This window comes from Stenotrophomonas sp. STEN029, from assembly GCF_056760015.1.
The window spans coordinates 1-104336 of the sequence record NZ_JBRREC010000003.1 but is presented as its reverse complement, the minus strand read 5'-3'; the positions used below and the strand labels follow the sequence as shown (position 1 = coordinate 104336).

At 57.7% G+C, this 104336-nt stretch carries 73 protein-coding genes, 9 tRNA genes and 1 pseudogene; 55 read left to right on the top strand and 28 right to left on the bottom strand.

From position 1 onward, the window contains the following. Positions 1-107: 107 nt before the first annotated feature. Positions 108-869 (bottom strand): Bax inhibitor-1/YccA family protein, encoded by a 762-nt coding sequence (locus tag ACVOLI_RS01480; RefSeq protein ID WP_481533233.1) that lies wholly within the window; start codon positions 867-869, stop codon positions 108-110. Positions 870-1009: 140 nt separating this feature from the next. Between ACVOLI_RS01480 and ACVOLI_RS01475 the strand changes: the two genes are divergently transcribed. The 14 genes from ACVOLI_RS01475 to ACVOLI_RS01410 all read left to right on the top strand — a co-directional run bounded on the left by ACVOLI_RS01475 (position 1010) and on the right by ACVOLI_RS01410 (position 10846). After that, positions 1010-1086 (top strand) — tRNA-Pro (locus ACVOLI_RS01475). 44 nt (positions 1087-1130) lie between these two features. Next, positions 1131-1207: transfer RNA gene (locus ACVOLI_RS01470), tRNA-Arg, on the top strand. A gap of 35 nt (positions 1208-1242) precedes the next feature. Next, positions 1243-1319 (top strand) — tRNA-His (locus ACVOLI_RS01465). A 77-nt stretch (positions 1320-1396) separates the two neighbouring features. Beyond that, a tRNA-Lys gene (locus tag ACVOLI_RS01460) sits at positions 1397-1472 on the top strand. Between the two features lie 112 nt (positions 1473-1584). Beyond that, positions 1585-1660: transfer RNA gene (locus ACVOLI_RS01455), tRNA-Lys, on the top strand. Between the two features lie 159 nt (positions 1661-1819). Next, positions 1820-1904: transfer RNA gene (locus ACVOLI_RS01450), tRNA-Leu, on the top strand. A gap of 176 nt (positions 1905-2080) precedes the next feature. Then, positions 2081-3376 (top strand): trigger factor, encoded by a 1296-nt coding sequence (tig, locus tag ACVOLI_RS01445; protein ID WP_282270920.1) that lies wholly within the window; start codon positions 2081-2083, stop codon positions 3374-3376. A gap of 66 nt (positions 3377-3442) precedes the next feature. Beyond that, the gene (clpP, locus tag ACVOLI_RS01440; RefSeq protein ID WP_057629317.1) at positions 3443-4069 is read left to right on the top strand and encodes an ATP-dependent Clp endopeptidase proteolytic subunit ClpP; all 627 of its coding nucleotides are present in this window, start codon (positions 3443-3445) and stop codon (positions 4067-4069) included. A 128-nt stretch (positions 4070-4197) separates the two neighbouring features. Beyond that, entirely contained in the window at positions 4198-5487 is a 1290-nt protein-coding gene (gene clpX / locus ACVOLI_RS01435; protein WP_282270923.1) for an ATP-dependent Clp protease ATP-binding subunit ClpX, read from the top strand. Between the two features lie 137 nt (positions 5488-5624). Beyond that, positions 5625-8084: an endopeptidase La gene (gene lon, locus ACVOLI_RS01430; RefSeq protein WP_481533232.1), complete on the top strand. Its 2460-nt coding sequence runs from the start codon at positions 5625-5627 to the stop codon at positions 8082-8084. A gap of 205 nt (positions 8085-8289) precedes the next feature. Continuing rightward, a complete protein-coding gene (locus tag ACVOLI_RS01425) occupies positions 8290-8562 on the top strand; it encodes an HU family DNA-binding protein (protein WP_282270927.1) in 273 nt (90 codons plus the stop codon). Positions 8563-8574: 12 nt separating this feature from the next. Then, positions 8575-8649 (top strand) — tRNA-Val (locus ACVOLI_RS01420). A 31-nt stretch (positions 8650-8680) separates the two neighbouring features. Beyond that, positions 8681-8757: transfer RNA gene (locus ACVOLI_RS01415), tRNA-Asp, on the top strand. Between the two features lie 127 nt (positions 8758-8884). Then, a complete protein-coding gene (locus tag ACVOLI_RS01410) occupies positions 8885-10846 on the top strand; it encodes a peptidyl-prolyl cis-trans isomerase (protein WP_481533231.1) in 1962 nt (653 codons plus the stop codon). A gap of 388 nt (positions 10847-11234) precedes the next feature. On the opposite strand, the gene ACVOLI_RS01405 is transcribed toward ACVOLI_RS01410, so the two are convergent. Both ACVOLI_RS01405 and gloB read right to left on the bottom strand, forming a co-directional pair. After that, a complete protein-coding gene (locus ACVOLI_RS01405; protein WP_481533230.1) occupies positions 11235-12452 on the bottom strand; it encodes a lytic transglycosylase domain-containing protein in 1218 nt (405 codons plus the stop codon). Continuing rightward, positions 12449-13213: a hydroxyacylglutathione hydrolase gene (gene gloB / locus ACVOLI_RS01400; RefSeq protein WP_481533229.1), complete on the bottom strand. Its 765-nt coding sequence runs from the start codon at positions 13211-13213 to the stop codon at positions 12449-12451. The genes ACVOLI_RS01405 and gloB overlap by 4 nt, the downstream gene beginning before the upstream one ends. Before the next feature lie 116 nt (positions 13214-13329). Between gloB and ACVOLI_RS01395 the strand changes: the two genes are divergently transcribed. The 3 genes from ACVOLI_RS01395 to dnaQ are packed head-to-tail and all read left to right on the top strand — an operon-like array spanning position 13330 to position 15083. After that, on the top strand, positions 13330-13878 hold the full coding sequence (locus ACVOLI_RS01395; RefSeq protein WP_296247857.1) for a class I SAM-dependent methyltransferase: 549 nt from the start codon (positions 13330-13332) through the stop codon (positions 13876-13878). Between the two features lie 15 nt (positions 13879-13893). Then, complete coding sequence (gene rnhA / locus ACVOLI_RS01390) at positions 13894-14346, top strand: ribonuclease HI (RefSeq protein WP_296247856.1); 453 nt, start codon at positions 13894-13896, stop codon at positions 14344-14346. An 8-nt stretch (positions 14347-14354) separates the two neighbouring features. Further along, positions 14355-15083: a DNA polymerase III subunit epsilon gene (gene dnaQ / locus ACVOLI_RS01385; protein WP_481533228.1), complete on the top strand. Its 729-nt coding sequence runs from the start codon at positions 14355-14357 to the stop codon at positions 15081-15083. 99 nt (positions 15084-15182) lie between these two features. Here the strand turns inward: dnaQ and ACVOLI_RS01380 are convergent, their stop codons facing one another. After that, the gene (locus ACVOLI_RS01380; protein ID WP_481533227.1) at positions 15183-15908 is read right to left on the bottom strand and encodes a PP2C family protein-serine/threonine phosphatase; all 726 of its coding nucleotides are present in this window, start codon (positions 15906-15908) and stop codon (positions 15183-15185) included. Between the two features lie 203 nt (positions 15909-16111). On the opposite strand from ACVOLI_RS01380, the gene ACVOLI_RS01375 reads away from it, so the two are divergent. The 18 genes and pseudogenes from ACVOLI_RS01375 to ACVOLI_RS01290 all read left to right on the top strand — a co-directional run bounded on the left by ACVOLI_RS01375 (position 16112) and on the right by ACVOLI_RS01290 (position 40367). Further along, positions 16112-16202, top strand: a tRNA-Ser gene (locus tag ACVOLI_RS01375). Positions 16203-16742: 540 nt separating this feature from the next. Further along, complete coding sequence (locus tag ACVOLI_RS01370) at positions 16743-17654, top strand: helix-turn-helix transcriptional regulator (RefSeq protein ID WP_481533226.1); 912 nt, start codon at positions 16743-16745, stop codon at positions 17652-17654. 63 nt (positions 17655-17717) lie between these two features. Beyond that, positions 17718-18218, top strand: a complete 501-nt coding sequence (locus ACVOLI_RS01365) for a BrxE family protein (RefSeq protein ID WP_481533225.1) — start codon at positions 17718-17720, stop codon at positions 18216-18218. 2 nt (positions 18219-18220) lie between these two features. Further along, on the top strand, positions 18221-19009 hold the full coding sequence (locus tag ACVOLI_RS01360) for a DUF1819 family protein (RefSeq protein ID WP_481533224.1): 789 nt from the start codon (positions 18221-18223) through the stop codon (positions 19007-19009). Further along, the gene (locus tag ACVOLI_RS01355; protein WP_481533223.1) at positions 18990-19565 is read left to right on the top strand and encodes a BREX protein BrxB domain-containing protein; all 576 of its coding nucleotides are present in this window, start codon (positions 18990-18992) and stop codon (positions 19563-19565) included. The genes ACVOLI_RS01360 and ACVOLI_RS01355 overlap by 20 nt, the downstream gene beginning before the upstream one ends. A 28-nt stretch (positions 19566-19593) precedes the next feature. Further along, complete coding sequence (gene brxC / locus ACVOLI_RS01350; protein ID WP_481533222.1) at positions 19594-23223, top strand: BREX system P-loop protein BrxC; 3630 nt, start codon at positions 19594-19596, stop codon at positions 23221-23223. Positions 23224-23228: 5 nt separating this feature from the next. Further along, positions 23229-25331, top strand: a complete 2103-nt coding sequence (locus ACVOLI_RS01345) for an ATP-dependent DNA helicase (protein ID WP_481533221.1) — start codon at positions 23229-23231, stop codon at positions 25329-25331. Next, a complete protein-coding gene (locus ACVOLI_RS01340) occupies positions 25328-26767 on the top strand; it encodes a DUF7017 domain-containing protein (RefSeq protein WP_481533220.1) in 1440 nt (479 codons plus the stop codon). The genes ACVOLI_RS01345 and ACVOLI_RS01340 overlap by 4 nt, the downstream gene beginning before the upstream one ends. A gap of 13 nt (positions 26768-26780) precedes the next feature. Further along, entirely contained in the window at positions 26781-30836 is a 4056-nt protein-coding gene (pglX, locus tag ACVOLI_RS01335) for a BREX-1 system adenine-specific DNA-methyltransferase PglX (protein WP_481533219.1), read from the top strand. Beyond that, positions 30833-33361 carry a PglZ domain-containing protein gene (locus ACVOLI_RS01330; RefSeq protein ID WP_481533218.1) on the top strand — a complete coding sequence of 843 codons (2529 nt, stop codon included), beginning with the start codon at positions 30833-30835 and terminating at the stop codon, positions 33359-33361. The genes pglX and ACVOLI_RS01330 overlap by 4 nt, the downstream gene beginning before the upstream one ends. Positions 33362-33366: 5 nt before the next feature. After that, positions 33367-35469 carry a BREX system Lon protease-like protein BrxL gene (gene brxL / locus ACVOLI_RS01325; RefSeq protein ID WP_481533217.1) on the top strand — a complete coding sequence of 701 codons (2103 nt, stop codon included), beginning with the start codon at positions 33367-33369 and terminating at the stop codon, positions 35467-35469. 372 nt (positions 35470-35841) lie between these two features. Continuing rightward, positions 35842-36111, top strand: a pseudogene (locus tag ACVOLI_RS01320) (DUF1153 domain-containing protein). Between the two features lie 477 nt (positions 36112-36588). Beyond that, entirely contained in the window at positions 36589-36927 is a 339-nt protein-coding gene (locus ACVOLI_RS01315) for a YkvA family protein (protein WP_481533216.1), read from the top strand. Positions 36928-36963: 36 nt separating this feature from the next. Continuing rightward, positions 36964-37251: a hypothetical protein gene (locus ACVOLI_RS01310; protein ID WP_481533215.1), complete on the top strand. Its 288-nt coding sequence runs from the start codon at positions 36964-36966 to the stop codon at positions 37249-37251. Positions 37252-37394: 143 nt separating this feature from the next. Next, entirely contained in the window at positions 37395-37871 is a 477-nt protein-coding gene (locus tag ACVOLI_RS01305; protein ID WP_481533214.1) for a hypothetical protein, read from the top strand. A 394-nt stretch (positions 37872-38265) separates the two neighbouring features. Next, the gene (locus tag ACVOLI_RS01300) at positions 38266-38427 is read left to right on the top strand and encodes a hypothetical protein (protein WP_481533213.1); all 162 of its coding nucleotides are present in this window, start codon (positions 38266-38268) and stop codon (positions 38425-38427) included. Between the two features lie 492 nt (positions 38428-38919). Beyond that, on the top strand, positions 38920-39876 hold the full coding sequence (locus ACVOLI_RS01295; RefSeq protein WP_481533212.1) for a DUF932 domain-containing protein: 957 nt from the start codon (positions 38920-38922) through the stop codon (positions 39874-39876). After that, complete coding sequence (locus tag ACVOLI_RS01290) at positions 39873-40367, top strand: JAB domain-containing protein (protein WP_481533211.1); 495 nt, start codon at positions 39873-39875, stop codon at positions 40365-40367. The genes ACVOLI_RS01295 and ACVOLI_RS01290 overlap by 4 nt, the downstream gene beginning before the upstream one ends. Positions 40368-40640: 273 nt before the next feature. Here ACVOLI_RS01290 and ACVOLI_RS01285 read toward each other — a convergent pair whose 3' ends face one another. After that, positions 40641-40865 (bottom strand): helix-turn-helix domain-containing protein, encoded by a 225-nt coding sequence (locus ACVOLI_RS01285; protein WP_481533210.1) that lies wholly within the window; start codon positions 40863-40865, stop codon positions 40641-40643. A gap of 176 nt (positions 40866-41041) precedes the next feature. On the opposite strand from ACVOLI_RS01285, the gene ACVOLI_RS01280 reads away from it, so the two are divergent. The 3 genes from ACVOLI_RS01280 to ACVOLI_RS01270 all read left to right on the top strand — a co-directional run bounded on the left by ACVOLI_RS01280 (position 41042) and on the right by ACVOLI_RS01270 (position 43441). Beyond that, on the top strand, positions 41042-41725 hold the full coding sequence (locus tag ACVOLI_RS01280) for a J domain-containing protein (RefSeq protein WP_481533209.1): 684 nt from the start codon (positions 41042-41044) through the stop codon (positions 41723-41725). Positions 41726-41746: 21 nt separating this feature from the next. Then, complete coding sequence (locus tag ACVOLI_RS01275) at positions 41747-42694, top strand: toxin-antitoxin system YwqK family antitoxin (protein WP_481533208.1); 948 nt, start codon at positions 41747-41749, stop codon at positions 42692-42694. A gap of 129 nt (positions 42695-42823) precedes the next feature. Next, complete coding sequence (locus ACVOLI_RS01270; protein ID WP_481533207.1) at positions 42824-43441, top strand: hypothetical protein; 618 nt, start codon at positions 42824-42826, stop codon at positions 43439-43441. Positions 43442-43751: 310 nt separating this feature from the next. Here the strand turns inward: ACVOLI_RS01270 and ACVOLI_RS01265 are convergent, their stop codons facing one another. The 6 genes from ACVOLI_RS01265 to ACVOLI_RS01240 all read right to left on the bottom strand — a co-directional run bounded on the left by ACVOLI_RS01265 (position 43752) and on the right by ACVOLI_RS01240 (position 49832). Further along, positions 43752-44654, bottom strand: coding sequence for a plasmid partitioning protein RepB C-terminal domain-containing protein (locus ACVOLI_RS01265; RefSeq protein WP_481533206.1), 903 nt, complete (start codon positions 44652-44654; stop codon positions 43752-43754). Then, the gene (locus ACVOLI_RS01260; RefSeq protein ID WP_481533205.1) at positions 44651-45547 is read right to left on the bottom strand and encodes a plasmid partitioning protein RepB C-terminal domain-containing protein; all 897 of its coding nucleotides are present in this window, start codon (positions 45545-45547) and stop codon (positions 44651-44653) included. Before ACVOLI_RS01260 ends, ACVOLI_RS01265 begins: the two co-directional genes overlap by 4 nt. Beyond that, positions 45544-47094, bottom strand: a complete 1551-nt coding sequence (locus ACVOLI_RS01255; RefSeq protein WP_481533204.1) for a recombinase family protein — start codon at positions 47092-47094, stop codon at positions 45544-45546. Before ACVOLI_RS01255 ends, ACVOLI_RS01260 begins: the two co-directional genes overlap by 4 nt. 183 nt (positions 47095-47277) lie before the next feature. After that, positions 47278-47445 (bottom strand): OST-HTH/LOTUS domain-containing protein, encoded by a 168-nt coding sequence (locus tag ACVOLI_RS01250; protein ID WP_481533235.1) that lies wholly within the window; start codon positions 47443-47445, stop codon positions 47278-47280. 512 nt (positions 47446-47957) lie between these two features. Then, entirely contained in the window at positions 47958-48848 is an 891-nt protein-coding gene (locus tag ACVOLI_RS01245) for a hypothetical protein (RefSeq protein WP_481533203.1), read from the bottom strand. Positions 48849-49547: 699 nt separating this feature from the next. Beyond that, complete coding sequence (locus tag ACVOLI_RS01240) at positions 49548-49832, bottom strand: hypothetical protein (RefSeq protein ID WP_481533202.1); 285 nt, start codon at positions 49830-49832, stop codon at positions 49548-49550. Positions 49833-50392: 560 nt separating this feature from the next. Here ACVOLI_RS01240 and ACVOLI_RS01235 point away from each other — a divergent pair. Further along, positions 50393-50887, top strand: coding sequence for a hypothetical protein (locus tag ACVOLI_RS01235; RefSeq protein ID WP_481533201.1), 495 nt, complete (start codon positions 50393-50395; stop codon positions 50885-50887). A 309-nt stretch (positions 50888-51196) separates the two neighbouring features. On the opposite strand, the gene ACVOLI_RS01230 is transcribed toward ACVOLI_RS01235, so the two are convergent. Next, positions 51197-52618 (bottom strand): DUF3987 domain-containing protein, encoded by a 1422-nt coding sequence (locus ACVOLI_RS01230; RefSeq protein WP_481533200.1) that lies wholly within the window; start codon positions 52616-52618, stop codon positions 51197-51199. A gap of 420 nt (positions 52619-53038) precedes the next feature. Between ACVOLI_RS01230 and ACVOLI_RS01225 the strand changes: the two genes are divergently transcribed. Both ACVOLI_RS01225 and ACVOLI_RS01220 read left to right on the top strand, forming a co-directional pair. Continuing rightward, complete coding sequence (locus ACVOLI_RS01225; RefSeq protein WP_481508526.1) at positions 53039-53458, top strand: helix-turn-helix transcriptional regulator; 420 nt, start codon at positions 53039-53041, stop codon at positions 53456-53458. 451 nt (positions 53459-53909) lie between these two features. Further along, on the top strand, positions 53910-55160 hold the full coding sequence (locus tag ACVOLI_RS01220) for a YagK/YfjJ domain-containing protein (RefSeq protein ID WP_481533199.1): 1251 nt from the start codon (positions 53910-53912) through the stop codon (positions 55158-55160). A gap of 233 nt (positions 55161-55393) precedes the next feature. On the opposite strand, the gene ACVOLI_RS01215 is transcribed toward ACVOLI_RS01220, so the two are convergent. Then, positions 55394-56779: a hypothetical protein gene (locus tag ACVOLI_RS01215; RefSeq protein WP_481533198.1), complete on the bottom strand. Its 1386-nt coding sequence runs from the start codon at positions 56777-56779 to the stop codon at positions 55394-55396. Between the two features lie 725 nt (positions 56780-57504). On the opposite strand from ACVOLI_RS01215, the gene ACVOLI_RS01210 reads away from it, so the two are divergent. The 4 genes from ACVOLI_RS01210 to ACVOLI_RS01195 all read left to right on the top strand — a co-directional run bounded on the left by ACVOLI_RS01210 (position 57505) and on the right by ACVOLI_RS01195 (position 71834). Next, the gene (locus tag ACVOLI_RS01210; protein ID WP_481533197.1) at positions 57505-59682 is read left to right on the top strand and encodes a type I secretion system permease/ATPase; all 2178 of its coding nucleotides are present in this window, start codon (positions 57505-57507) and stop codon (positions 59680-59682) included. Further along, positions 59679-61100: an HlyD family type I secretion periplasmic adaptor subunit gene (locus ACVOLI_RS01205; RefSeq protein ID WP_481533196.1), complete on the top strand. Its 1422-nt coding sequence runs from the start codon at positions 59679-59681 to the stop codon at positions 61098-61100. Before ACVOLI_RS01210 ends, ACVOLI_RS01205 begins: the two co-directional genes overlap by 4 nt. Before the next feature lie 187 nt (positions 61101-61287). Continuing rightward, a complete protein-coding gene (locus ACVOLI_RS01200; RefSeq protein ID WP_481533195.1) occupies positions 61288-61887 on the top strand; it encodes a hypothetical protein in 600 nt (199 codons plus the stop codon). A gap of 512 nt (positions 61888-62399) precedes the next feature. After that, a complete protein-coding gene (locus ACVOLI_RS01195) occupies positions 62400-71834 on the top strand; it encodes a calcium-binding protein (RefSeq protein ID WP_481533194.1) in 9435 nt (3144 codons plus the stop codon). Between the two features lie 356 nt (positions 71835-72190). On the opposite strand, the gene ACVOLI_RS01190 is transcribed toward ACVOLI_RS01195, so the two are convergent. From ACVOLI_RS01190 to ACVOLI_RS01170, 5 genes are all read right to left on the bottom strand, one after another. Continuing rightward, the gene (locus ACVOLI_RS01190) at positions 72191-72637 is read right to left on the bottom strand and encodes a hypothetical protein (protein WP_481533193.1); all 447 of its coding nucleotides are present in this window, start codon (positions 72635-72637) and stop codon (positions 72191-72193) included. Positions 72638-73209: 572 nt separating this feature from the next. Further along, complete coding sequence (locus tag ACVOLI_RS01185; protein WP_481533192.1) at positions 73210-74085, bottom strand: hypothetical protein; 876 nt, start codon at positions 74083-74085, stop codon at positions 73210-73212. Between the two features lie 5 nt (positions 74086-74090). After that, complete coding sequence (locus ACVOLI_RS01180) at positions 74091-74300, bottom strand: hypothetical protein (protein WP_481533191.1); 210 nt, start codon at positions 74298-74300, stop codon at positions 74091-74093. A gap of 37 nt (positions 74301-74337) precedes the next feature. After that, entirely contained in the window at positions 74338-75747 is a 1410-nt protein-coding gene (locus ACVOLI_RS01175; protein ID WP_481533190.1) for a J domain-containing protein, read from the bottom strand. Positions 75748-76166: 419 nt separating this feature from the next. Continuing rightward, positions 76167-77294 (bottom strand): hypothetical protein, encoded by a 1128-nt coding sequence (locus ACVOLI_RS01170; protein WP_481533189.1) that lies wholly within the window; start codon positions 77292-77294, stop codon positions 76167-76169. Between the two features lie 466 nt (positions 77295-77760). On the opposite strand from ACVOLI_RS01170, the gene ACVOLI_RS01165 reads away from it, so the two are divergent. Then, positions 77761-77910: a hypothetical protein gene (locus tag ACVOLI_RS01165; protein ID WP_481533188.1), complete on the top strand. Its 150-nt coding sequence runs from the start codon at positions 77761-77763 to the stop codon at positions 77908-77910. A gap of 40 nt (positions 77911-77950) precedes the next feature. Here the strand turns inward: ACVOLI_RS01165 and ACVOLI_RS01160 are convergent, their stop codons facing one another. Together ACVOLI_RS01160 and ACVOLI_RS01155 are read right to left on the bottom strand one after the other, a co-directional pair. Beyond that, positions 77951-78814: an OST-HTH/LOTUS domain-containing protein gene (locus tag ACVOLI_RS01160; protein ID WP_481533187.1), complete on the bottom strand. Its 864-nt coding sequence runs from the start codon at positions 78812-78814 to the stop codon at positions 77951-77953. 245 nt (positions 78815-79059) lie between these two features. Then, positions 79060-79794 (bottom strand): hypothetical protein, encoded by a 735-nt coding sequence (locus ACVOLI_RS01155; protein WP_481507858.1) that lies wholly within the window; start codon positions 79792-79794, stop codon positions 79060-79062. A gap of 352 nt (positions 79795-80146) precedes the next feature. On the opposite strand from ACVOLI_RS01155, the gene ACVOLI_RS01150 reads away from it, so the two are divergent. Beyond that, positions 80147-81583, top strand: coding sequence for an IS1182 family transposase (locus ACVOLI_RS01150; protein ID WP_481533186.1), 1437 nt, complete (start codon positions 80147-80149; stop codon positions 81581-81583). Between the two features lie 2204 nt (positions 81584-83787). On the opposite strand, the gene ACVOLI_RS01145 is transcribed toward ACVOLI_RS01150, so the two are convergent. The 5 genes from ACVOLI_RS01145 to ACVOLI_RS01125 all read right to left on the bottom strand — a co-directional run bounded on the left by ACVOLI_RS01145 (position 83788) and on the right by ACVOLI_RS01125 (position 91701). Then, complete coding sequence (locus ACVOLI_RS01145) at positions 83788-85305, bottom strand: ATP-binding domain-containing protein (RefSeq protein ID WP_481533185.1); 1518 nt, start codon at positions 85303-85305, stop codon at positions 83788-83790. Next, positions 85280-86692, bottom strand: coding sequence for a hypothetical protein (locus ACVOLI_RS01140; RefSeq protein ID WP_481533184.1), 1413 nt, complete (start codon positions 86690-86692; stop codon positions 85280-85282). Before ACVOLI_RS01140 ends, ACVOLI_RS01145 begins: the two co-directional genes overlap by 26 nt. Position 86693: 1 nt before the next feature. Beyond that, positions 86694-86888, bottom strand: a complete 195-nt coding sequence (locus tag ACVOLI_RS01135) for a hypothetical protein (protein ID WP_481533183.1) — start codon at positions 86886-86888, stop codon at positions 86694-86696. Between the two features lie 580 nt (positions 86889-87468). Then, positions 87469-88317 (bottom strand): HNH endonuclease, encoded by an 849-nt coding sequence (locus tag ACVOLI_RS01130; RefSeq protein ID WP_481533182.1) that lies wholly within the window; start codon positions 88315-88317, stop codon positions 87469-87471. A gap of 3 nt (positions 88318-88320) precedes the next feature. Further along, positions 88321-91701: a UvrD-helicase domain-containing protein gene (locus ACVOLI_RS01125; protein WP_481533181.1), complete on the bottom strand. Its 3381-nt coding sequence runs from the start codon at positions 91699-91701 to the stop codon at positions 88321-88323. Between the two features lie 183 nt (positions 91702-91884). Between ACVOLI_RS01125 and ACVOLI_RS01120 the strand changes: the two genes are divergently transcribed. The 7 genes from ACVOLI_RS01120 (at position 91885) to ACVOLI_RS01090 (ending at position 98076) form a co-directional block, all read left to right on the top strand. Further along, entirely contained in the window at positions 91885-92016 is a 132-nt protein-coding gene (locus tag ACVOLI_RS01120) for a hypothetical protein (RefSeq protein ID WP_481533180.1), read from the top strand. Between the two features lie 39 nt (positions 92017-92055). After that, on the top strand, positions 92056-92466 hold the full coding sequence (locus ACVOLI_RS01115; protein WP_481533179.1) for a site-specific integrase: 411 nt from the start codon (positions 92056-92058) through the stop codon (positions 92464-92466). Between the two features lie 455 nt (positions 92467-92921). Continuing rightward, positions 92922-93113, top strand: coding sequence for a type II toxin-antitoxin system RelE/ParE family toxin (locus ACVOLI_RS01110; protein ID WP_481533234.1), 192 nt, complete (start codon positions 92922-92924; stop codon positions 93111-93113). After that, the gene (locus ACVOLI_RS01105) at positions 93113-93433 is read left to right on the top strand and encodes a helix-turn-helix domain-containing protein (RefSeq protein ID WP_481533178.1); all 321 of its coding nucleotides are present in this window, start codon (positions 93113-93115) and stop codon (positions 93431-93433) included. Before ACVOLI_RS01110 ends, ACVOLI_RS01105 begins: the two co-directional genes overlap by 1 nt. 22 nt (positions 93434-93455) lie before the next feature. Further along, on the top strand, positions 93456-96323 hold the full coding sequence (locus ACVOLI_RS01100; RefSeq protein ID WP_481533177.1) for an HsdM family class I SAM-dependent methyltransferase: 2868 nt from the start codon (positions 93456-93458) through the stop codon (positions 96321-96323). 10 nt (positions 96324-96333) lie between these two features. Then, positions 96334-97053, top strand: a complete 720-nt coding sequence (locus ACVOLI_RS01095; RefSeq protein WP_481533176.1) for a hypothetical protein — start codon at positions 96334-96336, stop codon at positions 97051-97053. A gap of 432 nt (positions 97054-97485) precedes the next feature. Then, the gene (locus tag ACVOLI_RS01090) at positions 97486-98076 is read left to right on the top strand and encodes a hypothetical protein (protein ID WP_481533175.1); all 591 of its coding nucleotides are present in this window, start codon (positions 97486-97488) and stop codon (positions 98074-98076) included. Positions 98077-98664: 588 nt separating this feature from the next. Here ACVOLI_RS01090 and ACVOLI_RS01085 read toward each other — a convergent pair. The 3 genes from ACVOLI_RS01085 to ACVOLI_RS01075 form a co-directional block, all read right to left on the bottom strand. Then, on the bottom strand, positions 98665-99987 hold the full coding sequence (locus ACVOLI_RS01085) for a hypothetical protein (protein WP_481533174.1): 1323 nt from the start codon (positions 99985-99987) through the stop codon (positions 98665-98667). Positions 99988-101285: 1298 nt separating this feature from the next. Further along, positions 101286-101675, bottom strand: coding sequence for a hypothetical protein (locus ACVOLI_RS01080; protein ID WP_481533173.1), 390 nt, complete (start codon positions 101673-101675; stop codon positions 101286-101288). A 431-nt stretch (positions 101676-102106) separates the two neighbouring features. Beyond that, on the bottom strand, positions 102107-103561 hold the full coding sequence (locus ACVOLI_RS01075; protein ID WP_481533172.1) for a tyrosine-type recombinase/integrase: 1455 nt from the start codon (positions 103559-103561) through the stop codon (positions 102107-102109). A gap of 68 nt (positions 103562-103629) precedes the next feature. On the opposite strand from ACVOLI_RS01075, the gene ACVOLI_RS01070 reads away from it, so the two are divergent. Further along, positions 103630-104028, top strand: a complete 399-nt coding sequence (locus tag ACVOLI_RS01070) for a DUF6165 family protein (protein ID WP_481533171.1) — start codon at positions 103630-103632, stop codon at positions 104026-104028. The last annotated feature ends 308 nt before the right edge of the window (positions 104029-104336 follow it).

The window sequence follows — 104336 nt, the reverse complement described above, 5'->3', positions numbered from 1 at the left end:
GCGCTACATCCGGATTTGATCCTGGGAAGGCCCCTGCCGAGCATGGCTCGGCACTACAAAACAAAGGGCGCCCATTGGGCGCCCTTCGCAAACAACCTGCAGCAACCTCAGTTGCGCGACTGCAGCTTCGACAGCAGGCGCAGGAACTCGATGTACAGCCACACCAGGGTGACCATCAGCCCGAACGCACCGTACCACTCCATGTACTTCGGTGCGCCGGCTTCCACGCCGCTTTCGATGAAGTCGAAATCCAGCACCAGGTTCAGTGCGGCGATCACCACCACGAACAGGCTGAAGCCGATGCCGATCAGGCCGGACTCATGGATGAAGGGGATGTTGATGTTGAACAGGCCCAGCACGATCGTCGCCAGGTACACCAGGGCGATGCCGCCGGTAGCGGCGACCACGCCCAGCTTGAAGTTCTCGGTGGCCTTGATCAGGCCGCTGCGGTAGGCGAACAGCAGCGCGAACAAGGTGCCGAACGTGAGGATCACCGCCTGGAACACGATGCCGTTGAAGCGCGCTTCGTAGATGGCCGAGATCGAACCCAGGAACAGGCCTTCCGCCAGTGCGTACAGTGGCGCGCTGACCGGTGCCCAGGTCTTCTTGAAGATGGTCACCATCGACAGGATGAAGCCGACGATCAGGCCGCCCCACATGTAGAACTTTGCCGCCGGCAGCAGCTCGCCGCTGTCACTGAGGGTGCCGTTCCATGCGAACGCGGCAGTCAATGCGGCCAGCAGCAACAGGATGCCGGTCTTGTTGACCGTGCCGTTGATGCTCATCGCATCGGCGCCGCGCGACACCACGCTGCCGCTGCCAAGGTCGAGGAAGGTTGTATCGGAAAGGGCAGGGTTGCCGCTGCGCATGCAATGCTCCGTTGCTATGAAATGGGCGGGAATCGAACGCCAGCATACCCAATTCAAACAAAATGAAATTTACCGTTGACAGGTAGGCGCGTTTTTCCCACAATAGCCGACCTTTCCGGGGCATTGGAAGGATTCACCGCCGGGGTATAGCGCAGTCTGGTAGCGCGCCTGCTTTGGGAGCAGGATGTCGGGGGTTCGAATCCCTCTACCCCGACCATCCAACGCACCAAGCGCGCGTTGGAGTGCGACAATCCGGTCAGAGCGCCCGTAGCTCAACTGGATAGAGCACCGGCCTTCTAAGCCGGCGGTTACAGGTTCGATTCCTGTCGGGCGCGCCATCAGGTGCAAGCGGTAGGTAAGCAAGGTTTCAGTGGTGGCTGTAGCTCAGTTGGTTAGAGTACCGGATTGTGATTCCGGTGGTCGGGGGTTCGAATCCCCTCAGCCACCCCACTGTTTCAAGGCTTCGGAGTGAAATCCGGGCTTGCAATAAAAGTCGGATTGGGGCATTATTCGCCTCCTGATTTTCAGGGCTGTTAGCTCAGTTGGTAGAGCAGTTGACTCTTAATCAATAGGTCCAAGGTTCGAATCCTTGACAGCCCACCAAATCAAGAAAGCCGTTGGAGCGATCCAGCGGCTTTCTCTTTTTATGTAAGCCCGGTGTTTTGGGCGGGTGCATGAAACACGCTTGTAGTGTAGAATTCACCTCGAAGTTTCAGGGCTGTTAGCTCAGTTGGTAGAGCAGTTGACTCTTAATCAATAGGTCCAAGGTTCGAATCCTTGACAGCCCACCAAATCAAGAAGCCGCTGGAGAAATCTGGCGGCTTTTTTCTTAGCCAGGGCGGCATGCCGCCCGGTCATTGTTCAGGCGCTCATTGTTGGAGCGATGCGCAGGCGGGGCTGGCTTCCGCTTTGCGGGCGCTCCTGCAACAATGCTGCGCTGGGTCAGTATTGCGAAAGTGGCGGAATTGGTAGACGCCCTGGATTTAGGTTCCAGTGCCGCAAGGCGTGGGGGTTCGAGTCCCCCCTTTCGCACCAGTCAGTGGTGTTCTCTGCCCGCTGCGGGCCTTTTCAGACAACCTGTATGGGTCTGCCCGCTGGCGGCCACGGGCGATATCGGCCAAACTAAAGGGCTGCGGTGCATAACCGCGCCCTACAACCGTTTCATCCATCACATCGAACCGGGGCGGTTGCCGCCGGTGGCAGGAGTCAACATGCAAGCTTCGATCGAATCCACCGGCAATCTGGAACGCCGCCTGAGCTTCTCGCTGCCGGAAGAGCGTCTGCAGGGGCATATCAGCGGCCGTCTTGGCGAAATCGCGCGCACCGCGCGCATCAAGGGTTTCCGCCCGGGCAAGGTGCCGGCCAAGGTGATCGAGCAGCGTTTTGGCCCGCAGGTGCGCGCCGAGGCGCTGGATGGCCTGCTGCGCGAGACCTTTGACGCCGCCCTGCGCCAGCACGAGCTGCGCATTGCCGGCAACCCGCGCATCGACAAGGCCGGCGAAGGCGAGTTCGACTTCGTTGCCACCGTTGAGCTGATCCCGGACTTCGGCGACGTCGACGTCACCAAGCTGACCGTCGTGCGCCACACCGCCGAAATCAGCGATGCCGACATCGACCAGATGATCGAGAACCTGCGTGCCCAGCGTCGCACCTGGAAGCCGGTTGCACGCGGCGCCCAGGAAGGCGATCTGGTCGGCCTGGAAACCTGGTCGCAGGCTGGCGACGAGCGTCTGCCGGCTGAGGGTGTCGAGAAGGGCACCATCATCATCGGCCAGGGCATGATGTTCGAGCAGATCGAAAAGGGCCTGGTCGGCCTGGCCAAGGGTGAAGAAAAGACCCTGGACGTCGAGTTCCCGGCTGACTGGCGCGTGCCGGCACTGGCGGGCAAGACCGTGCAGGTCACCGTCAAGGCCGTTGAAGTCTCCGAGCAGGACATGCCGGAAGTCGACACCGCCTTCATCAAGAGCTTCGGCGTGAAGAACGGCGACGTGGAGCAGTTCCGCGCCGACATCCGTTCCAACCTGGAGCGCGAGCTCAAGGGCGCGCTGATGAACCGCCTGCGCCGCGAAGTGGGCGAGCAGCTGATTGCCGCCTATTCCTCGGTCGAGCTGCCGCCGCGCCTGGTCGAGGGTGAAGCCCGCTCGATGCTGGCCCAGCAGATCGATGCCATCCGTCGCCAGGGCGGCAACCCGGGCGAAGTGCCTGCCGATGCCCACGAAGGCTTCAAGGACGCCGCTTCCAAGCGCGTGCTGGTCGGCCTGCTGGTTGGTGAAGTGGCCCGCAAGAACGAGCTGCGCCTGGACCCGAAGCGCCTGAACGAAACCATGCGCCTGATCGCTTCGACCTACGAAGAGCCGGAGCAGGTCATTGAGATGTACCGCAATGATCCCCAGCTTATGTCGGGTCTGCAGAACCGTGTGATGGAAGAGCAGGTCATCGACTGGATCGCCGAGCGTGCCCAGCACACCGAGCAGGCCTTGACGTTCCAGGAAGCCATCCGCCAGTAAGCTGGCGGTGTTTCATCCCCGCGCCGTGGCGCGGGGAGTTCCCTCCCAAAATAGGTGCCTCACGTAATGGACAACCGAACCAAAGCTCTGAACATGGTTCCGATGGTGGTCGAACAGACCAGCCGCGGCGAGCGCGCCTACGATATCTATTCGCGCCTGCTCAAAGAGCGCCTGATTTTCCTGGTCGGTCCGATCGACGACCACATGGCGAACGTTGTGGTCGCGCAGCTGCTGTTCCTTGAGTCGGAAAACCCCGAGAAGGAAATCAGCATCTACATCAACTCGCCGGGCGGCGTGGTCACGGCTGGCATGGCGATCTACGACACCATGCAGTACATCAAGCCGGACGTCAGCACCACCTGCATCGGCCAGGCCGCCTCGATGGGCGCGCTGCTGCTGGCTGCCGGTGCGCCGGGCAAGCGCTTCGCGCTGCCGAACTCACGCGTGATGATCCACCAGCCGCTCGGCGGCTACCAGGGCCAGGCCACGGACATCGACATCCACGCCCGTGAAATCCTGACCCTGCGTTCGCGCCTGAACGAAGTGCTGGCCAAGCACACCGGCCAGGACCTGGAGACCATCGCCCGCGACACCGAGCGTGACAACTTCAAGAGCGCGGCCGAAGCTGCGGCGTACGGCCTGGTGGACCAGGTGCTGGAGCGCCGTCCGGAAGAGAGCATCCAAGCCTCCTGATGCGTTGAACGGCCAGAAAATCGGCCTGATTTTGCAGGGTCGGAACCGGACTGGTGTCCCTCCGGCCCTGTGCTATTCTCGAAATTGAACCCCCTGTTCAGAGGGGGAAGCAACTGGGTAAGCGAAGCATGAGCGAAGACCGGCAAGGTCGTACCGGGGACAGCAGCGGCAAGATTCTGTACTGCTCGTTCTGCGGCAAGAGTCAGCACGAAGTTCGTAAGCTGATCGCAGGTCCGAGCGTATTCATCTGTGATGAATGCGTGGAGCTGTGCAACGACATCATCCGTGAGGAACTTGAGGAAAAGGCGCAGTCGGCGCGCAGTTCGCTGCCCAAGCCGCGCGAGATCCTCGAGGTGCTCGACCAGTACGTGATTGGCCAGAACCGCGCCAAGCGCACGCTGGCGGTTGCGGTGTACAACCACTATAAGCGCATCGAGAGTCGTTCCAAGAGCGACGACGTCGAGCTGTCCAAGTCCAACATCCTGCTGGTCGGCCCGACCGGTTCGGGCAAGACGCTGCTGGCCGAAACGTTGGCGCGCCTGCTCAACGTGCCGTTCACCATGGCCGATGCGACCACCCTGACCGAAGCCGGTTACGTGGGCGAGGATGTGGAAAACATCATCCAGAAGCTGCTGCAGAAGTGCGACTACGACGTCGAGAAGGCACAGCAGGGCATCGTCTACATCGATGAAATCGACAAGATCTCGCGCAAGAGCGAGAACCCGTCGATCACCCGCGATGTGTCCGGCGAAGGCGTACAGCAGGCCCTGCTGAAGCTGATCGAAGGCACCGTGGCCAGCGTTCCGCCGCAGGGCGGCCGCAAGCACCCGCAGCAGGAGTTCCTGCAGGTCGACACCAAGAACATCCTGTTCATCTGCGGCGGCGCGTTCGCCGGCCTGGACAAGGTGATCCAGGCCCGTTCCACCGATACCAGCAGCATTGGTTTCGGTGCCAAGGTGAAGAGCGCCGAGCGCAAGCAGGAAGTGGGCAAGGTGCTGGCTGAAGTCGAGCCGGAAGACCTGATCAAGTTCGGCCTGATCCCGGAGTTCGTTGGTCGCCTGCCGGTGGTCGCGACCCTGGAAGAGCTGGACGAAGCGGCCCTGATCCAGATCCTGACCGAACCGAAGAACGCCATCACCAAGCAGTTCAAGAAGCTGTTCGAGATGGAGAACGTGGAGCTGGAGTTCCGCCCCGATGCGCTGTCGGCCATCGCCAAGAAGGCGCTGAAGCGCAAGACCGGCGCCCGTGGCCTGCGCACCATCGTCGAGTCGGTACTGCTGGACACCATGTACGAGCTGCCCTCGCAGGAAAACGTCAGCAAGGTGGTCGTGGACGAATCGGTCATCGAGAACAAATCCGAGCCGTACATCGTCTACCAGGCGCCGCCGGAACCGGTCAAAACCGCCTCAGGCGAGTGAACCCGGGCGAACTGAAGTGAATAGGCGGTTGCGCCGCTCACGTTCAGCTTTCGACAGCTCTTGCAACACCTCGCCGATGGCCCCATAACGGGGCCATCGGCTTTTTTATTTAGCCTCCACCGAATCTCGGAGCCCCCATGGCCCAGTCCCAACTCGAAGTCCTCGACCTGCCGGTCCTGCCGCTACGCGACGTGGTGGTGTTCCCGCACATGGTCATCCCCCTGTTCGTGGGCCGCGACAAGTCCATGCAGGCGCTGGAGCGCGCGATGGAGGCCGACAAGCGCATCCTGCTGCTTGCGCAGAAGTCTGCCGAAACCGACGACCCGGCGGCTGCCGACCTGTACACCGTCGGCACCCTGGCGCAGGTACTGCAATTGCTGAAGCTGCCCGACGGCACCATCAAGGTGCTGGTCGAAGGCCTGTCGCGCGTTGCCGTGGACAAGGTCCATGAGCAGGACGGCTCGCTGCAGGGCCATGGCGTGGAAATCGAATCGGATGAATCGCGCGAGCCGCGTGAGATCGAGGCGATTGCCCGTTCGCTGATGTCGCTGTTCGAGCAGTACGTCAAGACCAACCGCAAGCTGCCGCCGGAGCTGTTGCAGACCCTGGCCGGCATCGAAGAACCAACGCGCCTGGCCGATACCATCGCCGCGCACATCGGTGTGCGCCTGGCCGACAAGCAGAAGCTGCTGGAAACCTTGCAGGTCGGCGACCGCCTGGAAATGCTGGTCGGCCTGGTCGACGGCGAGATCGACGTGCAGCAGCTGGAGAAGCGCATCCGCGGCCGCGTCAAGTCGCAGATGGAGAAGAGCCAGCGCGAGTACTACCTCAACGAGCAGATGAAGGCCATCCAGAAAGAACTGGGTGACCTGGATGAAGCGCCGGGTGAGATGGAAGAACTGGCGCGCAAGATCGCCGAAGCCGGCATGCCCAAGCCGGTCGAGACCAAGGCCAAGAACGAGCTCAACAAGCTCAAGCAGATGTCACCGATGTCGGCCGAAGCCGCGGTGGTGCGCAACTACCTGGAATGGCTGCTGGGCGTGCCGTGGAAGAAGCGCACCAAGGTCCGCAAGGATCTGAAGGTCGCGCAGGACACGCTGGATGCCGACCATTACGGCCTGGACAAGGTCAAGGATCGCATCCTTGAATACCTTGCCGTGCAGGCGCGGGTGAAGCAGATGAAGGGCCCGATCCTGTGCCTGGTCGGTCCGCCGGGCGTGGGCAAGACCTCGCTGGGCCAGTCCATCGCCAAGGCCACCAACCGCAAGTTCGTGCGCATGAGCCTGGGTGGCGTGCGCGACGAGGCCGAGATCCGTGGCCATCGCCGTACCTATGTTGGTTCGATGCCGGGCCGCATCGTGCAGAACCTCAACAAGGTCGGCAGCAAGAACCCGCTGTTCGTGCTGGATGAGATCGACAAGATGTCGATGGATTTCCGCGGCGATCCGTCCTCGGCACTGCTTGAAGTGCTGGACCCGGAACAGAACAACGCCTTCAACGATCACTACCTCGAGGTCGACCTGGACCTGAGCGAAGTGATGTTCGTGGCTACCTCCAATTCGTTGAATATCCCGGGTCCGCTGCTGGACCGCATGGAAGTGATCCGCATCCCGGGTTACACCGAAGATGAGAAGCTCAACATCGCTACCCGCTACCTGCTCAGCAAGCAGCTCAAGGCCAATGGCCTGACGGCGGAGGAGCTGGCGATCGAAGAAGATGCCATCCGCGGCATCGTGCGCTATTACACGCGCGAATCCGGTGTGCGTAACCTCGAGCGCGAAATCGCCAAGATCTGCCGCAAGGTAGTGAAGGAAATCGCCCTCGCTGGCCCGCAGCCGGTGAAGAAGGCTGCTGCCAAGAAGTCGGCCAAGAAGCCGAAGGCGCTGGTGGTGGTCGACGCGAAGAACCTGGACAAGTACCTGGGCGTGCAGCGCTTCGACTTCGGCCGTGCCGAGGAAGAAAACGAGATCGGCCTGGTCACCGGCCTGGCCTGGACCGAAGTCGGCGGCGAGCTGCTGCAGGTCGAGTCGACGCTGATCCCGGGCAAGGGCGCGGTCACGCTCACCGGCCAGCTTGGCAACGTGATGAAGGAATCGGCCACGGCCGCCTTGTCGGTGGTGCGTGCACGTGCCGAAGCACTCGGCATCGACGTGGATTTCCTGCAGAAACACGATGTCCACCTGCACGTGCCCGATGGCGCGACGCCGAAGGATGGCCCGAGCGCCGGCATCGCGATGGTGACTTCGCTGGTGTCCACGCTGACCAAGGTGCCTGTCAAGGCCGAAGTGGCGATGACCGGTGAGATCACCCTGCGTGGTCGCGTTACCGCAATTGGTGGCCTGAAGGAGAAGCTGCTGGCCGCGCTGCGCGGCGGCATCCGCACCGTGGTGATTCCCGAAGAGAACCGCAAGGACCTGGTGGACATCCCGGCCAATGTCACCCGCGACCTGACCATCGTGCCGGTGAAGTGGATCGACGAAGTGCTGGATATCGCATTGGCAACGCCGCTGAGGCCGAAGAAAGTCGGCAAAAGTGCGCAGCGTGTCGCAGTTCGCGGCAAGGCGAAGGCAGCTCCGACGGCCCGCGTCAAGCACTGAAATGTGAACGTAAAACCCCTCAAAACCCGCGTCATTAAAGGCTTTTCAGCTTGCGCGGGTAGGGGGGCACTGGTATAAAAGTGCGACTCACGCGGCAGTGTTTTTTTGTCGGCGTGTTTGCAGGTTCTTCGGCAGTCGTGCGTCTTGGGGACGTACGGGTGCCACTCAATAATTCCGCGGATTACCGCAAAGGGAGTTTTACAGAATGAACAAGACCGAATTGATCGATGGCGTTGCCGGTGCTGCTGACCTGACCAAGGCTGAAGCTGGCCGTGCGGTTGATGCCGTCATCGCCGAGATCACCAAGGCCCTGAAGAAGGGTGATGCCGTGACTCTGGTGGGTTTCGGTACGTTCCAGGTTCGTGAGCGCGCTGCGCGCACCGGCCGTAACCCGAAGACCGGCGAAGAGATCAAAATCGCCGCTGCAAAAAATCCTGCCTTCAAGGCTGGTAAAGCTCTGAAAGACGCTGTAAACTAAGCGGCTCAGCTGGGGTGCTTAGCTCAGCGGTAGAGCGTCTCCCTTACACGGAGAGGGTCGGGGGTTCGAAACCCTCAGCACCCACCAAGTTAAGCATTGCAGTACAGTTTGAAAGTGTGGAGCGGTAGTTCAGTTGGTTAGAATGCTGGCCTGTCACGCCGGAGGTCGCGGGTTCGAGTCCCGTCCGCTCCGCCAGATGTCTCAAAGCCCTCGGCGCAAGCCGGGGGCTTTTTTTTGCCCCGCTATTGGCAGCGGCCGAGTTGGGCGCGGGGCAGGAAGCGGGTTAAACTGCCCGGCTCGCCACTCAGGCCTCGATTTGCCCATGCTGCAGAAACTTCGCGACAAGACCTCAGGCTGGATCGTTACGGTGATCATGGGCCTGTTGATGATCCCGTTCCTGTTTGTGATCGACAACAGCTACCTCGGTGGTGTCGGCGCACAGAACGTTGCCAAAGTGTCGGCGCCGCCGTCGTGGTGGACCTCGGCACCGTCATGGTGGCCGATGTCGTTCCTTTGGAACCACCACGAAGTCAGCGTCGAGGACTTCCGTACCCGTTTTGAACAGGCGCGCATGCAGGCGCGTGAGCAGCAGGGCGACAACTTCGACCCGCGCGAGTTTGAAACCGCCGAGAACAAGCGCCTCGTGCTCGACCAGCTGATCGACGAGCAGGTTGTGCGTCTGGCTGCCGAAGACGCGCATATCGTCATCGGCGACAAGGCCGTGCGCGACTACATCGCGGCGATTCCGGGCTTCCAGAAGGATGGCAAGTTCGATCCGGACCAGTACCGCCTGGCGCTTGCGCAGAGCATGCCGCCGCGTACGCCGGCGATGTTCGAACAGCTGGTGCGCTCGAGCCTGCAGCAGTCGATCATTCCTTCGGCACTGGCCCAATCGGGCTTCACCACCAAGGGCGAAAGCGAGCGTCTGCTGAAGCTGTTGGGCGAAACCCGCGACGTGGAATTCGCATTGTTGCCGGTCGTTGCGCCTAATACTGCAGCGGTCACGGACGCCGAGATCGACCAGTGGTACAAGGCGCATCCGAAGGACTTCCGTCAGCCGGAAAGCGTCACCATCGAGTACGTCGAGCTCAATGCTGCGAGCATGCCGGCCGCGACGGCGGCTGACGAAGCCACGCTGCGTCAGCGCTATGAAGACGAGAAGGCGCGTTTTGTCAGCGCCGACCAGCGTCTGGCTTCGCACATCCTGATTGCCAAGGGCAGCGATGAGAAGGCCGCCGAGGCCAAGGCGGCCAAGCTGGCCGTGGAGGCCAAGCAGCCGGGTGCCGATTTCGCCGCGCTGGCCAAGGCCAACTCGGAAGATCCGGGCTCCAAGGATTCCGGTGGCGACCTGGGCTGGGTTGAGAAGGGCGTGATGGTCAAGCCGTTCGAAGACGCGCTGTTCGCGATGAAGGCCGGGGATGTGGTCGGCCCGGTCAAGACCGAGTTTGGCTACCACGTGTTGAAGCTGCGCGAGATCAAGGGTGGCGAAGGCCGTCCGTTCGAGGAGGTGCGTGACCAGCTGGCTGCCGAGCAGCTGCAGGCCGATACCGAGAAGGCATTCAATGAGCTGAGCGGTCGCCTGGTCGATCTGGTTTACAAGAACCCGACCGAGCTGGGTGGCGCAGCCAAGGAAGTTGGCCTGCCGGTGCAGACCCTGGGTCCGTTCAACCGCGCCACCGCCAGCGGCATCGCTGCCAATCCGGCCGTGCTGAAGGCTGTGTTCTCCGATACGTTGAAGGAAGACGGTACGGTCAGCGACCCGATCGAACTGGCTCCGAACCACACGGTCATGGTCCGCGTTACCGCACACACCCCGGAGCAGGCGATTCCGCTTGCGCAGGCGCGTGAGCAGGTGATTGCCGCGGTACGTGCGCACCGTTCCGAAGAAGCCTCGAAGAAGGCGGCTGATGCCCTGCTGGCCAAGTTGAATGCTGGCCAGACCCTGCAGGCATTGGCTGGTAGCGAGCAGCTGCAGTTGCTGCCGATGCCGGGCCTGCCGCGCACCGCGCCGATGCCGACCGCTGAAGCCAACCGCGCTGCATTCACCGCCGCGGCTCCGGTCGGCGACAAGCCGAGCTATGACAAGGTCGAGATGGAGCCGGGCCGCTATGCCGTGTTCGCGGTCACCAAGGTGACCCCGGGCAACCCGGCCGAAGTGCCGGAAGCGCAGCAGGCCATGCTCAAGGACCAGCTGAGCCAGATCGACGGCGCCGCCGCAGCCAAGGCCTATGTCGACGGCATGCGCAAGCGCTACAAGGTGCAGGTGCAGGAATCCCAGCTCTGAGCACCTGAGCAGCAACAAACAAAAAGCCCGGCGAAAGCCGGGCTTTTTCTTATGTAGTGCCGAGCCATGCTCGGCAGAGGGCGTTGCCAATACAGCCAGCAGCACCCGGTAGTGCCGAGCCATGCTCGGCAGGGGCTTCACCGCTGATCTTTCCGCTTGTGGGAGCGGCGTAAGCCGCGAAGCTGGTGATCCATCCGATTGCGCGGATACCGGCGATTCCATTGCTGTCGGCTTCGCGGCTTATGCCACTCCTACAAAAGCTGGAGATTGTCGGTAATGCCCCTGCCGAGCATGGCTCGGCACTACATCAACGCAGAAGCCCGCATCAAACGCAGAAGCCCGGCTTTTGGCCGGGCTTCTGGTTCTGCTTTCACTTGAGAGCGGTGGCTCAGCGCGCCTCGTCGTAACGCAGCACCATGCCCGGCTTCAGCACCGCGCTGGCATCCAGGTTGTTGGACGAGAGCAGGGTCTTCACCGAAATGCCGTAGCGGCGGGCGATGGTCCAGGCCGATTCGCCGCTGCGTACGGTGTGGCGGCTGCCAGTGCTGGCCGAGGCAACCGCACGCGAAGGAGCAGCAGGACGGCGGCTGGTGACGGGCGTCGCTGCGGCAGGTGCCGCGTCGCGGGTGGCTACCAGCACGCTGTCGCTGTTGTCGCTCTCCACGCTGCCCATGGCCGCAGCCGGTGCCAGCACCCGGGTGCCGGAGCGCGAGCTGGTCAGGGCGGGGTTGAGGCGGGCGATGCGGGCCGGGTCCAGCGCGTTCTGCGCCGACCAGGCTGCCAGGGTGGTGTTGGCCGGCAGGGTGTGGCCCTTCAGGATCGGCACCTGGCGGTCCAGCGCCGCCATCAGGTCGGGTTCGTTCTCGGCCTGTTCCAGCACGCAGGCCAGTGCGTGCAGCTTTTCAACATAGGCGTAGGTGATCGGCGACAGGCCCGGCAGTTCGGAAGCGGTGGCGTTCTGTGCGTTCATGCCACCACGACGCAGCGACTGCAGGATGCGGTATTCACCGGCGTTGTAGGCCATCACCGCCAGCTGCCAGTCACCGGCAAACATGCCGTGCAGGGTCTTTAGGTAGCGGACTGCGGCGCGGGTGGAATCCACGGCCGACAGGCGGCCGTCGTAGCCCTTCTCCATCGGCACGCGGTGGTTGCGCGCGGTAGTGGCGATGAACTGCCACAGCCCGGCCGGGCCGCTGGCGTTGCGGGCGCCGGGGCGGTAGCCGCTTTCAACGAAGGGGATCAGCGCGAATTCGGTTGGCAGGCCGGCACTGCGCAGCTCGTCGACGACGTAGCCGAACAGCGGCAGCGCGTCGTCCTCGACATTGCCCAGTCGCGAAGGGGCGTGCGAGAACTGCTTGCGCCAGCGTGGGCTGGTGGCTTCGGCGTCGCACTGTGGTGCGGCCAGGCCCTCACGGAAGTTGGCGAAGATCTCGCGGCCGTTACGGGTGGTCGGGGCCGGCAGCGAGGCCGGGTCCAACGGTAATGCAGTGAGCGCGGCGACGTTCTGGGTCATGCCGGCACTGACCGGAAGCGTCTGCGCGGCCAGCGTGCCGCTGCCCGTGCCCAACAACATCCCCAGCGCCAACGGCAGACAAAGCCGCCTCATGCGCGAAAACCGTCTTTCCACCGCCGCAATTCGGCGAAGACTTCCACCTCGTCGGTGGGGGCGCGACCAAGTCGCGCCGCGATCGCTGCAACGATGGCGGCATCGGCGGTCCGCAGAAACGGATTGCATTCCAGTTCGCTCGCCAGGATGGCGGGAACGGTAGGACGGGAACTGCTGCGCATGTCCGAGGCTTCCTGTTGGCGGCGCTGCAATGCCGCGTTGGTGGGGTCGACATGCCGCGCAAACACGGCATTGGCCAGCGTGTATTCGTGCCCGCAGCAGACCAGTGTCTGTGGGGGCAGGGCGGCCATTCGCCGGAGCGAGGCCAACATCTGGGCCGGCGTACCTTCGAACATGCGTCCACAGCCCAAGCTGAACAACATGTCGCCACTGAACAAATGGTCGTGGCCGTAGTAGGCAATATGGCTTCGGGTGTGACCGGGAACTTCCATCACACTGAAGTCGAAGCCGGACAATTCTACCCGGTTGCCTTCGCTGACGCGTTCACATTCCAGTGCGATGCGTTCATCTACCGGCGCGATGACCCGCAAGCGCGGCCAACGCTCACGCAACTCCGCCACCCCGCCGATATGGTCGTCGTGGTGGTGGGTGAGCAGGACACCTGCAGGCTGCATGCCTTGCGCAGCGGCTTCGAAAACCGGACCGGCCTGGCCGGGGTCGACGAAAATCGTGCGGTCATCGGGCGTTTGCAGCGCCCAGATGTAGTTGTCCTGAAATGCGGGCAGGGCGATCAGTCGCATAGAATTGGAAAATGCCTGCCGCCCAGTCCCCCCGTCAAGCTGCAGTCTCGCCCTGGTTTGAGAAAGCCGGGGCGCAGGCGATGCGCGAATGGGAGCAGCGGTTGCTGTCTGAACAAATGCGCGGATTTCCCTCGCCGCCATGGCTGTGGCTGGCGCCAAACGCCTTCTGGCAGCCCGATTCCCCGCCGCAGGGCCGCGGCCTCCGCCTGCACCGCAACCCGCAAGCGCCGGGCTGGACGGGCGATCTGCGGTGCAGCCTGCCGTTGCCGCTGCCCAGCGAGTCGATCAAGGCCATCGTCATCGAGCATCCGGCGGCCGAGGAGCTGGAGCCCTTGCTGTCCGAATGCGCGCGGGTGCTGATGCCCGGCGGTCGGGTCTGGGTGACCCTGCTCAACCGCTGCAGTCCCTACCGCGCGCACTGGCAATGGCAGGGCGCGCGGCCACCTTCGGTGACACGTTGCAGGACACTATTGCAGCGGCAGGGCATACGATGTCGCTCGCTGCGGCACTATGGTCCGCTGTGGACGCAGTCGGGCAACACCCCGGGCACGGCTTTGCCGGCCCTGCGCGCCTTGTGCGTGCTGGAAGCTGAAAAACGCACCGAGGCTTACATCGGCCCGATCAAGGCCAGTCGCGTCAGTTGGCGCGACCCGGTGGCGACCTGAATTCAACGGAACACTATGAAGTCAATTGAAGTACATACCGATGGCGCCTGCCTCGGCAATCCCGGCCCCGGCGGATGGGGCGCGTTGTTGCGTTACAAGGGCCATGAGCGCGAGCTGGCCGGTGGCGAAGCCCACACCACCAACAACCGGATGGAGTTGATGGCTGCGATCATGGGCCTGGAGACGCTCAGCGAGCCCTGCAACATCACCTTGTTCACCGATTCGCAGTACGTGCGCCAGGGCATCACCGAGTGGATGTCGGGCTGGGTGCGACGCAACTGGAAGACCGCCGGCGGTGATCCGGTCAAGAACCGTGACCTGTGGGAGCGCCTGCACGAGGCCACGCAGCGTCATCAGATCGATTGGCGCTGGGTGAAGGGCCATTCCGGTGACCCGGACAACGAACGCGTGGACCAGTTGGCCCGCGATGCTGCAATCCGCGTGCGCGCTGGCGCCGCGAGCAACTGAGGTAGCTGATGCGCCAGATCGTCCTTGATACCGAAACCACCGGCCTGGAATGGAAGAAGGGCAACCGCGTGGTCGAAATCGGCTGCGTGGAGCTGCTTGAGCGGCGCCCCAGTGGCAACAACTTCCACCGCTACCTGAAGCCGGATTGCGACTTTGAATCCGGCGCCGCGGAAGTGACCGGCCTGAGCCTGGACTTCCTCGCCGACAAGCCGCGCTTCGAAGAAGTGGTGGATGAATTCCTGGCCTATGTGGACGGTGCCGAGCTGATCATCCACAACGCCTCGTTCGACATGGGCTTCCTCGAGAACGAGATGAGCCTGGCCGGCAAGGGCCGCCTGGCCAGCCGGGTGACGGTGACCGATACCCTGGCGATGGCGCGCGAGCGCTATCCCGGCCAGCGCAACTCGCTGGATGCGCTGTGCCGGCGGCTGGGTGTGGACAATGCCCACCGCACGCTGCATGGCGGCCTGCTCGATGCGCAGATCCTGGCCGACGTCTATATCGCGCTGACCTCGGGCCAGGAAGAAATTGGTTTTGGCCAGCCCGAAGCCGAATCGACCAGTGCCAGCGGTGTCGTGCAGGCATTCGATGTATCGGCGTTGTTGCCGCGCCCCCGCGTACTGGTGACCGCCTCCGAGCAGGAGGCGCACGAGGCGCGCCTGGCCAGGCTGCGCAAGAAAGCCGGACACGCATGGTGGGACGGCGAGCCGGCGCCCGCGCCGAGCGAGCCGGCCTGAGTCACGCCGGTCGTTGATTTGAACGGAATTCCCCGGCGAGTTTGGCGGCGGGCCGGCGGCGGCGGGGCCGCCCCGGGTGTCTTCCCGGCGGGGTTTTTTTTAAACCTCTCTGCCCCTGCCTCCGTTGCAGCGCACCAGGACGACGGTGACGTTGTCCGAGCCGCCGCCATCCAGTGCGGCGGCGACCAGCGCATCCACGCATTCCTGCGCGCTGCAGTCGCCGTGGGCCAGTGCCTCGGTGAGGCCGGCATCGTCGACTTCCTCGGTAAGCCCATCACTGCACAGCAGCAGCTGCATGCCAGGACGCAGTTCGCCGGTCATGGTGGCGACGTTGAGGTGGGCCGGATCGGTCACGCCCAATGCCTGCGTGACCACATTGCGGTGAGGATGCGCGCGCGCCTGCTCGGCGGTGAGCGTGCCCTGGGCGATCAGTTCCTGCACATAGCTGTGGTCCTGGCTGAGCTGGCCCAGTTTGCCGTCGCGCCACAGGTAGGCGCGGCTGTCGCCAACCCAGGCCACCTCGAAACGATTGCCCTGCACGCGTGCGGCCACCACCGTGGTACCCATCGGCAGGCTGTCGTTGCGGCGGCGCGAGGTGCGGATGATCTCCTCATCGGCGGTGCGGATGGCCTGCACCAGCGAAGCGCCGTTGCGCACCTCGCGGACGATGGTTTCGCGCGCCAGGGCGCTGGCTACCTCGCCGCAGGCATGGCCGCCCATGCCGTCTGCCACCAGCCACAGGCCCAGCTCGCCGTCACCGTAGTAGGTGTCTTCATTGAGCTGGCGACGCAGGCCGACGTGGCTGAGGTGTCCAAATTCGATCATGAGTGCCCGAGCGGGCTGTATATCAACGGTGAAGGTCTCTGCATCATCGCGTTCATGGAGGTGTACGGCAAGCGCTTGCAGACACTCGTTTGGCTGGCGGAATGCAGCGCCTGGATGGCCAATGGCGTTTTTTTGTTAAAAACCGCTTGTCCGCGCAGCCGATGCCCCTTATTATTCGCAGCCCGGTTCGCCGGGGACCATCTGGAGAGGTGGCAGAGCGGTTGAATGTACCTGACTCGAAATCAGGCAGGCGTTTATAGCGCCTCGGGGGTTCGAATCCCCCCCTCTCCGCCAGATACTTGAATTAAGCCCTTGATTTTCAAGGGCTTTTTTCATTTCTTGCTTGACTGGCATGCCATCTGGTATGCCACGGGAAGCTGGCTGCTGCTGGACCATTCTGGACATGGTGGCGCCTGTAAGCGGCGCGCATCGGCTTCACACAGGTCAGGCGTTCGCAAGTCCTGAGGGCCAGGCGGACGGGGAGCGGCCCTATCGGCGCTCATAACGACTTCACACAAGTGCGCTTGATAGTCGCCGCAAAGCGTCTTGAACGATCGCATCGACTTTCCGACAGGCTCACGACTCCCTGTTGCCATAAAGGGCCTCAGCAGCTGGCCACGATGCTATTCCTGATACCTGTAGTGGCCTGATGGCCTTTTGCCAAGCTTATGCAGGTAGTGAGGGGCTTCGAAGGAAGATGGTTATCAGAATGCAGCCCTTATGCGATCATCATGCTGCCGTCTGAGTATTCCCTGATGGGTAGCAGGCTCTACCGATGGCTACGATAAGGAATTGCTGACCCGGATGAGCGATCTTTTCGGGTGCACACGGATGATGAACGAATTTCTCGCAGATCTAACCCAGCCAAAGCGCGACCGGCTCGCGTTCGTTGAGTTGCGCGTGCGCTTCATCGGGGAGATACGTCGCCAAGACTTGGTCACGCGGTTTGGGATCCAGTCCGCCGCCGCATCCAGGGATCTGGCGCTGTACAGGGAGTTAGCCCCTAGCAACATCGACTACGACTCCAAGGGCAAGTCCTACGTCCTGGGACCAGATTTTCGGCCCCTATTCAACTTTCCGCCGGAGCGGGTGCTGTCGTGGCTGACCCAGGGCTTTGGCGATGGTGAGCCGATACGGCTCAAGGCATGGGTGGCCAGCGAGAACCCTTCGCGGCTCACGCACCCGGATCTGGACGTGTTGGCGAGCGTGACGCGGGCAATCCACCAGGAATGTCCGCTCGGCATCGAGTATCACTCCATCTCCAGTGGTCGCACCGAGCGGGAGATCGTCCCGTTCGCGTTGATCGACAACGGCTTGCGCTGGCACGTCCGTGCCTTCGACCGGATGTCGCAGGACTTCCGGGATTTCGTCATCACCCGGATCAAGCGCACCGTGGCGCTTAAGGCGCAGCTAGTGGCGCCCCACGAGATGAGTGATCAAGACATTCAGTGGACTCGGATCGTCGAGCTGGAGTTGATTCCGAACCCCGATCAACCTCGCCCCGAGATCGCGGAGATGGATTACGGCATGACCGCAGGCATGGTGAAGATCAAGCTTCGCGCAGCAACTGCCGGCTACATCCTGCGCAAGTGGAGTGTCGACTGCTCTGCTGATCACAGCCTTCGCGGGCCGGAGTACAGGCTTTGGCTCAAGGACCACTTGGCCTTGTACGGCGTCAAAAGCGCCGTGCTGGCACCAGGGTATGCGCTCACGGATGCGACCGGAGTGGGGGCGGGATGTGAATGAGCAACAGATAACGCTGCCCGCGCCGGTCGCGTCGGTAGAACATAACGAATGACGAGAATTGAGATGAAAGAATCCTACCTACCGACATTGCTGCAAATGAGGATGCTCGTCGGCTTCCTTGGCGAGCGTGCTCAGTGCGCCTGGTGGCCGACTGCGTTCTATGAGGGATCAAGCAAGCTCTTCCTGGAGCCGGTCTTCTCGAAAACGTCTCGCCTCGCTCAGTACCACGGTGTGCTGGAAGCAGCCAGGCGATTGCACGACGAGCATCTGAGTGTGGGCAGCTACCACCTGTTTCGGTTGCCCGAAGAGATCGAGCAAGACCTGCACGCGACCGTTCAAAGCGGCGTGGGAGAGGAACTTGCCAGCCAGGCGCCACAAAGCAAAGAGGCTGCGCTGGATGCGTTGAAGCGCTTGGCTGCCACAGGCAGCACGTCCAGTGTGGGGCCAACGGCGGTCGGAAGCATCAAGGATATTGATTCCACCGACACCATGAAGGCCATCGCGGCAGCCTATCTATCGGCATTCACGCAGGACGCCAAAACATATCCGTATCTGGTGGGTTGATCGTGGCCGACAACAAGCTTTACACGACACAGTTACAAGCAGGCCTTGGGCTCGTCAACGAGACCAAGACGCTGATCGAGCTGTGGTCGCCAGGCATGTCGGCGAATCAGTTGCATCAAGTCGCGCTGGAGTCTGGTCGATTCCCCACAGTTACCGCGCGCCGACTCCGCAACATTGTCGTCGAATGCTTTGCCCCGCGCTATCTGGTCAATGGCGGTACACCGGCTGCTCACCTCAAGCGCCTGTCGGCAACAATTTCCACTGTTGATCTGACGCAGCTCATGCTGGTTTTCACGAGCCGCGCCAATCCCATTCTTGGTGACTTCGTGCGCCACGTTTACTGGGCTCGATACGCTGGTGGATACACACAGATCACCAATGAAGACGCCCGTGCCTTTGTCGAACGAGGCATCGATGACGGCAAGACAGTTAAACGCTGGTCTGAGTCGACAGTGAGGCGCGTTTCCGCCTACCTGACCGGGTGCTGCGCCGACTACGGAATGCTTGAGCGCGGTTTGCGTTCGAGCCGCCGCATCCTGCCGTTCCGCATCTCGCCGTCTGCGGCTGCATATCTAGCCTATGAGCTGCACTTTTCGGGCGTGGGTGATAACGCGCTGCTGACCCACGAAGACTGGCAGCTGTTTGGCCTGGCACGGGAAGACGTGTTGGAGGAAATCAAACGACTCTCGCTGAAGGGGTTGCTCATCGTCCAGGCTGCTGGCGACGTGATCCGCATCAGCTGGAAACAACAAGACATGGAGGCGCTCTGCGATGTCCTCACTCAAAGCTGATTTCGACGAATTGCGCGAGCGCATCCGCCACGGGCGTGAGCTCGGTCATGCGAGCTTCGAGCCGATTTACTACCTCGTCTTCCCACCAGAGCAGATCCTCGAGGTGAAGCGGCAAACACCCGCTTGGATGGCCAAGCTGCATCAGGAAGGCTGGGACGTGCACACGTTCTCCATCGCTGAACAGATCTGGGCCCTGCTCAAAGACGACCCGTTTTGGTCGCTGTGCGTAATGGAGGACAAGTCCGCTCCGCTGGATTGGCCGCGTACCAACAAGGCGCTGGCGGACATTCTGACGGCGGATAACGGCCTGCTGAAGCGACTTGAGGATGCCCTGCAGCCGCTCGAAGGCCAGCAGAACGCGCTGCTCTTGGTAACGGACCTTGAGGCGCTCCATCCGTTTATGCGCATCGGCGCCATCGAGAGCCAGCTCCAGGGCAAGTTTCATGTGCCAACTATTTTTCTGTACCCCGGCGTGCGAACCGGCAAGACGCGCCTGAAGTTTCTCGGCTTCTACCCGGAAGACGGCAATTACCGCTCCGTCCACGTCGGCGGCTGAACAGACAAAAGAACCCTGGGATAAACCTATGACCATTCGCTCACTCTTCGACCCAAGCAAGGACATCTACCGGACCATTGAGAAGGTCATCACCTATGGAGCCTCGCAAGAAGGCCGCCTCAAGGCTGAGATCTCTGAGTACGTGGTCACCGAGAGCATTGAGGAGCAGTTCCGCAAGCTACTCGACCGCATGCAGCTGGCAATGGAGTCCGGTGGCGAGAATGAGGTCGGCGTCTGGGTCTCGGGCTTCTATGGGTCAGGTAAGAGCTCGTTCACCAAGTACCTCGGCCTGGCATTTGATGATCAGCGCACCATCGATGGCACACCGTTCATCAAGTACCTGCAGGACCGCCTGCACAAGCCGCAAACCAAGGCCCTGCTTAGCACCGTGGCGCAGCGGTTTCCGGCTGCCGTGGTCATGCTGGACCTCGCGAGCGAAATGCTCGCCGGCGCCACGATGGAAGACGTCTCCACCGTCCTTTACTTCAAGGTGCTCCAGTGGGCGGGCTACTCCCGCAACCTCAAGGTTGCTGCCTTCGAGCGCATGGTCGAGAAAGACGGTCGCACGCCCGAGTTGCATGAACGCATCGCGCAAGCATTGCCGGGTGCCACCTGGGCGCGTGTGCAGAACAACCCACTGGCCATCGACGGGCTGATCCCGAAGATCGCTCACGAGATGTACCCGGCGCTCTTCCCCGAGGCCAAATCCTTCTCGTCAAGCACCGAGGGCTTCTTCCAGTTCGAAGACCAGCGCGTGCAGGAGATGATCGACATCGTTCGCGAGAAAAGCGGGAAGCAGAACATCATCTTCATCGTAGACGAAGTCGGCCAGTACGTGGCCTCGCGCGACAACCTGATCCTCAATCTCGATGGCCTGGCCAAGAACCTCAAGCGCCTGGGCGACGGCAAGGCCTGGATTATCTCCACCGCGCAGCAGACGCTCACTGAAGACGATCCTCGCGCAGCGCTGAATTCGGACAAGCTCTACAAGCTCAAGGACCGCTTCCCGATCCAGATCGATCTCGAGTCGAGCGACATCAAGGAGATCTGTTACCGCCGCCTGCTCGGTAAATCACCGGCTGGCGAGACCGAGCTCGGCAAGCTGTTCGATGCCCACGGCCAGGCGCTGCGGCACAACACCAAGCTGCAGGACGCCAAGTATTACGACGCGGACTTCAGCAAAGAGAGCTTCACCAATCTCTACCCGTTCCTGCCGGCGCACTTCGATATCCTGCTGCATCTGCTGGGCGCCTTGGCCAAATCCACCGGTGGCATCGGGCTACGCTCGGCGATCAAGGTCATTCAAGACGTCTTGAAAGGCGAAGGCGGCTCCAAGGCAATGGCCGATCAGCCGGTGGGCTGGCTTGCCACCACCGTCACGCTGTACGACGAGCTGGAAAAAGACATTCGCCGTGCCTTTACCTCCGTTCACCAGGCGGTCAGCAAGGTTCAGATTCGCTTTCCGGACTCGCAACTTCATCAAGACATAGCCAAGTCCGTCGCCGTGTTGCAGATCCTCGGTAACTTGCCGGTGTCGGTACAGAACGTCGCCAGCCTGATGCACCCGTCAATCAGTGCGTCCTCGCAGCTCGATACGGTGCGCAAGGCGGTCGAGGAGATGCTGGGTGACGTGCATGTGCCGCTCGGTGAGAAAGACGGCAACCTCGTTTTCCTCAGCGAGAAGCTCCGCGACATCGAACAAGAGCGCGGTGCTATTGCGCTGCGTACCGTGGACGTAAAGCGCATCTTCAATGACGCCCTGCGCGAATCCTTCGACCCGCTGCCCCGTATCAGTCTGCACAGCACGATGGCCGTCGCAACGGGCTTGAAGGTCCAGGCCGGCAGCGCCACTACCAGCTTGGCCGGTGATCAGAGCACCATTCAAACCGTCGTCGAGCTGGTGGCTGCCAGCGACTACGACGCTGCCAAAAACCGGATACTGGATGACTCCCGCAGCCGCGCCGGTCGCAACATCATCGGGCTCTTGGCCCGCTCCAACCAAGAGCTGGACGACCTGGCCAACGAAATCTATCGTTGCCAGCGCATCGCTGAGCTGCACCGCAACGAACCCGACCAAGAGGTCAAAGACTACTGCACCGGTCAGCTTGACCGCGCCGCCAAGCTCGCGACCCAGCTGCAGAGCAAGATCAAGCAAACCTTGCAGGCAGGTTCTTTTGTTTTTCGGGGCCAGGCAACGGCGGTATCGGCGCTGGATGCCGATCTGCTGGAAGCAGCCAAGAAGCTGCTCTCCGATGTGGCTGACCAGGTGTTCGACCGCTATGTTGAAGCGCCAATACGCGCCAGCACTGACACCGCTGAGAAATTCCTGAAAGTCGCCAATCCCGCTGCCATCGGCAGCAGTCTTGATCCGCTCGGCCTAGTGCAGACCGTCGCCGGGCGTGCCTCGTTCAAGACCGATCACAAGGCGATGATCAGCATCCGCGACTACATCGACAAGCGCGGCACCGTCGATGGCAAGCGCCTGCTCGACGACTTCAGCAGCGATCCGTTCGGGTGGTCGCCAGATACCACGCGCTACATTGTTGCTGCCATGCTCATGGCCGGCGAAATCAAGCTCAAGGTGTCCGGCCGTGAAGTCACGGCCGCAGGCCAGCAGGCGATCGATGCCCTGAAGACCAACAACTCCTTCAAGCAGATCGGTGTCGCTCTGCGCGACGAGCGCCCGTCCATTGAAACCCTCGGCCGGGCGGCGGAGCGGCTCACCGAGCTGGTCGGTGACATGGCCATTCCGCTGGAGCAGGAGATCAGCAAGGCAGCCGCCAAGCACTTCCCGCGCTTCCAGCACGACTACGGCTCCTTGGCCGAGAAACTCAGCGGCCTCGGGCTCGCGGGCAGCGACCGCATCCGCACCTTGAACCAGGACATTGCCGATGTCCTGTTCACCGATGCCTCCGACGCGCCCCAGCGCCTGGGCGCCGAAGCCTCTGCCATTTACGACAACCTCAAGTGGGCGCTGGAAGTGAAGCGCGTGCTGGACAACGGGCTCGACGCTGCATTGCGCGACCTGCAGGCCCATCGCCGCGACATCGAAGCCTTGCCCGACACTGGCGTTCCGGGCGAGCTACGCCGCGAACTCGCGGATGACCTGGGAACTTTGTCAGAGCGCCTGAGCAAAGAGGACTTCTACAAACACACCACCGACTTCCACTCGCAACTCACTCACCTGAAGGGCCGGGTGCGCGATACCGTCATCACTCTGTCTGAACAGCAAAAGCTGCGCTTGAAAGATGGCGTAGAGGATTTGCAGCGCATCCCCGAGTGGGAGCAGCTCACCCAGGAAGAGCGCGGCAACGCCGTGAACCGGCTGGACGGGCTCGCCCTGGCTGCCACGCAGGATCTGGCGGGCCTCAAGAAGCTCCTGGCCCGCGACTACGACATCAACATCACCTTCGAGGACCTTAAGCGGTCCATTCAGAGCCAAGGCCAGGAGAGGCTTCGCCAGCGCATGGAGCAAGAGCGCGCCAAGAACGGAGAAAAAGGCCCAGCCAAGCTGACCAAGTCGATCGCGATTCCAGTGAAGATGACGTCGGCTGCAGACATTGAGGCGTTGATCCAACAGCTACAGGAAATCAAGGCGCAGCTTGGCCTTTATGCAGAGGCGGAAGTCAACTTTGTAATGAATGGCGGGGGCGACTGAGTAGCATGGCAGTACAACTGACCCGAGAGCAATCCGCCGCGCTTGACGCCATTAAAACTTTTCTTCTTGATGACTCCCGAGATGCATTTGTACTGCGTGGCAGTGCAGGCACTGGTAAGACCACACTTATTGGCAAACTGGTCGAAACGCTAGAGGAGATGAACCTTTCCTGCAGTCTCCTGGCGCCGACAGGTCGGGCCGCCCGCATTCTTGGCAACAAGATCAAGCAAATCACTGGAAACCATGGATACGAAGGTTCGACTATCCATCGGGCGATCTACACGCTGACCCATTTGGAGGTGAATGAAGGGGCCGAGACGGCCAACGACCCGGGAGTGCGGATGATCTTTCCATTGAAGGAGGAGGAATCGGTTGTTTCCTTGTTCGTGATCGACGAATCGTCAATGGTCGGAGATAAGGAGAATCACGGTGATTTCATGCAGTTCGGTTCCGGCCGACTACTCATGGATATCGTGACCTTTGCTCGAATGAACAGATCAGGTCGCACAAAGGATCACCTTACCAAGCTGCTTTTCATCGGCGATCCTGCGCAGCTACCTCCGGTTGGAGAAAACGCGTCACCGGCCTTGTCAGATGCGTATCTGAGTGAGCATTTCGAGTTGAAGGTGGACTCGTTCGATCTGAAAACAGTCATGCGTCAGGCGCAGGACAGTGCCATTCTCGACCGCGCCACGGAGTTGCGCGACGCCATGTTGGCCGATCGTTTCAATAAATTTTCACTGCAGCCCAATGGGCAAGATATTGAACAGGTCGATGCCCGAAGAGCCGTCGATCTGATCGTTCAAGGGTTGCAGACAAAAGCTTCCAACGTCGCCGTCGTGCACTCCAACGCCACTGCGCTGGAGTACAACCGTAACATCAGAGATCGTCGCTGGGGTGATGCCAGTCTGCCCATCCAGGCAGGCGAAACGCTGTTGATCAACAAAAACTCAACAACGCACCTACTCAGCAATGGCGATCTGGTCAAGGTCATGGAGGTGGGAGCAGACGCGCAATGCGTTCCAGTAAATCTCAAGGGAGGTCACCGTGTTGAGCTGTGGTTCCGCAATATCACAGTGGCTTTTCGTGACGCTGATGGCAGCATCATCCAGACAAACTGTCTGGTATTAGAGAACTTGCTAGATTCACCTCACCGCGAATTGACCCCATTGGAGCTGCGGGCGCTGCTGGTGGATTTTCGAAAGCGCCACCCTGACCTGCACCCAAAGTCGGATGAATTTCGCCGCACCATCCGCAACGACCCATACTTCAACGCGCTCCAGGTCAAGTACGGCTATGCCATGACCTGTCACAAGGCGCAGGGCGGGGAATGGAATACGGTCATCGTTGATTTCGAGTCCAACGCAGGCTCGCGCAATGCATCGTTCTTCCGTTGGGCTTATACGGCCATCACCCGTGCAGCAAAGAAACTGATCATCGTGAATCCGCCTGACTTCACGCCAGCCGGTGACATCGCTTGGGGTGGTTCATCAGGCGCATCTAGAAAACCTGATGAGGCAGGCCTTCAGGAACTCACTGCTGATCCAGACTGGCAGAGGCTTTCGTTCACACCCGCTATTGCCCCCTTGATGCAAACCCATCAGCAGTTACGCCTCGTGTGGGGGGCTCAAGGCATCGAAATTGAACAGCTGCAGCACTTGCAGTATTGCGAGCGCTACACCCTCTCGCGCAATGGCAAACGCGCCATAGTTCAGTATTACTATAATGGCAAATTGGAGGTCGGTCGCTCTGGATCTGTTTCTAGCGCCATATCCGATAGTCAATTGGCGGAGGACGCGCTGACATCGCTTGGTGCGCTGGCTGCCAAATCAGCCACGGAGCAGCCAAACCAGTTCATACAGGAATTTCTGGATGGTCTGGATGCAGCCATTGCCAGCTCGGGGATTCAACGTATCGGTCATAAGACTATGCCGTATCGGCTGAGAGTGAGTTTTGCAGATGCTTGCCGCAAAGGCGAGATCGATTTCACTTACGACGGCGCCTTTACTTGGACGGCTGCTCAGGAAGTCGGCGGCCCAGGCAGCAGCCACGGCCTCTATGAGGAAGTACAGAGCTTGATGACAGCGCAAAAAGAGGAAAGCCAGTGAGTTCCGGTGAAATCTTTGCACTTCGCAAGCAAAAGCGGTATGCAGAAGCCCTGGAATTGGCTAGGTCTGAGTATCCCCAAAACACGGCTGACGTATGGTTTCTTCGGGCCTACGCCTGGGCACTGTATGACCATGCAAAAGAAATCGTCGATCGTTACGAGGCAAAGCAACTGTCTCCTGCTGCGTTATCTGTCCAGTTATCACCGTACATGCGCGAGTTTTCGCAGATGGCTGACGCGCTGCGTGGCGATACTGCTTTTTCACAATTCCTTCGCCTTACTGGGAAGGCATCCAAGGATTGGTCTGAATTCCTGCGTTTTGCCCGCTGGGTGGGAAACAACAGTTTTTCAGAAGAGGACAAGAAGCCTTTCGTCAATGAGGCAGGAAAGACTGTAGATAGTTTGCATAAACGATTCATACGCGCAGTCTGCCGTGAGACAGCGGCTAAAGCCGTCGATCCACAGTCGGATCAGGCGCTAAACGAGTGGGGCCTTGGCGTTTTGGAGCAAGCGCTAAAGGATGAGCCAAACGACCAATGGCTCAACTACTACCAGAGCAAACTGCACCTGGCCAACGGCGAGCCAGCCCTTGCGATCAAGCGATTGACACCAGTGTTGCGCCGCCAGTCGCGCGCGGCTTGGCCATGGTCGCTACTAGGCGAAATCCTGGAAATTGAGCACCCACAGGATGCGTTGACCTGTTATGCCCATGCAACCCAGCTGGCTCGGGAGGAGCAGGAAGTCGCAAAGGTTCGCATCAATTTGGCACAGCGCCTCGCGCTCGTGGGCCGTTTCAATGAGGCAGCACACCAGGCGAACCTGGCACTGCAGTACAGGGAAAAGCACGCGTATAAGGTGCCGCAGGAACTGCATCAACTGCTTACCAGTGACTGGTATCAAGACGCACTCGCCAATAACTCTCTACAGCCGCTACCTAAAGCTGAGCCGAATGCACGTGCATTGCTTCAGGAATTGGATAGAAAAAATCTAACCTACACTCGCGGTGTTATTGATCACATCAATGCAGAAAAGGGGCTTAGCTATATAGCAACCGGCGCCGTTACCGGCTTTGCACTTTTTCATAAAAAATTTCCCGCGGTGGCAAGCTTGTTGCCCGGTACCGTGGTTGAGATTGGTTGCACCGAATCTGATGGCCACCCTCTGGATTGGCGAATGTCAGAGGATCAAATCATTCCTGGCCTGTTCGAAATGTTTAGTGGCACCTTGAATAGGCAGGAAGGGAAAACATTTGCATTCATCCGTGCCGGCCGAGATGACGTCTTCGTTGCACCAGAGATGGCTGAGACCTTCACTCCTGGGGTGGAGTACGACGTCACCTGCCAGGCTATCCGGCGTACCAACAAGCAAGGTAAGACCGGCTGGCGTGCTGTGAAATTCATCGAAAAAAAAGAGCAGCAGCTCTCCGCTGACTTCTAAGAGATAGGCATACATGGCTTTCGACCAAACAACCAGAAACCGTCTGCAGCGCTTCGTTAACGAGGCGCGCCGTGTGCTGGAGGAGGAGTTCACCCGCCAGCTGCAAAACGACTACGGTATTGAACCGAACTCGGGTACCGTAGCGGAGCTGGCTAGCCTGCGTCATATCAACGACGCCCAGCGCGAGACCGCCCGCATCCTGCGCGACACCTTGGCGCACTACACCGCCAGTGGCGACATGAACGCCATGCAGGGTCTGGATCGCATCGTCCGTGAGCAGGCGTTCACTGTGCTAAACCGCCTGGCGGCGCTGCGCATGGCGGAGGCGCGTGGCCTTCTGGTCGAGTCAGTGGGCAACGGCTTCCAGGCCAAGGGCTTCCAGCTCTATGCGCGGCTGGCTGGCACAGGTCTGGGCGAAACTGGTGATGCCTACCGGGTGTATTTGTTCAGCGTGTTCGATGAGCTCGCCCAAGACCTGCCGGGCCTGTTCGACCGCTACTCACCACAGGGCCGCCTGTTCCCGCGCGAAGCCGCACTGCTGCAAGTGCTGAATCTGATCAACGATGCCGACATCGCCCCGCTGTGGAGCGAGGACGAAACCATCGGCTGGATCTACCAGTACTTCAATTCCAAGGAAGAGCGCAAGGCCATGCGCGATGCCAGCCAGGCGCCGCGCAACAGCCGCGAGCTGGCGGTACGCAACCAATTCTTCACGCCGCGCTATGTAGTTGAGTTCCTGGTGGACAACACCCTGGGGCGTCTTTGGTTCAACGCCACGGGCGGGGCAACGGGCCTGCGCGAGCGCTGCCAGTACCTGCTGGTGAAACCTGATGAGACGCCCCAAGCCGCCACCAAGCTGCGTGACCCGCGTACCCTGAAGCTGCTGGACCCGGCCTGCGGCTCCATGCATTTCGGTCTGTATGCATTCGACCTGTTCGCTGAGATTTACCGCGAGGCATGGGCCTGGGAGCAACAGCACGGCCCCGGCTCACTCGATGTTTCGACCCAGCCTCAGGCTGCTATAAAACCACTGAGCCAGACCTATGAGGACGAGGCGGCATTCCTGCGGGACGTACCGCGTCTGGTCATCGAACACAACATCTATGGCGTGGACATCGACCCGCGTGCTGCCCAGATCGCCTCGCTGGCGTTGTGGCTGCGGGCGCAGCGCGCTTGGCACGATGCGGGAGTGAAGGCCAAAGACCGTCCCTTGATTGGACGAGGTCATGTGGTTGCGGCCATTGCACCACCAGCAGAACGTGAGTTGCGCCAGCAGTTCGCGGCCAACCTCGATCAGCGCGATGCAGAGCTGTTCAAGAAGACCCTGCAACTGCTCAAGGGGCTGCCGGAATTGGGTGTGCTCCTCCAGGTCGAACGGGAGCTACCGAACTTGATTCGCCAGGTCTATGTCGGGAAAGGCACCGGCCTGTTTGCTGCGCAGGAGCAGGGGAGCTGGCAGCAAGCAGAGGCAAGGCTGCGTGAGGCACTCACCGAATTTGCCCAGGCCGCCAAATCGACCTACCAAGGACGTCTCTTTGCTCAGGATGCCCTGCAAGGACTGCGGCTTATCGATCTATGCCGAGAGATGTTCGATGTGGTGGTGATGAATCCTCCATTTGGTGAGGCGGCGGAACAAGTATTTAATTACCAGAAAGCAACATATCCAAATTCCCGTCAGGACATCTTTCAGTGCTTTGTGGAGCGCGCTCTACAGCTGTGCATGCCACGAGGGATGGTCGGTGTCCTAAGTGCAAGAACTGGATTCTTCATGGGTGACAGCGAGCCGTGGAGAACCGAGGTCCTATGGAGGAATGAGTTGCGGCTTTTTGCTGATCTCGGGCTGGGCGTACTTGATGATGCGCTGGTTGAGGCTGCTGCTTATGTTGTTCAGCAGGGCCAGGGAGGCGACAAGAAGATCGTGGCAAGCAGACATCTCGCCACTCGCGAGAAGGAGGCTAGCCTTCTAGCTTCCATCGAAGAAATTCGGGGGTTAACGGATCACGGGAAAGATGTCTTCGTTATTGACCAGGACGTAATCGAGAGAATTCCTGGAGGCGTCTTTGGGTATTGGGCTCCTGTGAAGTTTCTAGAGCGGTTTTGCGAAGCGGAGTCTTTTCAAACACATATGACGGCAGTCAGGCAGGGGCTCGCAACAGCAGACGATTTCAGATTCGTGCGGCTGGCTTGGGAGGTAAGCTACGACTCTATCGGAGAAGGGTATCGCTGGCGTCGCTTCTCCAAAGGTGGGGAATATTCACCGCCATATGATGATATTCACCTTCTGGTTGATTGGGGTGTGGACGGAGAGCAACTCAAGGCGTCTGTCTGCACGAAATACCCGTACCTTAACGGCAACTGGTCATTCGTCGTTAAAAACAGTGACCTCTATTTTAAGGCTGGTGCGACATATACCGTCAGGACCGCGAGTGCTTTTGCAGCTAAGGTTCTGCCTGAAGGTTGCATATTTAGTCATAACGCACAAAGTTGGTTCTTGGAGGATAGGTCGCTTCTCTTAAAATCCATCGCATATTTTATTTGTAGAGCACCACAGGCTTACTTGGAGTTGGCCGTAGGTGGTGGCGATGTCGCTACTTCGGGAAGCGCGGCCCGTCGATACACTACGAAAGTAGTCAATTCAATTCCGGCGTCCACCATTGAGCGCATTGATTATCCAGAATTCAGAGAAGATTGCCGCTCTTTATTTCGAGTCGTTGCGCATGCGCAGTCTTTTGACGAGACAACGTGTTTCTTCTCAGGTTTTCCGCTGGGGGAGTGCCAAGGCCTTGAAGAACTATCAGTTCAGTTGAGTACCGAAAGGCAACGCAACATCACAAAGGCGCTTAGATCAAGCTATCGCATCGACACTGTAGTGACGAAAGCGATGGGGCTCACCCAGTCGGAAATCGATTACGTGAATGCTGAGATTGGTTTACACCCGTGTCAATACAATGAAGATGTTTCAACAGAAGAAATCAATGATCTTCTTTCGCTTTCAATTGATGCGCTCATTCGAAAAGGTGTGGAGCAGGATGGAGCTTCCAGGTGGATAACCAAGAAGAGCTACTTTGTAGATCGCCAAACCGAGATCATCTGCCATATTCTGCGTTGTCCGCCTGAGAACGTGCTACATGCGGTTTCGTCGCGCGAAGGAGATAAGAAAGAAGCGGCGGAGAGGCTCGTCTCCTTTGCGGTAGGCGTTGCATTTGGACGTTGGTTCACAGGTGATGTGAATAAGGCCGCAATCGATAACTTCATCGATAACCCGTTTGACGAGCTACCTAAAACGCCGCCGGTTGCTCACTTAGAACCTTCGGAAATTGGAATCCTCGTAGATGACAACGGACATGAGAGATCTATCGTAGGTGCTGTTGAGCATGCGCTTCGCGCCATCTGGCCAAATAACGCGAAAGACGTAGAGAGTCAGATTGTCTCGGCGTTGGGTAGTGATTTGGGTCGGTATTTCCAGAAGGATTTCTTTAAATATCACATCTCTCAATACGGAAAGAGTCGCCGCACCGCCCCGATCTATTGGCCACTCGGCACTCCATCGGGCAGCTATACGCTATGGATCTACTATCACAAGCTATCGAGCCAGACGATCTATACCGCTGTTAATGACTTCGTTGAGCCAAAACTAGTCCAGGTCAGCAAGGATGTGGATCTCCTCCGAAAGAAGGGGGCGGGTCGGTCACGCGACGACGAAAGAAACTATGAAAGTTTGCAATCGCTAGAGTTGGAGTTGATCGAACTTCGTAATTCTCTGCTCGAGATCGCCCCTACCTACAAGCCGAGCCATGATGACGGCGTACAAATTTCCGCCGCTCCTTTGTGGTCGCTTGTGCAACACAAACCTTGGCAAAAAGCGATCAAGGAGACATGGGCCAAACTGAAGAAGGGGGACTACGACTGGGCGCACTTGGCCATGAACTACTGGCCAGATCGCGTTCGCGAGAAGTGCAAGACCGACAAGTCTCTAGCTATCGCGCATGGGCTGAAGGATTTGTACGTCGTGCCCGAGGCCAAACCGAAGAAGGCGCGCGGCAAGAAGAAGGCCGGGGGTGATGAATGAGTATTGCTGAGTTTATCCGCGAGAGCGTTCTGCGGCCTCGCTTGAAGCAGGCTGGCGCCTTGGTGGTCTACGACGCCGACAAGCGCTACCGCGAACAGTGTTTCGACTTGGCGGCCGACAAGCTACGAGTGGTGGATGCGTCTGAAAGCAGCATTGAAAGCCGTGAGGCGGCACTGCAGGCGCTGCGCGAGGTGGGGCAGCCAAAGGCGCCACTGGAAGGTGTTTTGATCTATGTGCCTGCGAAGCGCCCTGAAACCGATGAGCAGAAGCAGGCTGACCCATTCGCCCTGTACGCAGAATGCGGCGCGGTGTTCCCGTACGATGATGGCGACGAGTACCTGAGTCTGTGCCTGCGCGCCAGGCCGGATCACGCGACCGAGATCCGGCAGGTGTTTGCCACATCTCCCTCTGGGCCGACGTTTGCAGTGATCGATGCCATCGGCGGCGGTGTGAGCTGGCCTCAGCTGAGAGCCACATTGCGGGTGGAGTCTGGCCGCGAGATTCTGGCCGCACTGCTGGCCCCGAGTACCAGCCAATCCGAAGCGCTCAAGGGGCAGGAAGGCTGGGTGCAAGAAGCGCGCGATTTTCTCCGCGCCACCTTGGGCCTGAGCGTGAAGACGCGCGGCAAGACCTGGTCTGCCCTGGCGGATGAGCTGTGGCGCTATGTGCTGTTCAGCGAGTTCGTGTTCGATTTGCCGGCGGCATTGCCGAACACCCTAAAGGGCGTGCCGCACGCACCGATGGAAGCCAGGCCCATCGTCGAGGATGTGTGCGACCGGCTGCGCAGCGACCCAAAATCACGCGCGGTGTACATCGAGCGGGCGGAAGCTATCGAGGAAGAGCTCAACCTGACCGAACTGTGCGGGGCAATTGAGGACCTGGGCGAGCGCGACACTTTCCCCTTCGAAGAGCGAACCTTCCTTCGCGCCGCGATCAAGGGCATTGTCAGTGGCGACACCGATGCCACGCGCCGTGTGCTGACTCGCCACAAAAGCTCGGTATGGCTAGGCAAAGGCGAAAGCCAGGCTCAGTGGGAGTTGGTGCGGTCTGGTTTGAGCCTGGTCGAGGCTTGCGATGATTTCGAACGCCAGTTGCCGGATCACGCCCGCTCACAAGCGGAGCTGATCGACTTCTACCTGGGCAGTCTGCGTGAAGCAGATCGCTTGCAGCGCGAGTTTGAGCAAGCGGCGGGTGACTTCCTCGACCCGCATGGCGTGATGCATGAAGTGATCAGTCAGGCCCGCGCCCGCTATAGGCGTTTGGCGGAAAAGGTTCAAGGCGTGTTTGTGAAACACGTCGAAACCGCCGGTTGGCCACCCACTGGACGCTTGGCCAATGCCGATGCTTTTGATCGTCTCGTGGCGGATCGCCTCAAGGAAAGCGGCCGCAAGGTGGCCTACCTGATGGTGGACGCCCTGCGCTATGAGTTGGGCGTGGCCCTCGAAAAGCTGCTGGCGGAAGATGGTCCCGTCGAGCTGCAAGCGGCCTATGCGCAGCTGCCGACCATCACCCTGGTGGGGATGGCGAGCTTGCTGCCGGGTGCTCGCACGGGGCTGACCCTATCGCTGGAGAACGATTCCCTGGTGCCGAAGCTGGCAGGGGCGCCGGTGAGTAATGTCCCGCAACGCATGGGTGTGCTGGCCAAGCGGTATGGCGATCGCTTCGCGGAAATGCCGCTCAACGATTTTGTTCGCGGCAAACCCAAGATCGCAGAGACAGTCGATCTGCTGGTGCTGCGCTCCACGGAGATCGACAGCCAATTGGAAAGCAACCCCGAGACGACTCTCGGGTTGATTCCGGGCACGCTCAAGCTGATCCGCGTGGCGCTACACAAGCTGCGCGGTATGGGCTTCAAGGAAGCGGTGATCGTCACTGATCATGGTTTCTTCCTGAACGCACAGGCGGAAGCTGGCGATGTGTGCGTCAAACCGCAGGGGAAGTGGCCCGTAAATGCCCATGATCGCATGATGCTGGGCGACGGCACCGCCGATGGTCACAGCCTGGTCGTCAGTGCAGAGAAGGTCGGCATTCGCGGTGATTTCACCCAAGTGGCGTTACCGCGCAGCATGGCCCCCTATCGCTCAGGGCACCTGTATTTCCACGGCGGGGCATCCCTGGCCGAGGCCGTTGTGCCGGTGCTGGTGGCACGCTTGGATACCGCCGCCCATGCGGAATTGCGCAAGGTGGTGGTGGAGCTGGGCTACAAGAACGGCGCCAAACGAATCACTACGCGATTGCCGGTCATCGAAGTGATACTGGTGGCCGACGACATGTTCTCGCAAGACATGAGCGTGGAGATATTGCTGGAAGCGCAGGACAGCAAGGGCAACGTAGTGGGAGAGCCGCGTCCAGGCGGGGATGTGAACCCTGCGACCAGAACCGTGACCCTGATGCCAGGCCAGCGCAAGCAGATTGCGCTGCGGATGGATGATGAGTTCAGAGGCAAGTTCTCGGTCAAAGCGCTTAACCCGACGACTCTAGCTGCCTACAGCAATCTGGCGCTTGAAACCGACTATACGGAATGATCCCTATGGACGAACTCGACCAAAAAATGAACGCCATATTCGACGGCAAGGTACTTCGTAAGGACCTGCTGCATCGAATCAAGAAAGGCACCAACGTCCCGACGTTCGTCCTGGAGTTCCTGCTCGCTAAGTATTGCGCCAGCAATGACCAGGCAGAAATGGATGCTGGCATGGACGCTGTGCTGTCGTCGCTGCAGGAGAACTACGTTCGGCCAGACGAGGCCAATGCCGCGCAGTCCAAGGTCGCTACCAAGGGCAAGCACCGGTTCATCGACAAGGTACACGTTCGCTATGTCGAGAAAGAGAAGCGCCACTGGGCATCGCTAGAAAACTTCAACTCGCAACGCATCGCGATTGGCGAGAAGTTCTATCGTGACAACGACAGGTTGCTGGAAGGCGGCATTTGGGCCGAAGTTACTCTGGCGCACAACGATATCGATGAGGACGACTACGCGTTCTCCATCGAGGACTTGCGTCCGATCCAACTGACCCGCTTCGACTTCGACCGCTATGCAGAAGGCCGAGCAGCTTTCACTCGCGATGAGTGGATCGCAGCGGTGCTGCGTTCCGTCGGTTTGGAACCCAGCAAGCTCTCGAAACGCGTTCAGATGCATTTCATCGCCAGGCTTGCCGCGCTGGTGGAGCCCAATTACAACTACATTGAGTTGGGTCCGCGGGGTACTGGCAAGTCCTATTTCTTCAGCGAGTTCTCGCCCTACGCCACGCTGATCTCGGGCGGCCAGGCGACCAAGGCAACGATGTTCTACAACAACGCGCGCCGCAAGGTGGGTTTGGTCGGATTTTGGGATACGGTGGCCTTTGACGAGGTCGGTGGGATCAAGGTGCGCGATCCAGACACCATCCAGATCATGAAGGACTTCATGGCCAACGGGCGCTTTTCGCGCGGGGCTGAGGTTATTGCTGACGCGAGCTTGAGCTTCGTTGGCAACATCGACGTGTCGGTGCAGCAGGTGGTGAACTCCAACGAGCACGATCTTTTCCAGCCGTTGCCGCCAGAGCTCGACCTGGCCGTGATGGACCGTTTCGCTGCCTACATCCCGGGCTGGGAAATGCCGAAGAACAGCAGCGAGTTCCTTACCAACAACTACGGGTTCATTACCGACTACCTGGCCGAGGCATTCCATTACCAGTTCAAGCATACCAATCGGTATGAAGAAGTCAGCAAGCGCATCCGGCTCGGTAAGTCGATCGAGGGGCGCGACGAGAAAGGCATCAAGAAGACCGTTTGCGCCTTCTTGAAGATCCTGCATCCGCACGGACCGCCGACAGACGACGAGTTCGAAGAGTACGTGGCCTACGCGACCGAATGCCGCCGCCGCGTCAAAGAGCAGATGAACAAGCGCAAGCCGGATGACGAGTTTGCACGTATCAATCTGTCTTACTTCAAGGCCAGCGGTGAGGAAGTGGTGGTTTTTTGTCCGGAGTCGAAGAATGCGGCGGCAACACAGCAGCCGGCTCGTCGTCGCTTGAGCCAGGTGAGTGAGCAGCCCAGTGAGGCAGTCGAAGTGCAGCCCGCCGTTCAGCCTGTGCCAGCCTCTACGGTAGAACCTTCAGTGACCTTGTCGCCGCTTGCGCCGACACCAGTGGTGGTTGAGTCACCAACAGTGGAGCTCAAGGAACAACATTTCAGCATCCTATATGGTGACACCGGTTACAGCTACGAGTCGATCCTCGGCCCCTACTTACGGGGCGCGAAGGCCGTCATCATTGAAGACCCGTATATCCGGCTGCAACATCAGATTCAGAACTTCGTGCGTTTCTGCGAGACGGTGCTGAAGGCCGGCACTGTCAAGAAGATCAGCCTGATCACCGGTTATGACGACAAGACCCAGCTGGCCGACATCGCCGAAAAGCTGGATGAGTTGAAGCAGAGCCTGCTGGAATTGGATGTCGAGCTGGAAGTGAAACTCAACCCAAACATCCATGACCGCGAGATCCGCTTGGACAACGGTTGGGTCATCAAGATTGGTCGCGGGCTGGATTTCTACCAGAAGCCTGGAGGGTGGTTCGAGGTTGGGGCAAACGATCTGAGCCTGCGCAAGTGTCTTGAAACCAAGGTTGATATATTTCGATGTGATCTGAAGTAATTTATATTTCGGTTTTAATTTGATTTATTTGGCTGTAAACCGTCTTGCAATGCTTTAGGTGTCTAGGGTGATTTGGTTGTAAGTAATTTCAGGTGCATATCACCCTTGTGAAGTCAGTGGGTTCTGACTTTGCGTGTAAATGTTCCGCCATGATGCATCTTCTTGGGATATGGTTGGATAAAAGAAAGATCCGATTGTATGTACTGTGTTTTGGTTGTCGCAGCTTCCATCATCGCTGCGGTTGCTCGGTGTGCTCTGTCTTCGGGCAGTGAAGACATCAAGCCCCATAATTGATAATGCATCGGTATACGCACAAGACCCGGCATCGTCCAGGCCTTGTGCGTTTGTGCCGTAAGAAGTGAGGAAAGTGCGATGAATTGTAATGACCAACTGATCCTTGAGATCACCCAAGGCAGGACGACGGTGGGCGTTGCCAGCCGCCAGTTCGACCTGCCCCCGGCCGAGATCGAGAGCTGGTGGAGGATGGCAAGCGCGGCATGGAGAACGCACTGCGGGCCAAACCACGTGCGCGAGCAGTACGAGCGTCAGCTCAAGGATCTGCAGGAGGCCTATGGCGAGGCGATGCTGGAGATCCGTGCCCGGAAAAAGCTGGCGTCCCTGCTGGGAAAGGACGAGAGCTGATGCGCTCGATCCAGCGGCGCTTGAAAGACGAAGGTGTTGCCGTTCCAATGACCAAGCTGTGTCGGTGGTTTGAGGTGGCCCACCGCACGACATACTATAGCCCGCCCGAGCGCCGGCGAAGGTCAACCCCGAACCGGCTGCACCGATCAAGGAAATGATCAAGGCCGAGCCGTCGTTTGGCTACCGCACCGTGGCCGCGTTGTTGGGCATGAACGAGAACACGGTACGGCCTTTCAGCGCGCGATACGCGAAATTGAGAAAGCCAACTCCCAGTCGCAGCCCGTGCGATTGACGCCTGCCAAGCTGCAGGCCATTAGCACATCGACCAAGAAACAGGCGTGGCATCCCGACAAATTCACATGGGCAAAGGGGGTGGCGGCGATAATCGCTGATCGGTTAGGATTCGTTTTGGGGCTCGACCGTTAGTTTTGACTCTCGTCGACGCTATTTATTTCTTAACAGGGGGGGGGCGTTTCAATGTCTTCAGATTCTTACGGGTCATCTTATTCTGACGCGAGTTTTTGGGATAAAGCGAAGAACCACGCGAAGAGTGCAGGGAAGTCGGCGATGACCCCTGCTTTGAAGATGTACTACGCTGCTCAAGATGCGGACACTCCCGCTTGGGCCAAGGCCGCCATCTATTCTGCGCTGGGGTATTTCATTCTTCCATTGGATGTAATACCGGATATTGCGCCAGTCGTTGGGTATAGCGACGACGTCGGTGTTCTGGCTGCCGCACTCACTGCCACTGCGGCGAATATCAAAGATGTGCATGTGACTAAGGCCAAGGAAACACTGGCTAGGTGGTTCTCATAGCTGTATCTAGGTCGCTGGGTCTCACGCAGATGGGTGGTGGCGGCGGCGATTTCTCGCTTGGTTTATTGGGAGGCTGTTTTGAGTAAGTATTGCTCTGGGCGAAAGTTTCAGGCAGGCGGCGCTCTTCTGGGTCTGCTGCTGCTCGTTGTTGGGGTTTGTGCAGGAATTCTCACGCTTAAGCTGGTCATTGAGCTATTTCCAGCAAAGTTCTTTGGCTTTAAGGCTATTGTTGGGCCAATGCTGGCATTGGTGTCGCTATTGATTGGCGGGCCAATCACGCTTGGGCTACTGTCTACTGGGATTGAGCAGTTGCGCGGCCGGTAGTTCTTGCGGAACGCGTAATTGGGAGCGGGGCGTTGGGAGGCCTCTAACTCCCCCTGCAATGTAGGAGTTTTCTTTGTGATTAAGTTGCCTAGTTGGATCATCGGATCAGGCTAGTGCTTAGTAGGTCATCTGCCGGGGGTATCGTGAACAAGTTCGTGTTTGCATTGGTTGCATCACTCTTTGCGTCGCAGGCTCATGCCTTGGATGAACGTGTTGCGACGAAGATTGTGCGCAGTTACAGCGAGGCTACCGCCTGCCAACTCGACGAGGCAAAGTACAAGGCCTTCGAGATTCAGGAAGGAGACCTTGAGTCCAATGGCTTGGGTGCTATGTACCTCGTGCATTGGCAGGGTGATGTCGGTTGTTCGGGAGGTAACGCAACAATAAGCGACAATTTTACAGTCGTTGAACATCGCGGATTCAGTTCCGCTGATCCTATCGTCGTCACTGACTACGAGTTCCCAGAGTTGCGCCTTGCCCACGTTACGGATGTTTCGGCAGAGAACGGGTTGGTTCGCATCGCGGGGCTTCAGTATGGTCCAAACGACGAGCAGCACCGCCCAAGCCAGCGGGTCGTCTACCGAATCAAGTTTGACGGGGCAGCTTTTGTGATGGATTGATCGCCGGAAATTGGCCGGCAATTCCTCCAACTGCCGGAAACCCGGCAGCTGGAACAGTCCAGTGCCGACAACTGGATGCGCCGCGTCCGGCTTCGAGCTGCCGCAAGCGGGCTTCGCCTTCTGGCTAGGGGGTGCCTGGTCAATGCCGCGCATTTCGAGGAAGAGGACGAGCAGGGGAGGGCTACGATTTCATTGGGTAACCAACCCGGAATTTTCGGGTCACTCTATTAGGGGCAATCCGCGCGATTGCAGGCCATATCACCTCCCCGCAGGTTCTCGTCCCAAAGGGAGAAAAACCATAGCTTTGCCAAATACGGGGAAATCTGCATTTCAGCACCAGCATCCGGCCTGCCCATTTGCCGGGCCTATCTTGGGCCAGTTCATAGACAACTGCATGAGCAGCGGCGCACCGAAGTTCAACTGCAAATGCGCCATCGACAAGCTGCAGGACCATTACGGGCGGCAGGGCCTGGTGGCCATCAACAGACAGGGCTGCCCACCGTCCGACTTCGCCGAGCAGTTGTTCGTTGCTGCTGGGCAATGTCGGAACCCCTGATAGCGCCCGCCCGTGGGCTCAGACCAGCACGGAACGCTGTTAGACGTAAATAGGGTCGTGTGATCTGTCGCGAATGCGTGTTTGAGACCGCGTCTCGCTCGAATAGCGCTAGTTCGACGAGGCATATCGGGCAGTGTCTGTATTGGGTCGGCATGTATCTGCCTAGATGTTGAGCTGCATCGACGTGCCGTCTTCGATTGGAAATTACTTCAGACCCTTAGTACTACGTTGAAGCGGGATCCTCCTGCTTTGCGTGTGCGCCGCGCATCGGCGTATCGCTTCGAGTACTAGGTATGAAAGATAAATCCGAGTTCCTCTACTGCGTCTTCATCGTGGCTGCGGCCATCTTGTCGGCCGTAGCCCGTTGTTCGTTCACACGCCCCGACCAGTTCGGCCGGGATTCCTACGACTAAACCAACAGCTCAGGTAGACCTACAAGGCCCGGCATTGTCCGGGCCTTGTGCGTTATGCCGTCAATGAAAGGAGATCAAGATGCATCACGTTGAAACCATGGCTTATGCCGGCCAAGTTCCATGGCATGGCATCGGAAGCCAGTTGGCCCCAAATCAGCCCATCGAAGTATGGCGCGAACGTGCCGGTATGAACTGGTCCTTGGAGGAAGCTGAGGTGCGATTCGCCGCCGATGCTGAAGATCAGTATCCGGTGCGGGCATTCCCTGGGCAGAAGGTGCTCTATCGCTCTGATACCAAACGTCCGCTAGCCGTCGTTTCCAAGCGCTATCAGGTAGTTCAGCCTCGTGAGATCCTCGAGTTCTATCGGGATCTGACACGCCATAGCGGCTTTGAGTTGGAGACTGCCGGGGTCCTTCGGGGCGGGCGGAAGTTCTGGGCGCTAGCCCGGACGGGTCAGGGCGTCGCCTTGAAGGGTCAAGACCAGGTGAATGGCTATCTTCTTCTGGCTACGGCCTGTGACGGAACGCTGGCTACCACTGCCCAGTTCACCTCAGTCCGTGTGGTTTGCAACAACACCCTGCAGGTGGCTGTTGGGGATCGAACTGGAGCCATCAAGGTCCCGCACCGCAGTGCCTTCGATGCTGACAGGGTCAAGAGCCAGTTGGGTATTGCAGTCGAGGGCTGGCATGGCTTTGTGGAGCGGATGCGGATCCTCTGCGAGACACCTGTAAACCCTGATTCGGTCGATGGGGCGCTGCGCAACTTGCTCACTTATCCGGCTGCTCAGAATGGAAAAGCGGTCGTGAACGAGCAGGCTGTAGCCAAGGTGCGGGCGCTGTACGACGGGCAGGGGAGGGGAGCGAACCTGAAGACCAGCAGGGGCACGGCCTTTGGCCTGCTTAACAGCATCACCGAGTTCGTGGACCACCATCGGCGGGCGCAGAGCACGGAGAACCGCTTGGATGCTGCCTGGTTCGGCCAGGGGGCATTGCTAAAGCAGAAGGCTTGGAAGGAACTGTTAGGGGAAGCCGCATGAACTCTTCTTCGCAGAGGCAACGCCTGGAAGAGCTGCCTGGAAGTTTGAACGAGCGTGACAGCTCTGTCCTCGCTCAGGCATTGGAAATCCTAGAGAGCAGAGCAATGGTCAGTGGCCTTCTATTGGGAGATTCCGATGTTGCCGGCAGGTTCTTCCGTCTCCGTCTCGGCAGTGAAATCCGGGAGCACTTCGAGGTGGCGTTTCTTGACAACCGAAACCGCCTAATCGCCGTGGAGCGGCTGTTTTCTGGCTCCATAGATGGTGCTGAGATCCATCCGCGGATTGTTGTCCAACGTGCCTTGGCCCTGAACGCGGCAGCGGTCCTACTGGCTCACAACCATCCCAGCGGGCACTGCGAACCGTCAGAGGCCGACAAGGCCATCACCAAGCGGTTGAAGGAAGTGTTGGCGATGGTGGACGTGAGGGTCGTCGATCACCTTGTTGTGTCGGCAAGCCAAGGTACTTCGATGGCTCAGCTCGGGCAGATCTGAAGGCCCGGATACTTAGGGGAACAGCATGAAGGAAGCGGAGACATCCTGGTCATCGACCAGGGCGGCAATAGCTCGTGCCAAAGCGGCTGACCTGGACCGGCGGGCTCGGGAGATGGAACGTACTGCTGATGGAAATTGGCGGCAGAGGGCGAGGATTAGGGAGGCTGCTAGCAGGCTTCGCATGAGAGCAGGGGTCTGCTTAGTCGAGGCGCTAAAGATTGAGGAGGCGGCCGACCTCTAGGGGGGCGTTCCGTCACCTTCAGATATCTACGCTCACTCGAGGAGAGATCCTGGAGGGACATCAAGAGCTATTGCGATCCGCTCGATGTTGTAAATCGTGACGTTCTTTTCGCCGCGTTCGATCATGCCCACGTATGTCCGATGGACGCCGGCCGCCTCGGCCAACTCTTCTTGAGAGAGTCCACGTTCTCTTCTCAATCGTCGGACATTTCCGGCGAAAACGGCGACCAATCGAGTTTCGTGGGATGCACGAGCCATCGACAGATGGTCTCGATTTGAATACCACTATTCGACATACTACGATTAGCATTATGGGTGTCTAGGTAGGGCAAAGGTCGAGCGCGGAGCTAGGTCCCTAGGGGCAGCGGAACTCACCCGCGAGCCATCGGGTTCTGGCAAGAATCGCTCGGCTACCGCTACTGCAGGGAAAAGGGATGTTCGAAGAAGACCACTACGAAGTCCTCGGGGTACGCTCCGAGGCTCCGCTCTGGGAAATAGAGCTGGCCTACAAGGGCCGACGGAGCCAATACCACCCGGACCGATACGCAGTCGGGGACAAGGCTGCCGTCTTATGGGCCACGGCGAAGATGCAGGCCATCAACAAGGCCTATGCCGTCCTCAAAGACCCGGACCAACGGGAGCGATTTGACAGCTCCCGAGCCACCGCCAGACCCAGCCCCGAGTCAGAGGCTCCACGAACCAAGGCTCCAGAGCCTCCCCCTCTCCGCTCACTGAAGCAGGTACTGGAGGGACTGGAGTTCTGCAACGAACCCTTTGAACGCGTGTTCGTGGCCCCGAACATCCCAAGGAAAAAGCTCCAGGGCGCCTTGCACAGCTACGGGGAGAGGCTGCGGCCGCAGGACGTTGTCGTGCTCATCGACGACACCAACTTCGGCGGGGCTAGGAAAGGGGTGCTGATCACCGAAACCCAGATTCGGTGCAAGGCCAAGTTCGAGCCGGCAGAGATCCGGTTACTGGGCTGCCTAACGGAGATCACCGCCCACGGTGCCCACATCCGGATCCATGGCGAGCCCTTCATCACCTTGAGTGTTCCCAACGCCGATGACCTGCGACGACTGTTCGAGATCGTCAGTGAGCATTTGAAACAAAAAACCTAACTTCAACCAACGAGGAAATACATGAAAGGAGCGAAATACGTGTCGGCGGTGGCAGTTGCCCTTCTCCTGGTCGGCTGCAGCAAGCCGGTTCTGGACTGGCGTAATGCAGAGGTCAATAACGGGTTGGTCTACGCGACCGGCGAGAACGAGCCATTCACGGGCAACGTCACGAACATCCCTCGTGAGCAATTGCGTAAGCCGATCGCTGCAATCGAGAACTTGGCGAACTCCATGCCCCATCCGACACCAACGCAGGGATACAACGCACATTGGCGACCGCTGGCTGGCTTGAAGGTCCACTGTCAGGTGGAGTTCGACAAGGGAAAACTTGTCGGTGATATGAGTTGTACTTATGACGAAAATGGGGAGCGCGCATTGGAAACTCGCGTCGTCAATGGGAGTCTCGATGGAAAGCTTGAGCTCTACAGCGTCTCAGGATATCCCTACATGGAGGTTCCGATTACGAAGGGGAAGATCGACGGCACTGCACGCGGGTGGTTCGATGGCAGCCAGCAGAAGACGATGTTTGAGATTGGCTACAAGAACGGCAAGCTGGAAGGGCCTTCAAAGGTTTTCTATGAGGATGGCAGCCCTGCGGTGGTGAGCACCTTTTCGGAAGGGCAACAAGAGGGGGAGCAGTTGGCGTATTACCCCAATGGCAAGATATCAGCGAGGGTAGTGGGCAGTGGTGGCGTGATCAGCGAAGAGAAGTACTTCACCGAGGAAGGTGAGCAGTACCTCAACTACACGCAGTTTGAGGCGATGTATGCAAAGTACGATAGGACGGATGAGCCGATTACAGCTGAAGAGGATGCGCTGTTCGCAGCAGCCTTGAAGAAGTATGGAGTGGCCCGGCCTGTGCGCCCAGCAGAAGCTGCGGCTTTCGCAGCTGCGCGTGCAGCAGCTCAGGAAGCCGAACATCGGCAATGGCTGGAGCAGCGCCAGCAACAACTGCAAGGTGTCCACTGACTGGTGAGATTCTGAGCCGATGCAGTGGATCTTGCCGATAGCGCGGAAATGAAGAAAAGAGCGGGCATGCGCAGGCATGCCCGCTCAAAGCATGCGCTTGATTTTTTTCCTATTGAGGAAGGAAACGGAATGAAACGAATGGCAATGATGTGCACGGGGATCCTATTGCTTCTTGCGATAGGAGCATGCAAGAAGGAAGCGTCACTGACCCAGGAGGGCGACATCAACTTGGCTGGATGCGAAGTTCCGGCAGGTCTGACCCCCACACAGGCAGAGGCACATGAGTGCGCCCCCGATGCAATGGAGCCCTTTTTCACAGCGGCGCCGGTAGTAGCCGTCCCGGATAGCGCTGTGATCAACGAAGCGCTTGCTGGTCAGGCGCTGTTGTTCGGTGATGCTCATGAAAACCAGGAGGCGCGACGTATTGCAGAGGGAGATTTGAACGGAGATGGTGTTAGCGAAAAGGCGGTGTTGTTCATGCTCGAGGCGAATGATGGAAGCATGGCCTACTCCACCTACCTGGCTGCCTTCGTCAGAGAGGGGGGCGGTCTCCGTCTTGTGGACTCCCGCAGAATAGCTGGCTATGGCGAAGTGGCTCAGACACTCTTAGTGCAGGATGGAATGCTCATGGTGTCAATCCTGGTGCAAGGGCCAGATGATGCTACGTGCTGTCCCTCCATGGAGAAGAAGGTCAGTTATCTGCTTCACAACGGGAAGTGGATTGAGGTAGCTGGTAAACAGGAATGAGGAAAGCACGTAAGTGATTCAGTCAGCCGGCGAAAGCTGGATTGGACTATCTCGCATTGGGCATTGGAGGCCACGTGATCAGCGTCATGAAGTAGTTCTTTCGCCAGTTCACCATCGCCTCGCTTGGGAACCTAGGATTTTGCTTCTTCTTTCAAAGAAGTCGAGGTTGGCCTTGCCGGCAAAGCATCAGCTTCGACAGCGCTGGTATCGCGCATAGGCATGCGGAACGCGCTTTGGTCAGTCTGGCCGGCGAATGGCTCGCGTCAACACTGGGCAACACTCTCGAGACTGGGTGTGGGAGCTCAGGAGATCACCCTGCTTTGAGAAGCTTGATGTCTGCAATGCGCTGGAGCTGTTGAAGATGGTCTGGCTTGTTCTTGGCCAGCCATCGCACCACTGCTGCATTTTCCAGAAGGGTCGACCCAATGTGGGTTTTGACGATTTCGAGCTGGAGACTGGCGGGGCCGTAGTTCTCCTCGAGCAGTTTTGTATCGGCTTGTAGCGCTGCAAGCTCCCGCTCCAGGCGTTGGAGAGCCTCGATGGGAGCACCATTGGCCGCCTTTGTTGCCAATGGCTCTATCAACTGTTCCATCGGCGTGTTCTGGAGAAGCGCGGTTGCAAGCTTGATTGAGTAATCCCCCAAGTTGACCATGGTCTGAGCCGCATCGATCTGTCGGAAGGGCTTCATCTTCCGCAGCAACCGAAACACGCCGGCCGCAGCCGGCTTGTCGGCCAAGATGGCGGTTGCTTCGTCGCAAACGCCATCCAGAAGCCGGAACTTGTTCCGGATGGAGCTGGCCGAGATGTTGAGCACCTCCGACAGCTGTTCCACAGAAGCACCACTTTCGGCTAGCCTGAGAATCATTCGGTGCTCTTGGATGACTGAAAGCCGGTTTACCTGCTTATTGTAGGTATAGCCTTCGTCGTCGGTTGAGATGAGGCAGGGGGCCACGGAGGCTCCCAGTTCCTTCAGGGCCTCCAGGCGCATTCTCCCGTCCAAGACTAAGAACTGTCCGGCGTTGCCCCGGTCCAAGGCGACCACGATGGGCTCAACCAATCCGACTATCCTGACCGAGCTCATGATCTGCTGATACTTGACCGATCCCTTGATCCCTGTTGGCATGGGGACGCAGTAGTTCAACAGTGCCAAAGGGATGTCTACGCAGTCCTTCTCAAAGCCCAGGCGTACGCCCGAAGGTTGCTTCTTGTTCATCGGGCCAATCCTCTGCGCGGCAGCAGGTCAGCCAGTGGTTGCGGGACGCTGGTCAGCCCCTCCGATTGGAGAAGTCCGCAGAACTCTTTGGAGGAAAACAGCTCTTTGAAGATCTGCCGGGCCAGGAGGAGCGATTGTTGCGTGAACTCGGCCTTCTTCTGGATGCGTTGATGCATCTCCACGTCGCGTTTGTAGAGCTTGGCAAGGTCCTCGGGGGTAAGCCTCTTCCGTGGCGCGCCGTGCGCGTAAGTGCTGGTTCCCTTTTTGCCGCTTCTGGCTCGATGGGCTAGGATCTGTCGGACGACGGTCACCTTCTTTCCCTTGAGTTCACCGGCCTCGTAGGCGTCCATCAGCAACTGTTGCGCATCGCGATCATTTGCTCGGGAGATGTTGACGGCAAGGGCCAAGGAAATGTGGCCGGCCTCCGCGGCAGCGAGCAGACGCCGCTCTCCGCGCTCCATAAGGTTGGCCACGCTGTTCACCCAAGACGGAGTGCAGCCAAGCTTGGTGGCTATCTCCGGGTCCGAGTAACCGCGCTCTCTAAGCACCTGAACCTGTTCCATGGTCTCGGCTGCTCTGGGCGTGCGGCGGGCGACGTTCTCCACGATGCTCATGACGTGGCCGGTGTGCTCATCCACGTCCAAAATCAGGGCGGGGATCTCGCGGTGGCCCAACAGTTTGCAGGCCTCAAGGCGGCCTTGGCCACAGATCAGTGCATATGGGAGCGACGTTTCATCAGGAGATGCCATACGAACGCTAACGGGGCGCTTGAGCCCCACCGTTTCGATGCTTCGAGTGATGCCACGGTGGATGCGTTGATTTCTGACACGCGGGTTGGCGATATGGATGTCGGCAATGGGGATCATCTGAACGCTTGAGCTTTTGTTTGTCATGCGACCTCCAGCAATGCGGCCCGACCGGCCAGGGCGAAGAACTCTTCCAGCGTGTCCATCCGGTAGGCGTCCAAGGAGAAGCCGTTGTCCTCCATGGAGGGCATGCCATCGGGGGTGAAGTCGATGGAAGGAAGCACGTAGTAATCGTGGGCATGACGGTTACCGGGATCCATCCGGATCACGACGGTCACATGCGGTGTAAGGCTTGCATCCAGTCGGATTCGCCAGCGGTTAGAGCCGGCGGGTGTGGGTTTGCACCGTGCGATGACGACGGACGTGAGGAGCTCACCGTTCACCCGCAGAAGACCGGTATCCCGGCATGGCTCAACCCACCCGCCGTGTTGGGCGATGCCATCGACCACCAGTTGGACCATCTCAGGATGCCGCCGCCGAAGGGAACGGTTGATCTCCAGGTAGGCGTAGTCACGTTTGGGGGAGTAACCAACCAAGCTGTAGGCCCGGAGCAGGCTTCCGAACCGATGGCGGAAGGCGCTGCTGGAGGGAACGCCTTCCTCTTCATCTATCAGCATTCCTGACAGCGCGCCATGCCGATCAAGCAGCGAGCGCAGGGCTTCCAGCATCTGGCGGTCGTCCAAGTGGACCGAACGTGCCGCTATGACTGCTTGAACGCGCTCGAAGAGATCAAACGGAACAATGGCTTCAAACGCATGCTCCTTTCGCACCCACGCCTCCGGCGGATTCTGAACGTGTTGCAGCTTCAGCTTGAACGAGGTCCGGTTGTAGACGTTGTGGCCGACGTATTTCTCATTCGTTAGTATTTGATGGACGGTCCCTCGGCTCCAGGAGCCACCCACCTCATTGGGGATGCCTTCTTGGTTCAGAACGGAGGCGATGACCCGCTCGGGCATGCCGTCCTGCAGAAACAGCCGATAGATGCGCAAGACGATGGCGACTTCTTGCGAAGGTCCGGGCACCAGGATCACACGATCAGTTTGGATGCTCTTTTGCTCTCCTCGAGCGAGCAATGCCTTGGGCTGGAGATGCTCGTCCACGAGTTGGCGCCGTAAGCCATATCCCGGGGGGCCTCCTTGTCGGAACCCGTGCCGCACGATGTTGCACGCCCCTTTGAACACCTTGTCAGATAGCTCGCGGCTGTATTCGGCGGCCATGCTCCGCTTGAGGCCAATCATGATCGTCGATGGCAATGAGCCGTCGTTCTTGAAAGCTTCTGCGCAATAGATGACCGGGACGCCATGGCTCTTACAGGCGTGAACGTAGGCGGCGGCCTCGTCCGGGTCAGGGAACCGTCCCCAACGGCTGACGTCGTAGACCAAAATGGCGTTGAAGCCAGGGGAGGGGAGCTTCACATCCCGGAGAAGGTCTTGAAGACCGCTTCGACCCTTGAGGTTTAACCCACTCTTGCCGGAGTCCTCGTAGGTCTGGACGATTTGCATGCCGTTTGCCTTGGCGTATTCGGCAATTTCCGCAGCCTGGTTCTCCGTGGAGTAGCGCTGATGCTCGGTCGACATGCGCACATACTGGGCAACCGGAATGAGCCGATCGGGAGACTGAACAGCATCGGTCACTGTGTGGTGCAAGGACACGGCCAGCGCTTCTCGTCTAAGACTATGTATTCAGCGACCGTAGGCGGACAGTTTGACGGTCTCGTTACTCTTCGAGTTCGTGACTGAACCAATCAAGTTCGTGACGCGCAGGTGTCGATAGCAGCTCGAGATGATCACGTCGCTCTGGGAGCGCGAGTGATAGGCCTACGCGTGCTCATTCGTTTCAGGCCGCGCCAGACTGACGGTCCACTGGCCTCCTTCCTGCTGGCGTAGGGTCAGCAGGTCATAGGTCTTCCGCATGCTGAGTAGGTCCGAATGCCCATAGGCATTGGGGGAGAAGGACGGATCTGTTCGTTTGAGATATTGGCCCAGCGGCTGATCATTTCGCGGACCGTCCGCAGGCCGTGTTTGCTCTGGTAGGTCAGCAGCCTCTTGGCCAGCGCGCGGAAACCAGCCTGCGGCGTCTTGAACACGCAGAAGCGCGGCTCACGGCGCAAAGCAGCGGCGCTGCGGTCCTCGCCCTGCCACACGGTCTTGGTGCGATCGATGTTGCCCGGGGTGTTGATCCGGACGCCGCGCGGCTCTTGCTTCGTGCTCATGGGTGAATCCCCTGTATGGCATAGGTGCCCGTCACCACAGTCCGGCTGCGGTCGATGATTGGTCCGGTGAGGATCGACGGGCGTAGAAGGGCCGATCACCACCACTGCATGGTGCGCAGGCCAGTCATGACGTCTCTGGCGCGCTTGCGCGCGGCACCGGCCCCAATCGCCTCACGGCGAGCGGAGGAGCTTACGGGGGGTGATCGGGTTGAAAAGAAAAAGCCCGGCTTGTGCCGGGCTTTCGTCGCGTGATGGTAGGACTATCGGACCTATAGTGCGCGGGCTTCACCCGCTCGAACCTCGCCTCAATCCAACGCCCCCGCGAAGCTGATATCGGTTCTTTCTGACTAGCGTCAACCGCGCATTATCCCAATCCAGAAAAATGGGCACCGAATCGACATATTCACCGCTCTCTAGAAACCGCCCTGCACGAAGGCCAAGGGTGATACGGCCTGGCACAGAGAAGTCCTCGATAGCGGCCTGAAAAGATTGCCGGGCCGCCGCTACCGCATCACCAACCACACCCCTAAGTTCGATATGAACATGGCTCAACGCAGCAACGTACTCACGGATCGCCTTTCTCAGGTCGATCTCGCATTCGCTCTCAGCAAGGGTCTTGGCTTTGAAACCCTTCTCCTCTTCAAGCGTTGCACGGAGACAGAAGAAAGAAAGCTGTTCGGACCTGAGGACCTCGTTTGCGTGACTAGCGACAGGTGAGATCTTGTGAACAGGCGGCGAGCGATGCTGCACATGGTTTCTAAGAGCTTCAAGAAACCTGTATTCCTTGCAGTGATCGTAGGCGCCATTGAACTTCGACTCGGCCTGCTCCTTGAATGGTCGGTCCAGCGGCAGCGACGAAAAATCCCTCTTCACCTGATCAATGTACGCACGACTCGACGAAAGGAGATTCATGACATGGCGATTCGCCTCACAGAATGAGCTCCGGGCAGAATCATAGGAGTGGTCGCTCGTGATATCGGCATAAATGCAGTGACTTGCTGCCCACGACTCAAAAGCCATGTAGTTCCCGAGTAGAAGTTCATACTTCTGTTCAAAGGCTGCCGCATCGGACAATGTGGACCAAGCCGAAACCAACTCTTTATAGCGGCGTTCAGATAGTTCAAGCACTGACTGCTCAGCGCTCACGTTGAGGTAAAGGCAATATCGCTCTTCCACAGCTCCGTCGCTCCCTATTGTTTGACGCAACCAAAGAGCATTGTGCAGCTCGCACGTCGCTACTGGAAGGACTCAATCCACGCGACTACCCGCTAGTTGATCGCAGCTCAGGGCAACGAACACCGGAATGCTGGCGGTGCCGTCACGAATCCTTGGGGTGGATAGCCAATGCCCTCCGGAGTTTATCCGCAGCTGTTTGTTCCATCTCTACCACTTGGGTGATCAGCCAGTCCGTTACCGCAGCCCAAGCCTCTAAGTCGAATCACTGACACCTATTGCAGCGGCGCGCTGGCGGTTGCGGTGGCTATGATCCCGTTGTGGCGCATCGGCACGCCGAAGGAAATCGCAGATGCTGTCGTCTTCCTGGCAACTGCTGGGACCTACATGATTGGTATTGACTTGGTCATCTACAGGGGCATCACCCAAGTCTGAGCTGGCCATTCCGGAAAAGGTGCCCCTCCCCCACATTCGATTCCGAGGGCCATGATCGACAGGCTCATTCGCCGCGTTGCCGGAACGACCAAAGCCCAGAGGGCGCGCGAACGAGGTGGTGTGGGATGCACATCGAGAGATGTGTCCCGATTTGTGTCCTGCATCCGGTTACCCCAGAAAAGCAAAAAACCCTGCGTTAACATGGGTTTGCGTAATCTGGCGGAGAGAGGGGGTCTTCTCTGCTCATTAGCCCCAGTTGAGCCCCTGCTATCTCAGCGCGACAGCCACGGCTTCTAACGACCCGAAACCATCGAGCCATTCCAGCGCCATCAGCTGCTCCTGGCTCTTCAGCCCGTAGGGCCCATCCACCCCAAACAGGTAGTGATCGCCTTGAAGTGCACCACATGTCTGGCAATGGTTGGCCCAGTATGCGAAACCCGCCGTGCGGCTTTTTGCCAAGCGAAGCCAAGGCGCCCGGGCTTGAATGAAGAGCTGGGCCTGTGAGTCCAAGGCTTCCACCGACTTCAGTAGTGCCGGCTCGTCAGAGGTCACTACCTCTCCATCCTGTAGGTCAATCTCCTGAAAGGATGGAACCCACAGGGCTGCCGTGGGGGTGGCACCACGGCAGTAATAGCAAGTTGTTTGGGATAGCAGGAGGGCGTAGCTGGGGGCGAGTAGGGTGGCGATCATCAAACGAGCGTCAGAAAGCGGGACATCGCAGCTAAGCATAGCTTCCCAACACATTTGAGCAGCGCAGCGATCAACTGTCGGGAGAGGATTGGTACAACAAGAGGCCACCATCCCTTCCAGGCATTGGTGATCCTTGTATGCAAGCGCTTCCATTTGGTCTTTGGCGCTGCTGGGGCAGCTGGCGCCATGCCAAACCGTCGTTCCAAGTAGCGTGCCAGTACTAGCTCTTCATTGAACGGTTCATGTGACATCGCGGGACTCCTTTAGTGGAGCCCCAATGCTGCGTCAGCGGATTAGGTGGGTCAGCCAGGACTTTCCCATTCTTGAAGGCCTGGTCCTGTTGCAAAATTTCGGTCCCATTGACGCCAAATTTGGTTGCATTCATATTGGTCTCAACAAGACCGTTTTTTTTGAGGTGCCACATGGAAGCGACCGTCACAACATCCGTTGCTGCGAAGATCGTGGGCATCGGTTACGAAGGACTTCGCAGCTACTTGAAGCGGGGGGTGCTAGGAAGAAGTGGCGTCATGATTCCGCTTGTGGGTATGAGTGCTTCTGCTCCAGAGGTCAACTCTGTGCGAGCGACGTGGAAGCGCTTTGGCTTTACTGATCTTTGCCTCATGCATCTGGCGAAGCAGCTGATCGAGATGGGTCTGACGTTCGATCAAGCCAACTCAATCGTTTCCCGGGAAGATATGCGCCCACTATTCCGCAGAGGGATTCACGATTTGGATGCTCTGGTAATGACTTGGCCGCCTTATCAGGACTACATTTTATTCAAGGGCGAAGATCGGCGTCACTTATCGGATCGGCTGGCCGAAGCAAACGGAACTGCTATTCTGATCGACCTGCGGGCCATCGCCGAGAGCGTCACGTTCAAGTTGCATGAGAACTGCCCTGATGCTGTCTTGGAATGATATGTTTAGATGCATCGCTACCCAAAGTAACTGCCTTAGACGGGAATGTGCGCGAGTGTTTCTGCAGGTGACTCTCTGTACCGGATGGAACTTCGCTCGGATGCACGCATAGTCGCGTGCGATTCTCATGGGAGGGTCGAGCGAGAAAGTCAGGACGGCTTTGCCGGAACTCCGCCGGTCGTAGCGAGCTTGCTCGATCCTCCCTCCTTTCACACCAGGCTAGGTTGAGCGGACGTCAGCCGCGGAGCATTTTGCTTCTTCATCAGCAGGGATTAGCTGGCAAAGAGGCGCTGGAGGGTTCCACTTTTGTTACCACCGGTTGGTGCGATGGAGGATGCGCCTTAATACGGTTTCGTGGCCATCCTTGAATTCTTCCACTTCATTCGTTTTTTTAAGCCATTCCAAGGCGGATTCAAACCTTTTCCTGGGCATGTCGGAGAGTTGGAAAACATCCTCCAGTGAGGCGGTGCGATGTAGTCGATCGTGGGTCGAAGCGCTATCCAGGCAGGTTAATATAAAATCAGCATTTTGCCAGGTTGTCGGTTTTTTAATGGGCTTGGATTGTCTTTTGGTCCAGTCACTGGCTTGTTGTTTGGCAGCGGCCTCTGCCTTTGCGATTGCCTTGTCAGAGTACTTCGCAGGTCCATCTACAAATACCAAACGATACTGCGAAAGTGACCATTCCATGATCGCCCAAGCGCGTTTCACCATGTCAAGCGTGACTGGCCCTGGACGATCACAAAACACCTGAAGCACCACCGCCACCCGGAGCGTGTTCTCCCATGCTCTACGGGCGGCATCATCAACATCCTCATACTCAGTTTCAGCCCACGTGATCAGTCGGCGCTCCAAGGACATCATGTACGCTGAGGCATGTATATCAAGGCTGATAGGGGCGCGGCTGAATTCCCCGCGGTCATAGTTTCCGTTTATCTGACTGATGAGGTCGGCGACTCTGGCTTGGTATGCGTCGGGTGCGTATCGCCCCGAGGGAGCTTGGTAAGATTCGTTCTCTGGAAACCTTTTGGGGTCGTGGCAGCCTACAATGGATCGCGGCCACCAGCCCACCCCCCGGTCACGACGGCCCGATCGGGCGACATAGTCGTACATCAAATCCGGTTGAATCCGAAATCCAACGCTCCCACGGGCGTCACTGGCCTCCAGCGTCGCACCACGGACCTGCCAATCCAAGGGGGGATTGCCGCTCCATAACTGCGTCAAAGCGTCGGTGTGCTTCTTGAAAAGATCGGTTTCCAGCAGGCTTGAACCATCCTCGCGCTGGAGTGTCATGTTCATGCCCATGCCATCCAGCGTTTCCATCAGCGAACGAAAGCTGATGGCCTGGGTTATCAGTGTTTCCACTCGAGGGAGTCGCCTTTGAAGAGGCGGATCTAGTGCATCGGTTCCTTGACGCGCCGCGCGAACACGCGCCTTCTTCGCCTTGATGAATTGTTCGAAGAAGACTTCGTAGGACCGCCCCTTGCCCGTGGCCGTTGGGGCCAGTGCACACGTATTGATGGTCGCTGGCAGAACTCCACCATCAGGCGCCCGACAGTCAAATCCGCAGTGAACGACAGCCCCCGCTGCTGAGAGTGCGTCTGTCAGTGCGATCGCGGCCGGCACGCGCTTGGCAGTAATGAGATGCAGGGCGACGGAGCGCAGTGGATCGGGCAGCTGATCGATCGGGCAGATCGGTCGATGGTCAGGGAAAGGATAGGGGTACTCGAACAAGAGGGAGCTCCGTTGGCGCAATGCGGCCTGTTGATTCGAGCCTAATCATTCAGTTGTAGAAGGCAATACCTGGGTACCCCTATCGAATGGGCGACAAGGCTCATTGGCTAGGATTTGGACGCTATCGGACAAGCCGAGTTAACCCCGTAGGGGAAAAGCCAAGCTTTCTTTCGCTAAGTGAGCGATAGCTCGGAGCACTCGCCTGTGGATGAGCCGGCCTGCGCAAGCTCCGTTGCTTGGTCGCTCGCCTAGCCCCGGTAGATCGGCGCATTGCCGCACCCCAAGCCGGTTGGATTTGGCAAGCTGCAAATTCCTTGATTTTTTTTCCTTATTGGCTTGGCGAGCTATGTGGTTTCCTGTGCCTCTACCCGCTCAGCATGTAGTGCGAGGCGGCCTTAATAGACGTTGTAGGAGGTGGTTGTGAACAACAGCAAGATTCCTCGCGGTCAGGTTGACCGTAGTACGGGTTCGTATGCGCCCGCCCGCTTTGGCTTCGATGGTTCTTGGAGTTCCGAGAACTTGGGCGAGCCGCGCACTCCGTCAACCGACGTGATGACTGCGAAAGTGCGCCTCTCGGGCGTTCATGGCGCGCGGATGGACCAGCCCGCGGGTGCGCCGGGGGCGGTAGTCGTCGCTGCCCCTCCCGACACCTTCTTGCGAGAGAAGCAGGTTCTGGAGGTCACCGGCTTGGGTCGTTCGTCGATCTGGTCCTATTGCAACCCGCGCTCGCGTTACTACGATCCTTCCTTCCCGAAGCCGGTGAAGATCGGCGCACGCGCGGTGGCATGGCGCGCCAGCGAAATCTTTGGCTGGGTCGCTTCGCGTCGTGCTTTCAAGTGAGCGATTCGCTAACTCGGCATTGTTGAAATAATGGCTTGAAGCAGGAATTGCTTGGGCCTGGCGGGATTTGGCAGGGGAATATCCAGTGAATTCCATCAGAGGAATTTCGGATATATAGATTATCTATCCATATATCTATCTGGGTAGTTAAGCTGTCCTTTGAGGTAATCACGCTGATCTATCTGCTTGTGTACTCCATCTGTGCAGATGTTAGTCCGGGTGGATCCATACGCACTTAGTGTGCGCTCTACTTGTTCGTTGCTGATTAAAGTTTATAAGCTTGACCTACAAATACTCCATGAATGTCATCGCAGGCAAGACTTGTTGCCGAGCCGCTATCAGGGGCAGTCATTCATTGTGTCAATCTCTTTTACGCTCCCTGTCCACGCTTTCGCGCGACTGTGGCTAGTTGTCGCAGGAGCAGGGCGAGGTGCTCCATCCCGGAAATAAGATGAAAATTCGTAAGCAGAAGGGAGCCCCGGATTCAGCGTGGGCTATTAAGGTCAAAAAGATTATTAAGGCAGAAGCGGTCCGCGAACGCCTGGTTGAGACCTGCGTTCGTGTGGTGAGTCAGAACGGTCGGGTGCGAGTCCCTGGTACCGAGCAGTACTACAGCACCGACCAGGAAGCTGTCTGGTTCACGGGTACCGATGACACGGCATTCAAGGACTTCACCTCGATAACGTTGCGTGAGCTGTACGAGGCTCTCCAGCGTGACGGTGAGCCCGGCAGGCTGGCTTCGCGTCAGAAGGCATGGGACCCCTCGCCAGCGTATGCGCTGACCAAGTTGGGGAAGCTGATCGTGAGTGCGTGTGCGCTGTATCGCCAAGAGTGGGCGACAACGTACATCAACCACGTGTTCAACCCCGAAACCACTGTGCTGATGCGTGCCATGAAGCGCTACGCGCGGGCCATCGGTCACTCCAAGGTGGGAGAGGGGCTGCAGTCAGAAGATCTGGTGCTCTTGCTGGCTCGATTCTGCCGCTTTGTGCGTCGTGCGTGCGGCACGTGGCGCTTCATCAACGCAGTACGTGAACAGAACAAGCAAGCGCAGGCGAACTTCGACAGCGCTCGTGAGTACATCTGCTACTTGGCGCAGCGCCACTCAAAGCTGCTGATCATGCGCATCGATCTGTACTACAGCCCGTACTACGACGCGCCAGGAGCATACAAGCACATTTACCGCTTCCTGAACTGGTTGCGAGATAGTGCCTGGTGCAGGCGTCACCTGCCGGACTACTTGGGTTTCATCATCAAGTGCGAGAACGGGGTGGTGCGCGGCATGCACTGGCACCTGATGGTGATCTGTGAGGGCAACGAGCAGCAGAATGGCGGTTGGCTGTCTCAGCAGCTCGGTGAGGCGTGGATGGCTCGTGTCGGGGCGACGGCAGGCAGTTACCACAACTGTTGGGTCGATCGAAAGAAGTATGAGTACGACGGACTCGGTGTACTAACTCTCAAGGACAGGGAGAAAATGATCGGACTGCGTGCCGCGCTGCACTACCTGACCAAGCAGGACTGCGTGCTCAAGCTGACCAATGATAAGACCCGCAACTTTTGGCGGTCCCGGATGAGTAGCGAAGAGCCGAGCAAGCGCGGCCGACCGCGGACGGAGGAGAACAGCGTGCAACTGCTCAAGGACACGTTGGGCGGGCGTCGTAGCAAGTACCCCCCTGGCTTTGAACCGAATAGTCGGGCGTAGCTACGTGTGGTAGGTGTTGCTGCAACCGAGGCGCGCACATCGTTTGATGCATGATAAGCATGAGCAAAAAATCCAAGCATGGTGCAGCCCTCCAGTATTGGAGGGCTACTTAGTAGTCCAGTGCTTGATTGGGGGAGTATTGCGAGCTTATTGAGCGGTATCGGTCTTTGAATGCGCACGCTTCCGTACCCATGAGGGCCGCGGTCTGGATGTGGGATTCGTCAAAGAGAGCTTTAGAGCTCTCCTGCGAGTGCTTTAGCCTGATTGATACTTAGGTCATCGATCCGGAGTAAGTTGTCGATGAGTGCGGAGATGTCATTTGTCCGTACTGCGCGCAGGTAAGTGTTTAACCTAGCCACTTGGTAGCGCATCCATGCATGATGGCTACGTGTGTTCCCTTTGAACGCCGCTTGATACTCGAAGAATCGGTTCAGGTAGATTTGGATGACACCTTGGTGCTGATGGGGGGCATCCGTATTTCGCCCCTTGTCGAAGTGTCTGCGCGCATCACTACCTTGGGTGCTTTGGCCGTGCCAGTATGGCTGATAGGCGGTACCTGCTTTCTGCTCGTAGTGGAATGAGCAGAAAGCGGAAATGACGTCGCAAATAGAAAGTAACGGGGCATTCGGCTCATCCGTTCCCCAAGTTCTGGATATGTAACAAGCAAGCAACCATTGTGTTCGTTCCGCGTTGAGGTCCACTCGGCCGTCAATGCCGGTTGCGGAACGTACAGCAGAGACTATTTCTTCTCGGAAGTCTGAGCCCAGTTGATGGATGTTGCTGGCTGTAAGCCATGTATCGAGTGGCGTCACTCGAAGCTCTGACTTCAAGGCAATAGCGGCACAAATCTGCTGGAGATGCTCAATGTCGGCTGCTGAGGTGTCCTTGATTGCGGTCGAGTGGAGATGCTGACGGTGATGCATGACGAAGTGCCGGAAAGCGAGCGTCTCTAAGTAGACAAACATAGCCTCTGATGTAGGGCAGGTTTGATCTTTATTAGGGCGAATTTCGATGGCGTCCTGGAGCTCAGAAAGCTTGTGATACGCCCGCGCCAGATCATAGTCGCTGCTGGTTGCTAGATTTAAGGTTCGAGCAACCTCATCGCTGGTGCGCTCTGCGCCTAAACAGAGTTTTTCGGCTGTTGTCTTGTGTTTCTCGTTGCCAAGCAATTGAGATAAGCGCAGCCGCTTGCTGGTGTCCACGTCGCTGCTAAGGGTATCTATCAAAAGGTTGATTAGTTCAGCTGCTTCCTTGTCCCTGGAAATGGTAGTGCCGGTGCTGAATTCCATTGTCGGTCGGTCAGCTGGTGGCCGAAGGAGGTTAAAGACGTGCCTTCTGCTATTTTCGTTTGCAAGAAATAATAGTTCTATGGTCCGTAGTGTATCGATGGGGAGTCTTTGGTTTCCATCGGTCACCGAGAGGTCAACAGAGTTTTGGAGGAAGGCGAATAGCTCTTTGAGGGATCGAAACGTAATCTCCTCAAAGCTGCTTCGTGGATGGTGAAGATTCAGCTGCTTAATCAACTCGTTGATGGTAGCTGTATCCTCATCTTTACCAAGATGGATGCGTTGCGATAGGTGCGAGACGAGTTTATCGTGCACAGAAATTGTGGAGTCCATTCGATTGCTCTGCTTAATACTTGGGGTGGGCCGTCGAGAACTGTTGTAGCGAGGGCAGCTCTCAGCTAGCGCGGCGACTGGGTTTTATCGGATACGCGTCAATAGAGAATGATTTTTTCTTCTTGATTGTCAAGTGCTAAGTAGGCCGACAGACGGCATCATTCGCGCGCTCAAGTCATTCGGCAGCGCGTTTTCGTTGATCTACCTTAGGGTCTCGCTGAGGCGTGCGAGAATCATTGGAATTTGGTGTTCGACCTTGGGGAAGGAAGATCGCCACCTGGATTTAAAAGTTTCGGGCTTTTTATGGATGGTCCTCGCTGATGCAGACATCTTAACCCGGCAGCCGCATTGCTCTTAGCGCGGCCTGGCAGGACATATAGATAGCCGCAGGGGCCATCTACCGCAGGATGCGCCTAAATGAGCATTGGTCCTTGCCGGAATTCGCCCTGAAACACTGGCCTCAAGTGAATTCCTCGGAACCGTATAGCACCGGGTTCTCCAATTTGAAATGCACGGGTAATCGGTGGCGAGCCACTGTGGCGCGTGTTCCATGCGTGATACTCATCACGGATAGGGATATTTTATTTTTGTTTCTATTTCATGGGGTTACACAATTTTCTCGCGCTACCCATGATGTGCTTGTCAATTCTTCGACTTGCGTTTGTCTTTCCTCAAGCGTATAGATTCGACATCTTCATTGTCCTGATTGGGCTGGGAAGCAAGACATGGATGTCGATGGTTCGCCCAATGTGGTCGTGCCTCTGCCGCTGCATGGGCCACAGCCTGACTATGGTCTGCGTGGACTGGTGCTGCTGGCACAGTTCCACGGTATAGCGGCCGACGAGCAGCAGTTAACCCATGATTTTGGCCGTGGCGGTGAGGCGTTCGACGAGAGCACCCTGCTGCTGGCGGCCAAGCAGCTTGGCTTAAAGGCCAAATTCCATCTTCACCCGGCTTCCCGTATCGGGAGCGCCAACCTCCCGGCACTCGCTTGGGGCACGGAGGAAGAACCGCCCTTCGTGGTGGCCAAAGTCTCGCACGATGGCACGCAGATACTGATCCACGATCTGGTCGAACGCCGTCCAAAAGCGTTGACGCGTGACGAGTTCGAAGCTCGCTATGCCGGGCGTCTGTTGCAGGTTACCTCGCGCGCGTCAGTGCTCGGGGAGCTGGCCAAGTTCGATTTCACTTGGTTCGTCCCGGCGGTGGTCAAGTACCGCAAGCTGTTAACCGAGGTTTTCGTCGTCTCACTGTTCATACAGCTTTTCGCGCTGGTTACGCCGTTGTTCTACCAAGTAGTGATGGACAAGGTGCTGGTGCATCACGCGATGACTACCTTGCACGTCATCGCCGTCGGTCTGATCGCAATGGCAGTGTTCGACGTGGTGATGAATGGCCTGCGTACTTATGTGTTCGCCCACACCACCAGCAAGATCGATGTGGAATTGGGCGCGCGCTTGTTCCGCCATGTGCTCAACCTACCGTTGGCCTACTTCGAATCGCGGCGTGTAGGCGACACCATCGCTCGCGTGCGCGAGTTGGAGAACATCCGCCAGTTCTTGACCGGGCAGGCACTGACCTCGGTGCTGGACCTGCTGTTCACTGTGGTCTTCCTTGCAGTGATGTTCTGGTATAGCGGCTGGCTGACCTTGGTCGTGGTGCTGTCGCTCCCCGTCTATGCACTAATATCCGGCGGCATCACGCCAGTACTGCGTAAGCGCCTGGACGAGAAGTTCGCACGCGGTGCCGACAACCAAGCTTTCCTGGTGGAAACGGTCAGTGGCATCGGCACGGTCAAGGCCACGGCGGTTTCGCCGCGCATGATCCGTACCTGGGACAACCAACTGGCCGGATACGTCGGCGCCAGCTTCCGCGTCACCAAGATCGCAACACTGGGTCAGCAAGGCGTGCAGTTGACCCAGAAGGTGGTCAGCGTCGCCATCCTGTACTTCGGTGCCAAGCTGGTCATTGAGAACAAACTAACACTTGGCCAGTTGATCGCTTTCAACATGCTTTCTGGGCAAGTCGCCGCACCGATTATCCGGCTGGCCCAGCTCTGGCAGGACTTTCAGCAAGTGGGAATCTCGGTAGAACGCCTTGGTGACATCCTCAATACCAAGACCGAAGTTCCAGGGAGTCGTTTGGCATTGCCGCCCATCCACGGGCGGGTGACTTTCGAGCGGGTTACTTTTCGCTACCGACCCGATGCTCCCGAGATTCTGCGCAGCATTGATCTGGACATTCAGGCGGGTGAGGTCATCGGCATCGTTGGTCGCTCAGGATCCGGCAAGAGCACCCTAACAAAGTTGGTGCAGCGGCTGTATGCCCCCGAGCGCGGCCGGGTACTAGTAGACGGGCAGGACCTAGCCGTGGCCGATCCGGCCTGGCTGCGCCGCCAGTTGGGCGTGGTGTTGCAGGAGAACTTCCTGTTCAACCGATCCGTCCGCGAGAACATTGCGCTGGCCGAGCCGGGCATGCCGCTGGAACGGGTTATTCGCGCCGCTAAGCTGGCCGGGGCGCACGATTTCATCATGGAACTGCCCGAGGGCTACGACACCAAGGTGGGCGAGCATGGTGCGGGGCTTTCCGGCGGCCAACGTCAACGTGTCGCCATCGCTCGTGCGCTTATCGCCGATCCCCGTATTCTGATCTTCGATGAGGCCACCAGTGCGTTGGACTACGAGTCCGAACACGCTGTCATGTCCAACATGCGCGCCATCTGCAAGGGACGCACGGTGCTCATCATTGCCCATCGCCTTTCCACCGTGCGCCATGCCAACCGCATCGTGGTGGTGGAGAAGGGGGAGATCGTCGAAGCCGGCAACCATGAAGCCCTGTTGGCGCGGCCCGATGGCTATTACGCACATCTGCACCGCCTGCAACAAGGAGGTACGACTTCATGAGGCACGTCCTGCAAGGCGTGGGGGACTTCCTACGACGTTACACCGCGATCTTTCGTGCCGTATGGTTGGAGCGGAAGTCACTGGATTCACCGTCACGCACACAGGACGAAATCGCCTTTCTACCAGCACACCTGGAACTGACGGAAACCCCAGTTTCCCCTGCGGCCCGCTGGACTCTGCGCATCATTGCTAGCTTCTTTTGCTTTGCGCTGCTGTGGGCCTGTATCGGTAAGGTGGACGTGGTGGCCGTGGCCCCCGGCAAGATGGTCGTGGGGGGGCGGACCAAGGTGATCCAGCCGATGGAAACAGCCGTAGTCCGTCGCATCCTGGTCCGCGACGGCCAGGTCGTGAAACTGGGGGAAGTTCTGGTCGAACTGGATGCCACTGCCACCGGTGCAGATGCCCAACAGGCAGACGATGCATTGGTTGCGGCAAAGCTGGCCGAATTGCGTCAGGTCGCCATGCTGCAAGCGCTGGACACCGGGATGCTGCCGGAATTACCGGATGATCCGTCAATATTTTCCCCGCACCTGCGAGCAGCGGGGGACTTGGCTAACAGTGAGTTTGCCGAATATCAGGCACGGCGGCAGAGCCTGCTCGCGGCCATTGCCCAGCGTGATGCACAGGCCAACACCGTCCGCTCACAGATCGGGCCGATGGAGCAGAGTCTGGCTATCTCCCGTGAGCGAGTGGCCGACCTAGAGCGGCTACTTAGTGGGCAATACGTCAGTCGTCATGAATATCTCGCCCGTCAGCAGGAAATGGTCGAGATGGAGCGGGCACTGGCTGCCCAGAAGGCCGCTTTGCTGGAAAGCCGCTCTGCTTCGGTTGGCGCGCGCGAAGAGTTGCGCGTGCTAGAGGCCGATACTCGCCAGCAAACCCTCGATGGTTTGCGGCAGGCCCGCGAGCAGGCTCGACAGTATGCGCCGCAGGTAACCAGAGCCAAACAGCGCGATCAACTTATGCAACTGCGGGCACCGGTAGACGGCACGGTGCAACAGTTGGTGATTCATACCAATGGCGGTGTGGTGACGCCAGCTCAGGCTCTGATGGCGGTAGTGCCCAATCAGGAATCGCTGGAAGTGGAGGCAACGATATTGAATAAGGATATTGGCTTCATCAGGCCGGGGCAATCAGTGACACTCAAGGTGGAAAGCTTCCCCTACACCCGTTATGGCTATCTAGAAGGCATCGTGGAAACGGTCTCACATGATGCCGCACAGGACGAAAACCTTGGACTAGTCTTTCCGGCACGGATCAAGCTGGCAGATGCGGGTCTGGTGATTGACGGGACCAAGGTAATGCTGACGCCGGGCATGACTCTGAGCGCGGAGATCAAGACCGGCAAGCGGCGGGTGATCGACTACCTGCTTAGTCCGCTAAAGCAGCATGGTGTTGAGGCAATGCGAGAACGATGAGCGAAACGGTTGCAGGCGCTACTCGCTACAAGCTAATTCCTTGTCGCTTAGCTGTGGTATTGGCGAAATATATTATTTCTAATATTGCTTATCGGGAGAGTTGGTGAAATTTCCTTACTTGAATATAGCGATTTGGTCGCGGAGTGCTGCCGTTATTTCTATTTTCCTTTCTGGTTGTGGGGGGGGTATGAGTGAAGAAGTAAACCTTAATGAGCCCGTTAGGTATTTGCTTGCGGGAAAGAAATATGAGGTTCCTCTCGGATATCACTATGATGATTTCTTGAAGAGGAAAAATAGGTGGCCAAATCCAAAGGATGAATTCACAGAGGCGGGGGGCATCTCCATAACTGGTTTGATCCCGGGGGTAAGGCCGTATGATGAGTCGGTTCGGGCGGAGTTTGAGCGGCTTGGGCACGGCAACAAGATATCAATAATAATAAGTCCAAGAATTAGCTTATACCCAAGCGATGAATATATTCAGCGCATGAGGGGTATGAATAGGTTCGACCTTTTTTCCAGTGATCTGAATGGACTTACGCACTACTGGGATAACCAAGGCGCGAGCGACAAAAGTAAGGGCGCTGACCTCTATATCAAGGAGGGCGATGGCGAGTATTTCAGGGTGCAATGTCCGCGGGTAGGGGGTCCCTCTCCTTCATGCACCGTCATGACGGTAACCAATAGCGGTTTGCAGGTTGAGTATGTTTTTTCCATTTCTCATCTGAGATCGTGGAGGGAGATAGATGATGATGTCGCTAAGTCAATTGAAAGTTTTATGATCAAGTGATCACATAAAGTAATCGTTGCATATAGGGGATGGATCATGGCGATTCCGGCTCACAATCTGAAAAATTTATGATCAAAATTCTGGCCGAGACATCGAGGTATCTTTTTAACTGCAGAATTAAATGCGTAAATATTCTAATGGCGTCAGTTGTCGCGACGGCTCTTTGCTCCTGCGCTGTGAATGACACAATAACTGTCTACAATCAAACGGGATCGGATGTTTCACTAAAAGCAGTTCGGCGTGGCGGAGTTAATGCCATCCAAGGAAGTCGCGAGATATCATCGAATAAATTGACTCAGCCAATTTCACTGGGGGCAGGTGGCGGCAACCATGTTGAGTTTGAGTACTCTATAAAAGACGAAAGCCAGGTTTTTAGAAGTAGCTGCTTGCTTGAGGGCGATGATAGCTCGATTAGTTCATATCACTACATTGCTTGGTTAGATAGTGATTCGGGAAGTAGGGTGATCTGTAAACGTCAATCGGCCGATAGTGACTAACTAAGGAGCGGAGATATGGGAAGCGGCACGACCAGAGCAAACGGCGTCGAGTGGTGGGAGGATTATTTCACCAATGGAGCGGCGTCAAGAGCGCAGCGTGAATCCGTTGACTCACAACTTCCAGGGCGGAAGGACGGTCCAGCTGATGCTTATCGCCACATACTACTTGCAGCTGAGTTGACGCGGATGTATGGAGAGACTCGTGCCCGGGCAATTTTAGATGCTCATGAATTTCCTGTATTCCCCGGTAGTGATTATGAGAATGATCATGCTGTCGATTTGTACAATAATGAAATCGGGATTGAGATTGGAAATCAACTTCGTGATCAAGGAGGCGGTTCTTGGCGGGAGGTAATCGAAGCTGTCCGGCCAAAGATTCCCAATGGCACTGAGATTGATACATCGGTACCGCCTGATTCCCAGACCCCGGTATGGAAACCCGAGCAAGACTGGCGTGCGAACCCTAAAGACAAGTTTGATAAAGAAATTCCAACCGGTGATCCGCGAGTTGAATGGCCGTCACCTACCTGGCCCAATGGGTTGCCCGATGCTCCTCGTCAAATAACTTGGGATGATATAGAGAAGTATTTTTCGGAGAACGCGGATAAAGCGAAAGAGGCGGTCGCTGACAAGTGGAGTGAGCTCTCTGAAAAGATCAGAGATTTGTTCGATCGTGCGAGAGAATTTATTCCTAGGCGTGATCCACTGGTTCTCGACCTAGATGGTGATGGTATTGAGACAACACCTGCGACGGGAAATGTACTTTTTGATCACGATGGGGACGGTGTAAAAAGCGGTACGGGCTGGATAAGTTCCGACGATGCGATGCTTGTCCTGGATCGGAACGGCAATGGGATGATTGACAGCGGGCGCGAATTGTTCGGAGCCGATACAATTCTGTCCTCCGGCGGTACCGCGACATCGGGATTTTCAGCATTAGCTGATTTGGATCAGAACGGAGATGGCGCTTTTGATGCTGCGGACGCATTCTTCGCAGACGTTCGTCTGTGGAGAGATCTTAATCAAGATGGAATCTCCCAAGCAGGAGAGATGTTCACAATGGAGGAGGGTGGGGTTGTATCCATTGCGCTGACTCCAAAGATTACTTCTGATCTTGATCTTGGTAACGGTAATGTGATCGATAACAGAGGTGCGTTCACGCGTACGGATGGGACGGAAGGTTTGGCGGGCGACCTTTTGCTTGCAATGAGTCATTTTTTCAGTGATTTCAGTGGCTCTTTAAACCCTGTTGATCCTAATGATGAATCAAAAGCTCTTCCCTTGCTCCATGGGCGTGGAGCAGTGCGCGATCTCGCGGAATCTGCAACTCTGTCTCCTGGTTTACTTGCACTTCTTCAGTCATTCCAGCCTGGAGTTTCAAGGAATGAAATGCATGGTTCGCTAGACGAAGTTCTTTCCTTATGGGCTGCGACTTCAACCATGCAGAGTAGTGAGGATATCCTTGAGCAATCCGGGGCAGTATCGCGTTCTTTAAGATTTTATGCGTCCGTTCCAGTGTCTATTGCTGCTGAGGGCGTATTGGCTGTCGAAGCTTGGAAGGAAGCACAGCACGGGCTAATCGGACCAATCGTATCAATTCTGGAGCGATTTAATGGTTCGACATTTCTGAGCTTTCAAGCTAATGGAGTGTCAACTGGCGGAAATACTTATCATTGGAAGGACAATTCACCAAACTCGCAAGTTCTAGATGTTGCGCTTCAAGAAGAGCAATTATCTGCCCTGATGGAGGCGTATGATGACCTCAAAGAGTCGTTGTATGCGGGGCTGGTGTTGAGAACTCGACTCAAGGACTACCTGAGCGCGGTGACGGTCGATTTGGTTGCGGGAACGGCAGTATTTGACATCGCGCCATTGAATTTGATGCTTGATATTAATCGAGCCACAGATCTTGCGGGGGCAGTCGAGGATTTGGTCGATCTCTATAGATACGGTGGCGCTTCTCTTTCCCTCGCGGGATGGGATGGCAGGAGCCTTCTGTCATCGTGGATTACGTCCTCTCTAGATTCGGTCGAAGGCGTTGATGCGTTGACTGAAGCGGGCGTCATAGTTGCGACCGACAATGCCACGGGGGATAACCGGAATAACGTCATCTGGGGGAGTCAGGGCAGAGACGTCATTCGCGGGGGGGCTGGCGGTGATGTACTCATGGGTAATTCCGGTAACGATTCGCTATACGGAGAAAATGGCAAAGATATTCTTCTCGGGGGAGAAGGGAGCGATGTGCTTGACGGTGGTGCAGGCGATGATCGCATCATCGGTGATTCCGGTAATGATAATCTTTCAGGCGGCAGCGGCTCTGATATATACATATACAACTACGGCGATGGTCAGGACGTAATCAATAACTACGACGTTGGCCCCGGACGATTTGATGTACTTGTACTCGGTGACGGTATTTTCCCTGATGGTGTAACCGCTACGCGCCTCAATAACAGTCTGATCCTGTCCATAAATGGCACCGCTGACCGGATCACGGTCAGTAACTACTTCACATCCGATGGTGCGGGCGGGTATCAACTCGATCAGATCCGTTTCGCGGATGGCACCGTTTGGACGGTCGACGTCCTTAAGCCAATGGTGCAGGTACCGACGGAAGGAAATGACAACCTGTATGGGTACGCTGGCAATGACACGCTGACAGGGCTCGCGGGCAATGACAATGTTTTCGGAAACGGCGGTGACGATCTTTTAGAAGGCGGCCTCGGCAACGATAACTTGTCGGGAGGTGCCGGATCGGACACCTATGTCTTCAATGCCGGTGATGGTCAGGACACCATCGACAATTACGATGCCAGCATTGGCCGTTTCGATGTGTTGCAGTTTGGCGAAGACATCGAGGCAACGAACGTCACCGTGCGCCGCTCCGGCACGAATCTGGTGCTGACGTTTGCCGGCAGTAACGACAAGGTGACGATCAGCAATTACTTCAATGGCGATGCCGCAGGCGGTTACCAGTTGAACGAAATCCGGTTCGCCGACGGCACAGCGTGGAACGTGGCGGACATCAAAGCGGCGGTGCTGGTACCCACCGAAAACGCGGATAACCTGTATGGGTATGCCAGCGATGACACCATCGCTGCGCTTGGTGGCAACGACACGGTGTACGGCTATGGTGGTAATGACCGTCTCATTGGTGGCTTGGGCAACGACACGTTGGATGGCGGAGAAGGGTCGGATATTTACGTATTCAACCTTGGTGATGGCCAAGACACCATCCAGAACTACGACTCCTCTGCCAGCCGTGTGGATGCCATTGAGTTCGGCGTGGGTATCGAGCCAGAAAACGTTCTGGCCAGACGTGATGGTCAGAGCCTGGTGCTGACCATCAATGGCACCGATGACAAGATAACGGTATCCAATTACTTCTTACAGGATGCGGCCAGCCATTACAGGCTTGAAGAAGTCCGGTTCGCCGATGGCACGGCCTGGAATATCGAACTGGTCAAGGCCCTGGTGCAGGTGCCGACCGAAGGGGCCGACAAGATTTACGGCTACGAGATCAACGACACCCTGACCGGCGGAGGCGGAAACGACACGCTTTATGGTAACGGCGGCAATGACGCGCTGACAGGCGGTGCGGGCAACGATGCACTGGATGGAGGTACTGGCTCGGATACCTACCTTTTCGACGTGGGTGATGGACAGGACACGATCAACAATTACGATTCCGGTAGTGGCCGGGTTGATGTGCTTTTGTTTGGCCCAAACGTCGACCCAGCTAATGTCACGGTTCGGCGCATCAATAATCATCTCGTGCTGGCGATCAATGAAACCGAAGACAAGGTGACAGTTTCCAACTACTTCATCTCGGATGGCGCGGGCGGTTATCAGCTTGACGAAATCCGGTTCGCTGGAGCGCCAGGTACGGTCTGGGACGTGAATGCCATCAAGACACTGGTACTGGTCCCCACTAGCGGAAACGACACCTTGCAAGGGTATGCATCCGTTGACGTAATTGCCGGTGGCGTGGGCAATGACACAATTTACGGCAACGCCGGCAATGATGTGCTGGAGGGTGAATCCGGCAACGACATACTGTCTGGTGGAGACGGAAACGATTCGCTGCTAGGCGGCGAAGGCGATGATTCGCTCAATGGTGATGCCGGTGATGATGCGCTTCACGGTGGTGTGGGTAACGACAATCTCAGCGGCGGTGCCGGTTCGGACACTTATCTTTTCAATGCTGGTGATGGCCAGGACACCATCGGCAACTACGATGCCGGTGATGGTCGCGTCGATGTGCTTTTATTTGGCCAGACCATCGATCCAGCCAACGTCACGGTTCGGCGCATCAACAACCATTTGGTGCTGACGATCAATGGCACTGATGACAAGGTGACGATCTCCAATTACTTCATCTCGGATGCCGCGGGCGGTTATCAGCTTGATGAAATCCGGTTTGCCGGAGTGCCCGATACGGTCTGGGACGTGAATGCCATCAAGGCATTGGTGATGGCACCCACCAGCGGAAATGACACATTGCAAGGCTATGCCTCGGATGACGTGATTGCTGGTGGCGCGGGCAATGACACCATTTCCGGCAATGCCGGCAACGATGTGCTGAAGGGTGAAGCCGGCAACGACACACTGTCCGGTGGAGAAGGAAATGATTCGCTGTTGGGCGGTGAAGGTGACGATACACTCAAGGGCGATGCCGGAGATGATGTGCTTCACGGCGGCGCGGGCAATGACAACCTCAACGGCGGCATCGGCTCGGATACCTACCTCTTCAATGTGGGGGATGGTAGAGACACCATCAGCAACTACGATGCCGGTGATGGTCGTGTCGATGTGTTGCAATTCGGGCAAGGCATCCTGCCGGCAGACGTGTTCGCACGCCGAATCAACGATGATTTGGTGCTGACTTTTACGGGTAGCGAAGACAAGGTCACGGTTTCCAGTTACTTTGCAAACGATGCTGCTGGAAACTACCAGCTTGACCAAGTCCGCTTTGCCGACGATACAGTTTGGGATGTGGAAGCGGTCAAGGCGCTGGTGCTGTTGCCAACCTCAGGAAAAGACACGCTTTTGGGTTATGCCAGCGATGACACCATCATCGGCGGTGAGGGCGACGACACCCTGTATGGCAATGCTGGCAACGACACCTTGCAAGGTCAGGATGGCAACGACACGATCTTCGGCGGCTTGGGCAATGACACGATCAGCGGTGGTGTTGGCATCGACACGCTTCAAGGTGATGAGGGTGACGACGTGCTGGACGGCGGTGTTGGCAGCGACATCCTGCGAGGCGGTGCCGGTGATGACAATTTGATCGGCGGGCTGGGCAACGACCAACTTGAAGGTGGTGAGGGCGATGATCACTACCACTTCGCGGTTGGCGATGGTCAGGACATCCTCAATGACACCCAAGGCCTAAGCACGATTCATCTTTCGGGCGTGTCGGCAGGCGATGTTTACTTACGTCGTGATGGTACGGCGTTGCTGTTGTGCTTCGTGGGGTCTTCGACTGACCAGATTCGTTTGGTCAGCTTCTTCGATGCGAACACCCAGTTAGCCTTGCGCGGCTTGGTCATCGACATTGGTGATGGAGCGCCATGGATATTGGATGCTGCAGCGGTTGATGCAAAGACATTGCTGGGCACCTTGCTGGATGACGTGATCGACGGCAACACGCTGGACAACACCATCAATGGGCAGGCTGGCAATGACACCATCCGGGCCGGTAGCGGCGCGGACATGCTGGATGGCGGTGCAGGCGATGATGCCCTGTACGGTCAGGACGGCGACGATATCCTGATCGGTGGCCAGGGCAATGACTTGCTCGATGGCGGTACCGGTGCCGACCAGCTTTCCGGTGGTGCCGGTGATGACATCTATGTGGTCGATGACGCCGGCGACGTGGTGGTGGAAGTGGCTGATGGCGGCATTGACCTGGTGCGCAGCAGCGTCAGTTTCGCCCTGCCCGACCACGTCGAGAAGATTGAGCTGACCGGAACTGCAGACATCAACGCGACCGGCAATGCCTTGGACAATGCGCTTACCGGCAATGCTGGCAATAACCATTTGCAGGGATTGGATGGCAACGACACGCTCATGGGCGGTGCCGGTGAAGATTGGCTGCAAGGCGGCAATGGCAATGACGTGCTGAATGGCGGCGAGGGGGATGATCTGCTGGAAGGTGGCGCAGGCAATGACGTGCTCGATGGCAGTTTCGGCAAGGACCAGTTGGTCGGCGGTGCGGGTGATGACCTCTACCGCGTGGACGACAGTGCGGACGCAGTGATCGAACTGGCCGGGGAAGGCACGGATACGGTGCAGTCCAGCGCGTATAGCTACACGTTATCGGACAACATCGAGAACCTGATATTGGTGGACTATGCCTATGAAGGCGTCGCCGGTGCCGGCAGCCAGGCCTTGACCGGCAACCAGCACGGTAACCGGTTGGATGGTGGGGCGGGTGCCGATAACTTGATCGGCGGCTTGGGCGATGACACCTACGTGGTGGACAATGCGGGGGATGTGGTTGTTGAGCTGGCCAACGAAGGCATCGATACGGTGGAAGCCAGCATCAGTTACACCTTGGGCGAGACCCTGGAGAATCTGACGCTACTTGGCACGGCGGATCTCAATGCAACCGGCAATGCGGGCGACAACCTGATTCGGGGCAATGCCGGCAACAACCGCATTGAAGGTGGTGCTGGGGCCGATGTGCTGTATGGCGGTGCGGGCGATGACTACTACGTGGCCGTGTCCGCCGAAGACAGCGTGCACGAGTATGCAGACGAAGGCATTGACACGGTCGAGCGCGTGTTCGAGACCAATCTGGTGCTGGAGGACAACGTTGAGAATCTGATTCTTCGCAGCGGCGTGACCACCGGCAACGGCAACGCGTTGAACAACGTCATCACCGGCAACGCGGGCAATAATAGCCTGGGTGGCTGGGACGGTGACGACACGTTGTACGGTCTGGACGGTGACGACAATCTGTTCGGAGGCAACGGTGCCGACACGCTGTACGGCGGTGCGGGCAATGACTATCTCGATGGTGGCGCAGGCGTCGACCACATGGAGGGTGGAACAGGCGATGACAACTATATCGTCAACCACGCCGATGACGTGACCGTCGAAGCGGCCAATGCCGGTACGGATCAGGTGCAGGCATCGGCCTCGTATGTGTTGTCGGAAAACCTGGAGAACCTGTTCCTCACCGGCGGTGTTGCCATCAGCGGCACTGGCAATGCACTTGATAACTACATTGCTGGCAATAGCGCGGCCAACGTGATTAACGGCGGTGCAGGTAACGACACGCTAGTGGGCGGCGGCGATGATGACACCTTGATAGGTGGCGCGGGCGACGACAAATACATCGTCGATGCCACGTCGGGCAGCGATGTCATCGACAACAGTGATGGTGGCTTTGACGGTGTTTTCTTCACCAATGGTATTACGCGGGAGCGGCTGTCCTTTGGTCGTGATGGGGATGATCTGGTCATCTTCATTGATGCTGCCTCGACGCCGGCAGTTCGCGTGCTTGATCACTTCCTCGGTGGCAATGCAGCAATCGACTACGTGCAGCCGGACGGTGGCTTCTACCTCACCACGGCTCAAATCAACCAGCTTGTGGCAGGGGGGAATACTGGTGGCGAGTATGATCAAGTCATCGAGGGTACGTCTGCGGCGGAGCAATTGGTGGGCAGCTCCGGTAAAGACCTGATCAAGGGGCTGGCTGGTAATGACCAGTTGTTCGGCATGGGTGGGAACGACACTTTGCAGGGCGGCGATGGCAATGATTACCTGTCCGGTGGTAATGGCAGCGGCTCTGGTTCGGGCGATGATCGTCTGGAAGGTGGGGCTGGTGCGGATACGCTGGTTGGCGAGGATGGCGTCAACGCCCTGATCGGGGGGGCAGGCAACGACAACTACGTGTACGGCGGTGGCCAGGACACCATCGACAATACTGGTGGCGGTACCGATGGCGTGTTCTTCGACAATGGGATCACTGCCAATGACTTGACGTTCTACCGTGATGGCGATGACCTGGTCATTACGGTGGATGGTAGTGCCAGCGGGTTCGTACGTGTGACCGATCACTTCCTCGGGGGGGATATGGCGCTGGACTTCGTCCAGCCATCCAGTGGCAACATGCTCAACACTGCGGCGATTAACGCATTGGCTCAATCTGGTTATCCGGGCGGTGGTGAGCCAGGTGGTGGCGATCCGGGCCCAGGTACCGGCAACCCGGGCGACGGCGTAGATGAGGGTAATGACAATGACTACCCCAACGTCGTCACCGGCACCGCAAATGGTGAACAATTGCTGGGAAGTTCCGGTCGCGACCTGATCACGGGCATGGCGGGCAACGACACGATGTTCGGGTTCGGAGGCGACGACAAGTTGGTCGGCGGGGATGGTGACGATTATCTGTCCGGCGGAAACGGCAGCTACTCGGGTTCCGGTAACGACATCCTCATGGGTGGCAACGGCAATGACACCCTGGTGGGCGAGGACGGCGATGACACGATGTTCGGCGGTGCCGGCGACGACAAGTATGTCTATGGCGGTGGTGCCGATGTCATTGATAACAGTGGCGGCGGTACCGATTGGCTGCTGTTCAACTCGGCCAGCAAGAGCATCAACCGCACCCGTCTGAGCTTCCATCAGGATGGCGATGATCTGGTCATCATGGTGGATGGCGATGCTGGCCAGCAGGTGCGCGTATACAAGCACTTCGATGCCAGCGGTGACTATGCAATCGACTATGTGCAACCCGCCGACGGCTATGGCATTTCGGCAGCCAGTATCAATGCATTGCTGGCGCCTTTGCCAAGTGCTCAGTCCATGTTGGCCCCGATGTCGCTGTCGGATGCATCCGTCATGAAGGTGTTGCCTGATATGGACAGCCTGATGGGCGTACCTGCCAGCATGGAAGTACAAGGGGGCGGCATGACGCGGGGTGGGAGCGGGGCAGGGGGATATGTGCCTCATCAGCTGATCGTTGACGATGAGGATGTGTTGAACTCCTCGCTTGGCATGGGTGCTCGGATAAACGGTCGTCCGATCTTTGACTTGGTTTCATCAGGCTACTCTTCGGATCGGAGGGATCTACTGGCATCCATCACGCCCTGGCGGCCATTGAATTCGGATTGGGCAGCTTTGCCAGGACTGAAGGACGAAGCGGCCTGGCATGTGGAGGAGCATTACGAGCAGCTTCTACCTTTCGAAATGGATCGGCAGGGCATGGCTGCCAATGTGGACATGCCTGTGCCCGTAATGCGCGAGCAGTCCATCACCCGATCTAGTGAACTACAGCAGTTGATCGATGCAATGGCAGGATATGGCGACATCGCGCAATCCGGACCGGAGACTTCGAGCGCCGAACCAGCATTCCTCGGTACCGAAGGCTCTGCGAACCAATCTTTCCACTTGCTTCATCGACAACAGGGAGTGACTACCTTCCAGATGATGTAAGCGGGTGCGGAGATAGTACATTTTGGAAAAACAGAAGGCCCGGGGTCACGCTCGGGCCTTTTGTTCATAATGGCTCTGGTCAGATCAGTGACGAGGCGTTGTCAGCTACCTTGCCGTCAACGACCCGGAAACCTCTAATTTAGCCTGGCATTGAGATACGGGGAGTCGACAGTTCCGCAAGCGCGTTGAGCCAGGTGCCCCAGCGATGTCGGGTGCGGTCCGTATGGATGACGCACGAACGAGCACCATGAATCAGAAGTCGTCGGACTTAGCTGTTTCCGCGCTTGCTTATGGCTAGCAGCGTGGATTTCCGCCTGTCGAGTATTGTGCTTGGACCAGTCCGAGCTGATGTTTGGTCAGCTCGAGGCGATACGTTCAGCAGCGATACTTGCTGCCACGGCCAAGAAAAGAAATGCCGAGCCGTAGCCGATGGCACGAATCCGCCGGAACGTCCATGACGTTCTGTTCGAGGCCATCATTGGGAAGTGCCTGAGCTCCTTAAAAACCTGTGCGAATCCCAGGTTTCCAGGGAGAATTGCCTTGTCGCCTCGTTCAATGGCAGCGGCGACATTCAAGGCGATCACCGCGTAACTGTCCAAGCGGCGATAGCTATTCACTGCGAAGGCAATGATGATCGCGCTTAACGCAAGTATCGCTTCTGTGCCGTCGTGCTTAGACACGGAAGCATATAGGGCAGGGGCGCCCGTGATGACTGTTCCCATCAGTGTCAGGGCTGCATTGGCGAGTGTGTCGTAATGGCGGTGGGGGCTAAGCGCTTCGTGATATGACTCAGAAGGGGTCATAGGTTGGTTCACCAATGCAGGAGGCGTGCCTAGATGATGGCATGAACCTTCGATTGGTTAGAAAGATGAAGGCCCTCAAACTCCCTGACGGCACACGAGTCCCGGTTCTCGGTCACGGCATTTGGAACCTGGATGCCGCAGCCAATAGGTGCGGGTCTCAAATCTGGGGCTACAGAGCGGCATCGAGTTATGGCTCACGCTCATCGATACCGCGGAGAGTGTGACGACGGCGCATTCGAGAAGTTGGTTGGCGACGCCATCCACCGCGCCGGGAGGAGCATTCATGTCATCAGCGACTACTCCTGAGCAGCGGCAGGAGCCGTCTGCTGTAGGGCTGTCCTAAGATTTTGTGATAACGGGTCGCTGGCAGGAAATTGAGATCAGAACTGGAAACATCGTGAGTACGCTCAAGTAGGAAGTGCCTAGCATTGCGTAACATGACCAAATGATGGACCTCGCCGATTCGTGATGGGAAGGTGGCCCTGAACCGATCTGCGATCCAGTTTGACGGGCGACATCCCTCAGATGTAGCCCAGATCCCGGTTACACGAAGAAATCCAGCGCACCCTCATCTATGGACGAAGGTTGTCGATCAGGCTTTCGACGGACGATGGCTCGCACTGAACTGTTGCGACGTGACGGCCGCTAATCTCGACATTGACGCCCGCTTCCCGGGCCCCATTCTCACCGATCCGGTCGAAGATGCTGTAGACCGTATTTCCTGTAGGAATTCTAACCGTGTCCATCGACGAGGTTCGTGCCACTGACACCATGCTGTGGGGGACAGAGAGGTTCATCTCGGACTTCTCCGTACGTCGCGCGAAGATGTAACGCAGTGCCGAGCCGGAATCGCACAGCGTTACCTCCTTCTGGTTTGTGGTGGTGCAGCTGAAGATCCGTCGCTCAGCATTTGTGCATGTCGTCGCGTCAGTTGATAGCGACGAGTGCACAGGCTCCGCAGGTGACTGAATGGAACCAGCATTGGAAGGTGCCATGCACTGGCCAGACTCACATATCCGGTCACCCTTGCAGTCAGCGTCCTTTCCGCATTGCGAGAAAGCGGGTTCTTGCAGGGGAAGCTGAGAATCCTGCTGAGGCGTTGCAGGGGGCTTAGCAAGTGCCGGATCTGGAAGGCCTGCCGGCTGGTCAAGCCCAAATGCGCGCCTCATTATGAAGGCGGCTTCTTTACCGACCCCGCAGCTCTCAAGTGCGTCGACCATTGTCCCATTCCATTCCCGGTCCGGGAGCTTCTCGACTCGGACATAGTCGTCGATCTGGCTGCTGCTGAACTTGCCTTTCAGCTCCTTGTAGGTGCACGAGCACAGTTCCTTCGGGATGCCCTGAGCGGTACAACTAGCTACATATCTGCTTCGCGACTTTCCGTCGCATGCCACAAGCAGCATCGAGACGATCATCGCCATGAGGATGATTGTTGCGTTCTTCGCCATGTGGTTCACTTCTTCGATGCCAAGACCAGACCGAGTACGCCAAGCAGTACAATGCCGCCGAGTATCTTCCCCAGCGACGGGAAGATAATTGCAGGCCAGATGATTGACTTGCCCACGTTGTATGCAAAGCCCCTGTAAGCGTCGTCGCCCCACCAGTTCCCGTAGAAAGCGAAGATGATTGCAATGATGAAATAAAGTGCGGCCAGTTTCTTCACGGTCATTCCTTGAATTCGAAGCAGTCATTTATTGGCACTAGGCGATCCACTCAAGAAGCGCGCTCTCGATATCGTCATCGATGTCATCCAGAAACCCGGGAATGGCATTCGTGGGCAGATATCTATCTGTTGCCTCGTGCATGAAACCCAGGAACTGGTTGCCGAAAGCGGTCACTGGGTAGAGCTCCATTAGTGCGGGCGAGCGGATGGAATGCTCGAACTCATCAATCAGGCCGGAGGCATCCCTTTCTGATATCAGGAGCTTGTATCGGCCCCATCTGCGCATGAACTCGTTGAAGAATCCCGACTTCCTCAGCTCTTGCTGGATGGTTTCCATCTTGTGGAGACCTCGGATCTCACTGAAACCACTGACCTCGATGATGCATTCGATCAGCAGGGTGGTCGCGGTAGCTGCTGCAATCTCATCCGCATACTCACGCCCGTCAGGGATATTTGCTCTGATCAAGTGCTCAGCGGCAGCGGTCGAGTAGATAAGGAGCTCAAAGCGAATGGCGTCGCTCATCCAGAGTGAGCGCAGTTCGCGAGGAACACCGCTCTCCGATTCGATCCATTTTGCAAGCGACAGGGAGATCGGCAGAAGCCGGCTGGCGAGCTGCAGGACCGCTTGCTCCGCTCCTTGAGTAGTACTGATCCTCCTGTCTATGTTTTGCTCAAAGCTCTTGTAGTAGCCCTTTTCCAGCAGCGTGAGGGCTTGGTGCCCTGTTCCGGCAGAAGCCGGGCGCTTGTGCTTGGTCTCGCGCGGCGCATCGGCGTGGCGCTGCCGACAAAAGGCATTGAAGAAGTCAAAGAACTGATGGACTTCATCTGAGTCCGGCACGTTCAGTTTGCCAAATTCCTGCCCGTTGACCGTGATCCTGCTCTTATAAGCCTCGATGCTGCCGATTTTTTCCACCTGGACCGAGCAGGGGGATTCGAATACCGCCTTGAACCTGAGCTCTTGCTCCGTGATAAGCACACCCTCTTTAGCACTCCCGAAGACGGTGTCGTCGATCAGCGCGATGACATTACGGGGGGTCAGCCCACGGCCATAGCTTTCCAGGGCGCCACCCAGCTTTTTCTGCGGGATGTTGGGAGCGACATGTATCTTCTGGAAGAACTCATTGTCCGGTACATACCGTTGAAGAAAATCCAGCAACGGGCTGCGCTCGTCCGGCTCGGGAATGGGCGGTGGTGAAGCTGCCGGCTTGGCAGATTGCTTCCCACGCTGTTGATCAAACCGTGCTCGCTCACTCTTATCCTTCAGGATGGAGTATGCCGCGTTCAGTTCCTTCATTTTTTCCGTGGCCCAGGCGAGGGTTTCGGAATCGGAACTGGCGTAACGATCCGGGTGATACTGGCTCCGCCGCCCCTTGTACGCGAGGTCGATTTCATCGATTGACGCACTGGGACGGATTCCCAGTACTTCGTAATAATCCTTTTCCAACATGCATCCCCCTGATGCTTCCTTTCTCGCTTTTGGCGCTTCGTCAAAAGCATTTGGGAGAATAGCATCGATGATGAATGGGGGGACATTCTTTTTTCGAGAGGGTTCCCCACGTCCGCTAACACGGATACTTCAATTTAGCTCCATGGTGGGGCCTACGCCAGCCTCACCAGCGCAACGTCCACCTGTGAACTTTCAGGGCTTAATCGGAGTGCGCCAACGTTCAAGCTTTCCTTGCCCCGTGTGGGGCTAACAAGGAGACGAATATGGCAAAGGGTAATGGTGGATCGGCTGGGAAGGCAGGTGGTGGCTCGAAGGGCGGCTCGACTGCCGGCGGCGCTCGAGGCCCCGCTGGGTGGCCGTCGACCAAGCCTGGGATGCCGTCTGGCGGCAACCGCAGCAACGCCCCTGCGAAGCGCTGACTACGGATCGATCAGCCAAGCTGGGGGCGGTGGGCCTGTCGACGGGGCCGGGGGTGGGTAGCGGTGTCTATGCCGCTCCCACCATCCCAGATAGGCCTCCCGCCAACCCGTGCGGTCCATGTGGCCCGCGGTGGTTAGGTGGTCTGGCAGGAGTAGGCTCAACAAGAGTGCGGCCACCAGGTAGGTTTCAAGCAGGTCCGCTTGGTCATCGAGATCAGACGCCTTCGCCTTGGTGGTCCAGAGTTGGGTGTGGACCAGTGTTCTGAATGACTTTCGAGTTAGCTGGGCCTTGCCACTTCTCAAGCCGCGAACGAACCGATCGCCCTCGCCAAGCCGTGTCCCTGATAGATCTGCCTGGGTGCCCATGTCCGCGATAGGGAGCGGGCGCTCAGGCCAGCGGCCTTCGCGCAAGTAGTAGCCGACGGCGCCAATGAAATCTACGAGGCGCGCGGTAGGGTCAGCCGGGGTATGGCGACGCCGATGAGTTGGTCCAGGCGGTGCCAACAGCACTGCAAATCTGGGGAGACCCGCCAAGGCGTCTGGCACCCCGGTCCGTCCAATCCAATGCCCGATTTCGTGGTCCACTGCAGCCAGGAATGACAGCGCCATGTTGGCGCGCCGGTTCAGGGCCAGATTGAAGGCGGCCCGCTCAGGTGCGGTCAGCTCCAGCGTGGGACCTCGGATACCCGCCACCGCCAACGTTGCGCAGTAGGCAGGCCCAAGCTCGGACTGCGGGCCTATCTCGTCGAAAAAGCCGGACACGTCTGTGTCCGACAATTGACATAGCCGTTTGTCGGACGCATCGAACATGGCGACCAGTTCTCGGGTTGGTGGTGACGTATGCTCGTTGAGCAAACCTAGCCCGTAGAGCATGATCGCCGAGTGTCCCTGGGGGATTTCCTCTTTGAATCCTCGAAATTCGGCGTCTGGGACGCCGCGTTTCTGGAGCATGCGCAGCAGTAGCGAGTCCGAATGTGCTTCGACTTGCTCGCGCTTGGCCATGAAGGCTGCGTAGCCACGTCCTCGACGATAGTTCATGTGGTTCAGGCCCGTGGCGTACTCAAAAAACGCAGCGGGGGCCATGCCCACAAGCTTGTGAGCAACCTCGATATGGAGAGCGAAGAGCATTGCCTATCTCATGCTACCAGTGGAAGGGCGAAATCAGCCGATGCTTGCATCATGGGGCGTCGCTGCTCCAGCGGATCAGTGCGGTGATAGGCGGCTTCGACTTTCTTGGGGAGACTTCGCGTCATATTCTCCTCAACGTACCCACTCCGGGAAAATGAACGAAAAAAAATACGAAGACGTCCGAGAAAAAACTCTCTCTGGAAAACCTAGGTACCGTTTACGATCCAGATTTTCCGAGCCCCCACTTTTTTACGAGTACGATGGAGAGCGAGAAGTTCTACCAGGGGAGATGGTATCTCATGCCATTCTGCTCTGGCATGAGCAAATGCTTGTAATCCCCTTGACGATACCAGCGATTTTTGGGAATTGGCGGCGTCGTTGTTGGATCAGGATAAGCTGCCGGCGATGAGCCACAGACCCGTGCTGTGTATGGGGAGGGAAAGACGGGGCGCTCAGCATGGCGCTGGTGATCGATTGCCATACCCAGCAACTGTTGGGTTGGCACCTGTCACAGACCGGCAAGGCCAGCATCACCTCCACCACGTGGATGCAGGCGCTGAGTACGCGCTCATTATTGGACTCTGGGCGTCACCTGACCGTTAGCGGACGTCCGTAGCGAGCAGGCACCTCTTGAGCGACTGTCGTGAAGCTTTCGTTTAACGGTCGGTCGCGTTGCGTCGTTCCCGATACCACGCTCCGAACTGTCCATTGTGCGTGAATCGACGCAACTCGAATTGTCCCGACTCGTGAATGACGTGACGCCAGCGGGAGCAGCCGTACTTTTGTGGCGTTTGCTGAGGATGGTGTTCGGTAATCCATCGCGTGGCAGCATCAAGGTTTACCCAGTCGTCGATGGAAAGTGTATGGAAAGCTTCCCTCAGCGCTCCGACAATGCCCGCCATGGGCCAAAGAATCTTACCGTCGGGTGCAATTCCATTGACGACCATTTCGTGGAATTGTGTTGATTGCACCAACTCGGCAGCGGCTTTTCTTGCCTCATCCATGTAGCCAGAAAACGTGACCAGTTGTTCGAAGTGCCGGTCGATCTCTGCGTATGAGCGGCTCAGCGCTCCCTGGGCTTGAAGGCAACCGTCAATAGTCCAGAGATCATGTAAGTCGATGAAATGGTGCACCAGTGTATTTCGTAGTGTCACCAGCTCGCGCAGTTCCGTCTTGAGGGCCTCGTGACGTTCGGTTGGCAGTTTGAGCTGCATCCGGAAGCTGAAATGGATTGAGCCGTCAGGTTGCTTGTGTGTGTCGTCGGATAGTTCGCAATCCTCTTTCAAGATGTAGTCGCCCATCAGGCGGCCGATCAACGTGCCTAGCGTCTTGTCGCTAGTCTCTGCCATTCGGGCGCCTAGAGCATGCGGGAGCATCTCAGATGTCCCATACAGCTTCTGGAATGCGATCATTGCCTTCAGCAGGCGCTCGTACTGTTGCAAACGCAAGAGACAACGGCCCAAGAGCCGTTGTACTTCGCGTTGCGGTCCTGAGATGTCAGATTGGTCGGGGACAGCCATCGGGAATCCGAGCGAAAGTGCTAGAAGCGGTTAGGTTACGATATCGCTTGAACTGAAAGATGTGGGACTAATCTGAACGCTATGCTACACCAAGCGCTTTCGACCCAAACCGGACCTTTGCGCGGCCATAAACGTAAAACCTGAGCGGGCGCCGAGCCAACAGTTGCGTCCGTTTGTACGCGGGCTTGTTGGTCGGCCGCTGTCGCTCCAAGATCGCGCTGCATCTGTGAGATGCCAGAAGATGGTTACGTAGTAGGTTGCGCGGGTGGCGTAGGTTGGACGGGCTGAGTTACCCCGTCGGTCTTAGTCGCTGGTGCTTTCGCTTTGTCTTCCTCGTCCTGCAAACGTTTGGCTTCGCGTTCTGCCTCCGTCGCCTCAGCACGCTTCGCCGCTGCACGCTCTCTCGCGAGCGCAGCACGCCCCGCGAGGTCGGGCGCTACAAGCTGCGTCAGTTCGGCATGCACGGGCTGCATAGCGGTGCTCTTTTCTATCAAGTCGCCTACCAGCCGGTCCAATTGTGCAGAGTTAAGTCCACCGTTCGCGTGGAGCTGGCAGAGATAGAAAAGGGTCGTATCAACATAAGCAGTGCGCTCAGTGGAGACCGCGAGAGTAGTAATAGCGTTACTGACAGCTAAAGCACCTTGGGCGAGTGGCTCACCAGTCACTTTTGCGTTGGGGTTGATGAGCGCAGCAGCGGTGTCGTTAATGGCGGCTGAGACCTCGGCGGAGACCGCACCGGCTGTCATAGCCCGCTGCATGCATATCGCAGTCGCATTGATAGCTCCATCTTCGGAGATGGTTCGATGAGGGTAGGCAACTGCAGCTGATACATCGCTATCCCACACGAAGAGGGTGCCGCGCGTGTCCTTGCTGCCCGCTACTCCCAAGGCCGATCGACTCGTCTTGTGAGGATTCAGCTTCTCGCAAGAAGTGCATAGTAAAGCGACCACCAAAAGCGGCAACGTATACGACGTTTTCATGCGATTCCCCCTGGTGTTGCCCGGCGGCAACGGGCACTAATGACCGCTGGTACAAAGCTGGCGGATAGATCACGCGAGCCGGGTACGTCCCTTGAGCGTACTGCCACGGGGTTTGGCCAGCAAGCGGCGGTCTGCTGCTGAATCCAGAGATTGCGGAGTCCTTACTTGAGAAGAACGTTCTTTGGCCCACAAAGGAGCGTGCGTAGATTTTTGTGTGGACGGTGTTTTGGACCGTCCTCGATCTCGCCCGCGGCGGGCATTCGGGGGGAGGGCGTGTCCGCTCTTGGCCGAGGCTGTGTGAAAACCCTGCCTCTGCTGGCAAGATCTGAGCACCGTTCGATGGGTGCTTTGCATGAAGCGATTCGTGGATGGAGTTGATCGCTCCCAAGGCCTTCTGCTCCCTGATCGACTGGAAGACTACGTCGACGAAGACAACCCGGTACGGGTGGTCGATGCCTTCGTGGAAGCACTCGATCTGAGCCAACTGGGCTTCGAGGCCGCCAATCGTGTGGCGGGCGGTCGGCCCGCATATCACCCTGCCGCGCTGCTCAAGATCTACATCTACGGCTATCTCAACCGCATCCAGTCCAGCCGGCGTCTGGAGCGGGAAGCGCAACGGAACCTGGAGCTGATCTGGCTGACCGGCCGTCTGGCGCCGGACTTCAAGACCATCGCCGACTTCCGCAAGGACAACGGCGCCGCGATCACCGCCGTGTGCAGCCGGTTCGTTGGATTGTGCCGCTCCATGAAGGTCTTCTCGCATGCGATCGTTGCCATCGACGGCAGCAAGCTCAAGGCCGTGAACAGTCGGGATCGCAACTTCACGGTCGGCAAGGTCAAGGGACGCCGGAAGCAACTGGAGGAGAGCGTTGCGCGCTATCTGGCCGAGTTGGACCGGGCGGATCGCGATCCAGCGCTGATGCCAGAGGGTCGCGTTCCTCACTTGAGGGACAAATTGGCCAAGCTGCATGTGCAGATGGAGAAGCTGGACAGCATCGAGAAGCAGCTTGAGGCCGCGCCGGATCGCCAGATATCGCTAACGGATCCGGATGCGCGGTCGATGACTTCAACTGGCCGTGCGACCGGCACCGTGGGCTACAACCTGCAAGCGGCGGTGGATGCCAAACATCACCTGATTGTCGCGCACGACGTTACAACTGATGGTCACGACCGTGCTCAGCTCTCGCGCATGGCAGTGAAGGCCAAGGAAGCCATTGGAACCAAGCGCCTAACCGCGCTGGCTGACCGCGGCTACTTCAACGCGCCGGAAATCCTGGCGTGCGAGGAGGCTGGCGTCATTCCGCTAGTGCCCAAGCCGCTCACGTCAAACAGCAAGGCCGAAGGCCGGTTCGACAAGCGCGACTTCGTCTACGACGAAACCGCGGATGAGTACGCGTGTCCGGCAGGCGAGCGGGCGATCCATCGCTTCACGACCGAAGAGAATGGGCTGACTCTGCGCAAGTACTGGTCATCCGCCTGTCCACGATGCCCGATGCGGACGAAGTGCACGACCGCCAGCTATCGACGAATCACTCGTTGGGAGCACGAGCATGTGCTCGAGCGAATGCAGTTGCTGCTGGATGCCAGGCCACAAGCTTCCGTGGCGCGGCGCCAAACGGTGGAACATGTCTTCGGCACGCTGAAATCGTGGCTCGGCACCACGCCATTGCTGACAAAGACGCTTCCGAAGGTCCGAACCGAGATCAGCTTGGCGGTTCTGGCCTACAACATGAAGCGGATGATCAAGATCATGGGCACCGAAGGTCTGGTGCGGGCCATCGCGGCCTGAGCATCCCGCATTTTTACCGCGGCGCCGGTTGCTCGAACTGCCCGCATTGTCATCGGCAGACCCGCTTCGACGAGTTTTCACACAGCCTCGGCCGGAAGCGGACGTCGCCAAGACAGTGGATCAGGGATGTTTGTCGCGGCGAGGGGAGGGCGGCTTCCGACCCAAAGCGGGTATTGTTGCGATCGACGAGCCTACCGCAGGGACCGGTCTTGCGTTCGCTTGTTCGCTGGTCCCAGGCGCCCTAAAATCTAGCTGTAACAAGAGAAAGCCCACCATACGGTGCTTTGTGCGTAAGTCGTGTAACCGGACCCACGGGTCCGCCTATCGGGTAGCTTGACTCGCCATGAGAACAACTTGCAATTTGGTAGCTCTGTTTCTTGGCATCACGCTTGGCGCTTGCGCTGCTGCCGAGCCACCCCCGACCTGTCCTTCTGGACTTACTCCTAAATCGACGGTTCCACCAAGGCTACCGCCCCGGCTGCACAACGAGTTCTCTGGCAAAGCCCAGGTTTCGTTTGTCATCGGCCCTGCGGGTCAGGTGCAATCGCCCGTCATCGTCTCAACGGAGTGGCATCCTGTCGGACGTAGCGCCGGTCAACCCATCGGTTACAACGAGGCTGTTCTTTCTGTCGTTGCCCAATGGCGCTATCCACGCAGACCGAATGCTTGTCGCCACCTGGTTCCGGTGGAGTTTCAGGTGGCGGGGGCTGGCCCCATAGCTGCCAGTTCTAACCATTCATTAGAGTCGATGCCGCCGTGCGGGTCGGTTGAATTCCGGAGTTAGGCCAATGAAGCAAGTGCGCCGCAATCTGATGCTCGCGCTCTTGCCACTCGCTAGTTTTCTTGTGTGGCGGATCGGCATATGGGCATTTGACTACTTTGGATGCCGGGACTCCGGTAACTTCATCGAGCCATGCTTTGCATATGGTCACAACATCCAAGAATGGCTGGGAATTTCACTTTTCTGGGCCCCACTTCTGCTCTTGGTGTCGCTTCCGGTCTGCGGTTGGTTGCTATTCGAAAGTCTTTTACGCGGGTTCCGTCCGAGTGGGTCCTAATGGTTCATTCAAGCCGAAGTCGCTTCGCGAGTCGGCTTAATTCTATGGTTGAACGTCCGTTCCTGGCCGCAGGGTGTCATGCGACCCAAAGCCGGCGCTCGGCTGCCAACTTAATCCAGTTCGGTTCGAGCTGTAGCATAGATTTTCTCTCTGGTGCAATCGTCAAAGAACTATGCAAATCCTTCCGCTTGATCCCGATAGGCCCGACAGCTGGTCCGAACCTCTGCGGGAGAAGCTGATCGCTTCGCGGCGGTGGTCGGAGCCTTGGTTCAATGAGAGTCCCGGAAGGGCCGGCAACTATGACCAGCTACACGAGTTTTTGACCCCGGAGGTGCGACGTTACGCTCTGCGTGGGTGGCACTGTACGCGACTGCTTGACGCTGAAGTTCAAGATATCCTCAAAGACGGGCTTCAAGTGCTGTCTGAGGACTTGCTAATAAAGCGAATTGACGCTGCGCAAGCGGCGGGTGATCTGGCAAATGAGGTGGCAGCTCGGCTGCGAGTTGGCCACCAAGCGGGGCACTGGAGTCGCAAGGGACAACTCTGGTTCGGATTCTCGAGTGAATTGCCGGATGAGCAGGCCGTTAGTCCTCTTCTGCGGAGCTGGGGCGGTGAAGCTATGTATTGGGCGCATACAAATGACGGACAAATTGCGCCTGTGTTGCAGAACCTGGGACGGCCCACGGTTATCGACGCTTGGGTGCCAATATCCAGTTTGCGAGCAGTGCAAGTGCTTGTGGATTGGGTTTGCCAAGTGGATCTAAATACCGCTGGCTTGCTTGAGCGTCCTGAGGTCGTGAATTACGAGGCTTACTCGACAGAGCCTGTTCCGGCGGAGAACATCATTGCAATCGACCAGTATCCTGGAGCGGCCTTTGAGCGCCGTACCCGTTGCCTAGCATGGAGAGAGGCGTTGAAGTAGGCGGCAATCAACTAGCTAGGGGCAGGGAGTGACCATCGCATTGGCCCGAGATCCGCTTCTGGCCGGTAGCTGCCGGTCAGGTTAGGCCTAGCACTGCGATTGGCTTCGATGATGGTCCGGGGGCAGATCCTTTTGGAAACAGGTTTCGAGCTACACAAAAGTCTGCGCATGCTCATTCCCCAGCGCTTCCTAGAACACTGATGCGATAGAGGTGATAGACATTGTCAGTTCTTGACAGCTGTTGCGCCTAACAGGGCCCGATAGCTGGAAACGACCTTGTCGAGTACGGGATCAAGATTTTTCTGGCGAGATAGCAAAACTAACCGCTGCTTTGCTCGACTGATACCTACATAGAGACGGTTCCGGTCGAGATCATCCGATAGATCGTAATCATCGAGCATTGGCAGAAGTACAACGTCGAACTCCAAGCCTTTCGTGTTATCGATGGTCGCAAAGTGCCGAACAAAACGCTTCGACAGATCCACATGGCTGGAAATGTTGGCGTTTATCATCTTCTCGGCCAAACCGATCTGCAGGCGAGCGAATGTCTCTTCCGCCTTGACGCGTGTGGGGAAAACCACAACTGCGGTTTGACTGCCGCCAAGCTTGGTCAGTTCTTCCAGGATTCGCTGATCGAGATGCGTATCATCGGGACAGATCCCATGAATCGGCAGGGAAATCCCCGATCCCGCGTTCACTGCCGTTTCAACAACGCGTGAATCGATCTCGACATCTCCATACGCCAACGCGCGAAAGCACTCACTGAAAAGCGCAAGCCCGGGCGCATCTGCCTGCCGAAGGTTCAGGCTGAGCTTCACGTGTTCTAGCTTCCCGCGAGGGAAGCATGCTCTGACATCAATGCTAGTACCGTTATGAAGCTTCTGTGCCAAGTCACCGACTACGGTAATCGCACGGTACTCTGGACGAGCCTGTTCCGCCATAAGGAACACTTGTTGCTCAGTGAAGTCCTGCACTTCGTCAATGAATACAGACTGGAAGAAGGGAGGCTCTGACAACTGTGTTGGTGTCGCCCTGTATGACCGCCCAGCGATTTGGAACATACACAGAAGCAGATCAATGTCTGACTTCGTAAGCTTCCGAAGGTGCAGGTTCTGCTTGATTTCTTCAATTACATCCGTGGTTGGAAAGGACGTCGTATGATTTATCAGTCCCGCCTCATACAACCCCCCCATGTCCCGCAACGGTGCGAGCATGCGACGACGAAGCAGAGGGCGCAGCCGGGAATCGATGCTGCGTTTCATGACAACCTTTGGAGCAGCCGCAGTACGGGCATCGGGCTCGCTATCGTCCAGATCCGGATCCTCATCCACCTCCTCCTTCTTAAGCGGGATTTTGCTCCGACCCAGACCCTGTTCAGCCTTCAACGCTACAAGTGTTCCCTCCCTGTTTCTGTACACCTTCTCGCTCGCAGTCGGCAGTAGACGTAGGTACAGGTCGTCCAAGCTCGTAACTAGAGCCTTGACGATCCGCCCTTCCTCGTCACGTATGAAAGACCTGCCATCCGCCAGCTGTTCAGCAACTTCTTCGCTCCATTCTAGGATATTGCCGTCGGCATCGACGAACCTAATCCGCTTATCAATCGGACCGTTATCTCCAGCCCAGACCAGCCGCGCACCATGGCGGTCGTAGAGCTCGGCAAGATCATCAATCAGCTGCTGGGCGAGATCGGTTTCCCGGCTGCCGATGTACGTTATTTCATTGGAAAAAAAGCCACAGCACATCCTTGCCTAGGATTTCCTTACGGAACTTGGCAAGGCGCTCATGCATCCGGACCACTATCCGGTCAAGCCGGAATTCCGCTCCCTCACTCCGCTCCAACTCGCGAGCAATCCCCTCGATATTAACCGCGTATACGCTCAACGCCTTATCTGCCACTCGAGCGGCAATTGCAAGATACTTGTCCTCGAACCCCGTGATGACCTCGTCACGGCTCGGTAGTGTTTCCCGCATTCGTGCAGCCAACTCCCGCCCCATCGCAGCATCTGCAGCTCGCAGCCACGCCATGGTGGTATCCACCGTCGTCGTGCGTTCGTTTATCGATCCTGCCCACGACTTGCTTGGTCCGCCACCAGCCAGCCCGCGGTGATCGCGCAAACGTGTCTGCAATTCCTTGTACTCAAGAACGGGCAGATTCGGCAGATCGATGCGCCGACAGGTTTCCTTCAAGTACTGGATTAGCTCCCCCGTACGCACAAAGCCTACACTGCTGTCCTGGGAGAATTGCCCCGCGAATCTACCGTCCCAATAGGCTGCGTCTGCTCCGAGAATGTCCCGGAACTCAGCCTCCGACGTGACGTTGCTGGCGTCGAAGTCGCACAGCATCTTGGAGCGGCCGAGGGCAGCCGAAGTCTTGCCTGAGCCGGCCACGCCTTCGACGAACATTGCACCCAACGGTGAGCGGGTGATGATCTCGTCCTGCTCGCGGGTACGGTTGACGTAGAAGGTTTCGTTCAGACCGAAGTAACCGGCAGGGGTGACTGCGCGAACTTCTGGCTCATCTTCGGACTCATCGATCTCGCTCAGATCGATCATCCCCTCATCTTCTTCATCGGCAACGATGAAGGTAGCTGTTTCAACCTGGGAAGACAGTGTCTTGGCTTCATCCTCTTCCTTCGTCACGGGAAGCGATTTGCTGGGTTGGCGGAGGGACGCCGCCAGATCAGTCACGGCGTCTTTCACCCGATCGCCGAAGACCTGCATTCTGAGGAAGTTGCGGACGTTCTCCTCGAAGTGCACACCATCGAAACGGTCGAAAAGGCGGATCTCGGACACTTTCCGTTCGCCCCACAGTGTGCTTTCGCCCCTGTCCCCGGAACGGGCATAACCACACAGGCGGCCAACCGGAGAGTGGGGCGTCGCATAGCCACAGCTATTGGGTGTGATGACTGCAGGCGTCTGGCTGAGACGGAAAGTTTGGCGGCCCTTTTTTTCGGTCTCGATCACCACGGTCTTGCCATAAGCACTTCGCCGCAATGAGGTATATGGATGCTGTTGCCCGTCTCGGTAAATCATCTTCTCAGCGTAGTCGATAACGCCATCGAGCGATTCAAGTTCCTCGCGGGAGTAACTTTGCATGGTTTCGCCCACCGTCTTCAGGCCATCGGCCATATCACAGACCCCGCACGTGATGGATGTTGTGTTGTTGCAGGATGGCGACGCGCTTGGTCTTGGCCTCATCGTTGGCTAACGCGCTGTCGCGGAACACGCAGGTGACGAATGAGGGAGCGGCGTCGACCGCATCACCGCACAGCTCATCGCAGGTGGCCCGAAAGCGGGCGTATATCTCTGATTTATTGATAGCCATTTGGGTGTTAGATAACTGCGCGATGAAATTGCTGAATTGGATTCTACATATCGATCGAGCACTAGGGGAATGAGGTGAACCACCTCCCCTAAGGAAAGCAAGGTAGGCGCGCGGATCGAAAACGTTGGAAATCATTGCGTATTATGGAGAAGGTTAATCATTTGGGTGGGCCAGCCCCGGTCCCCGGGGGCTGCGGGTGGCATCCGGGGCGCGTCGGCGGCGCTGACCCGACACCAAGAGCTGGGTTTGGACAGGTGAGTGCAGCAGACGCGGCAAATAGCGCTCCAGTTTTCCAACTGTGGGGACGCCCCATCCAAGTTTGGCTTCGAAAATCGCGTGTAGCGAGGTGCCTGAGATCAGCTCGAGGTCGGTGAATCCCCGGTCTTCAGCGAATACTTGAGTGGCCACCACCAATTCCATGTCAGCGGCGCAAGCCAGGGCTTTTAGGACTTCATGTCGCAAGGCTGGGACTTGCTCCAGGCACCACCCAAAGGCGGCTGTGCCGGCGTTCTCATCGCATACGGCCAATCTAAAGCAGCTGGCGCGGGTGGTGTTTCGTAGCAGCATGGCTTCCCTAGGTCTAGAGTTGCGACGTAAAGTGGCGCTCGATGCACGCCTTGGCGTGCTCAGCTAGGTGTGCTGGATTGGGGCGATGGGACGCAGAGGTAGGCAGGTCCAAGGGCTTGCCTTGAAACACGGTGTAGTCGGTGGAGAGCAACGAAGGGGCTAGAGCCACGGTATTCTCGGGCGTTACCCACATCAACCCGCAATCGAAGAGCGTGTGGAAATCGGCCCGCAGCAACAGGCCGTTGTCCAATCGGTTGGTGTGCTGGCCTCTGTAGGGCAGCACGTGCGCTGCCTCCAACACCTCCACGGCCGAGCACCCGGTGATGGCGCAACGGCCACCATAGACGTCGAGCAGCTTGGCGCGGAACAACGGTTGGCCCCGGCGCTGGGCGACCGCTCGCATCCCAAAGACCCGGGCGTCGTGGCTACCGCCCAAAGGGGCATTGAAGGCACCGGCCTGTGCTTCGGCTTCTGCTCTAGTTTGATCATCCATTGTCAAGGCAACTGCTTGCCACTTCCGTTCGCCGATCAGCTGCAAATCCCAGTGCTCGTGCTGGGCCGGATTGAACAGCACATAGCGTGTGCGCCGCGGCGGGCCAGCGTCCACCACCTTGAATAACAGGTCGTGGGAGTGGTGTTGATCGCTTCGCCAATCCGTGCGCCCGTAGTTGTAGTGAACCCGGCTGGCACTGTTCACCGTGAGCAACTCCAAGTCGGCGCGGGCATTGCCCAACGGATCGCTGGGAAACCGCTCTCGGTCCCAAGCTTCTACCTCTGCCAGGGTTGCACTGCCCAGTTCGGTGATCGCCTCGGCCGCTCGCCAATATTTCACCCCATCGCGCTTGGTGCATGGTCGGGCCATGGGTTAGCTCCTTTGTTCCAGGGTGCCATGCGGATCAACGGATGCTCGATATCGGTTTCCGTTGATTTTTTCCAAGGACGCGAAGAAATGGCGACGCAGAAGAGGATCACCAGCCAGCTGTCCGTAAGCGACTGACAAGAACGCTTCCCGATCTTCCCTTAGCCCATCGAACGACCGCTGGATCGCGGCTTCAAATTCTTCGTCTGGATGCCTTTGGGTGCGCGTAAAAGCGGGCAGCGGGGTTCCGGCCGGCTGCGGTGCATCGCTGGCTTTGTCGCGGTGGGCTGTAAAGGCACCTGATAGCGATTCGTAGGCCTCTTTGAAGCGCGGATCTTTCAGCTTTTCATCTAGAGAAATCTGGGATCTCGCGAGCTTCAATGCACTCTCAATCGTGCTCTTCTCCGCGAAGATTTGGTGCTTCAGGTCCGACGTTGCGCTTTGCAGGGCGTTGGCGCGGTCAACGCTGCGGTTGATCTCCGCAAGCCCATTGTTGAAGGATTCCAGCATGGAGAAGAGCGTTCGCTTGGAAGGTGCGGGCTGAGAAGTGGACGCGGGGCGGACTTGCGGGCGAGGGGGCGCAACCAAATTGCGCTGAGGGAGAGATGTTTGAGCTGCAAGCGGCGAGGGGGTTACGCCGCGTCGCCTCGGCTTGTAGCTGCACACGGGGAAGTTGGAGCAGGCGTGAAACTCCCCGTAGGGGCCGGTTCGCAGGACCAACACCCCTTGCTTGCAAGCCGGGCAGTGAGCTTCCTTGACTACCTTACCCTCGGTATTGGCGATCTCCAGTACGCCGTCCTCCTGCAGTTCGCGAAGGAACGTTGAGCACTGGCCGCGCGCTGTAAACATAGCTACGTTTCTCCGCGCCCGGGTCAGCGCCACATAAAACAGCCGTCGTTCCTCGCCCAGCGGGAACGTATCTCCCTCGGGCATCGCCAAGGCCAACACCGGGTCGTCGGTGCGGGTATTGGGGAAGCTTCGCCGCCGCGGGGCACTGATCATTTCTGGAAGGATGACGTAGTCCGCTTCGCTGCCCTTCGAGCGATGGATGGTCAAGAACGAAACGTCTACCCACCGGTTGAATCGGATTGGCCTCATGGGCACATACTGCCTATCGGCGTTGTAGCGGCCCAATACATAAACAGACACCTTGCCGTTGCGGCCTGGCGGGATCGTGCCATCGCGTACGCCCTCGGCCAAATTCATCACGAAGCGGTTGATCGCATCGGCCAACTGTTCCTTGCTGTCTACCTGGAACGCCTGGAGCACCGGGCCTTGCGCCAGGATGGTCGAATGCACGCGTTTGGTGATCTGCACAGGGTTCTTGGAGACAAACGCGCTAGAGACGTCGCACAAGGCCTGGGGGCAGCGGAACGTTTGCTCCAGCTTGAGCACCTGGCCTTGGCCAAACCACTGGCGGAAGCCGGTCATCACGGACACGTCCGCACCGGCAAATCGGTTGATCGACTGCCAGTCATCGCCCACGGCAAAAAAGAATCGCCCCTCACCTTGGACTAAGGCGCGGCATAACCGCGCCCTGGCGCGCGAGGCGTCCTGGAATTCATCGGCCATCACCAAGTCGTAGGGCGATTCCACGCGTCCGCTTTCCAAGTGGCCGGCGGCGAGGTTGAGCATGTCCTCGAAGTCGATCCCATCTTCGGCCATCAAGGCTTGGTCCCACGCCTCCATCATCGGGATGGCGATGTCCAAGAACATCTGGTGGCGCAGCTTGAAAGTATCGGCGGGCATTGCGTTTAGCCGCTCTTGTAGATCCGAGGCGCGCAAGCCGTTGCTCTTGGAGTGGCTCATGAACGTGCGAACCAACCCAATGAGCTGGGCCGAGTCCATGGGCTTCTGGCCCTCTTGAGGAATTTCCCGGTCCGGGTTGGGATCGAGTACAAGCCCACGGGCGGTCAGCTCGCGCTCCAAGCGGCTCAGGTCGTCGCCCTCGCGCAACCCGTGGCTGGTGGTTTCAAACAGCTCGGTGCCTTTCTCCACGTGGAGCTGTCGCTTCCAGATCACGCCCTCCAGGTAACCCTCGAAGCGCGGCGGTGGCACACCGTTTGCGTCCAGCGCGAAGTGCTCGTGGAACAGATCTAGATCGGGGTAATAGAAATCGGGCTTGTATTGCCGGTGCATTTCGTCGGCGGTGCGGTGTGGGTAGGAGCCCTCATAGCGGTAATTGACCCCGTTCAAGAAGAGCAGGTTGGCGATCATTACCTCTTCCATGCTCTTCACCCGTTCGCCGCGGTTGGTGACCAGCGCTCCCTTCCCCTGAGCGTCCCACACGTCCGACGATTCGGGTTGCCCAAATGCAGGCAGGTCTCGCCCAAAGACAAATCGGAACAGATCCCATCGTTTCGCGAACTCGACGGACCTGTCCTTCAACTCTTCGAGAATTTCGGTGAGCTTGCGCACCCCACCGGCCGCATCCGTGGCCCAATCGGGAATGTCGGGCTTTTCACCGGTGGCCTTGCCGATGAGCAGCAGGCCCAGCGCGTGAAAGGTGGAGGCCTCCACGGTCACGTCTGCCATGCCCAAGCGTTCAAATGCCTGGGCCGCGCGCTCTTTGAGCTCTTCAGCTGCCCGTTTGTTAAACGCCAGCAGGACGATCCGCTTGGGGGCTACGAATCCTCGGTGGATGGCATAGGCGGCCTTGGCCACCATCGTCGAAGTCTTGCCCGAGCCGGCCGAGGCCACCACCTGCACGCGGTTGTCGAAGCACACCACGGCCCTTGCCTGTTCCGGGGTGAGCGGTTTGCTTTCCACTCGGTCCAGCAAGTCTTTGCAGGCCGCTAATTCGCGTTCGACGTGGGCGGCGTTGAGCGCGGCCCAGCCGGGGCGGTGGTCGGCTTCCCACGCGGCCAGCGAGCGCTCGATCGCCTGGGTCGCCGGCCCCAACTGGGTCGTCATGCCCGGCTTCTTCAATAGGGACCTGAGGGTGGCAGGGTCAATCGTGGGGCGAGCCGCGAGGATATCCTCCTGCTGCTCGTGGGTGAGCCAGCGACGATGCTGCGAGCAGGCCCGCTCTTGTTCTGCCTTGTGTTCCAGCCACGCGTCGATCGTGCGCTGCTCGCTCTTGAGGAACGCTACGTCCTCGCGCAGGCGCTTCTCCGTTAGCGCCACGTTCAACGCTTGAACCAAGACGGCGCCTTGGGCGTTAGGCAACCCATCGGCTTTCACCGTCTGGCCTCGCCCAAGGTGAAGCGTGATGTCGGTCCAGAGCGTGCCGGCCTTGACGCGACAAGTGGCCTCGTCTTCAACGTTGACGCGGTAGATGCGGCCCTCCAGCGCCAAGACGAGCTCCACGCCGGCCAGGCGCAAGCGCCAATCCGATGATCCGGTTAAGTGCTGGCCCAGCCACGACGGAGCCCATTCCTTTGCCATTCCTTGTCCCACATTTTCCCTGGAAACGCCGGCTGGGACGCGTCACCGCGCCGACGAGTCCATGGTAATCGCTTGGGCCTTACGCGAGACGGCCAATCGGCGATGGGGGCTCCCGAGGTTATCCCAACAAAGGCTAGCTCTGTCCAGAAAATCCTGGGAACTTCACCGGATGTGGCGACGATGATGAAGAAGATGGTCCACGAGCCGGCCGACGTGAACCGCACGTTCAGCGTCATGCGCAAGATCTTCAATCTGGCCGAAGTGTGGGGTTGCCAGCCCGACGGCACCAACCCATGCCGCCACGTCCCGATGTAGCCCAGCGGCAAGGCCGCCCACCTCATCAGCGACGAGGAAATGGGCAAGCTGTTCCGGTATCTCGACTATCTGGAAACCGGCGGACTGGGACTGGATCATGCCGTCCTGCCGCTGGCGGTCCGGCAGCAATTCGAGTCTGCGGGCCGCCGCTCCGAGATTGTCACGCTCCAATGGGATTGGGGCGATCTGGAGCACTGGCGCGTGGTCTGGCCCGATAGCAAGACCGGCGGCATGTCCAAACCATTGAGCGAGGAAGCCTATCGGCTGCTGTCCACCGCGCCCTGCCAAGACGGATGTCCGTCCGTATGTGTTCCCGTCACCGAACCATCAGGGGTAGCACAAGACCGTGGCGATGTTTATGCGCTACGTCTACGCCGAGGACAAACCGGTGCGAGAGGCGGCCGAGCTGGTGGCGAACCGGCGGCAGGCGATCACGGGAGTCCGAGGTAATGCTTCAGCACAAGCCACCGCGTCAACCGCATGAGCCATACCGGCCAGGAGCGCCACAAATCCCAGCCAGTGTCTGGGAAATCCGTCTCCTGCGAATTGACCAACAACTCAATGACGCTTTCCTATGCGCCGCCGACGTGGGAGCGGTTGCTGGAGGCACTTGCCATACTGGAGCGAGTGCGTCCGGAGGACGGTAACGCTGCCGCACAAGAGGTCGTGTGTGTGGGGGGGGGGGCGGTCACTTGAGAGATCCTTGCGCCATATATCTGAACGTATATAATCCATGGCTGAGAAACGCAAGCTCTTGTACTGGGAAGGTTCCTCGAAGAAGGATTTCAAGGAGTGTCCCATTCCTGTCCAGAATGGACATGGGCGTCGCGCTGTTCGTCGTGCAGTTGGGTCAAACGCCTGATTCGGCCAAACCCTGAAAGGGGTTAGGTTCGGGCGTTTACGAGCTGGTAGAAGACCATCGTGGCGACACCTTTCGGGCGGTCTACACCGTTCGCATTGGCGATGCGGCGCATGTACTGCAAGCGTTCCAGAAGAAGTCCAAATCCGGCATTGCCACACCGCAGCCGGACGTGGAGTTGATTGAGAAGCGGTGGAAGGCTGTGCTTGCGCGTTACGGCGCTAGCGGGAGATCGTGATGACGCGCAAAGACCATTCTCAAGGCACCGACAACGTGCTGGTCGACCTTGGTTTGGACGACGCGGAAGAACTGTCGGCAAAGGCCGTCTTGGCAGTCAAGCTCAATGAGCTGATTGACAAGCGCAGCCTGAGTCAAACCGATGTTGCGCACATCACCGGCATGACGCAGCCCAAGGTGTCTCAGGTGCGGCGCTACAAGCTGCAAAACATTTCGCTTGAAAGGCTGATGCAGGCACTGGTGTCACTCGACCAGCAAGTGCAGATCGTTGTCCGGCCGGCGCGGCGTGCGCATTCCGCTGGCATCACTGTGGCCGCATGATCTCTGCAGCAGTCATGAGGGTATGGATGATGGTCGCATGTTGATGGACGGCCAGCAGCCTTGGTGGAACCAATTGAGCGGTGCCGCGCGAGGCGTCGCTGTGGAGGGGCTTGTCTTCGTCAAAACTTACCGGCGTGACGGTCGCCCGCCGGAAGAGGTTGTTCTGATGGAGAAGGCGCGCGAATACGGCGCGCAGGCGGTGTTCTTCGAGGCGGGCCGCAATGGCAAACGCTCGGTGCCGCAGGCCTTCGTGTTTGTCGCCGACGGTCCCGAGCGGGATCATGAGTTTGCGGAGATCCACAAGAAGCTCTGGAGTTGGGGCGGCGTACCGCTGATCTACCGAAAGCTGCCCGGACAACTGCAGCTCTTCAGGTGCGCTCACGGTCCCGACTTCGTGTCTTCATCTGGAGAGATGGTCTGCAATCCAGTGCGCACTTTGGTGTTGGCATCCACAGTCGCCAGCGACCCATGGTGGAATGCGGAGCAATTGAATAACGGCACGCTATGGGATGACACGGCGGCCTGCAAGGTATTGCTTTCATCCAACAAATCCGCACACAAGGGTCTCATCACGGCGGTCAAGGAGATCAGCGACGGTTTGAATGCCGAAGGCATCCTGCCAAAACATTTGCGTCGCAGGCTGCTGATCCTGTCCTTGCTGATCGCATACTTGGAGCAGCGCGAGGTCTTCAAGGATGGCTATCTGGCGCGCTTCCTGCCGGGCGCAGAGAAGTTTTTTCAGGTGCTGGCCAATGGTCCAGCGCTCGTGGCGCTGCTTGAGGATCTGGAGAGGCGCTTCAACGGCCATGTGTTCTCCTTTAGTGACGCTGACCGCGAGCGCTTGAGAGCTAGCCAGCAACTGATCCGCTTTTCCCGGCTTATCGAAGGGCGCGAGGAGGCTGGCGGTCAGTTGACGTTGTGGCAGCTCTATTCGTTCAAGGACCTTCCCGTTGAACTGATCAGCCACATCTATCAGCTGTTCGTCAAGGATGCCGATAGTTCTGTCTATACGCCACCATTCCTGGTGCGCCTGATGTTGGAGGAGTCGCTGAACTGGAAGCGGCTTGACCGGCTGCAAGAGCGCGGGGAGATCATTCTGGACCCGTCGTGTGGTTCGGGTGTGTTCCTGGTCGAAGCCTACAAGCGGTTGGTGCTTCACTGGCGCAGCCGCAACCAATGGCAGAAGCCTGATGTCGCTGTCCTCAAGGGATTGCTTCAGTACGTGCACGGAATCGATCGCGAAGAGGGTGCGATCGAACTGGCCGCCTTCAGCTTGTGCTTGGCTCTTTGTGATGCGCTGGAGCCGGAGACCATCCGAGCCACCATCAAGTTGTTCCCACCCCTAGCTGGCGAAACATTGCACTTGTCGTGTTTCTTCGAGGCGAAGGAACAAGGCGCCATCGCGGCACCGATAGGGGTTGTTGTAGGCAACCCACCATTTGCGTCGAAGCTGACGACGCCTGGCGCTGTGCGAAGCTACAAACGATACAACGCCGTGCACGGCACACTTCCAGATAAGCAGCTTGCTTACCTGTTCCTGCACGAAGCGATGGAGATGATTGTCGAGGGCGGTGTGCTGAGCATGCTGCAGCAATACAATTTTCTCTATAACCAGCAGTCGATTGCCCTGCGTCGGAGCTTTATCGGCAAGTGGGATGTGCGTGAGATTCTGGACTTTATTTCAGTACGTGGGCTGTTTCAGAGGGGCAAGGCCGATACGAAGGTCGTTGTCATCGTTGCCGAAGCTAGGATGGCGCCGGAAGACAGGAAAATCTTGCACGCAACGTTCCGACGCAGCGGGCGCTCGGATGCCGAGCAGGGATTCGACATCGACTATTACGACCTGCATTGGCTGCCGAGAGAACTCGCGCAGGAAAACGATGCTGTGTGGCGAGCCAATCTGTTTGGAGGTGGCCGTACGCTGGGCTTTGTCGATCGCCTGAAAAACTATCGAACGTTGGGCGAATACGCGAAGAAGAAGAATTGGGACCACGGTGAAGGATTCATTGAAGGCCTGAGTGGGAAGCGTGAGCCAGCAAAGCACATTTCTGGGAAGAAATACCTTCCATCGGACGCCTTGACTGTGGATGGGTTGGACCGCCAGCGCATTACTACTGCCAAAGGCACTCTCTTCAAGACCGCCTATACCAGTGGCCGCTACACCCCACCCATGCTCCTTATTCGAGAGCAGATGGATCTTCCACATTGCTTGTGGACGGATTCGTACCTTACCTATGGTCAGCAGGTCGTAGGGTTCTGTGCCGAGCAGAAGGACATTGCAGCCCTGCGCAAGCTCGACAAATGGATGTCGACATCGCGGCGTGCATTGCAAGCGCACCTTGCATTGGTGAGTCCGCGCTTGTTTGTTCAGAAGGCTACCGCGCTTCAGGCGGACGATGTGTTCTCCATCCTGTATCCCGCAGAAGGCACCCTCGACCTGAGTCCCAACGAATCGATTCTGGTGGACGACATCGTGGACCACTACCGCGACTTCATTCGACTGGGTGAAGACTCCGAGGTGATGAAGAACAGTGGTTTGTCCAGTATGTCGGCCTTCAACGATGTGTTCGTGCGCCAGATCAACGGCATTTACAAGAAGAAGTCGATAAGGGCGCTCGCGCCGCAAACGTGGCCAGGGGTTATTTGCCAGCCGTTTGTGTTTGGTGCTGGCAAGGTGGAATGGCAAGGTGCGGATGCGTTGAAGGACAGGTTGGCGTCGTTGCTCCAGGAGCGCCAAGGACAAACGCTGCAAATCACGCGGATAGCGCGCATCTACGACGGAAACTTTGTCTTCCTGCTCAAGCCTGACCGCCTGCGCTTCTGGATGCGTTCCGTGGCACTGAGGGATGCGGACGAGATGCTCGCCGACCTTCGAGTGCAAGGGTTCTAATCGCCCGCCTATGCTCGCAGACTCTTCAGATCGCCACGTCCAGATTGGCTCTCTCGGGAAAGATGTTCATCTGTCTGCGGCATCGCTGGATGAGCTCATCGATTTCATCGCAGGCGAACTACCGTACTGGCGGGATCATCCCGATCGACCGGAAAAGACGGCAGAGACGGCGCTCACATCCCAGCTGTGTGGCCATCTCAACACGGTAGCCCGTCACTCTGCTGGCTGGGACATGCTGCAGTTCCGCATTGAGGAGCCCGATGAGCAGAAGACGGGCCGCAAGATTGATTTGATCGCGTCGGCATGCGGACCGACGATATGGATCGATGGTCGACGCTGCACCCAGTTCGATACATTGCTTCCTATTGAGTGCAAGCGGTTGCCAACGCCGAAGGACAAGAATCGGGATGAGCGCGAGTACGTGATAAACCGCAAGGCGACAACGGGTGGCATCCAGCGTTTCAAGGCCGGGGATCACGGGGCGGCGCACTCCCGTGCTGCCATCATTGGCTATGTCCAGGCTGAGACGCCGCAGATCTGGTTCGACCGCTTGAATGCGTGGATCACTGAATTGGATGGCTCGGAGCACGCAGGATGGTCGTTGCAGGACCTGATCCTCAATGAGTCTGCTGCCGCAGAAGCCGGCCTCACCATGTATCGCTCGCAACACGCCAGGGCCGGGGGACTCTCACATATCGATATTCGCCATCTCTGGATTGCGATGAAATGAGAGGCTGGCAGGATCGGTTTCCGGTTCGGATCGGTCTGATCACGCCTTCGCCCCTTAGACATGACAAATTCGCAGATGGTCACGTAGAAGTGGACTGCCTGTTCACGGATGTCCGAAGTATGCTCGCGCCTCCTCCAGGGGAAAGCCCGGTCGGCCATCCATGCTGCGCAGGCTTGGCACTCCTGAATACTGCCGACAAGACTGTGCCGGATCAGCTGGCCAGCAAAGCCGGTCTCACCATCATTATTCGCCAAGCCGAAGGGTGGCCTATCGGACGGGGCTGAAGATCCGAAAGCGTTTTACGCTCGTCATTCGCCCGCGGCACTGGCGCTCTGTTTTGCTGTAGTCGAAACGAAAGCGGCGAGCTATTTGGGCCTATTGATTCCGCGTCCCCCCAAGGAGCCGCGTCCCGGCTGGAAACCGAAGCCTTTGTTGCGATTCGCCATCAAGGATGGGCAAGGCAAAGCTTGGTGCTTGGTTCGTCCGGGCATGAAGAAGCTTAAGTTCGAGGTTGGAGCGGCGGTGACGGTCGTGATTGGGCGACAGAATGGCGAAAATATGGAAACCATCATCCATGTCTCCGACAGGCCTGAAGGAAAGCGTTTGGATTGCCTGGAACCCGGGTCGGGAGTCGTCGTGCGCGAGGCTTCCAGCCAGTATCCACTGAAGGTCTTCATCGTAGGCGCCGGAGATGAGTCGAGTATCGATGGTCTTATAGGAAAAAATCTGCGCGTTGGGGATGGCGTCCGACTAGGCACTGTCCGGAACCCTAAGCACGATCGAGTGCACGGATTCTGTGTAATGGAGAAAGACGGACTTCCAGAAAAAGACGTCAAGTTAATCCAAGGCTCGCTTCGCCGAAACCCAAAGGGATTCGCATTTGTCGATGGTGCTTTTGTGCCCCCGTATATCGTTGGATGTGTCGCTCCCGATGTAGCAGATGTGTCTGCCCTCGCTGTATTTGGAAAACAACCAGTCAAAGGTGAGCGCAGCTGGCGAGTCATCAAGTTGGATGGGGTATGAGAACGTCCCGCCAAGTGCACGCAAAAGCTTCCCGGTTCGATGGCGTTGCAGTCGCGTCGCTTCGAGGCGAGAACTCCTGCTTGAGGACGCTACTGCATGTTCATGGAGAGCGTTAGCGCGGATACCGGACTGTGGGTTATTGCATTGAAAGAGGTAATGACAATCATGAACAGCAAGCTCCCTGTCGACTTCAGCGACTTGCTGCGCTAGCGCATGGTTTAGGGCGAGCGCATCGAATACAAAACCGAATGGAACCAAGACGCGATCAGTCGTACCTTGTGTGCCTTCGCCAAGGACTTCGAGAACCTGGGCGATGGCTACGTGGTGATCGGACAGGATGGTGACGTCAACGGCTAGCCCATCTACCCTCCGGTCGGCCTCGCCAATAGCCAACTCGACAAAATCCAGCGCGAACTGCTGGCGCACTGTCAGTTGATGCTGTCGCCTTACTTTCCGGTGTTGAGCCTTGGAGTCGTCGATGGCCGCTTCTTTCAGGTAATCCTAGCCCAGACGGGTAAGCCGGTCGCCGGCTTGCTCACTGTGGAGCTAGCCGACGAGGAAGAAAGGGACAGTTCAGTTATGAAGGACTTAATCGATGGTGCTTCGGATTTGGGGTTGCGGGCAAACCGGCTTTGCGCTGAGTTGCTCGTCGGTTGCGCCGTTCTCGTAAAGAGTGAATGCCAGACGCAACTCGTTATCTATCCCATAGTCGACAAACTGGTACTTTCCACCCCATGGGCCATCCTTCCAGTCGTCTACATTGCTTCTAGCTGCGGGCAAAAAAGGGTACTCCTTACGTATCGACAACGTCGTAGCATCAACTGATTGTCGGTTCGGGAGGTGATATTGCCGAATCAACTCAACCACACGTGGAACACCATCCTTATCGGGACGGAATGAGACCCATGTGGGATAACCATTTGTGCTAGTGAAGCCCGCTCGGAAGAAGATGTTTCGGCAGAACACAATTCCAGGGTCGGATAGAGTGTAGATGAAGGGTCCATCTACCCGGACCATCGCACCGTCTGGTTCGATAATTTCCCCTTCGAAATCTCTAAAAGATGGGTATCTTTTATAAAAATCGCTGTTGAATAAGAGATTTCTCGGTGTGCGATTTGATAGGTAGATGTTAGCTCCGCTGTTCTCTGGCAATCCGATGATGCGATCTTGGATTCTGTAAAGCTCCGAGAAAGGGCTATTTCCTACAGTGATCTTAGTTGGTGGAAGGTTCCAATTCACAGAATGAGCGTGAGTGGTAATGCTATCTCCAAGGCAGATGCCAGATAGACATGGGGCGGATGTGCGCGATGGAATGAATTTTCTGCCTCGCTCAAAGCCGTTCGCGGAGCTGGGTGCCAGCTCGCTGTTGTGTGGGACCACGAAAAACTGGTGTTGGCCGAGGGCATCAGGGAGAGTCGCCATGACTCCCCTGATGACTTCGTCACCGCTTGAAGTCTTGTGGTTGATCAGCTCAATCGTCGACTGGGCTTCGTTGCAGATACCAAAGTTTTGCGATGGCAAGGCCCTGATTGAATCTTCGCGCCGTGATCGCGCCAGTAGCAAAATCTGGAATCTCGCTGAACAGTTCGTGGAGTCCGATCTTAGCAAGAGCGCAACGTTGTCTTCGCTCTCTGCTTGTGCGGCAACAGTACTGTTAGGAGAGGTGCCATCCCAAGCTATCCGGTTGGAGAACTCACGTACTCCATCTGCCGTTTTTAACCTAAGCGTTGGGGGGCTTGTGTCAATAAAGCCTTTTGTTCCCCAGATGACATCGCCAAACTTTGTGCGAGCTACAATGCGCTCGCTAGAACTGGCAGCACAGATTTGAAAGAGGAAAAAAATTGCGACTAATCCTGCAGAAACAGCAGGAGAAAAAGATGGGGTTGTACGACGATCACCCGCGCGTTCCAATGAAGCCTCTCCTGCTACCTTCCATGATTAGAACTACACTGCCATAACCAGTGTACGAATTCAATTCGTACATTTTCGATGGACGATGGACGATGGACGATGGAGGTGGAGGAAGGATCATATTGTCACCTGCCCGATGAGTACCTCAACGGGCACGGGCTTACTGCACTGCTGGATGCTCGTGAAGAGGTCGGAATATGGTGGCGGGAATAGAACGAGAAGTTACCGAAGAAGTTGCTGGCCGGTGTGACACTAGTGGCGTATGCAGAACAACTGGCAGCCAAAGTCGCTACGATTAATCTCGGACTTCAAAGAGCTTTGCTATTGAAGGGGTGATGGCGGCGGAACGTATGGATGTTCCGGTGGTAGCTGTGCCGAAGATAGGAATTTTGCACATACAGGAAGGGGGCTCCCTTCCTGTATGTGCAAAAATCGGGAATTAACTTGCTGCGTTTCGTGCCTGTGTTTCGCTATGTTGACTCAAGCGACGCGGTCCGTGCGGTTGGGCTTGCCGCTCAGAGTTTTCTTGGTTGCTTGGTTTGCCGTTTAGCTTCTTTAGCAATTCGCTAGGTGGCTTGAATTTGAGCCAAGCCCTTAGGTTTGATCACTTCTTTAATGCCTCTCATCCTGGTGGTCTGAGGCGCTGAGCTTGAGGCGATCTCATGTTTGAAAGCGTCGTAATTTAGTTCGAAGGTGCACTTGGTAATCCTGGTATTAGGTTGGATTAGCGGCGTAAATCGGCTGTCGTTAGATATTAGCGTCTGGCCGTCTGGCCGTCTGTACGGCTTTAGGAATTGAAGGCACCGTACTATTGGATGCTGAGGATGATAATGCTCTCTACGGGCTTCGTGGATGCGTATTCGCGTTTCCTGATGGCTTCCAAGACTGCGCTCTCTGTCTTTGCTTGCGCGACAAATGTGGTCGGACCCACGATACGAAGGGCATTTCCTTTGACTTTAATCTGGTACTTCACTTTGACGTTTACAGGCATGATTCGTTTTCTCTGTTGATCTGTGATGGAAATTGTCCGTGCTGCTAATTCTAATTCGGCAAAACTCTGTTAACCACCAACAACGGGCGGGCTTTGCGATGATCGTCTTAAATATAAGCTGATGTTCAGCATTCAACGCGGCATGCTGATCCAGCGTGGCTAGCTGGAGTTGCCATGCAATCGCGCATTGCTACAGCGGTACCTCGATACGAGCATGGAGTTTGGGTTTTCCGTTGTCTTGCGTGGTGTGCGGTCGCGCGTAGGTGCAGGTGGTATCTATTTGAAGTTGTGAGCAGATGGCTGGGCCCTACCTCTCCAACTTTTTCTTAACCATCCATAGTCCCCCAGCTGCTGCTGCCCCTGCCAAGACGAGCATGCCTTTGGTTGCAAGTGTGGCGAATCCGCGTTGCGACTGGTGTGAGCGCGCATTTACCTCGAGGATGTCTTTGCGTGCTCCTCGCAGTTCCTCCGCAGCGTCTTCTAGCACCTTTGCCCTCTCCTTTTCAGTTGCAGCATTTGCTAGTGCCTCCTTTGAAGTAGAGATAAATTTTGATGTTAGTGAGCCAATCTCACGAATCGCGTCGGAATCCACACTGGATGTGTTATCTGATGTTTTCTGCAGCGCGCGGAACCCCTCCTTCTGTCCGTCATCCGAAAGATGATTCACGGGAGAGGTCGCTACTATGTTTTTCTTCACAGTTCTTCCTTGATGTCCAATGTAAAGTGTAGATGGCTAAAATCGTGCTTTTTTTAATAGTATTGCACGAGATCATTACGGCGGAAGATATTACGAGCAACGTTTGTTGATGCTAGCTGGTTTAGGGTTGATTGGTTTAGGTTGCAACGTGACGTAGAGTGACTGTGTGCCGCAGCTCCAGAAGTAGCAAGCCGGCCCCTCTGTTCTATTGATATTTGCTGGAAGGCCGGGTGAGGTCTTGAGGGGCTTCGACGGCGTAGCGAAAGAAGTTCAGTGTAGAGGTTCAAGCCTCGCCTAGTTGATAGCGGCCGGACGCGGCGGGGATCGCTATGGGCGATTGGAAGTTCTCAAGCCTTTCGCAGTTGTCCATGATCCCGGGTTGTAACCGGACTGGGGGGAGGGGCTCTCGGGAGTAAGCACAGTCCTTCTGTCTAGGGAATTTCAAGCCGCACCCGGGGTAGGATGAAGTTTGCCCACGCTTCCATCATCGGGCGGCGCTGATCCAGTAGATCTGTGCGGTGATACGCGGCCTCTACTTGATTCTTAACCGTATGAGCAAGGGCGCGTTCTGCCAGGTCCCGGGCATATCCTTTTTCGCTGCACCAGTCGCGAAAACTAGAGCGAAAGCCGTGTGCAGTGGCTATTCGGCCTGGCGAGTCGCTAGGGGCTTTGAGTCTACGTAGCAGTGCTGTCAGAGTCATATCTGACAGTACCTTTCGGGCTTGAACGGACGGAAAAACTAGCTCCTCGTGCTGGCCGATCTGCTCCTTCAGTAACGCCACCGCCTGACTAGAAAGCGGGACCCGATGTTGCTGGCGCGCCTTCATTCGATCAGCCGGAATTGTCCACAGTCCAGTGCGAAGATTCACTTCATTCCATGTCATGGCGCGCACTTCGCCTGAACGAGTGGCAGTAAAAATCAAGAACAATAAGGCGCGCCGAGTAACGTCGAACTCATGGGCTTTGGCAAGTTCGGACTCCACGAATGCCGGTACCTGAGGCCATGGCATCGCAGGTTGATGCTCTTGTCGGACAGTTTTACTTGGCTGAACGGGAAGTAAGTGAGCGACCACGTCCACAGGATTGGCCTGGTTAAATCCATGGGCCCAGCCCCAAGCCATTACAGCATGCAACCTCTGTTTCACTCGTGATGCTGTTTCGGCCTTATCGAGCCAGATAGGGCGCAAGACCTCGGCTACATGCCGTGGCTGAAGCTGATCGATAGGGACAGGGCCAATTTTTGGAAACGCGTATTCAGCTAGTGTGTTGATCCACTGTTGAGCATGCTTTTCATTTTTCCAACCAGGTTTCATCTCTGTGTGGACTTGGGTTGCTGCCTCTTGGAAGGTTGGGACTTTGAGCTTGGTATTCTCGCTGGCCTTGTGTTCTAGGGGGTCTTGGCCTGTTGCTATTTGTTCTCGCATGTCCCGAGCGATCTTCCCAGCTGCGGCAATACTGATTAGAGGATAGCTGCCTACACCGGCGTTTCGCCGCCTTCCAGTCGTTGGGCTGACGTAGCGGAAAACCCACTTACCTTGGCCTTTGTGGGTTGCCGAGGGGAGTAGGGTCAGGCCTGTGACACCGCCATGTGCTATGGCGCGACTGCCTGGAGTCATGCTGCGGGCTTTCACATCAGTTAGGAGTGGCATAGATCTGTGGACGTTTCTGGTATGCCATACAGTATGCCATTCGATGCTGTCTCTGGTTGGACTTTCTTGGATGTAGTTGGATGGTGATGCTTTGTAATATGCTGAAATATATGACTTTGATGGATATTCTTTGGATGACGTCGAGCTGCTTTGGATCTGTATCAGGCGGTCCCCCTCTCCGCCAGATACTTGAAAAAGCCACCCTCGGGTGGCTTTTTCTTTTTGCTTCTCCTGCACCTTGGCTCTGCGGCTGAATACCCGGCAGCAGCGGCTACACTGTGTGCCTGATCCAACCGGTAAGCCCCATGTCAGAAATCCTCGTCCCCGTGTCCTTCGGTGAACTGTTGGACAAGATCTCCATCCTGCAGATCAAGTCCGAGCGCATGAGCGATGCGGCCAAGCTGGCCAATGTGCGCAATGAGTTGAACGCGCTGGACAGCACCTGGGCTGCGCATCCGGCCGCGGCACAGGACATCGCAGCGCTGCGTACCGAGTTGAAGGCGGTCAATGAGCGCCTGTGGGACATCGAAGACGACATCCGCCTGAAAGAGAAGGCGCAGGCCTTCGACGACTCGTTCGTGCAGCTGGCGCGCAGCGTCTACATCCAGAACGATGAGCGTGCGCGCATCAAGAAGGCCATCAACCTGGCGCTGGGTTCCAACTACGTGGAAGAGAAGTCCTACCAGGACTACCGAGCGGGCTGAGTCTGTCTTGTAGGAGCGGCGTGAGCCGCGAAGCTCGTACATCATCAGATGGCAGGAATGCCGGACGCGTCAGCACAGTCAGCTTCGCAGCTGAGGCAGCTCCCACAAAAAAACCAAATCCACCTTGTGGGAGCGGCGTAAGCCGCGAAGCTCGTGGATCAGCAGATGGCGGGAATTCCCAGCGCTGCAGCATGGTTAGCTTCGCGGCTTACGCCGCTCCTACAAAAAAGCGGCTCCTGCAACTGGTCAGCTTTGATGATCCGCGCGATAGCGCTCAAACGCGGCAATCGCATCCTCCACCGTGATCA

Coding starts and splice junctions, on each gene's coding strand:
- ACVOLI_RS01480 (WP_481533233.1), bottom strand. CDS start 869: ATGCGCAGCGGCAACCCTGCCCTTTCCGATACAACCTTCCTCGACCTT.
- tig (WP_282270920.1), top strand. CDS start 2,081: ATGCAAGCTTCGATCGAATCCACCGGCAATCTGGAACGCCGCCTGAGC.
- clpP (WP_057629317.1), top strand. CDS start 3,443: ATGGACAACCGAACCAAAGCTCTGAACATGGTTCCGATGGTGGTCGAA.
- clpX (WP_282270923.1), top strand. CDS start 4,198: ATGAGCGAAGACCGGCAAGGTCGTACCGGGGACAGCAGCGGCAAGATT.
- lon (WP_481533232.1), top strand. CDS start 5,625: ATGGCCCAGTCCCAACTCGAAGTCCTCGACCTGCCGGTCCTGCCGCTA.
- ACVOLI_RS01425 (WP_282270927.1), top strand. CDS start 8,290: ATGAACAAGACCGAATTGATCGATGGCGTTGCCGGTGCTGCTGACCTG.
- ACVOLI_RS01410 (WP_481533231.1), top strand. CDS start 8,885: ATGCTGCAGAAACTTCGCGACAAGACCTCAGGCTGGATCGTTACGGTG.
- ACVOLI_RS01405 (WP_481533230.1), bottom strand. CDS start 12,452: ATGAGGCGGCTTTGTCTGCCGTTGGCGCTGGGGATGTTGTTGGGCACG.
- gloB (WP_481533229.1), bottom strand. CDS start 13,213: ATGCGACTGATCGCCCTGCCCGCATTTCAGGACAACTACATCTGGGCG.
- ACVOLI_RS01395 (WP_296247857.1), top strand. CDS start 13,330: ATGCGCGGATTTCCCTCGCCGCCATGGCTGTGGCTGGCGCCAAACGCC.
- rnhA (WP_296247856.1), top strand. CDS start 13,894: ATGAAGTCAATTGAAGTACATACCGATGGCGCCTGCCTCGGCAATCCC.
- dnaQ (WP_481533228.1), top strand. CDS start 14,355: ATGCGCCAGATCGTCCTTGATACCGAAACCACCGGCCTGGAATGGAAG.
- ACVOLI_RS01380 (WP_481533227.1), bottom strand. CDS start 15,908: ATGATCGAATTTGGACACCTCAGCCACGTCGGCCTGCGTCGCCAGCTC.
- ACVOLI_RS01370 (WP_481533226.1), top strand. CDS start 16,743: ATGAACGAATTTCTCGCAGATCTAACCCAGCCAAAGCGCGACCGGCTC.
- ACVOLI_RS01365 (WP_481533225.1), top strand. CDS start 17,718: ATGAAAGAATCCTACCTACCGACATTGCTGCAAATGAGGATGCTCGTC.
- ACVOLI_RS01355 (WP_481533223.1), top strand. CDS start 18,990: ATGTCCTCACTCAAAGCTGATTTCGACGAATTGCGCGAGCGCATCCGC.
- brxC (WP_481533222.1), top strand. CDS start 19,594: ATGACCATTCGCTCACTCTTCGACCCAAGCAAGGACATCTACCGGACC.
- ACVOLI_RS01345 (WP_481533221.1), top strand. CDS start 23,229: ATGGCAGTACAACTGACCCGAGAGCAATCCGCCGCGCTTGACGCCATT.
- pglX (WP_481533219.1), top strand. CDS start 26,781: ATGGCTTTCGACCAAACAACCAGAAACCGTCTGCAGCGCTTCGTTAAC.
- ACVOLI_RS01330 (WP_481533218.1), top strand. CDS start 30,833: ATGAGTATTGCTGAGTTTATCCGCGAGAGCGTTCTGCGGCCTCGCTTG.
- brxL (WP_481533217.1), top strand. CDS start 33,367: ATGGACGAACTCGACCAAAAAATGAACGCCATATTCGACGGCAAGGTA.
- ACVOLI_RS01315 (WP_481533216.1), top strand. CDS start 36,589: ATGTCTTCAGATTCTTACGGGTCATCTTATTCTGACGCGAGTTTTTGG.
- ACVOLI_RS01300 (WP_481533213.1), top strand. CDS start 38,266: ATGAGCAGCGGCGCACCGAAGTTCAACTGCAAATGCGCCATCGACAAG.
- ACVOLI_RS01295 (WP_481533212.1), top strand. CDS start 38,920: ATGCATCACGTTGAAACCATGGCTTATGCCGGCCAAGTTCCATGGCAT.
- ACVOLI_RS01290 (WP_481533211.1), top strand. CDS start 39,873: ATGAACTCTTCTTCGCAGAGGCAACGCCTGGAAGAGCTGCCTGGAAGT.
- ACVOLI_RS01285 (WP_481533210.1), bottom strand. CDS start 40,865: ATGGCTCGTGCATCCCACGAAACTCGATTGGTCGCCGTTTTCGCCGGA.
- ACVOLI_RS01280 (WP_481533209.1), top strand. CDS start 41,042: ATGTTCGAAGAAGACCACTACGAAGTCCTCGGGGTACGCTCCGAGGCT.
- ACVOLI_RS01275 (WP_481533208.1), top strand. CDS start 41,747: ATGAAAGGAGCGAAATACGTGTCGGCGGTGGCAGTTGCCCTTCTCCTG.
- ACVOLI_RS01270 (WP_481533207.1), top strand. CDS start 42,824: ATGAAACGAATGGCAATGATGTGCACGGGGATCCTATTGCTTCTTGCG.
- ACVOLI_RS01265 (WP_481533206.1), bottom strand. CDS start 44,654: ATGAACAAGAAGCAACCTTCGGGCGTACGCCTGGGCTTTGAGAAGGAC.
- ACVOLI_RS01260 (WP_481533205.1), bottom strand. CDS start 45,547: ATGACAAACAAAAGCTCAAGCGTTCAGATGATCCCCATTGCCGACATC.
- ACVOLI_RS01235 (WP_481533201.1), top strand. CDS start 50,393: ATGGAAGCGACCGTCACAACATCCGTTGCTGCGAAGATCGTGGGCATC.
- ACVOLI_RS01220 (WP_481533199.1), top strand. CDS start 53,910: ATGAAAATTCGTAAGCAGAAGGGAGCCCCGGATTCAGCGTGGGCTATT.
- ACVOLI_RS01215 (WP_481533198.1), bottom strand. CDS start 56,779: ATGGACTCCACAATTTCTGTGCACGATAAACTCGTCTCGCACCTATCG.
- ACVOLI_RS01210 (WP_481533197.1), top strand. CDS start 57,505: ATGGATGTCGATGGTTCGCCCAATGTGGTCGTGCCTCTGCCGCTGCAT.
- ACVOLI_RS01205 (WP_481533196.1), top strand. CDS start 59,679: ATGAGGCACGTCCTGCAAGGCGTGGGGGACTTCCTACGACGTTACACC.
- ACVOLI_RS01200 (WP_481533195.1), top strand. CDS start 61,288: ATGAGTGAAGAAGTAAACCTTAATGAGCCCGTTAGGTATTTGCTTGCG.
- ACVOLI_RS01195 (WP_481533194.1), top strand. CDS start 62,400: ATGGGAAGCGGCACGACCAGAGCAAACGGCGTCGAGTGGTGGGAGGAT.
- ACVOLI_RS01190 (WP_481533193.1), bottom strand. CDS start 72,637: ATGACCCCTTCTGAGTCATATCACGAAGCGCTTAGCCCCCACCGCCAT.
- ACVOLI_RS01185 (WP_481533192.1), bottom strand. CDS start 74,085: ATGGCGAAGAACGCAACAATCATCCTCATGGCGATGATCGTCTCGATG.
- ACVOLI_RS01175 (WP_481533190.1), bottom strand. CDS start 75,747: ATGTTGGAAAAGGATTATTACGAAGTACTGGGAATCCGTCCCAGTGCG.
- ACVOLI_RS01170 (WP_481533189.1), bottom strand. CDS start 77,294: ATGCTCTTCGCTCTCCATATCGAGGTTGCTCACAAGCTTGTGGGCATG.
- ACVOLI_RS01160 (WP_481533187.1), bottom strand. CDS start 78,814: ATGGCTGTCCCCGACCAATCTGACATCTCAGGACCGCAACGCGAAGTA.
- ACVOLI_RS01155 (WP_481507858.1), bottom strand. CDS start 79,794: ATGAAAACGTCGTATACGTTGCCGCTTTTGGTGGTCGCTTTACTATGC.
- ACVOLI_RS01150 (WP_481533186.1), top strand. CDS start 80,147: ATGAAGCGATTCGTGGATGGAGTTGATCGCTCCCAAGGCCTTCTGCTC.
- ACVOLI_RS01145 (WP_481533185.1), bottom strand. CDS start 85,305: ATGTGCTGTGGCTTTTTTTCCAATGAAATAACGTACATCGGCAGCCGG.
- ACVOLI_RS01140 (WP_481533184.1), bottom strand. CDS start 86,692: ATGGCCGATGGCCTGAAGACGGTGGGCGAAACCATGCAAAGTTACTCC.
- ACVOLI_RS01135 (WP_481533183.1), bottom strand. CDS start 86,888: ATGGCTATCAATAAATCAGAGATATACGCCCGCTTTCGGGCCACCTGC.
- ACVOLI_RS01130 (WP_481533182.1), bottom strand. CDS start 88,317: ATGGCCCGACCATGCACCAAGCGCGATGGGGTGAAATATTGGCGAGCG.
- ACVOLI_RS01125 (WP_481533181.1), bottom strand. CDS start 91,701: ATGGCAAAGGAATGGGCTCCGTCGTGGCTGGGCCAGCACTTAACCGGA.
- ACVOLI_RS01120 (WP_481533180.1), top strand. CDS start 91,885: ATGAAGAAGATGGTCCACGAGCCGGCCGACGTGAACCGCACGTTCAGC.
- ACVOLI_RS01115 (WP_481533179.1), top strand. CDS start 92,056: ATGGGCAAGCTGTTCCGGTATCTCGACTATCTGGAAACCGGCGGACTG.
- ACVOLI_RS01105 (WP_481533178.1), top strand. CDS start 93,113: ATGACGCGCAAAGACCATTCTCAAGGCACCGACAACGTGCTGGTCGAC.
- ACVOLI_RS01100 (WP_481533177.1), top strand. CDS start 93,456: ATGGATGATGGTCGCATGTTGATGGACGGCCAGCAGCCTTGGTGGAAC.
- ACVOLI_RS01095 (WP_481533176.1), top strand. CDS start 96,334: ATGCTCGCAGACTCTTCAGATCGCCACGTCCAGATTGGCTCTCTCGGG.
- ACVOLI_RS01070 (WP_481533171.1), top strand. CDS start 103,630: ATGTCAGAAATCCTCGTCCCCGTGTCCTTCGGTGAACTGTTGGACAAG.